Annotated in this window: 109 protein-coding genes, 1 tRNA gene and 2 pseudogenes (2 of these 112 cut by a window edge); 73 read left to right on the top strand and 39 right to left on the bottom strand. The window is 40.9% G+C overall.

Annotation, left to right across the window (positions count from 1 at the left end; translation table 11 throughout):
- On the bottom strand, nucleotides 1-157 hold the 5' portion of the coding sequence (locus AC4MCD_RS05385) for an SfnB family sulfur acquisition oxidoreductase (protein ID WP_491876846.1). 1,025 nt of this gene lie to the left of the window's left edge; the window shows 157 of its 1,182 coding nt (coding positions 1-157); the start codon lies at nucleotides 155-157; the stop codon falls past the left edge of the window.
- Nucleotides 158-210: 53 nt separating this feature from the next.
- Nucleotides 211-1,413 carry an SfnB family sulfur acquisition oxidoreductase gene (locus AC4MCD_RS05390; RefSeq protein ID WP_491876713.1) on the bottom strand — a complete coding sequence of 401 codons (1,203 nt, stop codon included), beginning with the start codon at nucleotides 1,411-1,413 and terminating at the stop codon, nucleotides 211-213.
- 381 nt (nucleotides 1,414-1,794) lie between these two features.
- Between AC4MCD_RS05390 and AC4MCD_RS05395 the strand changes: the two genes are divergently transcribed.
- Complete coding sequence (locus AC4MCD_RS05395) at nucleotides 1,795-2,559, top strand: glutathione S-transferase family protein (protein ID WP_491876714.1); 765 nt, start codon at nucleotides 1,795-1,797, stop codon at nucleotides 2,557-2,559.
- Nucleotides 2,560-3,432: 873 nt separating this feature from the next.
- Here the strand turns inward: AC4MCD_RS05395 and AC4MCD_RS05400 are convergent.
- Nucleotides 3,433-4,596 (bottom strand): annotated as a pseudogene (locus AC4MCD_RS05400) (hypothetical protein); the annotation flags it as partial.
- A 361-nt stretch (nucleotides 4,597-4,957) separates the two neighbouring features.
- Here AC4MCD_RS05400 and AC4MCD_RS05405 point away from each other — a divergent pair.
- The gene (locus AC4MCD_RS05405; RefSeq protein ID WP_004784091.1) at nucleotides 4,958-5,428 is read left to right on the top strand and encodes an Lrp/AsnC family transcriptional regulator; all 471 of its coding nucleotides are present in this window, start codon (nucleotides 4,958-4,960) and stop codon (nucleotides 5,426-5,428) included.
- 64 nt (nucleotides 5,429-5,492) lie between these two features.
- On the opposite strand, the gene AC4MCD_RS05410 is transcribed toward AC4MCD_RS05405, so the two are convergent.
- Complete coding sequence (locus tag AC4MCD_RS05410) at nucleotides 5,493-6,242, bottom strand: YebC/PmpR family DNA-binding transcriptional regulator (RefSeq protein WP_004784089.1); 750 nt, start codon at nucleotides 6,240-6,242, stop codon at nucleotides 5,493-5,495.
- 243 nt (nucleotides 6,243-6,485) lie between these two features.
- Complete coding sequence (locus AC4MCD_RS05415; protein WP_166136149.1) at nucleotides 6,486-7,040, bottom strand: 1-acyl-sn-glycerol-3-phosphate acyltransferase; 555 nt, start codon at nucleotides 7,038-7,040, stop codon at nucleotides 6,486-6,488.
- A 797-nt stretch (nucleotides 7,041-7,837) separates the two neighbouring features.
- On the opposite strand from AC4MCD_RS05415, the gene AC4MCD_RS05420 reads away from it, so the two are divergent.
- From AC4MCD_RS05420 to AC4MCD_RS05435, 4 genes are all read left to right on the top strand, one after another.
- Nucleotides 7,838-7,914 (top strand) — tRNA-Ile (locus AC4MCD_RS05420).
- A 206-nt stretch (nucleotides 7,915-8,120) separates the two neighbouring features.
- The gene (locus tag AC4MCD_RS05425; RefSeq protein ID WP_419374618.1) at nucleotides 8,121-9,311 is read left to right on the top strand and encodes a tyrosine-type recombinase/integrase; all 1,191 of its coding nucleotides are present in this window, start codon (nucleotides 8,121-8,123) and stop codon (nucleotides 9,309-9,311) included.
- Between the two features lie 168 nt (nucleotides 9,312-9,479).
- Complete coding sequence (locus tag AC4MCD_RS05430; RefSeq protein ID WP_166136154.1) at nucleotides 9,480-9,740, top strand: hypothetical protein; 261 nt, start codon at nucleotides 9,480-9,482, stop codon at nucleotides 9,738-9,740.
- Nucleotides 9,741-9,783: 43 nt separating this feature from the next.
- Entirely contained in the window at nucleotides 9,784-10,017 is a 234-nt protein-coding gene (locus AC4MCD_RS05435; RefSeq protein WP_166136157.1) for a helix-turn-helix transcriptional regulator, read from the top strand.
- A gap of 366 nt (nucleotides 10,018-10,383) precedes the next feature.
- On the opposite strand, the gene AC4MCD_RS05440 is transcribed toward AC4MCD_RS05435, so the two are convergent.
- Nucleotides 10,384-13,449 carry a tyrosine-type recombinase/integrase gene (locus AC4MCD_RS05440; RefSeq protein ID WP_491876715.1) on the bottom strand — a complete coding sequence of 1,022 codons (3,066 nt, stop codon included), beginning with the start codon at nucleotides 13,447-13,449 and terminating at the stop codon, nucleotides 10,384-10,386.
- 749 nt (nucleotides 13,450-14,198) lie between these two features.
- Here AC4MCD_RS05440 and AC4MCD_RS05445 point away from each other — a divergent pair.
- Nucleotides 14,199-15,638 (top strand): hypothetical protein, encoded by a 1,440-nt coding sequence (locus AC4MCD_RS05445; RefSeq protein WP_491876716.1) that lies wholly within the window; start codon nucleotides 14,199-14,201, stop codon nucleotides 15,636-15,638.
- A 20-nt stretch (nucleotides 15,639-15,658) separates the two neighbouring features.
- Here the strand turns inward: AC4MCD_RS05445 and AC4MCD_RS05450 are convergent, their stop codons facing one another.
- From AC4MCD_RS05450 to tatA, 10 genes and pseudogenes are all read right to left on the bottom strand, one after another.
- Entirely contained in the window at nucleotides 15,659-15,802 is a 144-nt protein-coding gene (locus tag AC4MCD_RS05450; RefSeq protein ID WP_491876717.1) for a transposase family protein, read from the bottom strand.
- Nucleotides 15,799-16,156 (bottom strand): annotated as a pseudogene (locus AC4MCD_RS05455) (transposase). Before AC4MCD_RS05455 ends, AC4MCD_RS05450 begins: the two are co-directional and overlap by 4 nt.
- Before the next feature lie 262 nt (nucleotides 16,157-16,418).
- Nucleotides 16,419-17,123, bottom strand: a complete 705-nt coding sequence (gene arsH, locus AC4MCD_RS05460; protein ID WP_491876718.1) for an arsenical resistance protein ArsH — start codon at nucleotides 17,121-17,123, stop codon at nucleotides 16,419-16,421.
- Between the two features lie 5 nt (nucleotides 17,124-17,128).
- The gene (gene arsB, locus AC4MCD_RS05465; RefSeq protein WP_166136169.1) at nucleotides 17,129-18,169 is read right to left on the bottom strand and encodes an ACR3 family arsenite efflux transporter; all 1,041 of its coding nucleotides are present in this window, start codon (nucleotides 18,167-18,169) and stop codon (nucleotides 17,129-17,131) included.
- A gap of 3 nt (nucleotides 18,170-18,172) precedes the next feature.
- Nucleotides 18,173-18,646, bottom strand: a complete 474-nt coding sequence (locus AC4MCD_RS05470; RefSeq protein ID WP_166136172.1) for an arsenate reductase ArsC — start codon at nucleotides 18,644-18,646, stop codon at nucleotides 18,173-18,175.
- 5 nt (nucleotides 18,647-18,651) lie between these two features.
- The gene (locus tag AC4MCD_RS05475; protein WP_166136176.1) at nucleotides 18,652-18,975 is read right to left on the bottom strand and encodes an ArsR/SmtB family transcription factor; all 324 of its coding nucleotides are present in this window, start codon (nucleotides 18,973-18,975) and stop codon (nucleotides 18,652-18,654) included.
- Nucleotides 18,976-19,317: 342 nt separating this feature from the next.
- Nucleotides 19,318-21,510 carry a PhoX family protein gene (locus AC4MCD_RS05480; protein WP_491876719.1) on the bottom strand — a complete coding sequence of 731 codons (2,193 nt, stop codon included), beginning with the start codon at nucleotides 21,508-21,510 and terminating at the stop codon, nucleotides 19,318-19,320.
- Nucleotides 21,511-21,714: 204 nt separating this feature from the next.
- Nucleotides 21,715-22,473 carry a twin-arginine translocase subunit TatC gene (tatC, locus tag AC4MCD_RS05485; RefSeq protein ID WP_419375328.1) on the bottom strand — a complete coding sequence of 253 codons (759 nt, stop codon included), beginning with the start codon at nucleotides 22,471-22,473 and terminating at the stop codon, nucleotides 21,715-21,717.
- Entirely contained in the window at nucleotides 22,470-22,892 is a 423-nt protein-coding gene (tatB, locus tag AC4MCD_RS05490) for a Sec-independent protein translocase protein TatB (RefSeq protein ID WP_419365557.1), read from the bottom strand. The genes tatC and tatB overlap by 4 nt, the downstream gene beginning before the upstream one ends.
- Nucleotides 22,893-22,901: 9 nt before the next feature.
- The gene (gene tatA, locus AC4MCD_RS05495) at nucleotides 22,902-23,120 is read right to left on the bottom strand and encodes a Sec-independent protein translocase subunit TatA (protein WP_419365558.1); all 219 of its coding nucleotides are present in this window, start codon (nucleotides 23,118-23,120) and stop codon (nucleotides 22,902-22,904) included.
- 276 nt (nucleotides 23,121-23,396) lie between these two features.
- On the opposite strand from tatA, the gene AC4MCD_RS05500 reads away from it, so the two are divergent.
- Entirely contained in the window at nucleotides 23,397-23,855 is a 459-nt protein-coding gene (locus tag AC4MCD_RS05500) for a hypothetical protein (protein ID WP_166236181.1), read from the top strand.
- A gap of 587 nt (nucleotides 23,856-24,442) precedes the next feature.
- Here AC4MCD_RS05500 and AC4MCD_RS05505 read toward each other — a convergent pair.
- Nucleotides 24,443-25,030 carry a TetR/AcrR family transcriptional regulator gene (locus tag AC4MCD_RS05505; RefSeq protein WP_491876720.1) on the bottom strand — a complete coding sequence of 196 codons (588 nt, stop codon included), beginning with the start codon at nucleotides 25,028-25,030 and terminating at the stop codon, nucleotides 24,443-24,445.
- 120 nt (nucleotides 25,031-25,150) lie between these two features.
- On the opposite strand from AC4MCD_RS05505, the gene AC4MCD_RS05510 reads away from it, so the two are divergent.
- On the top strand, nucleotides 25,151-26,509 hold the full coding sequence (locus AC4MCD_RS05510) for a flavin-containing monooxygenase (protein WP_419365856.1): 1,359 nt from the start codon (nucleotides 25,151-25,153) through the stop codon (nucleotides 26,507-26,509).
- Between the two features lie 81 nt (nucleotides 26,510-26,590).
- On the top strand, nucleotides 26,591-27,451 hold the full coding sequence (locus AC4MCD_RS05515; RefSeq protein WP_491876721.1) for an alpha/beta hydrolase: 861 nt from the start codon (nucleotides 26,591-26,593) through the stop codon (nucleotides 27,449-27,451).
- Nucleotides 27,452-27,534: 83 nt separating this feature from the next.
- Here AC4MCD_RS05515 and AC4MCD_RS05520 read toward each other — a convergent pair whose 3' ends face one another.
- The gene (locus AC4MCD_RS05520) at nucleotides 27,535-28,470 is read right to left on the bottom strand and encodes an alpha/beta hydrolase (RefSeq protein ID WP_166137380.1); all 936 of its coding nucleotides are present in this window, start codon (nucleotides 28,468-28,470) and stop codon (nucleotides 27,535-27,537) included.
- Nucleotides 28,471-28,720: 250 nt separating this feature from the next.
- Here AC4MCD_RS05520 and AC4MCD_RS05525 point away from each other — a divergent pair, with 250 nt between their 5' ends.
- The gene (locus tag AC4MCD_RS05525) at nucleotides 28,721-29,257 is read left to right on the top strand and encodes a TetR/AcrR family transcriptional regulator (RefSeq protein WP_491876722.1); all 537 of its coding nucleotides are present in this window, start codon (nucleotides 28,721-28,723) and stop codon (nucleotides 29,255-29,257) included.
- Between the two features lie 395 nt (nucleotides 29,258-29,652).
- Here the strand turns inward: AC4MCD_RS05525 and AC4MCD_RS05530 are convergent, their stop codons facing one another.
- Both AC4MCD_RS05530 and AC4MCD_RS05535 read right to left on the bottom strand, forming a co-directional pair.
- Nucleotides 29,653-31,863: a hypothetical protein gene (locus AC4MCD_RS05530; RefSeq protein ID WP_491876723.1), complete on the bottom strand. Its 2,211-nt coding sequence runs from the start codon at nucleotides 31,861-31,863 to the stop codon at nucleotides 29,653-29,655.
- Nucleotides 31,856-32,410, bottom strand: a complete 555-nt coding sequence (locus AC4MCD_RS05535) for a hypothetical protein (RefSeq protein ID WP_491876724.1) — start codon at nucleotides 32,408-32,410, stop codon at nucleotides 31,856-31,858. Before AC4MCD_RS05535 ends, AC4MCD_RS05530 begins: the two co-directional genes overlap by 8 nt.
- A 273-nt stretch (nucleotides 32,411-32,683) precedes the next feature.
- Here AC4MCD_RS05535 and AC4MCD_RS05540 point away from each other — a divergent pair, with 273 nt between their 5' ends.
- The 4 genes from AC4MCD_RS05540 to AC4MCD_RS05555 all read left to right on the top strand — a co-directional run bounded on the left by AC4MCD_RS05540 (nucleotide 32,684) and on the right by AC4MCD_RS05555 (nucleotide 36,224).
- Nucleotides 32,684-33,235 carry a DUF262 domain-containing protein gene (locus tag AC4MCD_RS05540; RefSeq protein ID WP_491876725.1) on the top strand — a complete coding sequence of 184 codons (552 nt, stop codon included), beginning with the start codon at nucleotides 32,684-32,686 and terminating at the stop codon, nucleotides 33,233-33,235.
- 70 nt (nucleotides 33,236-33,305) lie between these two features.
- The gene (locus AC4MCD_RS05545) at nucleotides 33,306-34,514 is read left to right on the top strand and encodes a hypothetical protein (RefSeq protein ID WP_491876726.1); all 1,209 of its coding nucleotides are present in this window, start codon (nucleotides 33,306-33,308) and stop codon (nucleotides 34,512-34,514) included.
- 81 nt (nucleotides 34,515-34,595) lie between these two features.
- On the top strand, nucleotides 34,596-35,177 hold the full coding sequence (locus AC4MCD_RS05550; protein ID WP_491876727.1) for a class I SAM-dependent DNA methyltransferase: 582 nt from the start codon (nucleotides 34,596-34,598) through the stop codon (nucleotides 35,175-35,177).
- A 21-nt stretch (nucleotides 35,178-35,198) separates the two neighbouring features.
- The gene (locus AC4MCD_RS05555; protein WP_491876728.1) at nucleotides 35,199-36,224 is read left to right on the top strand and encodes an HNH endonuclease family protein; all 1,026 of its coding nucleotides are present in this window, start codon (nucleotides 35,199-35,201) and stop codon (nucleotides 36,222-36,224) included.
- 34 nt (nucleotides 36,225-36,258) lie between these two features.
- Here the strand turns inward: AC4MCD_RS05555 and AC4MCD_RS05560 are convergent, their stop codons facing one another.
- Nucleotides 36,259-36,726 (bottom strand): hypothetical protein, encoded by a 468-nt coding sequence (locus tag AC4MCD_RS05560; protein ID WP_166136778.1) that lies wholly within the window; start codon nucleotides 36,724-36,726, stop codon nucleotides 36,259-36,261.
- Between the two features lie 175 nt (nucleotides 36,727-36,901).
- Here AC4MCD_RS05560 and AC4MCD_RS05565 point away from each other — a divergent pair, with 175 nt between their 5' ends.
- The 7 genes from AC4MCD_RS05565 to mdh all read left to right on the top strand — a co-directional run bounded on the left by AC4MCD_RS05565 (nucleotide 36,902) and on the right by mdh (nucleotide 47,105).
- Nucleotides 36,902-38,470 carry a type I restriction-modification system subunit M gene (locus AC4MCD_RS05565; protein WP_491876729.1) on the top strand — a complete coding sequence of 523 codons (1,569 nt, stop codon included), beginning with the start codon at nucleotides 36,902-36,904 and terminating at the stop codon, nucleotides 38,468-38,470.
- On the top strand, nucleotides 38,470-39,702 hold the full coding sequence (locus AC4MCD_RS05570; RefSeq protein WP_491876730.1) for a restriction endonuclease subunit S: 1,233 nt from the start codon (nucleotides 38,470-38,472) through the stop codon (nucleotides 39,700-39,702). The genes AC4MCD_RS05565 and AC4MCD_RS05570 overlap by 1 nt, the downstream gene beginning before the upstream one ends.
- A 44-nt stretch (nucleotides 39,703-39,746) precedes the next feature.
- The gene (locus AC4MCD_RS05575) at nucleotides 39,747-40,859 is read left to right on the top strand and encodes a hypothetical protein (RefSeq protein ID WP_491876731.1); all 1,113 of its coding nucleotides are present in this window, start codon (nucleotides 39,747-39,749) and stop codon (nucleotides 40,857-40,859) included.
- An 11-nt stretch (nucleotides 40,860-40,870) separates the two neighbouring features.
- Complete coding sequence (locus AC4MCD_RS05580; RefSeq protein WP_491876732.1) at nucleotides 40,871-41,722, top strand: hypothetical protein; 852 nt, start codon at nucleotides 40,871-40,873, stop codon at nucleotides 41,720-41,722.
- 18 nt (nucleotides 41,723-41,740) lie between these two features.
- Nucleotides 41,741-42,106, top strand: a complete 366-nt coding sequence (locus tag AC4MCD_RS05585; RefSeq protein WP_491876733.1) for a hypothetical protein — start codon at nucleotides 41,741-41,743, stop codon at nucleotides 42,104-42,106.
- 180 nt (nucleotides 42,107-42,286) lie between these two features.
- Nucleotides 42,287-45,163 carry a type I restriction endonuclease subunit R gene (locus tag AC4MCD_RS05590; protein WP_491876734.1) on the top strand — a complete coding sequence of 959 codons (2,877 nt, stop codon included), beginning with the start codon at nucleotides 42,287-42,289 and terminating at the stop codon, nucleotides 45,161-45,163.
- 769 nt (nucleotides 45,164-45,932) lie between these two features.
- Nucleotides 45,933-47,105, top strand: coding sequence for an iron-dependent methanol dehydrogenase (gene mdh, locus AC4MCD_RS05595; RefSeq protein WP_034582942.1), 1,173 nt, complete (start codon nucleotides 45,933-45,935; stop codon nucleotides 47,103-47,105).
- Nucleotides 47,106-47,553: 448 nt separating this feature from the next.
- On the opposite strand, the gene AC4MCD_RS05600 is transcribed toward mdh, so the two are convergent.
- A complete protein-coding gene (locus AC4MCD_RS05600; RefSeq protein ID WP_034582940.1) occupies nucleotides 47,554-48,735 on the bottom strand; it encodes a transcriptional regulator in 1,182 nt (393 codons plus the stop codon).
- Between the two features lie 207 nt (nucleotides 48,736-48,942).
- Between AC4MCD_RS05600 and exaC the strand changes: the two genes are divergently transcribed.
- Together exaC and AC4MCD_RS05610 are read left to right on the top strand one after the other, a co-directional pair.
- Complete coding sequence (gene exaC, locus AC4MCD_RS05605; protein ID WP_180014192.1) at nucleotides 48,943-50,454, top strand: acetaldehyde dehydrogenase ExaC; 1,512 nt, start codon at nucleotides 48,943-48,945, stop codon at nucleotides 50,452-50,454.
- A gap of 488 nt (nucleotides 50,455-50,942) precedes the next feature.
- A complete protein-coding gene (locus tag AC4MCD_RS05610; protein ID WP_419374595.1) occupies nucleotides 50,943-51,170 on the top strand; it encodes a hypothetical protein in 228 nt (75 codons plus the stop codon).
- A 10-nt stretch (nucleotides 51,171-51,180) separates the two neighbouring features.
- On the opposite strand, the gene bioB is transcribed toward AC4MCD_RS05610, so the two are convergent.
- The 3 genes from bioB to queG form a co-directional block, all read right to left on the bottom strand.
- Nucleotides 51,181-52,182, bottom strand: a complete 1,002-nt coding sequence (gene bioB / locus AC4MCD_RS05615; protein WP_419365861.1) for a biotin synthase BioB — start codon at nucleotides 52,180-52,182, stop codon at nucleotides 51,181-51,183.
- A 136-nt stretch (nucleotides 52,183-52,318) separates the two neighbouring features.
- Complete coding sequence (locus AC4MCD_RS05620; RefSeq protein WP_005236211.1) at nucleotides 52,319-52,537, bottom strand: hypothetical protein; 219 nt, start codon at nucleotides 52,535-52,537, stop codon at nucleotides 52,319-52,321.
- Between the two features lie 106 nt (nucleotides 52,538-52,643).
- Nucleotides 52,644-53,738: a tRNA epoxyqueuosine(34) reductase QueG gene (queG, locus tag AC4MCD_RS05625; RefSeq protein WP_180018392.1), complete on the bottom strand. Its 1,095-nt coding sequence runs from the start codon at nucleotides 53,736-53,738 to the stop codon at nucleotides 52,644-52,646.
- A gap of 23 nt (nucleotides 53,739-53,761) precedes the next feature.
- Here queG and AC4MCD_RS05630 point away from each other — a divergent pair, with 23 nt between their 5' ends.
- Nucleotides 53,762-55,219 (top strand): NAD(P)H-hydrate dehydratase, encoded by a 1,458-nt coding sequence (locus AC4MCD_RS05630; protein ID WP_419374596.1) that lies wholly within the window; start codon nucleotides 53,762-53,764, stop codon nucleotides 55,217-55,219.
- Between the two features lie 11 nt (nucleotides 55,220-55,230).
- Nucleotides 55,231-55,512 (top strand): acylphosphatase, encoded by a 282-nt coding sequence (locus AC4MCD_RS05635; RefSeq protein ID WP_419374615.1) that lies wholly within the window; start codon nucleotides 55,231-55,233, stop codon nucleotides 55,510-55,512.
- On the opposite strand, the gene ruvC is transcribed toward AC4MCD_RS05635, so the two are convergent.
- The gene (gene ruvC / locus AC4MCD_RS05640) at nucleotides 55,509-56,054 is read right to left on the bottom strand and encodes a crossover junction endodeoxyribonuclease RuvC (protein ID WP_004784062.1); all 546 of its coding nucleotides are present in this window, start codon (nucleotides 56,052-56,054) and stop codon (nucleotides 55,509-55,511) included. The two genes, AC4MCD_RS05635 and ruvC, sit on opposite strands and share 4 nt — an antisense overlap.
- Before the next feature lie 125 nt (nucleotides 56,055-56,179).
- Between ruvC and AC4MCD_RS05645 the strand changes: the two genes are divergently transcribed.
- Together AC4MCD_RS05645 and AC4MCD_RS05650 are read left to right on the top strand one after the other, a co-directional pair.
- Complete coding sequence (locus AC4MCD_RS05645) at nucleotides 56,180-56,746, top strand: FxsA family protein (RefSeq protein ID WP_159124495.1); 567 nt, start codon at nucleotides 56,180-56,182, stop codon at nucleotides 56,744-56,746.
- Nucleotides 56,747-56,866: 120 nt separating this feature from the next.
- The gene (locus AC4MCD_RS05650; protein ID WP_302700464.1) at nucleotides 56,867-57,505 is read left to right on the top strand and encodes a LysE family transporter; all 639 of its coding nucleotides are present in this window, start codon (nucleotides 56,867-56,869) and stop codon (nucleotides 57,503-57,505) included.
- Nucleotides 57,506-57,510: 5 nt separating this feature from the next.
- On the opposite strand, the gene AC4MCD_RS05655 is transcribed toward AC4MCD_RS05650, so the two are convergent.
- Both AC4MCD_RS05655 and AC4MCD_RS05660 read right to left on the bottom strand, forming a co-directional pair.
- Nucleotides 57,511-57,711, bottom strand: coding sequence for a hypothetical protein (locus AC4MCD_RS05655; protein WP_419365865.1), 201 nt, complete (start codon nucleotides 57,709-57,711; stop codon nucleotides 57,511-57,513).
- A 127-nt stretch (nucleotides 57,712-57,838) separates the two neighbouring features.
- Entirely contained in the window at nucleotides 57,839-58,087 is a 249-nt protein-coding gene (locus tag AC4MCD_RS05660; protein ID WP_419374597.1) for a hypothetical protein, read from the bottom strand.
- Between the two features lie 459 nt (nucleotides 58,088-58,546).
- Here AC4MCD_RS05660 and AC4MCD_RS05665 point away from each other — a divergent pair, with 459 nt between their 5' ends.
- Nucleotides 58,547-59,947, top strand: a complete 1,401-nt coding sequence (locus AC4MCD_RS05665; RefSeq protein ID WP_419374598.1) for a serine hydrolase domain-containing protein — start codon at nucleotides 58,547-58,549, stop codon at nucleotides 59,945-59,947.
- Nucleotides 59,948-60,011: 64 nt separating this feature from the next.
- Here AC4MCD_RS05665 and ahpF read toward each other — a convergent pair whose 3' ends face one another.
- Nucleotides 60,012-61,577, bottom strand: coding sequence for an alkyl hydroperoxide reductase subunit F (gene ahpF, locus AC4MCD_RS05670; protein ID WP_180131193.1), 1,566 nt, complete (start codon nucleotides 61,575-61,577; stop codon nucleotides 60,012-60,014).
- 233 nt (nucleotides 61,578-61,810) lie between these two features.
- Here ahpF and AC4MCD_RS05675 point away from each other — a divergent pair, with 233 nt between their 5' ends.
- Together AC4MCD_RS05675 and AC4MCD_RS05680 are read left to right on the top strand one after the other, a co-directional pair.
- Complete coding sequence (locus tag AC4MCD_RS05675; RefSeq protein WP_125279047.1) at nucleotides 61,811-62,029, top strand: DUF1653 domain-containing protein; 219 nt, start codon at nucleotides 61,811-61,813, stop codon at nucleotides 62,027-62,029.
- Between the two features lie 43 nt (nucleotides 62,030-62,072).
- Entirely contained in the window at nucleotides 62,073-62,663 is a 591-nt protein-coding gene (locus AC4MCD_RS05680) for an O-methyltransferase (protein WP_419374599.1), read from the top strand.
- A gap of 16 nt (nucleotides 62,664-62,679) precedes the next feature.
- On the opposite strand, the gene AC4MCD_RS05685 is transcribed toward AC4MCD_RS05680, so the two are convergent.
- Together AC4MCD_RS05685 and ahpC are read right to left on the bottom strand one after the other, a co-directional pair.
- Nucleotides 62,680-62,886, bottom strand: a complete 207-nt coding sequence (locus AC4MCD_RS05685; protein WP_004784043.1) for a KTSC domain-containing protein — start codon at nucleotides 62,884-62,886, stop codon at nucleotides 62,680-62,682.
- Between the two features lie 293 nt (nucleotides 62,887-63,179).
- On the bottom strand, nucleotides 63,180-63,743 hold the full coding sequence (gene ahpC / locus AC4MCD_RS05690; RefSeq protein ID WP_004784041.1) for an alkyl hydroperoxide reductase subunit C: 564 nt from the start codon (nucleotides 63,741-63,743) through the stop codon (nucleotides 63,180-63,182).
- A 362-nt stretch (nucleotides 63,744-64,105) separates the two neighbouring features.
- On the opposite strand from ahpC, the gene hrpA reads away from it, so the two are divergent.
- The 5 genes from hrpA (at nucleotide 64,106) to AC4MCD_RS05715 (ending at nucleotide 73,927) form a co-directional block, all read left to right on the top strand.
- On the top strand, nucleotides 64,106-68,050 hold the full coding sequence (gene hrpA, locus AC4MCD_RS05695; RefSeq protein WP_491876735.1) for an ATP-dependent RNA helicase HrpA: 3,945 nt from the start codon (nucleotides 64,106-64,108) through the stop codon (nucleotides 68,048-68,050).
- A gap of 30 nt (nucleotides 68,051-68,080) precedes the next feature.
- Complete coding sequence (locus AC4MCD_RS05700) at nucleotides 68,081-69,190, top strand: beta-ketoacyl-ACP synthase III (protein ID WP_491876736.1); 1,110 nt, start codon at nucleotides 68,081-68,083, stop codon at nucleotides 69,188-69,190.
- A gap of 14 nt (nucleotides 69,191-69,204) precedes the next feature.
- The gene (locus AC4MCD_RS05705) at nucleotides 69,205-69,963 is read left to right on the top strand and encodes a lysophospholipid acyltransferase family protein (protein ID WP_312087583.1); all 759 of its coding nucleotides are present in this window, start codon (nucleotides 69,205-69,207) and stop codon (nucleotides 69,961-69,963) included.
- A gap of 154 nt (nucleotides 69,964-70,117) precedes the next feature.
- The gene (locus tag AC4MCD_RS05710; protein WP_491876737.1) at nucleotides 70,118-72,124 is read left to right on the top strand and encodes a hypothetical protein; all 2,007 of its coding nucleotides are present in this window, start codon (nucleotides 70,118-70,120) and stop codon (nucleotides 72,122-72,124) included.
- 87 nt (nucleotides 72,125-72,211) lie between these two features.
- A complete protein-coding gene (locus tag AC4MCD_RS05715) occupies nucleotides 72,212-73,927 on the top strand; it encodes an AAA family ATPase (RefSeq protein WP_180068828.1) in 1,716 nt (571 codons plus the stop codon).
- Between the two features lie 209 nt (nucleotides 73,928-74,136).
- On the opposite strand, the gene AC4MCD_RS05720 is transcribed toward AC4MCD_RS05715, so the two are convergent.
- Nucleotides 74,137-74,589 (bottom strand): DUF441 domain-containing protein, encoded by a 453-nt coding sequence (locus AC4MCD_RS05720; protein ID WP_125279042.1) that lies wholly within the window; start codon nucleotides 74,587-74,589, stop codon nucleotides 74,137-74,139.
- A 137-nt stretch (nucleotides 74,590-74,726) separates the two neighbouring features.
- Between AC4MCD_RS05720 and AC4MCD_RS05725 the strand changes: the two genes are divergently transcribed.
- Complete coding sequence (locus tag AC4MCD_RS05725) at nucleotides 74,727-75,434, top strand: pseudouridine synthase (RefSeq protein WP_491876738.1); 708 nt, start codon at nucleotides 74,727-74,729, stop codon at nucleotides 75,432-75,434.
- 10 nt (nucleotides 75,435-75,444) lie between these two features.
- Here the strand turns inward: AC4MCD_RS05725 and AC4MCD_RS05730 are convergent, their stop codons facing one another.
- The 3 genes from AC4MCD_RS05730 to AC4MCD_RS05740 all read right to left on the bottom strand — a co-directional run bounded on the left by AC4MCD_RS05730 (nucleotide 75,445) and on the right by AC4MCD_RS05740 (nucleotide 77,357).
- Entirely contained in the window at nucleotides 75,445-75,888 is a 444-nt protein-coding gene (locus AC4MCD_RS05730; RefSeq protein WP_004784033.1) for a GNAT family N-acetyltransferase, read from the bottom strand.
- Nucleotides 75,889-75,987: 99 nt separating this feature from the next.
- Nucleotides 75,988-76,335 carry a type II toxin-antitoxin system RelB/DinJ family antitoxin gene (locus AC4MCD_RS05735; protein ID WP_004784032.1) on the bottom strand — a complete coding sequence of 116 codons (348 nt, stop codon included), beginning with the start codon at nucleotides 76,333-76,335 and terminating at the stop codon, nucleotides 75,988-75,990.
- A 113-nt stretch (nucleotides 76,336-76,448) separates the two neighbouring features.
- A complete protein-coding gene (locus tag AC4MCD_RS05740) occupies nucleotides 76,449-77,357 on the bottom strand; it encodes a pseudouridine synthase (RefSeq protein WP_491876847.1) in 909 nt (302 codons plus the stop codon).
- Nucleotides 77,358-77,486: 129 nt separating this feature from the next.
- Between AC4MCD_RS05740 and tsaE the strand changes: the two genes are divergently transcribed.
- The 4 genes from tsaE (at nucleotide 77,487) to hfq (ending at nucleotide 81,502) form a co-directional block, all read left to right on the top strand.
- Complete coding sequence (gene tsaE / locus AC4MCD_RS05745; RefSeq protein WP_104425941.1) at nucleotides 77,487-77,963, top strand: tRNA (adenosine(37)-N6)-threonylcarbamoyltransferase complex ATPase subunit type 1 TsaE; 477 nt, start codon at nucleotides 77,487-77,489, stop codon at nucleotides 77,961-77,963.
- On the top strand, nucleotides 77,956-79,926 hold the full coding sequence (gene mutL, locus AC4MCD_RS05750) for a DNA mismatch repair endonuclease MutL (RefSeq protein ID WP_491876739.1): 1,971 nt from the start codon (nucleotides 77,956-77,958) through the stop codon (nucleotides 79,924-79,926). Before tsaE ends, mutL begins: the two co-directional genes overlap by 8 nt.
- Before the next feature lie 6 nt (nucleotides 79,927-79,932).
- Complete coding sequence (gene miaA, locus AC4MCD_RS05755) at nucleotides 79,933-80,877, top strand: tRNA (adenosine(37)-N6)-dimethylallyltransferase MiaA (RefSeq protein WP_419364943.1); 945 nt, start codon at nucleotides 79,933-79,935, stop codon at nucleotides 80,875-80,877.
- 91 nt (nucleotides 80,878-80,968) lie between these two features.
- The gene (gene hfq / locus AC4MCD_RS05760) at nucleotides 80,969-81,502 is read left to right on the top strand and encodes an RNA chaperone Hfq (RefSeq protein ID WP_419364941.1); all 534 of its coding nucleotides are present in this window, start codon (nucleotides 80,969-80,971) and stop codon (nucleotides 81,500-81,502) included.
- Nucleotides 81,503-81,604: 102 nt separating this feature from the next.
- Here hfq and AC4MCD_RS05765 read toward each other — a convergent pair whose 3' ends face one another.
- A complete protein-coding gene (locus AC4MCD_RS05765) occupies nucleotides 81,605-82,912 on the bottom strand; it encodes a peptidylprolyl isomerase (protein WP_419364939.1) in 1,308 nt (435 codons plus the stop codon).
- Complete coding sequence (gene lptC / locus AC4MCD_RS05770; RefSeq protein ID WP_419364958.1) at nucleotides 82,912-85,383, bottom strand: LPS export ABC transporter periplasmic protein LptC; 2,472 nt, start codon at nucleotides 85,381-85,383, stop codon at nucleotides 82,912-82,914. Before lptC ends, AC4MCD_RS05765 begins: the two co-directional genes overlap by 1 nt.
- 121 nt (nucleotides 85,384-85,504) lie before the next feature.
- On the opposite strand from lptC, the gene AC4MCD_RS05775 reads away from it, so the two are divergent.
- The 29 genes from AC4MCD_RS05775 (at nucleotide 85,505) to AC4MCD_RS05915 (ending at nucleotide 108,017) form a co-directional block, all read left to right on the top strand.
- Nucleotides 85,505-86,518 (top strand): aminoglycoside phosphotransferase family protein, encoded by a 1,014-nt coding sequence (locus AC4MCD_RS05775; protein ID WP_419364937.1) that lies wholly within the window; start codon nucleotides 85,505-85,507, stop codon nucleotides 86,516-86,518.
- Entirely contained in the window at nucleotides 86,519-87,208 is a 690-nt protein-coding gene (gene murU / locus AC4MCD_RS05780; RefSeq protein ID WP_419364935.1) for an N-acetylmuramate alpha-1-phosphate uridylyltransferase MurU, read from the top strand.
- 85 nt (nucleotides 87,209-87,293) lie between these two features.
- Nucleotides 87,294-87,926, top strand: coding sequence for a 16S rRNA (guanine(527)-N(7))-methyltransferase RsmG (gene rsmG / locus AC4MCD_RS05785; protein ID WP_166139427.1), 633 nt, complete (start codon nucleotides 87,294-87,296; stop codon nucleotides 87,924-87,926).
- 24 nt (nucleotides 87,927-87,950) lie between these two features.
- On the top strand, nucleotides 87,951-88,733 hold the full coding sequence (locus AC4MCD_RS05790; RefSeq protein ID WP_004784019.1) for a ParA family protein: 783 nt from the start codon (nucleotides 87,951-87,953) through the stop codon (nucleotides 88,731-88,733).
- Entirely contained in the window at nucleotides 88,730-89,617 is an 888-nt protein-coding gene (locus tag AC4MCD_RS05795) for a ParB/RepB/Spo0J family partition protein (protein WP_004784018.1), read from the top strand. Before AC4MCD_RS05790 ends, AC4MCD_RS05795 begins: the two co-directional genes overlap by 4 nt.
- Before the next feature lie 37 nt (nucleotides 89,618-89,654).
- Nucleotides 89,655-90,296 (top strand): MotA/TolQ/ExbB proton channel family protein, encoded by a 642-nt coding sequence (locus AC4MCD_RS05800; protein WP_125279032.1) that lies wholly within the window; start codon nucleotides 89,655-89,657, stop codon nucleotides 90,294-90,296.
- A 10-nt stretch (nucleotides 90,297-90,306) separates the two neighbouring features.
- Nucleotides 90,307-90,729: an ExbD/TolR family protein gene (locus tag AC4MCD_RS05805; RefSeq protein ID WP_004784014.1), complete on the top strand. Its 423-nt coding sequence runs from the start codon at nucleotides 90,307-90,309 to the stop codon at nucleotides 90,727-90,729.
- The gene (gene msbA, locus AC4MCD_RS05810; RefSeq protein WP_419364931.1) at nucleotides 90,729-92,456 is read left to right on the top strand and encodes a lipid A export permease/ATP-binding protein MsbA; all 1,728 of its coding nucleotides are present in this window, start codon (nucleotides 90,729-90,731) and stop codon (nucleotides 92,454-92,456) included. Before AC4MCD_RS05805 ends, msbA begins: the two co-directional genes overlap by 1 nt.
- 3 nt (nucleotides 92,457-92,459) lie before the next feature.
- A complete protein-coding gene (gene lpxK, locus AC4MCD_RS05815) occupies nucleotides 92,460-93,467 on the top strand; it encodes a tetraacyldisaccharide 4'-kinase (protein ID WP_419374603.1) in 1,008 nt (335 codons plus the stop codon).
- 12 nt (nucleotides 93,468-93,479) lie between these two features.
- Nucleotides 93,480-94,241 carry a 3-deoxy-manno-octulosonate cytidylyltransferase gene (kdsB, locus tag AC4MCD_RS05820; RefSeq protein ID WP_419374604.1) on the top strand — a complete coding sequence of 254 codons (762 nt, stop codon included), beginning with the start codon at nucleotides 93,480-93,482 and terminating at the stop codon, nucleotides 94,239-94,241.
- A 14-nt stretch (nucleotides 94,242-94,255) separates the two neighbouring features.
- Nucleotides 94,256-95,236 (top strand): DNA polymerase III delta subunit-related protein, encoded by a 981-nt coding sequence (locus tag AC4MCD_RS05825; RefSeq protein WP_419374605.1) that lies wholly within the window; start codon nucleotides 94,256-94,258, stop codon nucleotides 95,234-95,236.
- 17 nt (nucleotides 95,237-95,253) lie between these two features.
- Nucleotides 95,254-95,595 (top strand): PilZ domain-containing protein, encoded by a 342-nt coding sequence (locus AC4MCD_RS05830; protein WP_004784000.1) that lies wholly within the window; start codon nucleotides 95,254-95,256, stop codon nucleotides 95,593-95,595.
- Between the two features lie 27 nt (nucleotides 95,596-95,622).
- Entirely contained in the window at nucleotides 95,623-96,396 is a 774-nt protein-coding gene (locus tag AC4MCD_RS05835; RefSeq protein WP_004783999.1) for a TatD family hydrolase, read from the top strand.
- Between the two features lie 40 nt (nucleotides 96,397-96,436).
- The gene (locus AC4MCD_RS05840; RefSeq protein ID WP_419364926.1) at nucleotides 96,437-97,051 is read left to right on the top strand and encodes a TetR/AcrR family transcriptional regulator; all 615 of its coding nucleotides are present in this window, start codon (nucleotides 96,437-96,439) and stop codon (nucleotides 97,049-97,051) included.
- Nucleotides 97,052-97,060: 9 nt separating this feature from the next.
- Complete coding sequence (locus tag AC4MCD_RS05845) at nucleotides 97,061-97,609, top strand: type II secretion system protein (protein WP_125279026.1); 549 nt, start codon at nucleotides 97,061-97,063, stop codon at nucleotides 97,607-97,609.
- Nucleotides 97,599-98,183, top strand: a complete 585-nt coding sequence (gspI, locus tag AC4MCD_RS05850; RefSeq protein ID WP_180014261.1) for a type II secretion system minor pseudopilin GspI — start codon at nucleotides 97,599-97,601, stop codon at nucleotides 98,181-98,183. Before AC4MCD_RS05845 ends, gspI begins: the two co-directional genes overlap by 11 nt.
- On the top strand, nucleotides 98,180-98,806 hold the full coding sequence (gene gspJ / locus AC4MCD_RS05855) for a type II secretion system minor pseudopilin GspJ (RefSeq protein ID WP_419364920.1): 627 nt from the start codon (nucleotides 98,180-98,182) through the stop codon (nucleotides 98,804-98,806). Before gspI ends, gspJ begins: the two co-directional genes overlap by 4 nt.
- A gap of 14 nt (nucleotides 98,807-98,820) precedes the next feature.
- On the top strand, nucleotides 98,821-99,792 hold the full coding sequence (gspK, locus tag AC4MCD_RS05860) for a type II secretion system minor pseudopilin GspK (protein ID WP_491876740.1): 972 nt from the start codon (nucleotides 98,821-98,823) through the stop codon (nucleotides 99,790-99,792).
- Nucleotides 99,793-99,950: 158 nt separating this feature from the next.
- A complete protein-coding gene (locus AC4MCD_RS05865) occupies nucleotides 99,951-100,547 on the top strand; it encodes a 6-pyruvoyl trahydropterin synthase family protein (protein ID WP_491876741.1) in 597 nt (198 codons plus the stop codon).
- A gap of 45 nt (nucleotides 100,548-100,592) precedes the next feature.
- The gene (gene ung, locus AC4MCD_RS05870) at nucleotides 100,593-101,306 is read left to right on the top strand and encodes a uracil-DNA glycosylase (protein ID WP_004783992.1); all 714 of its coding nucleotides are present in this window, start codon (nucleotides 100,593-100,595) and stop codon (nucleotides 101,304-101,306) included.
- Nucleotides 101,303-102,424: an enoyl-CoA hydratase/isomerase family protein gene (locus tag AC4MCD_RS05875; RefSeq protein ID WP_419364915.1), complete on the top strand. Its 1,122-nt coding sequence runs from the start codon at nucleotides 101,303-101,305 to the stop codon at nucleotides 102,422-102,424. Before ung ends, AC4MCD_RS05875 begins: the two co-directional genes overlap by 4 nt.
- 6 nt (nucleotides 102,425-102,430) lie before the next feature.
- Entirely contained in the window at nucleotides 102,431-102,946 is a 516-nt protein-coding gene (gene tadA, locus AC4MCD_RS05880) for a tRNA adenosine(34) deaminase TadA (RefSeq protein WP_491876742.1), read from the top strand.
- A gap of 62 nt (nucleotides 102,947-103,008) precedes the next feature.
- Nucleotides 103,009-103,443 carry an SRPBCC family protein gene (locus tag AC4MCD_RS05885; RefSeq protein WP_004783989.1) on the top strand — a complete coding sequence of 145 codons (435 nt, stop codon included), beginning with the start codon at nucleotides 103,009-103,011 and terminating at the stop codon, nucleotides 103,441-103,443.
- Between the two features lie 14 nt (nucleotides 103,444-103,457).
- The gene (gene cmk / locus AC4MCD_RS05890; RefSeq protein ID WP_166139451.1) at nucleotides 103,458-104,141 is read left to right on the top strand and encodes a (d)CMP kinase; all 684 of its coding nucleotides are present in this window, start codon (nucleotides 103,458-103,460) and stop codon (nucleotides 104,139-104,141) included.
- 110 nt (nucleotides 104,142-104,251) lie between these two features.
- Nucleotides 104,252-105,928, top strand: a complete 1,677-nt coding sequence (gene rpsA / locus AC4MCD_RS05895) for a 30S ribosomal protein S1 (RefSeq protein ID WP_004783987.1) — start codon at nucleotides 104,252-104,254, stop codon at nucleotides 105,926-105,928.
- Between the two features lie 164 nt (nucleotides 105,929-106,092).
- Nucleotides 106,093-106,398 (top strand): integration host factor subunit beta, encoded by a 306-nt coding sequence (locus AC4MCD_RS05900; protein ID WP_005097312.1) that lies wholly within the window; start codon nucleotides 106,093-106,095, stop codon nucleotides 106,396-106,398.
- Between the two features lie 22 nt (nucleotides 106,399-106,420).
- Nucleotides 106,421-106,786 (top strand): lipopolysaccharide assembly protein LapA domain-containing protein, encoded by a 366-nt coding sequence (locus AC4MCD_RS05905; protein WP_005236124.1) that lies wholly within the window; start codon nucleotides 106,421-106,423, stop codon nucleotides 106,784-106,786.
- A 241-nt stretch (nucleotides 106,787-107,027) separates the two neighbouring features.
- Nucleotides 107,028-107,708: an orotidine-5'-phosphate decarboxylase gene (pyrF, locus tag AC4MCD_RS05910; protein ID WP_419364909.1), complete on the top strand. Its 681-nt coding sequence runs from the start codon at nucleotides 107,028-107,030 to the stop codon at nucleotides 107,706-107,708.
- An 87-nt stretch (nucleotides 107,709-107,795) separates the two neighbouring features.
- Nucleotides 107,796-108,017, top strand: coding sequence for a hypothetical protein (locus AC4MCD_RS05915; protein ID WP_005236122.1), 222 nt, complete (start codon nucleotides 107,796-107,798; stop codon nucleotides 108,015-108,017).
- Between the two features lie 101 nt (nucleotides 108,018-108,118).
- On the opposite strand, the gene AC4MCD_RS05920 is transcribed toward AC4MCD_RS05915, so the two are convergent.
- Both AC4MCD_RS05920 and AC4MCD_RS05925 read right to left on the bottom strand, forming a co-directional pair.
- Complete coding sequence (locus AC4MCD_RS05920) at nucleotides 108,119-109,027, bottom strand: LysO family transporter (RefSeq protein WP_419374609.1); 909 nt, start codon at nucleotides 109,025-109,027, stop codon at nucleotides 108,119-108,121.
- 65 nt (nucleotides 109,028-109,092) lie between these two features.
- On the bottom strand, nucleotides 109,093-110,589 hold the full coding sequence (locus AC4MCD_RS05925) for a flavin-containing monooxygenase (RefSeq protein ID WP_419364904.1): 1,497 nt from the start codon (nucleotides 110,587-110,589) through the stop codon (nucleotides 109,093-109,095).
- Between the two features lie 144 nt (nucleotides 110,590-110,733).
- Between AC4MCD_RS05925 and AC4MCD_RS05930 the strand changes: the two genes are divergently transcribed.
- The 3 genes from AC4MCD_RS05930 to AC4MCD_RS05940 form a co-directional block, all read left to right on the top strand.
- On the top strand, nucleotides 110,734-111,741 hold the full coding sequence (locus AC4MCD_RS05930) for an AraC family transcriptional regulator (protein WP_312209421.1): 1,008 nt from the start codon (nucleotides 110,734-110,736) through the stop codon (nucleotides 111,739-111,741).
- An 83-nt stretch (nucleotides 111,742-111,824) separates the two neighbouring features.
- Nucleotides 111,825-112,976, top strand: coding sequence for a cell division protein ZapE (zapE, locus tag AC4MCD_RS05935; protein WP_166135048.1), 1,152 nt, complete (start codon nucleotides 111,825-111,827; stop codon nucleotides 112,974-112,976).
- 363 nt (nucleotides 112,977-113,339) lie between these two features.
- Nucleotides 113,340-115,343, top strand: the 5' portion of a protein-coding gene (locus AC4MCD_RS05940) for a malate synthase G (protein WP_419364902.1). Its footprint extends 162 nt past the window's final position; only the first 2,004 of its 2,166 coding nucleotides appear in the window; it begins with the start codon at nucleotides 113,340-113,342; its stop codon lies off the right edge, out of view.

A 115,343-nucleotide genomic window follows, 5' to 3' on the forward strand; every position in this document is an offset into this window, starting at 1 on the left:
TCGCCCAGAGCCCAGACTGGCTATAAGCCTCGATTTCTTCAAAAGGCAGAATACGTTCAGCATCACGCTGTACGGCACCAGCCTTGAACTGCTCTGCCAGATTATGGGCAATTTCCAGTGCTTCTTCATCAGATTTGATGATGTGCGCATGTGCCAGCTGTTCTGACTACAATGGAATAATATTTTGAAATGAAGTCATGGCGAATATCCTTAAATCCAAGCGTGGCGGGCAGGGAGTTTATGATTCAGGTAATAATCCCCGAGCGCATGCAGCTTCCAGCGGATCGGGTCATGCAGGGTATGCACACGTGCATTACGCCAATGCTGATCAAGATTGTGCTGACTTAAGCTAGAGCGGCTGCCGCCTAGTTCCAATAATTTTTCCGAGATATGCAAAGCTGCATCATTGGCATAGACTTTGGCTTCAGCCACTAGAATTGAGGCTTTAGCGGCCTGCTCATCAGTCACAGATTCCAGCTGATCCAGTTCATCCAGATATTCAGCGGCTTCATCCAGCAGTAAAATCGCGGCATCGAGCAGCACAGAAGATTTACCGACTTCCTGCAAGGTGTAATGCTCAAAGCTGGCTTTTTCGACTTGAGCATCGACAATTGGACGTGCTTTTTGTACGGCAGTCAGCGTATCGGCAAAAGCAGCTTCGGCAATGCCGACATCAATCGCAACCTGCATCAATTGGGAATAGGCACCGCGGTAGCTTGGTTGACTCCCTAACAGACGCTCATCAAAAATCAATAGTGGATCAACTTCGACATGCTGAAGTTTGACTGTGCCACTCGAAGTCGTGCGTTGACCAAAGCCATTCCAGTTATCGATCACTTCAACGCCGTCAGCATTGCGATTGACAATAGTCAGCACCACATGTCCTTCAGGATGAATCGCTTTAATCGCTAACCAGTGCGCGAAGCTGCTGCCGGTCGAATAAAATTTTTCACCATTCACAAAATAGCGGCCATTTTCAATCGTGAGCGTGGTTGCCAGTGTTTTGGTGTCTTTGGTATTACGTTCCGGACCACCATTGGCCAGACGCTTACCTTTTAGAATTTCGTTATAAATAAACTGTTTTTGTTCTTCTGTGCCCATGATCCCGATCATGTTGAGTAATGCAATCTGGTTCTGCGGAATTTGCCCGACATTAGAGTCAGCCTTATTAATAATCCGGAATACATGCGCCAGGGTTTTATTGGCAACAAATGCACCGCCGTACTGTTTCGGAATGCGCATGCCACCCAGGCCTTTCTGGCTGAACAGGTCAATCTCAGCAAAAGGTAATAGACGTTGCTGATCACGTTGATTACGGCCTTCCAGAGCAAAGTCTGCAACCTGATAAGCAGCATTAATCGCGTCGAGATCATTTTCGATGATATGAACTTTTTCAGAAGTTAAACGAGACATAATGACATCCTAAATCGATGCCAAAACGTTACAGCTAAAGCATTATGTAATTAAGCAATTGCTTTTGCAAAGCTTATGAAAAAAGCTATTTAGGACAAAAACTGCTAGATTCTTATAAATTTGGAATATAGTAACTGATTAAAATTAAATAGGTTTTTAATGTTTCCTTGATTTTAAAAGATGAGTTTAAAGTAGTGCATATCTGCTTTATAGATAATTAAGACAAAAAAATGTATAAAAATACTCATCGCCGTGTCGAATAAGCAACATCTTTATTTTGAATAAAAAGTTCATTGTATTTCCAGTCGGGGGTGACTAAAGTATCCGACTAAATTAGATGGTTTTAATGCGACCTGACCTAAAAACAAGCATGGAGAATTTATGCGCATCTTATACCAGTTTCCACTTTCTCATTTTTGTGAAAAGGCACGCTGGATGCTGGATTACAAAGAGCTGGAATATGTTGCGCAAAATCTGATGCCAGGTGCTCATCGTGCCTTTGCTCGCCTGAAAACGGGACAAAACCGTTTACCGATTCTGCGCGATCGGGAACAGTGGATTGCGGACTCGACCAAAATCGCCCTGTATCTGGATGAGCAATATCCTGAACACCGTCTGCTACCTGCAGAAACAAGCTTGCGCCAGCAGGCATTAGATATTGATGAAATCACTCAGGAATTAGGCCGCCATGTGCGTCGCTGGATGCTGGCTCAGGCTTTATCGCATGATCATGAATCGATGGATATTCTGATTGGAGAAAAAGGCTATCTGCGCCAGTTTGAAAAATTCTCCAAGCCATTGCTAAAAACCATTTTGACCAAGGGTTATGCCTTAACTGAAGAAACACTGGAACAGTCCAAACAATTTATCAAGGATTCGGTTGAGCAGCTTAATCAGATTCGTATGGAAAAAGAAGGACCTTATCTCGTCGGTTCACGTTTCTCTCTGGCCGATATTGCAGTTTGTTCCATTTTGGCACCTTTACTGGCCATTCCGGGAACGCCGTGGGAGCGAGAAAGCTTTGAATCAATGTCGGATGAATACCGTGAATATCAAAGTCATTTGGCTGAGTTGCCATTAGGGCAATATATTCAAAAGATGTATCGTAATGAGCGTAATGCTCGTGTCGATTGGCGCGGTGTATAAAATTAAAAATGAAATAAAAAAAACGCGCATAAAGCGCGTTTTTTTATGAGATTAGAATTAACCCCAAGGGTTGGTTTGATCAATATCACTTGTTTTACTGAAGCCACTGAGCAGTGAGCTAAAGTCAAACTTCGGTAGGGAACTACCACTTGAGAGATTGGTAATGGTCTCTTTAATGGTTGGGAGGATTTCAGTAATGCTGATATTCGTAGCCGTATCAGTATTACTAATGCCGGAGATCAATTCGCTAAGATCAGGCAGTTGTAGGGACGAGTTGTTACCGACTAAATTGCCAAGACTATCTGTGAATGCGTCCAGACCTAAACCGTCTAAGCTTGGTATGCCAGAACCGAGTGATCCAAGTAAGTCACCAATTTCAGGGAACTGAATACCATCCAGTGCATCTGTAAATTGACCTTCGCTATCAATTAGCGCAATCACAGGTTTTAGTGCGGTAATCACATTATTGAGGTCGCTGGATAAGGTGAGCAGTGATGGGTTATTCACAAAATCCAGCACCACTTGTACGCTATTCAAGACATCGTAAAGAGAATTCACGATTTCTGCCTGATCAGCGTCAAGAACGTCACTATTCGCTAATAGATTCAACAGTGGATTGATGCCTTTTAGTACATCCGCGATGGTGTCTGGCACATTACCTGAACCTGCAGAACTGATTGCAGATACCAATGTAGTCACACTACCAACCACTGTTGGTAAAACTTGGGTAAGTTGATCCATATCAATGGATGAGTTACCTGTATCAATCGATACAAGCAGTGGCATCAGGCTTTGCGTTACAGTTTGCGCAATGGTGCCCGTATCGATATTGCCTGAATTGCTGATTAGACCACTGAGCAAATTGGTAATAGCACCGATATCAAGGTCACTGCTTGCATTGCTCATTAGGTTACTGGCTAACAGATTGACTGAACTGGTATCTAAACTACCTATTGAGCCACCGATCAATCCGCTGATTAAGTCAACAATTGCACCGATGTCGAGATCACTAGCGGCATTGCCACTGATGAGACCACCGACTAGGTTGGCAATTTGATCAATATCTACATCGCCAAGTCCGCCAGAACCACCAATTAAGCCGCTAACTAGTTGAGCGATTTGCGTAATATCAATGTCACCGCCTTGAATCAAGCCGCCGACTAGACCCGCTATTGCGCCGATATCAATGCCGCCTAATCCACCAGAACCACCAATTAAACCACTAACCAGTTCAGCAATTTGATCAATATCTACATCGCCAAGTCCGCCAGAACCACCAATTAAGCCACTAACCAGTTCAGTAATTTGTGCGATATCAATATCGCCACCTTGAATCAAGCCACCGACGAGGCCTGCAATAGCTCCTATATCAATGCCGCCTAATCCACCTGAACCACCGATCAGACCGCTCAATAGTTGGGTAATTTGAGTAATATCAATATCACCACCTTGGATGAGACCACTGACGATACCGACGATGGCACCAATGTCTATTCCACCAAGACCACCAGTACCTCCAATCAGGCCACTCAGCAGTTGAGTGATTTGGGTAAGATCAAGGTCGCCACCTTGCAATAAGTTGCCAGCCAGTTCAGCAATTTTACCGAGGTCTACATTGCCAGCACTGCCACCCATCAATCCGCTGACCAGTTTGATAACTGCATTTAAATCCAGGGTTGATGTATTACCACCCATTAAACTGCCAAGCAAATTGCTGATTGAACCTATGTCAAAACTGCCACCATTGGCTTTAGTTAACTGGCTAATTAAACTATTGATATCAAGTTTAGAAGCATTTGAGCCTGTAAATTGGCTAATTAAATCAGTGAGGGAACTGGAAGTTAAACTTTTGCCAGAAAGCAGGCTGTTTAAGAGAGAATCCAGGGAGGGTGTAGAGGGGGTAGAACCTGTAATAGAACCAATGATGCCAGAAAGACTGCCACCCAATAAACCGCCAAGTAAACTCGTATTTTGTGTCTCTGTCGTGAGCACTGGACTGAGTTTAGTTTTAATTGAACTAAGAATACTAAAAGCCATAACCGTTCCTTGCGAATTTTTATCTTGTTATGTTTGTTGTGTGTTTTAGATAAACCGCTCAATTCTTATTCAATTTCTATACAAGTGTAAATCTAAGTTGGATTAATCATGCTTTGAAAATAGGATTATCAGGGTAATGGTTTTTATTCATAAATAGTTTAGTGATAAATAAGAATGATTTATTTAAAAGAGACGGTTATCGAAAATTTTTTTATACGACGAATGACTATAAACATGGCTTAAAACTGGCTATTAAGATATATCTGGCATTTTTTTTCAAATAACTGGTAATTTACGAAAAAAAAAACAATACTAAGAGTTAAATGATGATGTATTTAAATAAAATGGCAAGAGATTAGAGATGGAATTAGATCGTTTTGATAAGCACATTCTTGAAATTTTGACCCATGAAGATGTCAATCTGAATGAACTCTCTGAGAGAGTAAATTTATCTGTGAGTTCGGTACATCGCAGGATTAAGCATTTAATCGATCATAATATTATCAGTGGCTTGAAGCGCGAGATTAATTATCAAAAATTGGGCTTTAGCCTGCATGTGCTGTTGCAGGTTTCCTTAAGCAAGCATGATAGCGATACTTTTGCCAAATTTTTAGAAGAATTAGAAAATATTCCGGAAGTCATTAACGCTTTCCTGGTGACAGGGCAGTCTGCGGATTTTATTGTCGAAGTTGTGGCACGTGATATGGAAAATTATAGTCAGATTCTATTAAGTCGAATCGGCAAGATCGAGCATGTCGTAGCGCTGCATTCCAGCTTCGTGATTAAGGAATATAATGTCTTTAACTGTAGTGGTCTTTTAAATAAGGTTTAAAATTACAGGCTTTTTAGCGCATATAAAAAACGCACCCGAAGGTGCGTTTTGATCTCATAGAGGATTAGGCATCGAGTTGCGCCAAAACTTCATCAGAGAATTCAACGTTGGTATAAACGTTTTGAACATCGTCTAGGTCTTCAAGCATATCAATCATTTTCATGATTTTTTTCGCTTGGTCGATATCTGTGATTTCAGCTTTGGTAGATGGGCTCATCACCACTTCAGCATTATCAGATTTCAAACCTGCAGCAGCTAAAGCATCTTGTACTGTACCGAAGCTTTCAGGCGTAGTGATGACCAGGATTTCATCTTCATCCACTTCGATATCTTCAGCACCTGCTTCAAGTGCTACTTCCATGATTTGATCTTCTAAAGACACATCTTCAAAAGTAATCTCGCCACGTTTAGTGAACAAGAATGACACTGAACCATTGGTACCGAGGTTACCATCAGTCTTAGTGAAGCAATGACGTACATCAGGAACCGTACGGTTCAGGTTATCTGTCATGGTTTCAACAATAACCGCAACGCCGCCTACGCCATAACCTTCATAGGTTACTTCTTTCAGATCGTCGTTATCTTCACCACCGGCACCACGCTGAATCGCGCGATTGATCACATCACGTGTCATGTTTACAGATAATGCTTTTTCTACAACAGCACGTAGACGAGGATTACTACCCGCATCAGCGCCACCGAGTTTAGCAGCAGTTGTTAATTCACGAATGTATTTGGTAAACAACTTACCACGACTGGCATCTTGTTTTGCTTTACGATGCTTAATATTGGCCCACTTGGAATGACCCGCCATGCGAAATATGCTCCTTGTAGATTGGCTGTATGCCTATCGAATTGCGCCGATTCTACCATAAGCTCTTTTTTTGAAAAAAGAGTCTGAATTTGAGATTTAATGATAATGCCAAAAAAATAGGCAATAAAATAGAAAGGCAAAGCAATAAATGTAAATAAAAACTTAAGAAAATGTTTGCTGAGAAAATACCTAGATAAGAAAAGGGCAGGAGAAATATTATTCTCAAGCCCTTTTATGGAGGGTTTATTCCGGGATAATAATATCCAGACCAACATTCTCTTTATAGAGTTGCTTGATTAAAGCCAGATCATGTGCAAGATCAGTAGGATAAATTTTGCCAAAAATCCCGCCTTGCTTGGTCTTGGAATTGGCATACATAAGCACAATTGGCACATTGGCAGCTTTGGCAATATGCCAGAAACCGGTACGGATCGGTTTACGCGCTTCACCATTTTTGGCACGGGTGGCTTCAGGTGCGATCACCAGATTGAATTTTTCATTATTCTGAAAATGTTCAACCATTACGCTAACAATATCCTTATTCGCTTTACGGTCGACCGCGATACCACCCATGGCTTCCAGAATTGGTTTCATTGGGCCTTTGAACAGTTCTTTCTTGATCAGGGTATGAATTTTGATGTCATACATCTTAAAGAGCGCCAAAGATAGAACTGCATCCATCATGGATGTATGTTCAAATCCGACAATGACCTGTTTATCTTCGAGTACATCGGGTTCAACATGATATTGCCAACCGGCAAGTTTAAATGCAGATTCGCCAATAAATTTGTTTAGCATAAGTAGAAAGAAATAAGAGCTAACGGTATGAACTGCATAATTTCTTCCTGTTCTTATTCACAGTCAATAGGCATTAATTAAAATTCATTAATAATATAAAAAATCCAAAATCAAAAAAGTATATTAAATAGTTTTTTAAGACCTGAAAGATATAAATAAATACTTAATAATCCTTGAGATATATCATCTTATATAAAATAAGTCTTAAAATGATGACAAAATGACTATCCAGCACAAATTTTAGTTATTAGACTTTTGTCGAAGAAAAGAAGAAATTGTGTCTTTTCTATTTTCTGGTCATTTTCTCTCTGAGATTGAAACCTATGACGTATATTACAGCTTTCATGTTCTCAATGCTTCTGTTAGCACTGGTTATTGTATGGTCTTTAATCGAAATCTATATGGATTTACGTAAAGACGAGAAATTGGAATCGGAATTTTAGTCTTTATAGATTTTTAAAGAATATTTTCTAGGATTATATTTCTATACTTAATAGTTGGTATTTTTATTGATTATGGTTGTATTGAGACGTAAAAGCGATTAATTTATTGGTTTGATATTCGAATAATTAGCGTGCTCTCTTTATTTTAGATAGAAAATATAGATGTCATATTAGGCTTTTGCTAGCTTAACTTAGACTGAAGTCTTAAATCCTAAGCAGGGCAGTTATTAAGGATAAAAAATGATTGCTGGCTAAGTGTGCAAGCAGAAAGAAAAGTACTTGTTTTTTGATCTAATCTTGGCTAGTATTCAATGCGCCTGAACTAGTTGAAATATAACAAATTCAGTCTATATAGGGCCTATAGCTCAGTTGGTTAGAGCAGCGGACTCATAATCCGTTGGTCGACAGTTCAAGTCTGTCTGGGCCCACCAAATTTCATTCTCATACTATTCTTATGTGAAATATAAAACCCTAATTCTAAAAGAATTAGGGTTTTTTTATTGCCTAAAAAATACACATATGTACGCATATGTTCACATACGTTCGCGTATAAAAATGGACCCTGTGTATCCTATTGTGTGTATCCCGAGTTCACCCTATAACGAGGATACATATTTTCAATTGAGAGTTTTAGACCATGACTAGAAAACGACATTTAAGTGATCTGAAATGCGATGCATTGAAAGCAAAAGAGAAGGAATATCGGGTTGGTGATGTTCCGGGTCTTTATCTGAGGATTCAAACTTCAGGTAAAAAATCCTGGCAAATGCGTAAAAAGAATAGTCAGGGAAAATGGGCATGGATCGGTTTAGGGACTTATCCAGAAGTTTCTCTTAAAGAGGCTCGTGAAAAAGTGAGAGATATAGAAAAGGGTATAGTGGTACCGCTTACCCGTAAAGAAAAAGCGTTGAAATTGCAAGAAGAGAATAAAGAGCTGTTTGAACAGTTGATGTGGGAATGGTTGGATACCAAAAAAAATTCGTGGACAGCACAAACATTTAAAAAGGAGGTTCAATCTATCGAGAGGCATCTCTTACCTGTATTTGGCAAAAGAAAATTTGCAGAGATCAAGACTCAAGAATGGCAAAAATTTTTTCAGGGTAAGCAAAGAAAAGAGAAGATTTTTAACCGAGTCGAGAAACTACTTTCCTATGTTCGGAATGCCTATGATTACGCCATTCATCATGAGCGGATGCAACGCAACCCTGTAGCAACCCTGAAAAAATACCTGGATAAGAATATAGGAAATAATATGAAGCACATTGATATTCGTGAATTGCCTGAAATGCTTCAAAAGATCAGAAATTATCGAACCCGACAAATCGCTATTGGTTTGGAATTATTAATTCTCATGTTTCCAAGACCAGGTGAATTAAGAATCGCGACATGGGATCAGTTTGATTTCGATCTCAAAATTTGGAAAAGGCCAGGTTCCATGATGAAAATGAGAAAAGATCACGATATTCCCTTATCTCCACAAGTTATTAAGTTGCTGGAGGAGTTAAAGGCAATTCCTGGGCGAGAAAGTAAATATTTATTTCCTTCCAGAGACAGTGCAATGAAGCCGATCAGTAATCTGACTTTTAATGCTGCTTTGAACAGAATGGGCTACAAAGACAAGCAAAATCCACATGGCTTTCGCCATATTGCAGCCACCCAATTGAACGATATTTTAAGTGATAAACAGCAGGTGATAGAAGCCTGCCTAGCACACCTTAAGGCGGGGATGCCTGGTACTTATAATAAAGGTCAGCATTTTCGGGAGCGTATTAAAGTCATGGAATGGTGGGGTAACTATATAGACTCTATTGTTACAAAATGCATCTAATTTTACAAAGAAAATATAAAAAAACTCCTACAGGGTGTTGCAAATATTTTCTAGTGAGGTAGTGTTTAGTTATTAATCACCACCTCATTAAAATGTATGAGTAACCCCAAAGATAATGTCAAGAATTTTTTAATTCGGAAGTATTTCTTATTATGTACACAGGAAAAAGTGTCTGATTTAATCACACAAGAGTGTATACATAAAAATAGTTTTGATGCCATTGAAAAATTCTTGCCTTGGAGAATTAAATTATTGGATCTTTGTAAAATAATGGGTATTACTAGAGCACAATTAAAAAAAATTGCTGATAGTGATCCAACTTTTCCTCATCCACAAAAGGATTTTACCCAGCGTCGTGCAGGAGTGTATTACGATACAAAGCAAATAGAAACATGGTTGCAAAACAATTGGGAAATTAATGCAGATTAATTTCAATTATTTAAATAAAAACCTCCAGAGGAGAACAGAAACTATGCCAAGTGGTCATCACGATCATAATAATGGTAAAGTATTTGAAAGCCTTCTTTTAAAGCTTCATCAGGTGTGCGAGCTTTTAAATATTTCTAGAACAAGCTTATATAAGCTTATGAAAATAGATCCTACATTTCCTCGACCCAAAAAAATTGTAAGTTCTCTGCAAGGTGGGAATTTGTTTATAGCTGAGGAGCTTTGGGCCTGGTATAGAAATAAATTCCTGGGAGAGTAGGTTTATTAAGCCCCTGTAACTAGGGGCTTTTTTTAATAAATAGAATATGAATCAGGAAGTCGTTCTCGATATAGAACTCTTATTTCATCAAAGCTAATGTCAGGATTCTGGTCTATCAGTTCTTCAATCCATAAATAGATGGCCCGATAATTACTACAGTTATTATCTTCATTAAAGAACAGTCCTAGCGTATATCCATCGAGAATTTGAAACTCATGAATTAGTTTACGCAATATATTATTGATCTTTTCTCTATTAAGCATCTGCGTATCTCTTATTATCATCGATGATTCTTTTTAATATAAATTTTAGGGCTTGTCTAATTCCAAGATGTAACTGAAGTTTATAGGTTATCTAGTATTTATTCTAAATAAAAACCTTTTGATTAAATACACATAAGAGAATAAGAATGTACTTAAGAAAACTGAGTGATTTATTGGTATTTTTTGATTTTAAGTATACACGGAAAGAATTTTGAAAGTTTCCAGGTATTAGGTTGGTCTGATTAATTTTTTGAATACATTTAATTGATGATAAATCTATATTTTTTATCCTTTTTGGTATTTCAATGGTCCAGTAGCGAGTGGGAAAAAGTGGGTGGATTGCCTCGAAAAAGATATTAATTTGATCTAGTTCTTTAATGTGGAATATTAATCCTGATTCAGAGGTATTCACCTTTTGAATAAATATTTTTAATCCTTGAATGAGATTTTTATTATCTTTGGAATAATCACCCAGCTGTTTAAAAAAATATGGAATCAGTTTCTTTTCTTCAAAAGTTTCTACGCAGGGCAATATGCGTCTATCTTTGTCAGGATTGATGATGAACCTTGACCTGCCTTTCTGATTTTTCAGCATCTGTAATTTGTTGATATTGTCTTTACATGCCTGAATGAAAGCCCGTGGGAGGTTCAATTTTTTAGCGATGTAATCAATATCATCAAATCGTTCACAGTGTCTAATGATCTGGATTGCCATATGAGCGGAGATACCTGATGTAGCCGTGCCCGGATAATATTTTTCGTTACCGCACTCATTTTTTCGGGTAACGGATGGTTTGGCTCTTTTAGAACTTTTTCTATGTGTAGCGCTATTTATCAGGTGCTCAGCAGTCAAATTTAGCCTAAGCATCGGACTTAAACTGCTTGGATGAATGTCTTTCGAAGTGGGTTTGATTGAGAGACCAGGATAAATGGTTTTAATGGTGCGGTAGGGAATAGATGGATCATATTGACTGAGCCTGTAACCCGCCATGATAAAGCATAAGTGCAGATAGCTTTTAAAGGTTTCTGTTGGCGTGATATGCCCGAGTAAATGGGCAAGAATATACCAGAGATCCTGTGCTGCTTTACCACGAATCAGGTCACTGCGTATCCGCGCATAATCTTGCTGAGTATAATCGCTAAAGACCTTGACCAGTTCATAGGGCATATTGAGGATCAGTGCTAGATGATTGGCGGCAGAATGTCTGAGGGTATGAAATGAATATTGACACCCCGGTAATACCGTATTGATCAGATTCGAGAAAATCTGAGAGACAAAATGTGTGGATAAGCGTTCACTGCTATTCCACAGGGTAAATACATAGTCATCTTTACTGAAGCTGATGCGTCTGGATAAACAGTAGTCCTTAAACGTTTCATGTTCATTGGGACATAACAGCGTACTGACCGGGATATTACGTTCAGCGCTGTCCGTTTTTAATGTATGTTCCTGCTGACTAGAGCGGTAAGGCCTGATCCAAATCGAGGTGCAAGCTGGACCTTCAATATCTTTAACTCTCAGGCCTAAAATTTCATTAATCCGCATCCCCGTACGAAAGGCGAGGGTAAAGATAATTTTGAGCATCTCGGCATCATGCTGATTAAAGCTGTCACACTTTACGTAAGCAGGGATAAGATCAAGTACAGCGCAAAATACTTTGGCTGAGATAATTTGTGTCTTGGGATGAGAGGATGCCTGAAGATCGCGGTACAAAGGAAAATCTTCTGATTTAAACAGAATTTTTTGGAAATGATGAAATCGTCGTAGCAGATCGAGTTTTTGATGCGAGGACTTGGTGTTTTCTCCCATAACCCTGCTGTAGATGTCCTCAAGGTGGGTATTGAAATCAGGATCTTCCATATAGGGAAGCGCATGTAACAACCAGGCTTCTGCAAACTTGGCATAGTAGCTATAGATCGAGGATCGCCTTAATTTCTGCTGGTAACCTAAATATTTGAGCCAAGCTTCTGTGTCGAGATTGAAGAGCTGGCTTAAGTGCTGTACTTGCGCTGTACTGGGTTGAAACATACTGATCAGCCATAGGCAGATTCGGATTGAGGCTTCAGACAGGACAGCGTGTTCTTGGGTCACATAGTCGATGAGTTCAGTCAAACCGTCTTGATTGTGTCGAATGGTCTTGAGCAAATACCTATGCAGTTTTTTGATACTGACCAGTGATTGTTTATTCATCACAGCGGTTGAGCATTTTACTGAAGGCCTATTCGTGATGTGACCCTCATTTAACTCTGCTGAAAACAGAGGTGGATCCAGATAGTTTTTGAATGATGTCAGGCTTAAGCCGCAGGTTTCATTTTTGTCTTCCAGGCAGCGGCTTAAAGCGGTATCCAGTGTGACATGATCCAGTTGCACCCAATGAGAACTTGCCGAAGCCAGAAGTTTAGTAATCTCAGAATATTGACCGGTAAACTCCATTTTCCTGAAGATGATACTGAGATAGTCAAAGGCATTCATGCGTACAGTCGGGGAGTGTTCAAGGTATCGGACCAGCCAGAGTTGAGTGATGCGGTCTAAAACCAGTGTGCGTGATTTTCTCAGTGGTGCTTCAGGATGGTAGATGTCCCCATAACCCGGGGATAAGGGTTCAAGAAAGACCAGATGCAGATCTATAGCCTTAAGGTGCTGGATCATCAGTCCTTGCTGTAACTGTTCAAGAAATGCATCCAGAGTATTGCGGGTACAGATCCCGGCAAAGAGAATGCCCGAGATCAGAATGTTGCCAATGATTTCTGCATCAGAGAATTGCGATGCCGTGTTCCAGTAACGCCACAGCCTTTGATGGACCATATGAACGTACTTGGAGCGCTCAAGCCACTCCCGGTTGAATTCCATGGGCTCACGTTCAATGCTCAGAAATTGCCGGGAGGGTAGATCAAGTTCGATTTCATAGCGATGGTTGAATAGCATGATCTGCCTGCGGTAGCAGTGATACAGCATTTTTTTATAACGAACCGAGGAGGCTTCTCGTTCAATGGCCTCTTCGAGCTTTTCTAATAGTCCCAAGTGCTGATGATGCTGATAGGCCTCGAAGAACTCATCCAAAGGCAGATGCGTCTGGATAAAGTTTTGGGCCTGCTGCATCTCCTTTTGTATGACTTGTTTCCGTTCTGTATGACGGCGCTCACTGGCGAACTTAGAGATCTTTGGCATCAGTCATCCATCCCGTCAATTGGAAAGAGAGCGGTGCTTTGCGCGATGCTAATCACAGCAACTATTTTTGCTTGAGATAACGCCAAGGGAAGAAGCCCAGAGAGTATTCTTTTATTCATAGAGGTTTCTTATTATTTTTATGTCCTGTCTCTATGATAAAACTGAAATTTAACTTATGAACGCATGATCAAAAACTTGGGAATAAAGGGGCAGGTTTTTGTTGAAAAGATGGTATGTCTAAAGATATAAAAAAGAGTTTTATAAACTGCTATTTTAAATAATGTATTGAAAATTAAGGGTTTTTGGTTCTAAAAATCTTCTTGATTTTAAGCCTAATTGTATTTTTTCAAAGTCAGGTCAATGAAGTTCATGCGCGTGTGGCAGTTCTGAATAGATTTACGGAATTAGGTAGACCTCACACCCAAGTTGTCACTTAAATTTGAATGGATTGGGGAAAACTCAGCTTTTGAATGTTTATGCAACAAAGCCGGTACTAAGCGGTACTTTTGGGCTAGTTAAGTTCCAATTTTCGTACTTATCGTACTACCTATATGCATAGACAGGAAATTTATGGGGGTTTTTTATCTTAAACTTGGAATTAATCTTATTAAATTGTGAGATGAAAGAGTTTGTCTGGGTATTAGGACGCTTTTTGTATATGTATTTTTGATAGTTTTTGCCTAAAAAAGAACTGATTAATTTGATAAGTTTCCAGCAAATTTATATCTTTATAACCTACAAAAACTGCTATGTTAAAAGCTCTTAAAATTGCAACTTTCCAACAAAAAGTTTGCCTTGTTTTATTCCTTATTTTGTCATTAGGTTACTTCGGTTTAGAAATCTATTTTAACTCGATGATCATTAGCCAGATGTCCACTACAACCTCGGCTACAAAGATCGAAACGGTGGAACGATATGGTAAAGCCTTTACCGGAATAGGGATCTGCCTACTGTTCATGAAAGCAGTTCTGCCAGGATTCCAGAAAATCCATCAATTCATTCTCTGGCTTATTCCAGTGGCCTTAATTTCAATTGGTATCTCATTCTTTGTGCAGAACCAGGTCATTAATTACATTGTGAATAGCGCTTCTAATGAACAGAAGGGCAAGGCTTTGCTGATTACAGGCGCTCATAACACCATTGTTCCGTATTACAACGACCGTTGGGCCACAAAAAGGGAGCATCTTTATTGGTTTAATTTCAAAATTTGGCTTAAACAAAAAATGAACCCTCGTGATGGGATATACATCAATAGGGAATTAACACCGGAATATGCCGAAGCCAAATCAAAAGCTGAACGTCAGCAATATTATTCTCAGGCTCAATCATGCCAACAGCATCCAAATATCTTTAATGTCGAGAGCACCTTAGATCGGGCCTTTTTCCCATATATTGAGATGACTAAGACTTATAGTGAAGATAAATACAAGCAAGCGATTACATCATTCGCTACATGCTTAATGAACGATGATGCTTATTACAATCGCCAAATGATGTCGAGCAATGTTCTAACTCAATTACAAAACGCTTGGGGTCGCTATATCGGCAAGAGCGAGGAATATAACCGTTACATGGATCAGGTTTTCTTTACTAAAAAGAAAGAAAAAATCCATCAAGAATGGGTTAAGCAAAGCAAAGAAACTTTTGGACCAAATTCTAATGTTCCACCGAACATGACTGAACGCCAGTTCTTTAATCACCCTGATGTAAAGGCTTATATCTTCAAAGAAACGAACCAGACTCGTATCTATGATCCTAAGCAAAAGGATTTTAAAGAACAGATTATTGCCTCAATGCCAGATTCACTGTTTAGAACCTATAATAAGTATCGTCCATATATTTCTGAACTGAATGCACAAAATGAGAAGCCTAAAATGCCTCGTGCTGGTGAAGAAATGGATGCTAAAGATGCCTATAAATCAATCGTGATGCCTATGGTGGGCCTGTGCTTCTCAATCTTCTTCCTGATCACGAACTTTTTGTCTTTGATCTCACTTTTTGTATTTGAGAACAATCCTAAGTTTGCAAAAATCTTCATGGCTGTTTCATTGAGTGCGGTACTGATTCTGCCAAGCGTGAAGGGTGGTGCAGTTAAAGAAGTTGCGGCTGAGTCAAAAAGTGTGACTGCTAAATTTATAGTACGAACTGTCTACTACTACCAGAGCATCATCATGAAGATCTATAAGTAATTGTGATTTTGTATAGTTGCTTAGACCGCCTGTATACAGAACAGGTAAGCGCAATGCGGTTTGATGTAGCCAAAGGCTCTCAGCACCTGAGCCATGACAGTATCCATCCCTGCTCGCATATCCAGAGGTTGGGTAGAAAGCCAGATTTCATCAATGCGGATCATGTTGCAAGTGCCTTGAGTAATTCTGCTAAAGCAGATATTTCTGATACTTGCCATTTCAAGCCAATTTCTGCTTTTGAGTGGGGTAAAGTAATTTGAACCGTTAACATCTCAGTAGGAATAGGATCTAATGGTGCAGAGCAAGATAAAGCAATAAATGCAGGTTTATTCGGTAGTGGTGAGCGATCATTCCCTTGCTTACCATCAATTAAGCGAATCCATTTGGATACAAGATTTGTATTCAATTGAAACGTCCGGTGCTTTACAAGCCTGAACGATCTGCTGTTTAAATTCAGCACTGTATGTTCTTCGTTTTTTCGCAAGAGATGCGATGGATGTCTGATTATTTATAGTCATAAATTTAAGTCCCCACTTGTTTTTAAGTGGGGACTAAATTAAGGCTTATAGGATGAATTCATAAGGTGTGTTCAGCGGACGCTTACAATGAGACTACATAAATTCGTGAAACATTGCTCACTTAATGACTGTGGAACATGAAAAATCCATGAAGAAGCCCAATCGGTATTGTTTGGGCTTCTTTATGTGTATTAAGTTTTTGATTTTTATACAATATAATGAATAATTTCTTATAACGTGTATTATGTTAATTTTAGGAAATTTAAAGACTCTGTTGATTTACACGCTTAGATAATTCTTCAGCACTTTCTACCCGTTCAGAGTAGCGGTCAGTGAGGTATGAGGACTGTCCTCTCGTTAAGAGCGTAAACTTGTATAACTCTTCCATCACATCCACGATCCTAGTGTAGTAAGAAGAGAGCTTCATACGACCATCCTCTTCAAACTCTAGGAATGCTTTAGGTACTGATGATTGATTCGGAATCGTGATCATCCGCATCCAGCGCCCTAAAATACGTAATTGATTGACCACATTAAATGATTGAGAACCTCCACACACTTGCATTACAGCTAAGGTTTTACCTTGAGTTGCACGTATTGCACCTGCGGCAAGTGGAATCCAGTCGATTTGAGCTTTCAAGATGGAACTCATTGAGCCGTGACGTTCAGGAGAGCACCACACCATACCTTCTGACCATGTTAAGAGTTCATGTAGTTCTTTAACCTTTGGATGTTCCATATCGCCATCTTCAGGGAGAGGTAGACCTTTAGGATGGAAAATTTTAACTTCGGCACCGAAATACTCTAGGATTCGGCCAGCTTCTTGAACAGCTAAACGGCTATATGATCTATCACGGTTTGAACCATACAGAAGCAGTATTCTTGGTGGATGATCCAGCTCTTTGGCTTGAACCTTTTCTAAAGTAGGCTTGTCTAAAAGACTTAAATCAATATTCGGTAAATTCATCAGATTTATACCTCTTTAAAAACTTTTGTTCTCAGCCATAAAGACACTGATACCAGCATAATGAGCACCGGTACTTCAACTAATGGACCTATCACCGTAGTAAATGCAACAGGCGAAGCCAGTCCAAAAGTGGCAATAGCGACAGCAAGCGCCAATTCAAAATTGTTGCCTGCAGCAGTAAAGGAAATAGCGGTAGTTTTAGGGTAGTCATTGCCCATCCATTTGCTCATAAAGAAGCTAATGAAGAACATTACAATGAAGTAGAAGGTTAAAGGGATTGCGATTCTCAGCACGTCTAGAGGTAAATGAACGACTTCACCACCTTTTAGACTAAACATGGCTACAATCGTAAATAAGAGCGCAATCAGGCTAAGTGGACTGATCTTGGGAATAAACTTGGTTTGATACCATAGCAACCCTTTTTGCTTCACTAAAATCATTCGGGTTAAGAAACCAAGTAGAAATGGTATGCCGAGATAAACGAGGACAGCATGAGTAATTGTCCAAAAGCTCACATCAATGACCTGTGCTTCCACACCAAAATAAGGCGGTAAGAAGGTCAGGAAAAGCCAAGCATAGGTACTAAAAAACAAAATTTGGAAAATACTGTTAAAAGCCACCAATGCCGCTACGTACTGATTATCGCCACAAGCTAATCCATTCCATACCAACACCATAGCGATGCATCGAGCTAATCCAATCAAGATTAAGCCTGTCATATATTCAGGATAGGAATGTAAGAAAACTATTGCCAGGATAAACATCAGACATGGGGCTATCAGCCAGTTCTGAATAAGGGATAAAGTCAGAGTGCATTTATCCTCGAACACTTTTGGCAAAGTTGCATAATCGACTTTAGCGAGTGGTGGATACATCATCAGAATGAGCCCTATTGCGATAGGAATATTCACTGAATCCACGCTTAATTTATCCAGTGCAACAGAGGCTTGAGGAAAGAACACGCCAATGCCTACCCCTAATGCCATGGCAATAAAAATCCATAGGGTCAGGTTTCGGTCTAGAAAAGAAAGTCTTGAGTTAGACATGGCTTACTCGATATTAGAAATCTTGCTGATTTCATTGATTAGTTCAGAACGAGAAAGGCTATTTACATCAAGTGCAAATAAAGCGTCTAAGCGTCTATTAATGTGATCAACAGTCCTTAAGAATGCTTGAAGTTTTTCTTCTTCAGGAAGGTCTAAATGTGATGGGTCGGCTAATCCCCAATGAGCTTTAATTGCATCATTCAAATATAGGGGACATGACTCTTGAGCAGCCGAATCACATACTGTAATCACAACATCAGGTTGGTATCGTTCACAGTCATCCATTGTTTTGCTGGATAAGCCTTCTGTAGATAGTCCTAAGTTTTCCAAAGTCTTAATTGTTAAGGGATGAACTTTGCCTGTCGGCTTACTGCCAGCACTATAAGCTTTCCATCCTTCAGGAGCGCGGCTGTTAAATAACACTTCTGAAAGGACGCTACGGCAACTATTGCCTGTACATAAGAAAAGGAATTTCATAGTTATTAATCACAATGAATAGAGATAGAGGTATCGGTAGAGGTGCTATTAATCATGTCTTCGTTTTGATTCGAGATGATATTTAGTACAGCTTTAGCCCATTCAGGAAGATTTGGGTTCAGACGGTAATAGACCCATTGTCCTTGTCGCTGATCTAGCAAAATCGAAAGGTTTCTAAGTAATGCTAGGTGTCTGGAAATCTTAGGCTGACTAAGCTGCAAACGTTCAGTGAGTTCACAAACGCAAATATTCTGCTTAGCTATAACAAGCTTTAAGATATCCAAGCGAGTTGGATCAGAAAGGCATTTAAAGAAATCAGTTTGATCCATTAAGTTGACTCAATTTATACTCTTATTCAAATATACGTATATCCATATATTAAGTCAATTTATATCTATTTAACATAGTGACGATTATATGAACTCTAAAGCGTCCAAGTAAGATAGGAATCTCTGTTCACTTTTCTGTGAGATTTAGTGTCCATTAAAATAAGAATACGCAATTAGCAACTGAATAAAAAACTCTCTAGGTAAATTAATGTCTTAAACAGGAAATTGATATCGAGCCCAGCATCCATTACACCAAAATATGAAATATTAAGAACTTTATAGACATCTGTTTTAGTAATAAAGATGCTGGCATTAAGCCAGCATTTTAAATTTTTGAGTTCTTTAACCCGCTATTGACCCGCCATCCTTACGAGTGATTACTACAGTTGCAGAGCGTGGCCGGGAAGTAGCAGATGAGTTAGTCTGTGATGCAGGCCAATGACTAGTGGGCTTATCATAACTTCGAGAATCTTCTCCAGGATGCTGTACGTTGATGAAAATCGCTTTATAGTCTGGTGTCATGGTTACCCCTGTAATCTCGCAGCCTTTCGGACCTGTCAGGAAACGACGTAAAGTTTGATCTGAGACTTGAGCACCGACTATAGTTTCCTGACCAGAAGATGTGGTTGTTCGAGTACCATCTCCAACCTTACCAGGTAAAGCAGCCAACATCATACAATTGGTCGTATCTGTATAAGCACCATCATCAGTCTGAATCCAGAGTACACCACGAGGGTCAAACCACATTCCATCTGGTGAAGACAAGTCATTATTATCATTTAAACCCGATAGATTAATATTCTGTGCCATTTTAGCTTCAGCACCAAATAGGTAAATATCCCATTTGAATGTGATGGCTGTAGTCGTATCCTTATCTTCATGTAAACGGATAATATGACCATTTACATTACCTTTGCCACCTTCAGGATCGCTATAGTTACGTGGATTGGCTGCATCTAAGGCATGTGTAGTGCCGCGGTTAGAGTTATTAGTGAGCGTAACATAGACTTCTCCATTTTCAGGATTGACTGCAACCCATTCTGGACGATCCATTTTAGTAGCGCCTACGCTATCTGCTGCTAGACGGGCAAAGGTCACGACATCCGCCTGGGAACTAAAAGGGTAGATATTGTTCAGCTCATTCAACCCATTAATACCATAACTCAGCTCAATCCATCGACCATTTCCGTCTGCATTGAATTTGGCAACATAAAGTTTGCCATGATCCATATATTTATCTCCGACTGCATAACCGCCATTGCGGTCTTTTTCACTCCATTTGTAGTCAGAGACAAACTTATAGATGTATTCTCCACGTGAGTCATCGCCCATATAGAAAGCCAGGTTATCATCTTCACGAGCACGACTAGCACGACAGTCTTCATGGGCAAAACGCCCTAAGGCTGTACGCTTAACTGGATTTTGTCGGCTATCAAATGGATCAATTTCTACAATCCAGCCAAAAGTATTTGGGCCATTACGATAATCCTTGCTGGCATCACCGGCAGTAATATCTGCGCTCCATCGATCATAAAGATCCTGAGGTTCAATTGTACCTATTGCAGATTCCCAGCCATAACGTGAGCTTGAACCTGCTTTTAAACCATAACGCTCCAAAGCGATCTTTTCTTGCGCTAAGCGATGAACATCATCAGTTTTGCTACGGACAAAGTAACCAATAAAGTTTTCTTCAGTGGTGAGATAAGTACCCCAGGGGGTATAGCCGTTGCCGCAGTTGTTATGCGTACCGCGTGTTAATTTTCCACCTGGTGAAAAGCGTGTAGATAGAAGAGTAGATCCACTCGCAGGACCTGAAAAGCTCATGACAGTTGAGGCAGTAATTCGACGGTTATAAATCGAATTTTTGACAATTTCTATTTTTTGGTTGGAATTGTCTTTTTTGATATGAACGATTGAAACACCATGTGCATTTGTCTCACGAATGACTTCATCTTCAGGGCGGCGACCATCAACTTTGGTTGGTCCTTGAGGATGTAAAAAAGTCGGATTGATATATTCATGGTTCATAACGAGTAGACCGTGCTCAGACACAGTCGGGTCATAGCGGCCAGTAGTAATATTTAAGCCAAAAAAACTCATTCCATCATGGCAGTCGCCAGAGCGAAACTGAAAGCTTGGACCATTCGGGATATTGTTATCATCCCAGTCTGAATATGCAGGATTAATAGAATCTCCAAGAGCATACAGGACATTGGCTTCATAACCGTCTGGTACAGTAACGATATCATTCAAGTTTTTGGCAACTGGTGTAAAGTTCAGTTGCTCTGGTTTTGTATTTGGGTCAGTAGCAGGCGGGTTTGGTGCAGTCTCGGTTGGGGGCAGAGTAGAGCTATTATCGTTATCCCCACATCCAGTCAGAGAAGATGCAAGGGCCAATGCTGCAGCCCCACTTGCAGTTTTGGCAATCAAGTCACGACGAGAGATAGATTGTTCTAAAATATCCCGAAAATGATGATTATCTGACGTATTATTATCCAATTCCTGATTTTCATCATAAGGTAAGTAGTCTGTCATTGTTTTATTCCCATAACTAAGGTCTGGTTGTTTTAAAGTCAGGAATAAATTAGCGGTTAAATATGACAGTCGGGTGAAGCTAATATTGCGGATTTATTAAATATAATATTGATTTATAAATCAAAAATAAAAGCAGCTTAAGCTGCTCATAGAGAATTTTCTTCTTTTATGTTGTTTTTATTATTATTCAGTTATGTCCAGGCATCATTTTTCTATCCATTTTCCTGCTGCTAAACCTAATTCAAATAACAGCCACATTGGAACAGCTAACATAATCATTGATAGGGCATCGGGTGGTGTCACAAACATGGCAATAAAAAAACATCCCACCACAATAAATCGTCTTTTTTCCACCAAGGTCTGTGTGCTGACAACACCAATTATAATAAGTAGGAGCGTGATAATAGGGATTTCAAAAGTAAATCCAAAAACTAAAAATAGTTTTAAGCAAAAAGCCAGATAACTATTGATATCGGTCATCGGCGCAACAGTCTCAGGTGATACGCTGATAAAAAAATGAAGGATAGAAGGTAAAGCGATTAAATAGGCAAAAGCAATACCTGCATAAAACAGTACAATACTGCTGATTAATAGTGGTAAAGCTAACTTTTTTTCTTTTACGTACAATGCTGGTCTAACGAAGGCCCAAAGTTGATACAAAATAAAAGGCATGGCAATAAGTAAAGCAATAAAGAAGTTCAACTTAAATGGAGCCATGAAAGTCGCAGTCACATCTGTTGCAATCATGGTGGAGCTTTCAGGTAACTGAGCGCGTAAAGGCTCTGATAAAAGCTGATAAGTTTGGGTTGCAAAAGGCAGTAAACATAAGAATAGTCCTAATAATACGCCCACAATTTTGAAAAGGTGCTTTCGAAGAATCACTAGATGCTTGGTAATTGGCATTTCTTCTAACGGGATTTGCCGGGTATCGTTGTTTGTTTGAGTCGAAGGCAAAATACTCATACGGCCACCTTTATATCAGTATAAGTTTTTTCTTGTTTTGTTAATTTATTCAGCTGGATTGGCGGTAAATGAACAGGTGAAACTGATTCATTAATTAATTGGTAAGTCGGCTCATGGTTCAAAAGATGTTGTTCCGGATTTCTAATGAAGGGCTGATGGATTACATTGATATTATCCATCTGTGCCTGCACTTTGATTTCTAATTCCTGAATACGTTTCAGCTCGCTTTGCATTTGCTCCCGTAGTTCCGATAGTCGCAATTCACGGTCAAGATCATTTTGTATATTACCGGCGATCCTTTTGATTTTGGCTGACCATTTACCTATAAAACGTACCGCCTCAGGGAGTTTATCTGGTCCAAGAATGAGCAGGGCAATAGCCCCAAAGACCAATAGCTCAGTCATTCCAATATTGAGCATGGTAATACCTTAATTCTTGATTGAACTCTCACTGGCTTTAACTTCCGCATCAATCGTTCGAGAGTGCTGAAGTTGAGCTGTTTTAGTTTCTTCTTCACGGACAGATTTCTTAAAGTCCTTGATTGCACCCCCTACATCTTTTCCTAGATTTTTTAGTTTAGAAGTACCAAACAGTAAGATCACTACAATTGCAAAAATTAGTACATGCCAGATGGATAACCCTGCCATATTTTGTCCTCATTTAATCTTCTTAAGTTTATTGGCTTATATCAACACTAACAAATGACAGTGCTATGACGATTTGATGTCAATATAATGACAAGGATTCAGAAAAAGGCAGGCCTTTTATTTCTATTATTTTAAAATTAGCAAAGAACTACTACATTTTTCACATACCATTCATGTCAAAAATTCTCTACTTTAATAGTTCAATTACATCTTAATAGAAACTGATATGGCTCAAGAAATATATGACCTCCTTTCCTTGATAAAAGAGTCTTAGTCATGGGGCTGTTTCTTTTAATTATTATTATCTTTATAACTGTTCTAGTAATGGTAAGACCGAATACTAGGTATAAGCCTAGTGGAAAGTTTAAAGAATTAACTAAAAACAAATTTAGACATGAAGTTTCAAGTGCAACCAATTTTCAGCGACCTTTAATTACGATCATTGGCCCGGAGATTGAAAATACTGTCAGTAAAGTCGTTAGTGCGCTTTTAATTATAGATCCTGATAAAGTGAATGCAATCATGGTGGTTGTAAATAATGTTCAAGTGGGTTATCTGAGTGAAGAGGATACTGAAAAGTTTTTAGAGTTATTAAAGGATCATCATTTATCAAAGTTTACCGGATTAGAAGTAAAAGCTCTAATCTATGGTGATTGGGGAAATGACCATGAAATTTCTAACTTTAAAGTTAGGTTGAATTTACCTAAAAATTTGGAAGATTCAGAAATTCAATAATTTGATCTAGTAATTAGGTAAAGAATCTTTTTTTATAATTGTTTAATAATATAATAATAAAAACCGTCATTTAGACGGTTTTTTAAATCTTGTATTCTGCTACCTGTGAAGCACAAATGAGCTTAAATTAGGTGGAGGAGATAGACTCTGTATGTGGGAAAAATAGACGAAATTTGTCTAGGAGAGTGGTGGCAGTCCATAAAAATGAAATGTCTGTCTAAGGCTCTAATTTCATTTTTAGCTTTAATTTTTGTAGGAAGTTTCAAAATTAACTTTTATGGAAAGCTTTTTATAAAGAGGAAATTAAAGCTTATAAATATCTTTAATAATAGAAGGGTTGATATTTGAAGTAGGTAATCATTACAAAACATCATTTGAACATTAATAAAATCATGAATTTGCCTATGCCTATATAGTTTTAATATTTAAATTATTCTAGTTCACTAACTTTTTGAATTCGATATTTTTTTGACTTAAAAATGAAAAATTTCTAGCTCTTTATATTTTTACTATGTGAAATAAAAGTCTGAGAAAATTTAGTATTTAAATATTCAATAAAGTCTTTAACTTTTTCGATTACGTCTAAGTTAAATATAGGTCTTTTTCTCCAAATAAGCTTCACAAACTAAAAGCGCTTCTTGCTGCAATTCATCGGTAATATAGCCATAACGATAAAAACTATGCTTCATCAATGCAAAAATTAATTCAATCATAATAGTTATGTCATCTGGCTTTTTAAGTGTTAGCGGATTCTCTTTCTGGGTAAAAATTTTGACGAACTCTTTGGATATCTCTTCGATCACGGCTTCTTGCAGGCTAAAACCTTCGATGTTTACCGGGCCACCCAGAATCAGCATGCTGGCTGGCTTATTCTGGTTATAAAAAGCAGAGGCGTTACTCAAGGCATCTTGAATGATATCCAGCACTGACCACGTCTTGTAGATCTGAGCATTATGGGTTAGGTAACTTTGAAGTTTTTGGAAATACCGATTTACGATTAAGCTAAATAGATGATCTATCGTAGGAAAATACTGATAAATGTGATTTCTTGGTACACCTGAAATTTGTGAAATTTCCTGGATATTGCATTCTGCTAAGGTCTTGGTTTCTAAAAGTTCTATAGTGGTTTGAATCACTTTTTCCAGACGTTCGATACTTCTTTTCTGAACAGGCATCTTTATTTCATTCATCAGCATCTTGCATCCCCTCATTGATTTATTAAAAAAACTCCCCTATATTTTTTAAAAACCGACATGTGACGGATTTTTGAATAAAATATTTTCATGGAGCTGAAAATGAATAAAACTGTCTGCATTATTGGCGCAGGCCCTTCAGGCATTGCCGCAGCAAAAAACTGTAAAGATTATAATATAGCGTTTGATCTATTTGAAAAAAATGACAAAGTTGGTGGTAACTGGGTATTTAATTCCAAAACAGGCCATTCCTCTGTTTATGAAAATACCCATATCATCAGCTCTAAAAAACTTTCAGAGTATGAAGACTACCCGATGCCGGATCATTATCCAGATTACCCACGGCATGATCAATTACAGCAGTATTTTGAAAACTATAGTAAAAACTTCAATGTGTATAACCAAATAAAGTTTAACCATACTGTTGACCATGTTGAACGCACGTCTGATGGTCAATGGCAAGTGGATTACACGGATGCAGAAGGGCAGAAACATCAAAAAATTTATCAGTATCTGATGGTATGTAATGGTCATCACTGGATGCCGAAATATCCAAAATACGAAGGAGAGTTCACTGGCAAATGGATGCATTCACATGATTTTAAAGGTGTGAATGAAGAGTGGCGTAATAAAAAAATTCTGGTGATTGGTGCAGGTAATTCAGGTTGTGATGTTGCTGTAGAAGCTGCTCGTGTAAGTAAAGATATTTATTTATCCATGCGCAGCCCACAGTGGTTTTTACCCAAATTTTTGCTGGGTCTCCCAAGCGATATGGTCGCAAAAGCGTTAGAAAATTTACGGCCTAAAGCACGTCAGACCATACTCACCAAATCCTTAAAAATTCTTACGGGTGATTATGCAAGTTTTGGACTACCTCCAACGACTAAACCTGTATTAAGCCAGCATCCAACGGTTAACTCGGATTTAATTGACTATGTACGCCATGGCAAGATTAAGCCAAAACCTGCAATCAAAAAAATTGATGGAAAGACAGTTGAATTTACGGACGGTACTAAGCAAGAGTTTGACATCATTTGTTGCTGTACAGGATTCTGGACCGTATTTCCATTCTTTGATCCTGACTTTATTAATTTCCAGCATGCTGAGAAGGTACCGCTCTATCGTAAGATGATGCATGCTGATTATGACAATTTATATTTCATAGGCTTGTTCCAACCTATTGGATGTATTTGGCCGTTATCAGATTTCCAAGCACGTATCGCATGTCAGGAAATATTAGGGAAGTATAAGCGTCCAAAAGATATGAAAGCAGCGATTCAGTATGAGCTAGATCATCCTCACTATAAATTTGAGGGTGGACAACGTCATGCTGTAGAAGTTGATTACAACACTTTCCGTGCTGAACTGGTGTCAGATCTCGCCTCAGCAGGCGTGAAAATTCCTCCACGTGATTATAATATTTCAACATTAAAATTAATTTCTAAATTATTTGCTGCCTAGGCAAATATGAAGTTAAGCAATAAGTGCTGCTCGCACTTATTGCGTTTTAATATTTAAAAAATGTATTACAAGGAATGCGTAATGCAAATAAAAAATGTTTTTATACCTTTAGACTCTTTTCAAATTCAGGCTGATTTATATATAAATAATAATGGCTTGCCTTTTGTCATTATGGCTCATGGCTTGGGTGGAGACAAAAGTTGTGCTCTAGATCGATATATCAAATCTTATCTGGAACAGGGATATAGTGTTTGCTGTTTTGATCATCGAGGATTTGGCAAGAGTAGTGGTAAATATAAAAATCTTGTCGATAAAAATAGTCAATTAAGGGACTGGAAAGCAGTCATTCAATATCTCAAAAATGAGTTTAATCTGACTGAACAGGACTTTGTATTATGGGGTTACTCATTTAGCGGGGGACATGTCTTAACACTCGCCAGTGAGCAGAAGTATCATGCCGTCATTGCTAACTTTCCGCATGTGGATGGTTTGGCTAGTTTGCTGGGTTACCCTAAACGTTATCTCTTACCTGCAACCTATTTAGCAATCACTGACTTGTTCTATAGTCTATTTGGCAAGTCAAAATTGATGAAGATCGTGGCAAAAAGCCGGTTTGCAGTCCTATCGGGTTCAGATTGTTATCGGGGTTATTATTCATTAGTTGAGGAAAACCAAAACTGGGATAACCAGGTTCCTGCACGAATCGTCCTCACTATTCCATTTTATCGCCCCATTTCAGTAAGCCATAAAATTCAGACCCCAACCTTAATGATTGGAGCAAAGCAAGACTCCTTGATTCCAATTTCAAGTACACGTAAAACGGCGCAACAATCAAAGTCAATCTGCTATTTAGAAGAAGATTGTGGGCATTTTGATCTGTTTCATGCACCCTATATCGATCGCATCCAATCGCAACACATATCATTTCTACAGCAGCTTTAATTTAAAAATTTTCTATCGATCGCTTTAAAAAACAGCCTTATCCAAGGATAAGGCTATTTTAGCTGTTATAAACAGTATGGCATTTATACGTGTGCTCTTGAAGGCTTTAAGCTGTTTAAAAAGTCTAACTGATAACTTAAATTTTGTGAGAAGTATGGCTCAAAATAAGGGTCAAAATGGTCCGCTTCAATTTTCTTCATTTGAATGAAAGGATTCTTTACCTTTTCGATCTTTTTAGCTACGAACGGAGCGACGGTATCCTGAGTTGCCCCTACAATCAACATAGGTACTTTGACCTGCTTTAAACGTTTCCATGGGCGATAGAACCCCATGGTCAAAAGCGAACGTGCAGTAACACGATTATCATAGTCTATATTCAATTTCTCTTTAGCAAGTTCCATGGCATTCCAGGCCTGATCACGATCCATCGCTCCTAATTGACCCGGTTGTGACACAGTTGGAATACAAATTCGTTCACCTGGTTTAATTCTGTCCGCTAAACCATACCCTAAAAACTTAAACATTTGGGGTAGAGGTACAGAACGTACTGTACTGATCCCATCTAGCATAGGAACTTGAATAATGGCACCTTTTAATTCAGGGTGTTCTGCTACCAGATCCACTACATGTCCACCACCAAATGAAGTACCCCAAGCAATAATATTGTCAGCATCCACCTGAGACATAGACTTCAAATGGGATAAAGCCTTATTAACGGTTTTTACTCGTTTCCACGGATTAATATCCTGACGTGGCAGACCTTCACTCAATCCCCAGCCTGGATAATCAAATTCCATCACAGCGTAACCTTGGGTAACAAAGTGATTGATGAAAGAATCGGTCAATGCACCTTGAATACTTCCCCAACCACCTACCATTAAAACAGCAGGCAGCTTTTGTGTTGCTGACTCTTTAGGTACATGTAAAGTTGCTGAGCACATATCGCCTTCAGTTAGGAAATTAGACTCATAGACTGATTTTTCAATATGTGAGGTATCAGGATATTTACGATTTGTCATATAGTTTAGCCTGCTCTTAGATTTCTTGATGGCTGCCTTCCATCTTATTTCTTGTTAAAAATGCACCAGAAAATTAAATTTATTTTGATCAATCAGTAGTGCATTATTATTCTTTTACATTATCTTGAATGTCGTTCAAGATTGTATGATTTAACTATATTCTTGAATAGCATTCAAGAAGAATTTACGATACTGCTTTGACTCGTTTTATGCGATAGCACCTTAATTTTTAGTAGATTAGGAAAACTGAATGGCCCGTAATAAACGTGTACAAGATCGGGAAGAAAAACAACAAGAGATTATCGATGCTGCACGTTCGTTGTTTCTAACCGAAGGGTATGATGCTACTTCAATCAACCGCATTGCGGTCGAAGCTCAGGTAGCTCCAAATACAATATATTGGTATTTCAAAAACAAAGATGAACTGCTAGTGAGCATTTTGAATGCTGAATTAACGAAGCATATAAATGAATACATGTTGCAATCATCAAAGGATCTTTCTGAACGTTTAATCTGGGTAGTGGATCAACTGCAATTAGTTGATCGCCTAGTGAGTACTGTGCATGCCAGATTAAAATTTTCACCAGAGCTGAAGGAGTGGCATGAGAGGTTTCATGTCATGGTGGAGGCTTTGTTTCGTTTAGAGCTACAGAAGATAGGGGTGGCTGCTGATCAAATTGAGCCTAAAGTAAAAATAGCTGTTTTCACCATTGAAGGTCTTTTAGCCCATCAGTTATCTGAACCAGAAAAACGGGCAATTTGTTCGGCTTTGATTGCTAGTTCATAAGTTAGTTATGAATAGGCATAAGGTATAGAAGTTCTTCACACTATAAGAATTTTAAAAATGAGCATATTTTAAGTTATGAAAAAGCTTGGTAAATATCAGAAGTTTTATGCTCATTTACTTCACTTCTATCTTAATGATAGAAGTAAAAGCTATCTTAGGAATTCATGATCAGAAACCTAGAGTAAAAAGGGGAAATTTTTGTTGAAAAAGATTGTGTTTATAGAGAGAAAATGTAAGTATTAAAATAGTTCTTTATGATTATATTTTTTTAAAATCAATGACTTTTAAATAAAAAATCTCTTTGATTTTAAGCTAAATTGTATTTTTTTAATGAGTCACAACTTAATTCACATGATGCTTTACCCGGTTATGACTATGTGACTTATCTTATGAATCTAAAGATCTCCAATGTCTTCATACATTCCATCAATCTGAAAGAAGCCTTTCATTTCATTGAGTGTATTAGCCAGTGTTCGATAAGCATTTATAGGAAGGCTAGAATAACGATTGCCTATTTCCTGCTGATTCTTTTCATGTCCAAACAGCGCAAGAATTAACGATTCCTCAGCTTTGTCAGTAAGAAATGCGCGTGTGGTATGTCTGAGCCAGTTGGCATGATCAAGCTGCATGCCTTCGGTAAATTCCGCCACAATGGAAGGACTAAGAGGTTGCCACTGGTGATCAAGAAATACCCCCAGTAATGGCTTCTTACTCTCAAATATATCATCGATATACTGTGAGCCGTTCTCTATATGTACAGCAATACTCGCAGTATTCTTTCTTAAATATTTCAGATAGCATTTCAGTTCATTTCTAAGAAAGTCACATAAAGGCAGTATGCGTCCATCATCCTGTCTCCCATGAATCTCCTTATCTGACACCCACAGCCAGCCTTGCTTTAAATCAAAGTCTTTTAACACTCCTGGAAAATCCTTTACAGGTCGTGCTGCTGTAAATAATAGCAGGATATGCCATAGCCAGATGTTGTAATGGTTATAGGTGGCAACTACATCAAATTGATGCATGGCTTGAATCACTTGAGCGTACAGGTAGGCAAAGACACTGGTCACAGTAGAAGGTGTCGGTGCTTTAAGACTACCGAAATTTTCTGATGGTTGATCGATATGAAACAGCTTGGTCATTTCAGCAGATAAGTGCTTAACCGTATCAAGATACTGACTCTGCAAACGATAGACCGGGTAAGAGCAGTAGGAAATAGAACTGGATCGGTTAGCATCTATACCAGTCAAAATATCAGCAAGTTGTGCATTCCCAGTCATATGATAAATAGAGGCATGTAATAGAGTAGTTAATTTCTTACTTGTGAGAGAGGGAATATAGAGTTCTTCACGGCATGTTTTCAATGCGCTCCTAATATGAGACTGTTCAAGAACAGGTCCTGTCTTTAACCCTTCGATAAAGTTATAGGGTAAGGGTAAATCAAAGTGCGTGATCTGATTCTGTAAAGCATCTTTATGAGGGAAGTGCACTGGATCAAACAAAGTAAATTTAGAGCGCAGGACATACCTGCCATCAACGCAGATTAAACGTTGCCGCTGATTCAAACGCGAGATTTTGGGACTTTGTACCTTGAGCCATTCCTCCGTCGAATTGCCAGTGAGAAAGCTGAGCAGAATAATGAGATAGGCTTTATTTCTGTATTGCGCTGTACTGTATTGATTCCAGCAATGTGTAATCAGTAAACGTATAGATTCCAGATCAGGATAATGATTACTACTTCTAAAACGATGCTGAAGTCGAACAATGTACTGCTGCATCAATTTGACTGATTGCTGTTGAATGCTTTTAGATTGCTTGCATAACGGTGACACTGCTTCCGTATCAATCTGAACGTGCTGTACCTCTGGCTGATCCGATAGTTCCTCAAACTGCAGAGACCGGACTTGCTCGGATGTGGACAGTTCCTGGAGAACCAGAAGACTGTCTGAATCTTCCAAGCTATATTGTTCAAAGCGTTTATGGGATGAGTTGTGATGTCCCTGCTTTTTTGCTGTCAGATTCAGTACATAACTATACGCCCGTCTAATATCCCGGATAAGATTAAATTGGAAAGTTGTTAACTTGCCAGATTGCTCCAAATCACAAAGTTGCTGAACAAAAGCTTTCAGAGAAGTTGGAGATTGAGGTAACTGATCCCAAAGCCATACATATAATTTCTCATACTTAGACAGTTTTTTATTCTGGTATGATCTGATCAGGGCTTGGGAGGCAAGGCGAAACCGACTGGCTAGTGTTGTAATAGTCGTTTGATGGTCGGATGATGCAGTAGAGCTGATGCTACTTAAGATACTCAAGGCAAAGACTGTATTGATGCCCCAGAGATAGGCTGGATGATCTGACTTTAAGTCTTTTAAGCAGTATAGATAGCTACTAATAGGCTGTTGAGTTGGATGCGGTTTCTGTTGAGGTAATTGAATCGCTGGTAGTTCTAATGATAGTGATGGATCGAAGTATGGATGTAGCGACTTAAGGTTTTCAAGCAATGGCGTCTGGCATAAGAAATGAGCACCTAGATACTGAAAGGGCTCTAGTGTTTTTTCAGAGGCTAGCAGCTTAAGTATGATGGATTGAAGAGAGTCATGCATGTTCAACTCTCCAGAACATTGAAGGCTCTATATGTATATGATGTAGGGCTTCGCATTTGGCTTGAAGGGCAGAGAATCTAGTTTTAAAAGCTTTATCAATTTGAGATTGGCGATAGTTGAGCTGGTTCCGTGTAAAACCTAGGATTTTGGCCAACAGTTCCAATGACATGGCAGCATGAGGTTTGTCGTATATACGACTGTTCAGATCATAAATAAAGGTCTTGCTCAGATACTGATTGAATAACATCAGCAGTCTGTTTGGAAAGATTTGGTCAATATTGATTTTAGACTGTACTAACATAGTGACAAATTGCTGAGTGAGCTGAAAATGGATATCTTCCCACTCCAGTTTTTCTGCATGCCTCAGAATTTTCTTTCGAACTATAGTGAAGGCTTGGATTTCTGGATGAACAGGAAGTACTGAAGGCATTGCCTTAGTGACTTCATGGAGACAAAGGTCAAAGCCTTTCACTATTTTTAGTAGTTTAAGAGCCTTTTCTTTGTGTGACATTGATTTAGCCATCGCAGTGGGTAAATTTCTTTTCATAGAGGTTTCTTATTATTTTTATGACCTATCTCTATGATAGAACCTAAATACATGCTCTGAATGCTTGATCAAAAACTTGGGAATAAAGGAGGGTGGTTTTTGTTGAAAAATTTGAATCTAGTTAAAGTTTAAATAAGAACTCTAGTAGGCCTAATTGTCTTAAATTAATATAAAATAAAAATATTTATAAAATAAAATCTCTGAGGTTTTAACCCATATTGTATTTTATTAATACTAGGATTTTTGGAACAACCATTTTGGAAAAGGCTGTACATGAGTAATTTTGATAGTACAAAAGAAAATTTAAGTGATATTTTGAAAAAGATAGTTGAGGGGAAATTACAGCTTCCTGATTTCCAAAGAGGGTGGGTTTGGGATGATGCGCACATTAAGTCTTTATTAGTCAGTATTTCTCGATCTTTTCCTGTGGGTGCAGTAATGCTCCTAGAAACAGGTGGAGAAGTTAGGTTTCAAGTACGACCTGTAGAAAATGTTGAGCTTATAAAAAAAGACATTGAACCTGAAGAGTTAATTTTAGATGGTCAGCAGCGGTTAACTTCATTAACACAAGTACTTAAGCTAGAGAAACCAGTAAAAACCTTTGATGAAAAGGGGCGGGTAATCAAGCGGTTTTATTATATTGATATAGAAAGGGCACTAAACGGGAACTTAGAGGATGCATTCATTTCTGTAGAAGAAGATAAAGTTGTTAAGACAAACTTTGGGCGAGATATCAAAAAAATAAAAAACGAGAAAGGTGAGGAAATTGAGTTAGATTTCTCAACGATAGAAAAAGAATGCAAAGCATTTTTTTTCCCCATGTAATCGAATTTTTAATGCCAATGAATGGGAAGTTGTTTTATTTAAAAACCATACAAACAGAATTCAAGAATATATGGAATTTAGAGAGAAAATTCTTGAAAGCTTTAGACAGTATGCTGTGCCGGTCATTAAATTAAATAAAGAAAATTCTAAAGAAGCAGTCTGTTTGGTATTTGAAAAAGTGAATACAGGTGGTGTGCCGTTATCTGTATTTGAACTTGTTACAGCAACATTTGCTGCTGAAGGATATAACCTCAGGGATGATTGGTATGGGCATCCTGAGCGTAATCCAATTGGTCGTGCTAAACGATTGAGTGATAAAGAATCTATATTAAAGCTTGTAGAGCCAACAGATTACTTACAAGCTATTAGCTTATTAAGTACTTTGAAACAGAGAAAAGCAGATATCGCAGCTAAGAAGACTGGTAAATTTATTTCTGCGGTCAGTGCAAAACGTTCAGCTATTTTGGGTATGTCTCTTTCAGATTATAAAAAATGGGCAGACGAAGTAGAAAGAGGATTTTTATTAGTCGCAAAATTTTTAAGGAAAGAATGCTTTTTCTTTACCAAAGATTTACCTTATCGAACACAGCTAGTTCCATTGGCAGCGATTTTAACATTGCTTCAGGAAAGATGGTTAGAGCCGAAAATCTATGAAAAATTAAGCCAATGGTACTGGTGTGGTGTACTCGGTGAGCTTTATGGTGGCGCCGTTGAAACGCGGATTGCTAATGATTTAGAAGATTTTAGCAATTGGGTTGTAAACCCTGATCATGAAATTCGAACAATTCAAGAATCCTCATTTCAGGCACAACGCCTGAAAACGTTGAGATCTCGCTTGAGTGCAGCATATAAAGGCTTAAATACATTGGCGCTGAGAGAGGGGGCACAAGACTTCTTCTGGAAGGAATCGGTTCAAAATTTAGATGTCGAAGAAGTTGCATTGGACATTCATCACATCTTTCCGAAAAAATGGTGTGAAGAAAATAATAAGCCTTCTAAAATATATGACTCTATCCTTAATAAGACACCAATTTCGTATAAAGCAAATCGTATGATTGGTGGTAAGGCACCGTCGAAATATCTTAATGACTTGCAAAATCATAAGACAGTGTTGATGGATGATATCAGTATGAACCAAATCTTAGCATCACACTTTATTGAGCCTGAGTTGCTAAGAACTGATAATTTCGAAGCGTTTATTGATGCTCGTCAACAGCAATTATTGAAGATCATTTCTAGAGTAATGGGTAAAACACTAACAGAAGATAATATCGTTTAGTGAGATATTAAGGGAGCATTGACTCCCTTAATTTTTTGTTTTTGAGTAGACTACGTTTAGTTTTTGGCCCAAGCATTAATTATGAAAACAATAGACTATTACAATCAGTATGCAGATGAATTTACGCAAGCCACACTCTACGTTGATATGGAAAGTTTGTATCAGCCGTTTCTAGAAAAATTACCAAATAATGCTCATATTTTAGATTTAGGCTGTGGATCTGGTCGCGATACATTAGCATTTAAAAATAAAGGCTATACGGTTGAAGCAATGGATTATTCCAAAGTATTGGTTGAGCAAGCTACGATATTAACAGGTATTCAAGTGCGTCATGCAAGTTTTTATGAATTAGCTGAATCCAATCAATATGATGGTGTTTGGGCGTGTGCATCCTTACTACATTGCGAGAGGGATAAGTTACTTGATGTACTGCGCAGAATTCATCGTTCATTGCGCTGTACTGGTGTTTGCTATATGTCTTTTAAATATGGAACGACAGATCGTGAAAAAGATGGTAGATCATTTACGGATCTAGATGAAAATCAGGCCAAAGCATTGCTAGACCAGTTAGATGGTAATGAGATATTAGAACAGTGGATCACAGTAGATAAACGTCCTGAACGTAATGAAAAATGGCTGAATATACTTTGGAAAAAGAAATAAAATAATACGGAAATCGATTTAATGTCTGAGTTTTACGAGATTGAGCCATCTTTAGAAAATTATTGGCGTGCTGTTATTCTATTTGGACGTAATGTAGCTTCCTACAAGTTTGCTTTAGCTAAGTCGCTATACGAGTTACAAGCCTCTTCTGGTACGGTCATTACACTCGATCAACTGGCTGGCCCATTTAGTCATCATATCTGCGAACACTTAAAATTAGTGGATAAGCAGGCAACTTCAAGCTCTAGTAAATTCTTGGATTTTTGCCGCGCGTTTAATGCAGATGAAATAGATCAGCAAACTTTGATCGCGAAGACAGTGCAATATGGTTTTGTGAATGTTATTGATGCTTTTCATAATGTACATGGTCAGGAACTTCCACAAAGATTTTTTATGGATGCCCGAAAAACGCATGGAGGCATCATTTTGACTGATGAAGTATTTCAGCTATTTGAAGCACAGAATTCTAAAGATTTGATCGATGAAACTGAAGCAAGATGGCGCTTAGTTGAAACAGCTTGGGATATGAATTTACCTAAGCATTTAGTACAAATTCAGCACGACGATCAAGGAATTTTGGTTGCGGACAATAAAATACGAAGAATAAATGTCACATCAGCTAAGCCTGCTTTAAATGGATACCAGAAGAGCAGGTGTTTTTATTGTTTTGCTCCAGTTACGATTGAACAGCTTTTTGAACATTCAGCGGATGTTGATCATTTTTTCCCACATAAACTTCGTGAGTGTGATATTCAAAAGCCTATCAACGGAGTTGCGAATTTAGTATTAGCATGTCCCTCATGTAATCGTGGTCAACAAGGGAAGTTTGATAGGTTGCCTTCAGTAAACTTATTAGAACGCTTGCATAAGCGTAATGAGTATTTGATTACTAGCCATCATCCATTAAGAGAAACTTTAATTGCCCAGACAGGATTTACAGAGCAAGCGCGGCGAGGCTTTCTGCAGGATGCTTATAATTGTGCCACATTGACCATGGGTAGTAGTAAGAAATGGGAACCTATGAGTAGTGGGATAGCAATATTTTAAAATGATAACCTAAACTTATTATCAATATGCTAGGCTAAATACTCAGAACTTTAGTTTGCTGTAGAAATACCATAACAATACCTAGTATATAAATAAATCCAAACGAAGCCCAAATTAGCAATATGAAAGCACCTTCTAATCTGAACTTAATTAAAAGACTATTTCTTAATCCTTTGAATTTTTTTGATATTTCAATTAAGTTATTGTCTTCTTTATTTGGCTTAGTCATAAGGCGAATACGATCAAATTTCTCTCCCTGACGCCATAAATAATCTCGATAGTCGTTATATAAAATACAAACATTACTAATAGCAGAGTACATAGACCAAAGAATAAGTAATATTCCTAATATATAAAGGCAGGTATAGTTAAATAAAGATAAATTAGACTTAGTATCAATTGTATAGAGAGATAATAATGCAAATCCCCCTAAGAGTAATTGAGAAGCAATGTTTCTAGAAAAGGACTGCAACTCTTTATTCATCGTATTATCAAAAAGCATATTAACTCCATAATTCTTATTATTAAATCAATAAAATAAGGAAATCTAGGCTTAAGCATGTTACGACAATTTATGTCGTAAGAGTAATCTTTTAAGAAATTAGTGCTTAATTTAAAGAGTCAGATATGGCAAAGTATTGCCATTCTAAAATAATGATTTTTGGTTGATTTTTAACATGACCCAAGTACAACTCCAACAACTGCAAAAACAGCTCTGGAATATCGCCAATACTTTGCGTGGCACCATGGGCGCCGATGAATTCCGTGATTACATACTGGGTTTTATTTTCTTTAAATATTTATCAGAAAAATCGGTGAACTTTGCCAATGAATTGCTCGATGGTGAAGACCTCAGCTTTTTAGAATTAGATGAAAAGAATGCTGAGCATGTGCCCTACATCGAAGAAATTAAAAAGAATGCCATTGCCGAAGTGGGTTATGCGCTTACACCGAAACAGCTATTCCATACCTTAGCCGAGCGTGGTCGTCAGGGCGAATTCATTCTGGATGATTTAACTGCGACCTTAAAATCGATTGAACAAAGCACTTTAGGCACCGACTCTGCCGATGACTTTGCCAACCTGTTTGAAGATTTGGATCTAAACTCGACCAAGCTTGGCAATAATGCCAGCGACCGTAATGCACTGGTGGCGAAAGTCCTGAGTCATTTAGATGACATTGATTTTGATATTAGTAATACCGAAGCCGATGTACTGGGTGATGCTTACGAGTACCTGATTGGTGAGTTTGCATCAGGTGCGGGCAAAAAAGCGGGGGAATTCTATACCCCGCAAACGGTATCGACTTTACTGGCGAAGATTGTCACCCAAGGCAAAGACCGTTTACGTTCAGTCTATGACCCGACCTGCGGTTCAGGTTCGTTGTTGCTACGGGTAAAGCGTGAAGTTAAAGATGTCGATATGATTTACGGTCAGGAGATGAACCGTACCACCTACAACTTGGCACGTATGAACATGATTCTGCATGATGTGCATTTTGCCAAGTTTGACATCAAGCAGGAAAATACTTTAACCCGTCCGCAGCATTTAGATAAAAAGTTTGATGCTGTGGTGGCGAATCCGCCATTTTCTGCAAAATGGTCTGCCGATCCGTTATTTTTACAAGATGAACGCTTTGCTGCGTATGGCAAACTGGCGCCAAGTTCTAAAGCCGATATGGCGTTTGTACAGCACATGCTGTATCAACTCGATGACAATGGCACCATGGCGGTGGTGTTACCGCATGGCGTATTATTCCGTGGTTCGAGTGAAGGCGTGATTCGTCAGTATTTGATTGAACAGTTGAATGTGGTGGATGCCATTATTGGTCTACCTGCCAATATATTCTATGGCACGTCTATTCCAACCTGTATTTTGGTGTTGAAGAAAAACCGTGAGCAGAGCGGCAATATTCTGTTTATTGATGCCAGCAATGATTTTGAAAAGCAGAAGAACCAAAACAAGTTATTGCCTGAGCATTTGGATAAGATTGTTGCGGCATTTGAAAAGCGTGAAAATATTGAAAAATATGCGCATGTCGCGACTTTGCAAGAAGTCAAAGATAACGATTACAACCTGAATATTCCGCGTTATGTGGATACTTTTGAAGCGGAAGCCGAAATTGATTTAGATGCGATTGCAAAACAGCTTCAAGCTTTGGAACAAGACAGCCAAAAAACCGATGCCATCATTGCAGATTTTTGTAATGAGCTTGGTATTGCTTCACCGTTTGCGGAGGTGAAGTAATGGCTGTGCCTAAATTACGTTTTAAAGAGTTTGATGGGGATTGGACAAAATCATCATTAATAAATCTAGCAAAAGATAAGTCTTTAAATAATGGTGTTTTTAATGACCAAAATAAGGTTGGTCAAGGTTATAAGCTAATTAATGTCTTAGACATGTATATTGAAAGAGATATCGATGAATCTAGATTATCTTTATTAGATTTAGATTTAAAGGAATTTGAACGCAATAAAGTGAAATTTGGCGATATATTTTTTACTCGCTCCTCCTTAGTTAAAGAAGGAATTGCTTTCTCGAATGTTTATTTAGGTCATAGCCAAGATATTACTTATGATGGACATTTAATCAAATTAAGTCCTGATTTAGAAGTCACAAATCCTAGTTTTTTAAACTATGCATTAAAAACATCTAAGGTTCGTAAGCAACTAATACAGGGTGGCAAAACAGCTACCATGACAACTATAGGTCAGCAGGAAGTCGGTAAGACAACTATTGATTTTCCAGTTTTAGATGAACAAACCAAAATCGCCTCTTTCCTTTCCGCAGTCGATGAAAAGATTAGCCAACTCACGCAAAAACATGCGCTGCTGAGCCAATATAAACAAGGCATGATGCAAAAGCTATTTAGTCAGCAAATTCGTTTTAAAGCGGATGATGGCAGTGAGTTTGGGGAGTGGGAGGATAAAATAATTGGTGAAATTGCTAATATTAAAAGAGGTGCTTCACCTAGACCAATTACAGATGCCAAATGGTTTGATGAAGAATCAAAAGTAGGTTGGGTACGCATTTCAGATGTTTCGAAAAGTAAAAAAATACTCGTAGAAACAGAGCAATATTTATCAAATGAAGGAATTCAAAAAAGCAGATTTATTCCTAAAGGTAATATTATTATGAGTATCTGTGCAACGATTGGTAAACCAATTTATACAGGTTTTGATGTCTGCATTCATGATGGTTTCGTTGTATTCAGTGAACTAAAAGCTTGGCATGAATATACCTATTATTATTTAGAGTACATTGAAAAGAATTGGTATCAGTATGGACAGCCAGGGACTCAAGTTAATCTAAATTCTGACATTGTTTCTAATGAAATTTTTCCATTTCCTTGCCTAGAAGAACAAACCAAAATCGCCAATTTCTTATCTGCCATTGACCAAAAAATTGAAGTGGTGGCACAGCAAATTGAACAGGCCAAACAGTGGAAAAAAGGCTTGTTGCAGCAGATGTTTGTGTGAATTTTAAGGTTTAGAGTTTTTAAATTTTTTTGTATGGGTGTGGAATGTTGGATTGGCAAAAGTGGAAATATGAAAATAGAGACAAGATTAAGCATATTGTTGGGTATGAAGAAAAATTTGTAGATGAAATCTTAAGTCAAATTCCAGAAATCTCCCCCGATGATGTTATCGCTCAGTATCCGTTTAAAGATAATAAATCTGGTAATCGGTATATTGATTTCATGATCGTTAATAAAAGCAAAGGCTATCAATTGCCAATTGAGTTGGACGGTTACGCAAAAATCAATAATAAGGGCTATGAAAAGTTTAATGACTTTCTCGAGCGTCAGAATGATTTAATTCAACAATTTGGAATTGTCTTACGCTATACCAATAAAAAAGCATTTCAACAACAGCAACAAGTAATCCTTGAGATTCGTAAAGCATTACAAGCTCAAGTGAGCCATCAAATTACTGAACAATCTAAACAAAAACAGATTCAAGTTCTGATCGCTGAATATGAAGCTAAAATAGCCGATTATGAAAAACAGCAAACTACAAATAATTCACTAAATCATTCAGATGTTTCAAATGAGCTAAGCAATGTCAGAAAAGGTATAGATGCATTTAAACAAAATCATTTACAAGAACTACAAAATGTACAAAAAGAACTTTCAGAGATGAAAGGAAGGCAAACACAAGAGCTTGGCTCAGTTAAAAATGAAATCAAAAAACAGATTTATATCGGAGTAGGTCTTGTTGCCTCTATTGCGCTAGGTGCAGTGGTATATATAAAATCAACCTCACAATCTGCTGAAAATATACCCATAACACAGCAAGTTTCATCTAGTTATCTTTCATCAGATGTTCAGGCAGATCAAAATTCAACTTCAAGTGCGAATCATATTCAATCTATTCAAGCTAGTATGTATATTGGTCAAAATCGAATAGTATGCGGTAAGGTAGCCCAATTAAAAGAGTTCTCAAAAGGGGTGTATTTGAACTTTGATCAACCTTATCCAAAAGCAACATTTACAGTAGTCATTTGGAATAATAACTCTCATATCAGCAAACAACTGCGAAATGTAGAAAATAATACACTCTGTGTGAAAGGGATGATCGAGGAGTACAAAGGCAAGCCTCAGATGATTCTAGGCTCATTGGATCAAATCGTGTAAAGAGAAACGGAATGTTTGAATTTGCTATTGGTTTTGCAATTTTCGTAGCGGTCATGATTGTTCTAAGTATTTGCAAATTCTTTTCAGAGACTAATCAGGAGCTGAAAGAAAAAAAGCGATACGATTTTGAGCAAAAGAAAAAACAAGATGAGTTTGCGCTAGAAGCACAGAGGAAGCAGGTTGAACAAGAATTAGAGTTTAGAAAGCAAGCGGGTCTTGATCCTATTTACCAAGAACAGACTCGCAAGAATAAACAATATAAGGCTGTAATTGTTAGCTTGATTGCTTTGATAATTTTTATTGGTGGCTATATTTTATTTTCAAACAATGAATCTGCAGTTGCTAGAGAAGATCAGGTACTTCTTAACGCAGAAGAAATAGCAGATGCCACACGACAATTGCCAGTGGACAGTCAACAAAATCAAGACTTGCCAGAAAGATTTACGCCATCGAATGTGCATGAGCAACAAATAGAAACTGATACAGCATCAACTACTAAACCAATTGATCAACCTAAAATTGAAGAGCCAAGACAGGCTGTTTTAAATCCATTTGAAGGCAATATAGACGATACAAATTTATCGACATCTGGTCAAATTTCAGTATATGAAGCAGATGCACATATTGGAGAAAGTACGACTGTGTGTGGTGAAGTGAGTCAAATTTCACAAACATCAAAAGCAACGTATATAAATTTTGGAGGTATATATCCAAAACATAAATTCAGTGCAGTGATTTGGTCAAACAACATCATGCCGACATCAGAGGGTAGCAATATTTGTATCACTGGCTTAATCGAAAGCTATAAAGGTGTTCCTCAAATTGTGATTCGCTCTGTTGAAAATCAGATTTCAAGCTATTAAATACTTAAGGTGTTCCCTATGCTAAAAAAAATATTAATTACTTCTTTGTTGTCTATGGCGAGCTTAAATGCTTTTTCGCAGGAAATTAAAATTGAGGCAATTAAAGCTCCATTCCATGTTGGTAAGACCGTGATGGCATGTGGGCAGTTAGCTGAGATTAAGCATTTAGGAAATCGGCATTATTTAAATCTTGATCGAATGTATCCGAATCAAACGTTGACGCTTTTAGTTTGGGACAATAACTACAAATGGTTTGAAGAGCGCTTCGGTCGTATTGATGGCATGGTAGGTAAGCGTTTCTGTGCTCGAGGAACAATTGAAGAATATAAAAACAATTTGCAAATGAAGGTGAATAATCCTCAGTTTTTGAGATTAATGCACTGATTCTTTAAAAGTTTTCTATGTGGTATTCCTCTTATCAAGTCTTTAAATGAGATTAATGAAAAATATGCGTTGCACAGATTTTGTTTAAATAGAGTCTAAAATTTGATAAATAGCTAAAACTATGCTTAGTTATTGTATTGGTTAAGTTGTTGTTAAATATTGATTTAAAGTGATGGTGAAATGACAGTACAAAGCGAATATCAACTTGAAAATGAACTGATTAGCCAGCTCAAGCAATTGGGATATGCTGCGGTGACCATCAAGGACGAAAGCCAACTACTGTCTAACCTAAAAAACCAAGTCGAACGTGCCAATGGACTTGCGCCACTGTCAGAAACGGAATGGAAACAGGTCATCAGTTTTTTGAACACGGGCACAGTGTTTGAGCGCGCCAAAAATCTGCGTGATCTATTTCCAGTCAAATTTGATGATGGTACCAGTAAACACCTTTTTTTCCTGTCTGATGATCCTAGCAAAAATATTTATCAGGTCACCAATCAAATCACTATCGACCACCGCGACTATAATGGCAGAACCAGCCGTTTTGATGTCACACTCTTGGTTAATGGTTTGCCTTTGGTACAGATCGAGCTAAAAAAACGAGGCATGGAAATCGCCGAAGCTTTTAATCAAACGCAACGCTATATTCGTGAAGCCTATTGGGCAGGGCAAGGGCTGTTTGGTTTTATTCAGCTGTTTGTCATTAGTAATGGTGCCAATACCCGTTATTACTCCAACGGCACCACAGGCATCGAGTTTGCCTTTCCTTGGGCGGATGTCCATAACAAACACACCAATGAAATTGTCGACTTTGCCGAAGCATTTTTAAATCAGCAGCATCTAACCCAAATGCTGACCCAGTACATGGTACTGCTGGAAACCACCAAAAGCCTGATGGTGCTGCGTCCCTATCAGATTTATGCAGTACAGAAAATTGTGCAGCATGTGCAAAACTCCAATCAGAACGGCTATATCTGGCACACTACAGGTTCAGGTAAAACCTTGACTTCATTTAAAGCCAGTCAGATCATCATGCAAATGCCCGATGTAGAAAAGGTCTTGTTTGTGGTGGATCGTAACGACCTCGACACACAAACCTCACGTGAGTTTAATGCTTTTAAAGCCGACAGCGTGGACAGCACTGATAACACATCGACCTTGGTGAAACAGCTGGATCAACGCCACGACAAACTGATTGTGACCACCATCCAAAAACTCAATCGAGCCATCAGTACCGACCGTTATTTAGAATCGATTGATTATCTTAAAAATAAAAAAGTGGTGTTTATTTTTGATGAATGTCATCGCAGTCAATTTGGTGAGACCCATCAGAACATCAAAAAATTCTTCAGCAATGCACAAATGTTTGGTTTTACCGGTACGCCTATTTTTGAAAAGAACAGCCAAAGTAAAGCAGGTTTAAAACTCACCACAGATTACCTGTTTAATGAGTGTTTGCATAAATACGTGATTGTCGATGCCATCCGTGATCGTAACGTCTTGCAGTTCCAGATTGATTATCGTGGCAAATACACCGCCAAAGGCATGGCGACGAATGAAAGTTATGAGGAAGATGTAGAAGGCATCGATACCAAAGAACTGTATGACAATCCGCAACGCCTTGAAATGATTGCCCGCTACATTGTCAATATTCACGATACCAAAACTCGTAATCGCGAATTTACCGCAATGTTCTGTGTCAGTTCGGTCGAAACACTGACCCAATATTACGACCTCTTTGAAAAGGTGCAGGCTGAAAAGCAAATTGAAGATGAAGCACAAGGTCGGATATTTAAACCGTTGACCATTGCCACTATCTTTTCCTATGCGGCAAATGAGGCTGTACCGACTGATGACTTAACTGGCTTGATTCATGAAGAAGCCGCAGATATTCCAAGTCAGGTCAATTCATCCAGTCGGGATAAGCTGGATCGCTACATTGCCAATTACAACCGACAGTTTAAAACCAACTACAATTCTGGTGATCAATTTTATGCGTACTACCGCGACATTGCACAGCGCGTAAAAAACAGACAGATTGATATTCTAATCGTGGTCAATATGTTCCTCACGGGCTTTGACTCTAAGCCGTTAAATACCTTGTATGTCGATAAAAATCTAAAATATCATGGTTTGATTCAAGCATTCTCACGCACCAACCGTGTCTATAACGATAAAAAACCATTTGGCAATATCATCTGTTTCCGCAACCTAAAACGTGCAACAGATGAAGCACTGGCGCTATTTTCCAATAAAGATGCGCAAAAGGTGGTACTGGTTCCAAGCTTTGAGGAAATTAAGCAGGATTATGATGCTGCTGTTCAGAAGTTGCTCAAGATCACGCCTGATTATCAAAGCGTGGATGATCTCATGACAGAAGATCAGCAGTTGGAGTTTATTAAGGCCTTCCGTGAAGTGATGCGTTATAACGCTCAGCTGCAAACCTTTATCGAATACGATCAGAACCAGACCGCTTTAGATAAACAGCACTTTGCCAATTTTGCTTCCAAGTATGCTGACTTATGTCGTGATGTACGCAAGACTACGAAAAAAGAAAAAGTCTCTGTACTGGATGATGTCGATTTCCAATTGGATCTGCTACATAGTGACCGGATCAATGTGGGCTATATTATCAATTTGCTGCAAATGGCTCTGGATAGCGGGGATGAGGCCAAACGCAAGAAATACGAAGCACAGATACATGATCTAATTGGTAATGAAGTTACCTTGCATGACAAGCAGGAACTGATTCAGAAGTTCATTGAAGAAAACATGCCGAAGATGATCAATGGACAAAGTGTCCAGAGCACTTTTGCTGCTTTCTGGGATGCGGAGAAAGAACAAGCCTATCAGTACCTCTGCCAAGAGGAAAACTTGAAGCCTGAAGCAATGAGAACTGTTCTGGAAAACTACGAATTTACAAAGCGTTTACCAAGGAAAGAAGAGCTAAAGGATTTACCGAATTTTAAAGTCAAGCTCTTTGAAAGAGAGACTGTATTTAATCAGTTGTGGGATAAGACTAAGCAGTTCATTCAGACTTTTTATACAGGGATTTGAATAGGGAATATACATGCCAAATCTTGATGCAAAGTTTCAGCTATGCAAAGAGGTAAAGCTACGTTTAAGTATGTAAGTTATAAATGGAAATTTCCTGATAAAAAGGTCGAGGTTGATGAACATTTAGAATAAACAATTGTTAGAGAGATCTTTGAGAAATTGCATATAATGGTAAAGTGGTTAGATCACCTCGAAATTTAAATTAGGGTGATGCATTTAGCTATCGTAGCTACTGTATTGGCAATTTAAAGATATTAGAAAGGACTATTACCTTCAGGTAAGGATAATCTCTCCTATATTACTATGAGTTTTATCTGATCTTGGTAAAATGAATTATATGATGATCTCATCATAAAGTATTCTTATGTACATGGTGATGTTGTATTCTTAAAAAGTCTACTAAAACCACCTTAAATTATATGTTACTAAACTTTAATTTTGGTTAAAAAATAAACAAATAAATCGTGTATCCTGATTTGTATCCTTACATATTTTTATGATAATTTTTATATTAAATTCAATAGGATAAAATTTTGTTATCGTCCGTCTGGGCCCACCAAATACATCAAGCATCTAGGAGCAATACTCTTAGGTGCTTTTTTATTTTTTGAATTCATTTAAGCACTATCTATCTTCAAAAATAACTAAAATTTCAATCTCTTATCATAAGGTAGGCTTTTAGTAGGTGGGATTCTTTTATCGTTCATTCAATACTTAAATCACGGTGAGGGTCACCGATAATAAGATGAATGGTAGAAGGAATCGAACCATGGCTTTTAAGAATATCGCAGATCAAACAAACGGTTTTTATATCCCTTGTGTTTCACTTTTCGGTCCAGGCTGTGCCAAAGAAATTGGCGTTAAAGCACAAAATTTAGGTGCCAAGAAAGCCCTGATTGTGACCGATGAAGGCTTATACAAATTTGGTGTCGCAGATACCATCGCAAATTATTTAAAAGAGGCTGGTGTTGACAGCCATATCTTCCCAGGTGCAGAACCAAACCCAACCGATATTAACGTCCATAATGGCGTGCAAGCCTACAATGACAACGGCTGCGATTTTATTGTATCGCTCGGTGGCGGTTCATCACATGACTGTGCCAAGGGTATTGGTCTAGTCACTGCTGGTGGTGGTCATATCCGTGACTATGAAGGTATTGATAAAAGTACTGTGCCTATGACACCGCTTATTGCAGTGAATACTACAGCGGGTACTGCGTCGGAAATGACACGCTTCTGTATCATTACCAATACCGATACCCATGTCAAAATGGCAATTGTGGATTGGCGTTGTACCCCACTGATTGCGATCGATGATCCAAAACTGATGATTGCCAAGCCAGCAGGCTTAACTGCGGCAACAGGTATGGATGCACTGACTCATGCGGTAGAAGCCTATGTCTCTATAGCAGCCAATCCGATCACAGATGCCTGTGCAGAGAAAGCCATTACCATGATCAGTGAATGGCTGAGTCAGGCAGTGGCAAATGGTGAAAATATTGAAGCGCGTGATGCAATGAGCTATGCACAGTATCTGGCAGGCATGGCATTCAACAATGCATCACTCGGATATGTGCATGCGATGGCACACCAGCTGGGTGGTTTCTATAACCTGCCACATGGTGTATGTAATGCGATTTTGCTACCGCACGTATGCGAATTTAACCTGATTGCCTGTCCGGATCGCTATGCAAAAATTGCCCAGCTGATGGGTGTAAATACTGAAGGATTAACTGTGACTGAAGCAGCTTATGCAGCGATTGACGCGATTCGCCAGCTTTCAGCTTCAATTGGAATTCCATCTGGTCTGAAAGGCTTAGGGGTTAAAGAGGAAGACCTTGCCATTATGGCAGAAAATGCGCAAAAGGATGCCTGTATGCTGACCAACCCGCGTAAGGCTAGCCATGCACAAGTCGTAGAGATTTTTAAAGCGGCGCTGTAAGCCTCTATGTAAGTCGATTCTCTCCACTCGGCAGACTTACATTTTATGCAACCCTGTTCGCGCTTCTTAGGAAGTGCGCCAAGATAAACGTATCCCCATGCGATGATCTTGGCTGATCCTTACCACCCTTGATAAGGATATGGAGCAGGCGTTGCTCTTTTTTTGCCTAAATTTTTGCTTTCAAAAAATATATTTGGGCAGTTAATTCATCAGGGTATAGCTTATTAAAATTAACTGAATGAATTCGATAATAATAAAATACTGGAATGAGCAGAGTATTGCTAAAAGCTTATTCGTAGCATGAGCTAAATCAATAAAATGTTATAAAAAAATTATAATTCTAAAGTAGTTAAATGCTTTTTATATTTTTATAAGTTGAAATCTTCTTAATGGAAGATAGCCGTAATTATCTTGCTAACGAGAAGCCAAACAAGAAATGATCTGATTTTTAAATATCCTGAAATTTAAGCAGGGTTTGATGTACTGGATGACCTTTTGGCATCAGTTCAATCAGACGTTCAACCGCATCAATTGCTTCAGGAAAGCGAGCAACATGCTTAAGTAATACATCAGTTTCATTGGCTTTAAAAATGGCATCACTGAGACGTGATTCCAGACAATCCCGCCAAGCACATAAAAATGGGCTTTCAGTTTTTGCCAGAAAGACTCCGGTATACAGTTTTAAGGCTGAATCAATATAACCAGCATCAAGCGACTGTTCAGTCTGTAAGAAATCCGCTTCAACATGCGCCAGTAAACGGTAAGGACGCGAACCAAGCATACCGCCCAGAATATCGCGTAACTGTGACATTTCAGCTTTTAGCGTACCCATGCTGACTTTACGCTCGCCATAAAGTGCTTGATGTAGGCGATCCAGACTTAAACCTTGTGGGCATAAAGCCAAAATAGCGAGAATTTCAGTCTGGCGTGGGGTTATGGTCAGGGTCTTACCATTAAAAATCACCTGAGGTACAGAAAAGGCACGAATATATAAACGCTGTTTTTGCGATTCCAGTAAAGCAGATTGAATGATGGATGCACAACGTTCGGCTGCTAATAGCCCTAAGCTATTATGTTTTTGCCAGTGGGTGGACAGGTCAATGACCCCTAGAATCTGTTTGGAATAAGGATCAATAATGGGGGAGGCATAACAGACCAGATCTTGTACTGATGGCATGTAATGTTCGCTGGAAAACACGCAGCTCGATTGTTGGGTTTTAATGGATAGGGCAAGGGCATTGGTTCCGACCAGTTCCTCACGCCACTGACCTCCTTCAACTAAATGAATATTATCAGCAATTGTGCGCAATTCAGGGCAGGAGGCTCTCCATAGTACCGTACTGCCAATATCTCCAACGGCCAAAACCATAGAGGACTGTTCAGCAATATGCTTTAAATTTTCCGCACAATGTTCCAAGGCATGACTTAAAGCCGAAGAAGTGCTGATTTGTTTTATATCTGTTAATGGGGCAGCCAGACGATTTTTGGGAATCTCGGCTAAAGAAGAGCGCTGCCAGGAGCTAACAATGCTCTGTTCGAGTTGTGCTGCATGTGAAGGCGATAAACTGCTGCTTTGACGAAGCTGATCAATTTTTTGCCTTTGTTGTATCAAGCTCTGTTCTGTCATCATTCCTTATTCTCACAATAATTCATGATTTACATCCAAATGTAATTATTATTGTTTTTATGAGGAATCAAAAGAAATGTAAATCGGTTGAGTGCCAACCTTTCTCCAACCTTATAACGCGTATGTTAACTAAATAGAGTACGGATGTACCTTATACCAAAGCTGTAGATGCAGCATTTTTAAAGATTAAAATAAGCAAAGGAAATACATATGCGTTATATCGATCCGAACCAGCCTGGCTCAAAAGTTCATTTCAAAGCCCAGTATGACAACTTTATTGGTGGGCAATGGGTGCCGCCAGTCAAAGGCGAATACTTTGATAATATTTCTCCTGTAGATGGCAAGCTGTTTACCAAAGTGCCACGTTCTAGCGTGGAAGATATCGAACTGGCGCTGGATGCTGCGCATAAAGCTAAAGCACAATGGAATAAATCATCTCCAACGACTCGCTCTAACATTCTGCTCAAAATTGCTGATCGTCTCGAAGCCAATCTGGAACTGCTGGCGGTGGCTGAAACCTGGGACAATGGCAAGCCAATCCGTGAAACCCTGGCTGCTGATATTCCTTTAGCGATTGATCACTTCCGCTATTTCGCCGGCTGTATCCGTGCGCAAGAAGGCGGCATTTCTGAGATTGATGAAGATACCATTGCCTACCATTTCCATGAGCCTTTAGGTGTGGTTGGTCAGATCATTCCATGGAACTTCCCGATCTTGATGGCAGCATGGAAATTGGCACCGGCTTTGGCCGCAGGCAATTGTATCGTTCTGAAACCGGCAGAGCAGACCCCGGTCAGTATTCTGGTACTGGCTGAGCTGATTCAGGACCTGTTACCTGAAGGTGTATTAAACATCGTGAATGGCTATGGTGTTGAAGTCGGCCGTCCACTGGCTGTGAATCCGCGTATTGCCAAAATTGCCTTCACTGGTTCGACTGCTGTAGGTCAGCAAATCATGCAATATGCCACTGAAAATATTATTCCGGTGACACTGGAACTTGGTGGTAAATCACCAAATATTTTCTTTGAAGATGTCATGGCGCAGCAGGATGATTATCTGGAAAAAGCACTGGAAGGTTTCACCATGTTTGCCTTGAACCAAGGGGAAATCTGTACCTGTCCATCACGTGCTTTGGTCCAGGAAAGTATTGCTGATCAGTTCCTGGAACTGGCAATCGATCGGGTTAAACGTATTAAAACTGGTCATCCACTCGATACTGAAACCATGATTGGTGCGCAGGCATCGCAGGAACAGCAGGACAAGATTCTGGGGTGTATTGCAACAGGTCGCGGCGAAGGTGCAGAAGTGCTTGTTGGTGGCGGTGTACGTCAGGAAGTCGGGCAAGGCTTCTACATTGAACCGACCATCTTTAAAGGCACCAATAATATGCGTACCTTCCAGGAAGAAATTTTTGGGCCGGTACTGGCAGTAACCACCTTTAAAGATTTTGATGATGCCATCAAGATTGCCAACGATACGATTTATGGCCTAGGTGCTGGTGTCTGGTCACGTTCGGCACATACCTCGTATCGCGCTGGCCGTGCCATTGAAGCGGGTCGTGTCTGGACCAACTGCTATCATATCTATCCGGCCCATGCAGCCTTTGGTGGTTACAAGAAATCTGGGATCGGTCGTGAAAACCACAAGATGATGCTGGATCATTACCAGCAGACCAAAAACCTGTTGGTGAGTTATTCAACCAAGCCAGCTGGTTTCTTCTAAATAAAAGCAAAAAAGCGAACTTCGGTTCGCTTTTTTTATAGTAGAGAATCTTTAATAAGTGGTATTTGAGATATAGATCACAGATGCTAATTAAAAGCATGAATCAATTGAAATTTAACTTTATCGGAAAGTTGTAAAAATGAATGAAATAGGTTTTACATTTTGAAAAATTCTGGTTATAAGTTAGAGGTGGTTTTTATCCAGAACAACAAATCGACACTCAGGAAGGGTGCCTAAAGAAGCGTATTTTAAAAATGATGAAACGGGAGTTTTATAATGCTTCAACTACTGAAAAAACTATTCTGCTTGCACATTTATGAATATCAACACATGGAAGAGATTGGAACGCATTGGGAATGTCGCAAGTGTGGGGTCAACAAAGACTGATACTGAACAGAAAAAAGTGAGCAGATGCTCACTTTTTTGTGCCTGAAATCCGGAAGTTTTCGCTAAAATATCCGTGAATAAAGAGCTTCTACGGGTGCAACATGAGTAAAGACTTTCAGTCTGATACCTATATTGTTGATGAGAATCTGGCAGATACTCTGCATTGGCTAAGCCTGCATCAGGATTGCTATGATTCTTTTCATTATGATGCTTTAAGTCAGACACTCACGGTTGAACATGCCAATGGTGCAGATGTGATCCGGGTCGGTGATTATCTCAATGCCAATTATGGCATTTTAATTACTGCACATAACTTTTCAGCGTCTTGAATTATTTCAATTAACTTGCCATTGCATCAGTCGCCAATGCGCGGATGCTTGGCTTAGGTTGTTCTGCTACCAGTCCCAATTTTTCAAAGAGCTGCTGGTCACGACCTTTGGCTGTATTTGGAGTCGTTAGCAGTTTTTCGCCTGAAAAAATCGAGTTGGCACCTGCTATAAATGCCAATGCCTGATCTGAGTCAGTCAGTGATTCACGGCCTGCCGAAAGACGAATATAACTTTTTGGCATCAGAATGCGGGCCACTGCAATAGTTCGAATCCATTCAATCACATCCAGTTTTTCAACATCTGCCATCGGTGTGCCTTCAATTGGCACTAGCATATTGATGGGCACAGATTCCGGATGAATTGGAAGGGTAGAAAGCTCAAACAATAAACCGATCCGGTCATTGCGACTTTCACCTAAGCCAACAATGCCACCACTACAGACTTTTAAACCCGCTTGGCGTACATGGTCCAGTGTATCCAATCGGTCATCAAAGCTGCGGGTACTGATAATATGTGAATAGTATTCACGTGACGTATCCAGATTGTGATTGTAATAATCCAGTCCAGCATCTTTCAGGCGTTCTGCCTGTGAGGCATTCAGCATACCTAAAGTCATACAGGTTTCTAGTCCAAGTGCTTTCACTTCACGTACCATGTCTAGCACATAAGGCATATCACGTTCATGCGGATTACGCCACGCTGCTCCCATACAGAAACGCGAACTGCCAGAAGCCAGTGCTTCTTTTGCTTCCTGAATTACTTTTTCTACTGCAATGCGTTTTTCTGCTTCGAGTTTGGAATCATAATGTGCGGACTGAGAACAGTATTTGCAATCTTCCGGGCATTTACCGGTTTTAATAGAGAGTAGGGTACTGACCTGAACGGCATTGGCATCAAAATATTGACGATGAACCTGTTGAGCCTGAAAGAGCAAATCCATTAAAGGTTGTTGATACAGGGCCTCAATTTCTGCACGAGACCAATCATTACGTATCGGATTAATACTGTTCATCTGTCCATCCTTGTTCATATTTATTTATCAGGCTCCATCTTAAGTAAAAGTATCGCCGTCTTCATTAGCAAAATATGACCTTATAGAAAAAAAACCCACACAAGGTGGGCTTTGTTGTTGAACTCTTGATCAGACTTTATTCACGATGATTTCCGTGAATATTCTGATTTTGTAAATCACTACGATGTTGCTTGTTTAATACACGTTCATCTTGTTCGTGCTGGTTATTTTTTGGAGAGCCAAGCGGGCCATGTTGTGACTGCTGCTGTTGCTGTTGTTGCTGCTTCTGGTGTTGATGTTGCAACTCTTCAAGCTGTTCCTGATTTTGATGTTGTGTATCAGATGACTTTTGCATATCCACCTCCGGCTTTATTTCTATTCTTTTTCCTTTATGCCATAGCTTGCACAGTAACTGTGTAAGGCTTTGACGAGAAAATGTGAACCGAAGTAAAAATTGAAAATTACCGGGATTTTGCCAGTTGTTCCTGTATGGCCCAGTCAATATGAACTTGTACAATCTCATCATGTTGATTTTTTTGAGCTTGTAATGCCTGAACAATCTGTGGATCAAATGGCGCATTACCCAAGCCGATCGCAATATTGCGCATAAAGCTTTGATAGCCAGTGCGGCGTAATGGACTGCCTTCAGTTGAGTTTAAAAATGTAGCTTCATCCCATTGCCAGAGATCCAGTAAACTCACTTGATCCAGTCCATGTCGGGGATGAAAATCTTCAATCGTAGTTTTTTGAGCAAAACTGTTCCACGGACAAATCAACTGACAATCATCGCAACCAAAGACCCGGTTACCAATTCCTCGACGTAACTCCTCTGGAATGATTCCTTTATATTCAATAGTTAAATAAGCAATACAGCGGCGTGCATCCAGCATATAAGGTTCAACAATAGCCTGTGTGGGGCAAATATCAATACAGGCTGTGCATGAACCACAATGTTTGCTTTCAGGTTCATCAAAAGGCAGTTCCAGTGAGCTAAACAGTTCTCCTAAAACAAAAAAAGATCCGGATTTTTTGTGGATTAATAAAGTGTGTTTGCCGGTCCAGCCCATACCCGCACTTTCGGCCAGAGATTTTTCAAATACAGGTGCAGAGTCTGCAAAGGGACGGGATTCAAATTTACCGACTTTTTCCCGAATTTTTGCAGCCAGCATTTTTAGGCGCCCGCGCATGGTTTTATGATAATCACGACCACGGGCATAACGGGCAATAATTGCAGAATTTGGTGCATAGGGTACTAGACGCGGTTCTGGAAGATCGACCAGATAGTCCATTCGTACACAGATCACGGATTTGGTATTAGGAATAAGCAGTGTGGGATCGGCACGTTTTTCCAGATTTTCTTCCAGAAACTTCATATCACCGTGATAGCCGCGGTCTAAATATTCCTGCAAGCGAGCTAATTCTGCTTGAGCATCCGGTTTGGCAATGACACAATCAGAAAAACCCAGCTCTCGTGCCTGCGCTTTGATCCACGCCTTCAGTTCATTTGGATCTTGTTGATAAACTTGAATTTGCGCTTGGGAATCGGGTGTTGTCATAAACCAGAAACAGGAAATAAGAAATGCAGCAGCAAGTTTATCATAGCCGCGATATACAAGCATGGGAGCAGCGTTGGTTTGGCAAGCAAAATAGTTCTTATGGTTTGATGCAACAGGTGGCATGGTCGATTGCGCAGCGACTCATCCCCTTGTTGGAACAACGGCAATTGACTCAAATCGCTGTGTGTTGCGGTCAGGGTAATAATGCCGGTGATGGTTATCTGGTAGGTAAATATTTAAAACAGGCCGGTTTTGAAATAGATATTTATGCAGCAGAACCCGGTCCATCACAGGATCTGGTTCAAGCAATCCAGGAAGCTCAGGAAATCGGTATATCCACTTATTCAGATTTTAATTTTCAGAAACAATATGAAGTCTATATCGATGCCTTATTTGGGATCGGCTTGAACCGTGATCTGAATGAAAATTGGCAACAGATTATTCAAAGTATTAATGCCCAGCAAGGACTCAAAATCGCAGTGGATATTCCAAGCGGACTGCATGTCAATACTGGACAGCCTTTGCCGGTAGCCATTAAGGCAGATCATAGTTTTACTGTTTTAGGTTTAAAGGTGGGATTATTTACCGGACAAGGCAAAGAATATGCCGGCAAGGTAGAGGTCATCTCGGCTATTCCTCCTGATGTTGAACTTGTGCCGATAGCTCAACTTTCCTCGACTCAAATTCATCTGCCTAAACGTGAGGCTTTTGGACATAAAGGCAGTTATGGGCATGTGCTCGTGATTGGAGGACATGCTGATATGGGTGGTGCGGTCATTATGGCAGCTGAGGCGGCCTTTGCTGCTGGTGGTGGTAAGGTCACTGTGGTTTGTGATGCCAAACATCATACGGCCATTTTGTCACGTGCTCCGAATATCATGTTGCGTGATATTAATGCGCTAGATGCTGAGCAACGCCAAGCTTTAATTAATCATGTGGATGCTGTCTGTTTTGGTATGGGGCTAGGACGCGATACTTGGGCTGAACAGCAATATAATTACTGGTTTGACCTGATTCAGCAATCAGAACTGGAGACAGTTCTCGATGCAGACGCCTTGTGGTTTCTGGCAAAAGCACCACAAAAGTTGAATGCCCATACTTATGCAACACCGCATCCGGGTGAAGCGGCTATTTTGTTAGAAATGAAAGCATCAGGAGTCGAAGCAGATCGTATTCAGGCAATTCAACAGCTCCAGCAAAAATATCAGGGACAATGGGTGCTCAAAGGTTCAGGTAGCCTGATTTTAGAAGATGCTCTTTTCATCTGTACCGCAGGCAATGCCGGTATGGGAACCGGAGGGATGGGAGATGTACTTGCTGGCATGATCGCCAGTTTGAAAGCCCAATTTAGAAATACTATCCATTTACACGAGATCGTAACTTTGCATGCACTTGCAGGTGATGTACTGGCGGAAAAGGGTGAACGCGGCTTACAGGCGCAAGATATGAAATATGCCATTTACCAGGTCGTGAATCACTAAGGACAATAAAAATACAGGCCATTCATTTAATCATTCAGGGTAAAGTGCAGGGCGTGGGCTACCGTCGCTGGTTTGAACAACAAGCAATTCAATTAGGTTTAAAGGGTTTTGTACGTAATCTGGAAACAGGCGAAGTTGAGGCTGTCATTGTTGGGAAGGAAGCGATTGTTCAGGACATGATCCAGCTCAGCAGAACTGGATCACAACGTGCAGAAGTCACTGCAATTCATCAGCAGAGTTTGAATCTTCAAGACGCGGATTTTCAGGATTTTAGAGTATTAACTAAAGACTAACGACGACGGGTGCTGACCCGGCTGCGTCCGCGTGCCATACCGCCTAAGGCATTCAATACGGCCATTTTACTCATGCTGCCTGAAGCATGAGCATGACAAATCGCAGCAGCAAGTGCATCGGCAGCATCTTGTTGCGGTTTGATTGTCAGGTTCAGAATACGCATAACCATCATCTGAACCTGTTCTTTGTCTGCAGCGCCATAGCCTACAACAGACTGTTTGATCTGCCGCGCCGTATATTCAGCAACTTTGAGATCTAGGTTCACCAAGGCGGCGACTGCCGCACCTCGTGCCTGGCCTAGTTTAAGAGCAGAATCCGGGTTTTGTGCCATAAATACCTGTTCCACCGCAGCCTCGGTCGGGCCATAAAATTTGACAATCCGTTCTACACCGGCAAAGATTCGTTTTAAACGTTCAGGCATTTCCGCTGTTTCAGTTCTAATCGTTCCCGCATCAACAAAAGTGAGTTTTGAACCTTCTTTTTGGATGATACCGTAACCTGTTAGACGCGAACCGGGATCAATCCCAATAATTAATGACATGCCTGCACTTTAAAAATAAAATAATGCCCATATTGTTACATAAGCGTATCAAAAAAGCTTGATCCTGATGAAGCAGTTGATTACAGCATCCTAATATTTATTTTACTGAGATTAGATTAATTTTCATGAAATTATTTCTTATTATCCTGGCCGGCTTAGTCCTCGAAGTATTTGTATGGATTGGCGTGGGTGACCTTGTCGGGAGCATGTGGTACGTATTTTTCTGGTTCGTGGCGGCCTTCTTTATTGGTATGAACCTGATCCGGAAATATTCGGCTGGTGTAATGCCACAAATGCAGCAAATGCAGATGGGACAGATGAGTGCAGATCCGGCATTATCGAATAATTTGCCAAAGATCTTAGCCGGCTTTTTCCTGCTGATTCCTGGTTTGATTAGTGATGTACTTGCGGTATTAATGCTAATTCCACCTGTACAACGTGCTTTCCAGGCAGCCATGATGAAAATGATGATGAAACGTCAGCAAGCCATGATGGAAAAAATGATGGGTGGCATGATGGGCGATGTCGGTGGCGGTGCAGGTCAAAACCCGTTTGCGGAAATGATGCGTCAAATGCAAGATATGCAGAACCAGCAGGGTGGTCATGGTGATTCAACTATTATTGATGGTGAAGCTCGTGAAGTGACCCCGGAAGCCAAGAAAATTGAAATGAAAGATGTGAACAAGAAATAAAATCACGCTTTCAATATAAATGCTTTAAGCCGAATCTTATGATTCGGCTTTTTTATTGGAACTTTCTAATTTCGTTAAACAAAAGTTATAATAGTTTTTTTACCATTTGATCTTTTTTAAATGTCTTTGCTTTTTACCATCTGTTTTCTACATTTTGTAGCTCAATTAAGCCCCGGTCCTGACATTTTACTTATCGCAAAAAGTGCAGCCTCTACGACACGTATGAATGCCTTAAAGGTGATTGCTGGAATTTCAGCGGGGATCGTAGTTTGGGTGGTATTGACGCTAGCAGGCTTTACAGTATTGATCGACCAGTTTCCCTGGATTCAGCAGGTATTGATGGTCATCGGTGGGTTATTTTTGGCCAAAATGGGCTGGGCCATGCTAAAAGGCGGATGGCAAAGTTTTCAGAATAGACATCAAACTCAAGATGATTTAAATACGGTAGAAGCACCAAAAAGTTATTTTATGCAGGGTTTATTGACTAATCTGTCGAATCCTAAAACCCTGATCTATTTCAGTAGTGTATTTTCACTTGCCCTAAGTTCATCAGCTTCTGATTATTTAAAAGCGCAACTGGCAGTGATTATTCCGCTGCAAACCTTTATTACTTTTACTTTACTGATGCTATTAATTTCCCATCCTAAAATTAAAGAGGCTTATCAGCGATCAGGAAGTTATATCGATATGATTTCAGGCGGATTATTCCTGATTTTTGCAGTCTGGTTATGGTATGACGCGCTGATTCTAATGAACTAAAAATCTTAATTCGATGGGGTAACAGAGGAGTTTTCGGCAAAAAGCTGCTGTGCAGCGGAAGCGTCAGAAACTGGATTATCCTGTTTCTGTACTGGAGACTGATAACGATTCGGTTTAAGGGTGGCCTCAGTATTTTCCGAACCCTGATAACTGCGACTGCGATTGGCACGCTCACGTAACCCGCCTTTTTTAATTAACTGAACCATTTTCATCTCTCACTGCAAGATGACTTATTGTAATTCAAATTTTCTATTCTGGCAGCGTTTCATATTCAAGTTAAAAACGCATAAAAAAGACCTGATCCAAGTCAGGTCTTGCTGGAGGATAAAAAAATTAGCGCTGACGTTTATTATCTTGTTGTAGCACATCAAATAATGATGACTGAGCTGGCACTTCCTGCTGCTGTGGCTGGATATAAACATGCATTACCTTGAATGCGATTGCAGTAACCAGACAGGCCACCAGACATAAAATCCAAAAACCATAAGGGCTGCGAATATTATGTGAGCCACAGGCATGACATTCTTTTTGGCCAGCTTCCACAACTTTATCGCAGCACGCACAGTGATATTGATAGTACATTGCTAAGCTCCATTACATTTCTGATATTTTTTTTGTTATCTTTCACGGACTTTTATCTCAGGTCTGTGTTTCATGTTAATGATGCAATTAGACGCTGACAAGTCATATAACAAAAAGTTACCCAAGTCTCAGTGAGGAAAACAAATAATAATTGGCTAAGTACATAACATCATTAAGTTATTCCGAGAAATTTCTCTGAAATAATTAAATATGCTATCTATCAATTCATAAGCAATTTTTGAACCAGTTCGAGTGGAGCTTAAGAACAACAAGTATAAAATGGGAAATAGACAGGGCAAGAACTTAGATGAATTGATCTGCCCTAAAAAATAGAATGATATGGAATATATTTTGCTTATTTTTTAGCTATTCGTTGCACTGTATTAAGTCTATAAAAATGTTTAATTTCAATAATTTTTATGAAAGTGCATTATAAACTTAAGGAACAATACTGATCTCATGAAGAAAATATCACTGTTTTTATCATCCTTGCTCTGTATGAGCAGTCTTTATGCACAATCGGATATTGAAAAGGAAGTTATTGCCCAGTTTCAGCAGGATTTTAATGCGCAAAATTATGCAGCAATTTTTGAAAAGTTTTCACCTGAAGCGAAAAAGGCAATTCCTTTAAATATGTTTGAAAAAGTCTCTAAAGACTTACAGCAGCAACTAGGCACAATACAAAGTCTTGAGTACTTGGAATCCAAAGGTAAAGAAACTGCAGTCTATAAGGCCAACTTTGAAAAAGACCGTCTGAAACTCAGCATGAGTTTGAATAATGATCAACAGATTTCCGGTCTTTTATTTACGCCCTATATCGAATCTACTGCAGCAAATAATAAGACAGTCAATGCTATTCAAGGCTATCCAAAAGCGATTGCAGAGAAAATTTATCAGGCTACTCGTACTTTTCCAGAACAGACTCAAGTGGCTATAGCGGTATTAGATCAAGACCAAACCCATTACTATGGGGTACAGAAGCATAAGGACAAAATCCAGGCCAAGGCCAATCAGGATAAAGTCTTTGCAATTGGTTCTCTGACCAAAGTAATGACATCAACCATATTGGCTGAACTGGTGACACAAAATAAAATTAAACTGGATGACAAGATTAATCCTTATTATACCTTTCCATTTAAGGACAATATCCAGCTTCGCTTTCAGGATTTAGCCAATCATACGTCAGGACTGCCACGACTACCGAGTAATTTGGAAGTAGATGATGATACTGATCCATATAAGGAATATGATGCAGCTAAACTAGAAGAATATTTAAAAAATTCATTAGAGCTTGAACATGCAAATAACAGTGGAAAAGTGCCACATTATTCTAATTTGGCTGTGGCTTTATTGGGACAGAGTTTGAGTCAATCACAAAATCAGGATTTTGCTGAGTTACTCAATGAATATGTCTTTAAAAAGTATGGGATGAAAAATAGCTATACCTCGCCTGATCAAGCAGCTAAGCCACTTGTGCCTGCATTTGATGCCCAGGGAAAAGAAATCACCACCTGGACATTTGATACCTTTTTACCTGCGGGCGGCGTGCTCTCTACAGCTTCAGATTTAACCAGATTTGCACAAGCTCAGTTTGATGAAAAAAATGCAGCAGTGCAATTAACCCAGCAAGCAACCACAGAACAAGCAGGTAGTTACCAATTGGGATTGGGCTGGTTTATACGAGAACAGGACAATGGCACCAAAATCATCTGGCATGGGGGAAATACCGCAGGGCATTCTGCTATTTTGATGATTGATTTAAACAAGAAGAAGGCAGTGACGATTTTAGCTAATGTTGCTGCTGTACATCCTGAAATGGGAAATATTGAAAAACTGGCTGCTCAATTACTACAGGAATAAATCAGCTTTAAGATATAAAAAAGCCCGCATTGCGCGGGCTTTTTTAATTCATGAATTTTAAGGATTACTGACCAGAACGGATGATGTAATCAAAGGCAGATAATGATGCTTTGGCACCTTCACCAGTCGCGATGATGATCTGTTTGTAAGGCACAGTAGTACAGTCACCTGCAGCAAACACACCTTTCACATTGGTTTCATTACGTTCGTTAATCACGATCTCACCACGGTTGGTTAGCTCAACATCGGTTCCTTTCAGGAAGTCAGTGTTTGGCAACAAACCGATCTGAACGAAGATCCCTGCCAGTTCAACAGTGTGCTCTTCATCAGTTGCACGGTCTTTGTATTTCAACGCTGTGACTTGTGAACCATCACCGATCACTTCGGTAGAAAGCGCATTTTTGATCACAGTGGTGTTTGGCAAGCTGTTCAATTTGTCTTGAAGCACTTGGTCAGCACGTAGTTTGGTATCAAACTCAACCAGCGTTACATGCTCAACAATCCCTGCAAGGTCGATCGCAGCTTCTACACCCGAGTTACCACCACCAATCACCGCAACACGTTTGCCTTTGAACAATGGCCCATCACAGTGTGGGCAGTACGCTACCCCACGAGTTTTGTATTCTGCTTCACCTGGAACATTCATCTCTCTCCAGCGTGCACCGGTAGACAGAATGACTGTTTTAGATTCAAGTTTCGCACCATTCTCTAAAGTCACTTCTACCAGACCATTGGCTGTGCTATCTGCACCTTTGATGTCAGAGACACGTTGCAGGTTCATGATGTCAACACCGTATTCACGCACGTGTGCTTCCATTTCAGCGGCGAATTTTGGACCTTGAGTTTTTTGCACTGACGTATAGTTTTCGATGTCCATGGTATCCATCACCTGACCGCCCATGCGTTCAGCCACGATCCCAGTTTTGATACCTTTACGTGCTGCATAGATCGCTGCAGTATTACCAGCAGGTCCACCACCGATCACCAACACATCAAATGCATCTTTGGCATTGAGTTTTTCCGCATCTTTGGCTGCCGCATTGGTATCCAGTTTGGCAATGATTTCTTCTAAAGTCATACGGCCCTGACCGATATGTTCATTGTCCTGGAAGACCATCGGTACGGCCATGATTTTGCGTTCTTCCACTTCGTCCTGGAAGAAGGCACCATCAATCATGGTTGCTGTTGTACCCGGGTTATAAATGGCAATCAGGTTCAATGCCTGCACCACATCCGGACAGTTATGACAGCTCAGTGATACGAATACATCAAAGTCAGATTTAATGCCCAAGCCTTTAATCGATTCCAGAACTTCAGCAGAAACTTTGGGTGCATAGCCTGAAGTTTGTAGCAATGCCAAAATCAAGGAAGTAAACTCATGGCCCATCGGCAAGCCTGCAAAGAACACACGAGGCTGTTCACCGGCTTTTGCAACACCAAAGCTTGGTGCACGTTTGTTGGTACCATCAAAACGGGCAGTGACTAAATCAGAAAGCTGAGCGATTTCCTCAACCAGTTCTTTGATTTTGGCTGATTTGTCAGAGCCATCCAGAGTTGCCACTAATTCAATCGGGCCTTCCAAACGTTCAAGTAGTGTTTTTAATTGAGCTGAAGTATTTTGATCTAACATTGCTAACGTCTCCAAAGGAGTAAGAATTCATTCGATAAGTAGATACTAAGCCAAATCGATAAATAGATAAAACAGTTTGTTTTTATAAATTTGATCGGTTTTGCAAATGTATTGAAAAATTCATGATTAATTTCAAGCTTATATATGGGTGCTTAGCATGAATTTTCAAGTAGTTTAAAGTGTGATTGGTCTTTTTCAGTTAAGATTGGAATTCTGCATTTGAGAGTTGAACGATGGAATTACAACGCGGTATTTATCAACATTATAAGGGTAAACTTTATCAGGTCCTGCATGTGGCAACACATAGTGAAACGGAAGAAAAGCTGGTGGTTTATCAATGTCTTTATGGTGACTATTCGATTTGGGTTCGACCGCTATCCATGTTTACGGAAAGTATTAGTACCAGTGATGATCGTGAAGTAGAACGCTTTAAATTGGTTCAGGCACTTTAATCAATCCATAAAAAATTTATTTAGATAACCTCAGGGAAGAGCAATGAATCAATTACAACATTTTGAAAGTTTCATGCAGGAACTGTATAAGACTTTTCATGCGCATGATCTTCAGCAAACTGAACGTCTGCAACGCTATCGAAATATTGAGCCTGAATCAGGTCGATTTTTATCATTACTCATTCGTGTCCAGCAGTCCAAACGTATTCTGGAAATCGGTACTTCTACAGGCTATTCCACTTTATGGCTCGCCGAAGCCGCCCGGCAGACTCAAGCGACGATTACAACATTAGAAATAGATGCAGAAAGAGTTGCGCAGGCTGAGCAGTATGCAAGTCAGCTAGGCTTGAAGGATTTGATTGATTTTAAAGTGACAGATGCATTGCATTATCTGCAAGCTGAACAGGACGTATTTGATTTTATATTATTAGATGCGGAACGTGATGCTTATGTGGATTATTGGACCCATTTGGCCCGATTACTCAAGCCAAAAGGTGGAGTATTACTGGTGGATAATGTGATTTCACATGCTGCGGAAGTAGAAGAATTTATTCAGCTCATCCAGCAGAATTCACGTTTTATCATGAGTACGTTGCCGATTGGGGCTGGCTTACTCATGGTGACTTATCGTTAAGCAGAAATTAGTTAAATTAAAACAGGCAAACCCGGTCAAAATGTAAGTTGTATTCAAGATATTTCTGTACAAAGGCCATTTTATCTTGGCGTCTTAACAGGTTGTCATAAACAAATTCGGGAACAGGATGGTAGAGCTCTATATCGCCATTGCTATAAATGATTTTCAGGTGGCGGCTAGAAGGACTATAAGCCCATGAGATCACGGTTAGCAGTTTTTGCATACGTTTTCCTCCACTGAATATTATTATCTTATGTCTTGAACTTATGCCAACTGACATTGAAGATGTATAACTGAATTGTAAGCATAAGTAGGGGATTGTTATGAAGAGAATGCAATATGCATGCCTGATTTTTATATGATCTTTAAAGTGAAAAATAAAGATTTAATAGGATGGCTTTAGATACAAGAAAAGGGAAAATAAAACGTTTGGCCAATAGAGCAATCAAATAAACGTTCAAATAAAAAACCACGCTAAAAGCGTGGTTTTTTTGAATCAGTTCAATCTAATGCAGATTAGATTTTACCAACTAGGTCGATTGAAGGAGCAAGAGTTGCGTCGCCTTCTTTCCATTTAGCTGGGCAAACTTCGCCTGGGTGAGCGTGTACATATTGAGCTGCTTTAACTTTACGAAGAAGTTCTTGAGCATCACGACCGATACCGCCAGCGTTGATTTCAACGATTTGGATTTTACCTTCTGGATCGATCACGAAAGTACCACGGTCAGCAAGGCCGTCAGCTTCGATTAATACGTCGAAGTTTTTAGCAAGAGTCCAAGTAGGATCGCCAACCATTACGTATTGGATTTTTTTGATTTCTTCAGAAGAATCGTGCCAAGCTTTGTGAGTGAAGTGAGTGTCAGTAGAAACTGAGTAGATTTCAACGCCTAATTTTTTGAATTCTTCGTAGTTGTCAGCAAGGTCGCCAAGTTCAGTTGGGCAAACGAAAGTGAAGTCAGCTGGGTAGAAGAATACTACAGACCATTTACCTTTAAGGTCAGCTTCTGTTACTTCAATGAATTTACCATTCTGGAACGCAGTTGTTTTGAACGGTTTAACTTCAGTATTAATTAAGCTCATCATTGTCTCCATGATTGAGGTTTGTATTTAATTTCCAATAGGGTACAGAAATTATTTTTCTTGCTGAAACAGTATTTTTACATAACATACATCGGAAAAACCGAATTAAGCTAAAAATAAAACACCATCAGCGCAAACAGCATTGCTCTTGATATAAATGATTCAACCGTAAAATGGTGAATACATCATGACAAGACTCACCCCGGTTTAATGCCTCTTCAGACATGATGCCGCAAGCAGTAAAATTCAAGGGTAAAAATTAAAAAATTATAAAAATATTCAAAATGGCCGTTCTTTCGCTTAGGGGCAATACAGCGTAAAATAGCTGCCTATTGTCTTTTTTTATATCAGGTGTTTTCTCAGTGCAGAGTCCTTTAAATGTAGATCAGCTCGTTATGGCGCGTGACCGTCATCGTTTAAATCGACTCCAAAAAGGTAAAGATGCCAACCAAAAGCAATATCAAGAATTATTTGAAAAATCGCATGCCAAAGTCATGCAGCGTATCGAACGCATTCCCAATATCAAGCTGAATCAGGATCTGCCTGTTACCCAGTATGCAGACAAGCTGATTGAAGCGATCCAGCAGCATCAGGTTATTATTGTGGCTGGTGAAACTGGTTCCGGTAAAACCACACAATTACCACAAATCGCCATGTTGGCAGGTCGCGGCCTGACTGGTCTGATTGGTCATACTCAACCACGTCGTCTGGCTGCGCGTAGCGTATCACAGCGTATTGCGGAAGAAGTTGGCGAGAAACTGGGTGAATCGATCTCCTTTAAAGTCCGTTTTAATGAACAGGGCTCGCAGGATTCAATTGTCCGTTTGATGACGGATGGTATTTTATTGGCAGAGCTGGCCAATGACCGGTTCCTGACCAAATACGACACCATTATTATTGATGAAGCGCATGAACGCTCGCTAAATATCGACTTCATCATGGGGTATCTCAAGCAGCTGTTGCCGCGTCGTAAAGATCTAAAAGTGATCATTACTTCGGCAACGCTGGATGTAAACCGTTTCAGTAACTACTTCAATGGTGCGCCGATCTATGAAGTGGAAGGGCGTAGCTATCCGGTAGAAGTGCGTTATCGTCCAATTTCTGAAATGAGCATTGTCGGCAGTGATGACGACGAGTTTGATGATTTTGAAGAAAATCTGCCACGCGCAGTGGTTGCAGCAGTAGAAGAATGTTTTCAGGATGCACAAGAGAGAGGCCATCCGGAACATGCCGATATCCTGATTTTTGCCAGTACCGAACAGGAAATTCGTGAACTGCAGGAAACCCTGATTAAGCATGGTCCACGTCATACTGAAGTGTTACCACTCTACGCACGATTAGCACTAGCAGAACAGCAAAAAATCTTTAATCCATCGGGTGGTGGTCGACGCATTATTATCGCCACCAATGTAGCAGAAACAGCATTAACTGTTCCGAATATCCGTTATGTGATTGATAGCGGTTTTGCCCGTATTTCCCGATATAACTACCGTTCACGGGTGCAGCGCTTACCGATCGAAGCAGTTTCTCAAGCTGCTGCCAATCAGCGTAAAGGTCGTTGTGGCCGTATTGCGCCAGGTGTCTGTGTTCGTCTGTATAGTGAAGAAGACTTTTTAAGTCGTCCTGAATTTACCGAACCTGAGATTAAACGGACCAATCTGGCATCCGTTATTTTACAGATGCAAAGTCTGGGCCTAGGTTCACTGGAAGATTTTGATTTCATTGAGCCACCAGATCACCGTCTGGTCAATGATGGTCGCAAGCTCTTGATTGAGCTTGGGGCAATGGTGGAGAAGAGTAAAGCCCCTCTTTCTGAAAGAGGGGTTGGGGGAGATTCTACTAATCCTCCTAAATCCTCCTTTACGAAAGGAGGACTTCAAGGCAAGGGAGATTCTCTAACTAAAATCGGTCAGCAAATGGCAAAAATGCCAATTGATCCACGTCTGGCGCGAATGATTCTTGGCGGTGCCCATTTTGGTGCGCTGAATGAAGCTTTGGTGATTGTCGCGGCGCTGGCAGTACAAGACCCACGTGAACGTCCTGCGGATAAGCAGATGCAAGCTGATCAGAAACATGCCTTGTTCCGTGAAGCAGATTCAGATTTCCTGTTTTATATCAAGCTCTGGGATACCTTGCATAATAACCGTGAAAGTATGAGCGAAAACAAACGTCGTACTTTTGCACGGAATCATTTCCTGAGCTGGTTACGTCTGCGTGAATGGAAGAAAACTCATGAGCAGCTGGTGGATCTGGCTAAAGGCTTAAAATTATCCTTTAATGAAAAGAAAGCCAGTTATGAAAACCTGCACCGTGCCTTGTTAACTGGCTTGCTATCTTTTATTGCCAACAAGACTGATGAACGTAATGTGTTTATGGCAGTCCGTCAGCAGAAAGCACGGATTTTCCCGGCATCAACGCTGCACAAAACCAATACCCCATGGGTGATGGCTTTTGAAATGGTTGAAACCTCGCAGGTGTATTTACGGACTCTAGCGAAAATTGAGCCGGAATGGATTCTGCTGGCTGCGCGGGACTTACTGAAACATCATTATTTCGAACCGCACTGGTCGAAAAAAGCGGGTGTGGTCAATGCCTATGATCAGATTTCGTTATTCGGCCTGATCATCGAACCAAAACGTCCGGTTAATTATGAGAAAGTGGATCAGCCGGCTGCGCATGAAATCTTCCTGCGTGATGCACTGACCACTGGAAATCTCGGTATTAATCCACCCTTCCTGAAGCATAATCTGCTGAAACTGGAAGAAGTGGAACGGGTAGAAGACAAACTGCGCCGTCGTGATCTGGTAGTGGATGAAGAAACCATTTACCAGTTCTATGCCTCCAAAGTGCCGCCTGAAGTAGCCAGCCGCCGCAGTTTTGAAGACTGGCGTGCCACAGTTGAGCCACATGATCCGCGTTATCTGTTTATTGATAATGATGCGCTGTGGCTGAATGATCGTCCGACCACACAACAGTTTCCGGATTATTTACGTAATGGTGAATTGCGTCTGGCGACCAGTTACCGTTTTGACCCAAGTCATGATGAAGATGGTGCAACGGTTAAAATCCCGCTGCAGGCTTTGCCGCAGGTCGATGAAAATATCTGGTCGTGGGGTGTTCCAGGCTGGCGTCTGGATCTGATCGAAGCTTTATTAAAGACTTTGCCTAAAGATAAACGCCGCAGTCTGGTGCCGATTCCAGATACTGCGAAAAAGCTGGCAGCCCGTATTGATGCGGTAAATTTACATGAGCATATTTTCAGTTTTCTAGCTTTCCAGTTGCGTGGCGAGCAGATTACAGAAAAAGATTTCAGCCTGGATCGGGTTGAGCAATATCTCTTGCCTTTGATCAAGGTGATTGATGAAAAAGGTCGTGTGATTGAACAAGGCCGTGATCTGGCCGAGCTGAAAGCCCGTTGCCGTACTGAAACTCATAGTCCGGTGAAACAGTTAAAAGGTGAGTTTAAAGCCTTCCCGGAAAACTTTGTCTTTGAAGCATCGCAGAAAGTGACGGGTGTAGTGGTCAAGCAATATCAGGCTTTGGTTCCGACCAAAGACTTTGCTGCACTGGAACAGAAAGATGAATCTGGTGTGGTGATTCAGACCTTTAATGATCAGGCTGAAGCCGTCAAACAGCACCGGGAAGGGATCATTCGACTGGTACATATGCAGCTCGGAGATCTGGTGCGTCAGCTGAAAAAACAAATTTCCAAACCGCTGGCACTGGCATATTCACCGCTTGGCGATAAGGCTCAGTTGGAGCAAATGTTAGTTTATGCCACACTGCACCTGTCAATTAATGAGCTGCCTGTCAATATGCAAGAGTTCCAAAAGTTGGTAGAGGATGTAAAAAAATCTTTCCTGACTCATGGCCAGACTGCACTGAAAGAAATCACAGATATTTATATCCAGTGGCAGGAAATCCGTCGTAAATTACTGGTTTTAGACCCATCTATATTTGGAAAAAATATTGATGATATTGAGGATCAGCTTGATTTGATGAGTCTTTCTGACTTCGTTTATCGGAAACCTTCCGACGTATGGTCAGAATTTCCACGTTATTTGAAAGCCCTGATCTTGCGTTTAGAGCGCTTGCCAAATAACCTACAGAGGGATGATTCCGCCATTGACCAAATTGATCCGTGGATGGAAAAATTATTTAAGTTTAAAAATGACGCTCGCCTTAAAGAATTGTATTTTATGGTTGAGGAGTTAAGGATTTCATTGTTTTCTCAACCGATGAAAACGAAAACACCCGTTTCTCCAACTCGCCTGCAAAAAGTATGGGAACGTCTTGGAATCAGTTAAGATATAGGTCATTTTGAGAAGGAGTTTTACATGGGCATCCGTATTACGGGTACTGGCTTGTTCCATCCGGAAGATGTCATTACCAATGAAGAGTTAGTTGAAAGTTTAAATGCTTATGTGGAACTGTATAATCACGAAAATGCAGATAAAATCGCTGCAGGCGAATTAGATGCGCGTCGTGGTTCTAGCGCAGAATTTATTGAAAAAGCGTCAGGCGTACAACGCCGTTATGTGTCAGAAAAAACTGGCATCCTCGATCCAAAACGTTTACGTCCAAATCTACGTGAACGTTCAGATGATGAAATTTCCCTTCAGGCAGAATGGGGCGTGACTGCCGCTAAACAGGCGATGGAAAATGCCGGTGTTACTGCTGAAGATATCGATGTCGTGATCCTGTCATGTTCAAACCTGCAACGTGCTTATCCTGCGGTTGCGATTGAAATCCAGACTGCTCTGGGTATTCAAGGTTATGCGTATGACATGAACGTCGCATGTTCAGCAGCAACTTTCGGTTTGAAACAGGCTGCCGATGCCATCAAAGCAGGTGCACGTCGTGTATTGCTAGTGAATGTTGAAATCACCTCTGCACATACCGATTTCCGTTCACGTGACTGTCACTTTATTTTTGGTGATGTCGCAACTGCATCGATCATTGAAGATACTGAAACTAAAACCGGTTTCGAGATTCTGGATACTTCATTATTTACCCAGTTCTCGAACAATATCCGCAATAACTTCGGTTTCCTGAATACGTCTGAAAATGCTGATATCGATGACAAACGTTTCCGTCAGGACGGTCGTAAGGTATTTAAAGAAGTGTGTCCACTGGTTGCCAAGATGATTACTGCTCAACTTGAGAAAAATCATATTGCACCTACAGATGTAAAACGCTTCTGGTTGCACCAAGCCAATGCCAGCATGAATGAATTGATTCTGAAACTGGTAGTGGGCAAAGAAAATGCCAAGCCAGGTCTGGTACCCATCATTCTGAATGAGTTTGCCAATACTTCTTCCGCAGGTGTCATCATTGCCTTACACCGTACTGCAAATGAAGTTGAAGACGGCGAATATGGCGTACTGTGTTCATTTGGTGCAGGCTACTCAGTGGGTTCAATCCTGGTACAAAAACGCGTGGCATAAGCCGGGAGCATATTTTGCAGGTCAAGCATGACGGAGCATGGATCAGGCGCTTAAGTGCCTTATCCAAACTGTATTTCACGCCTACTTTTTTAGGGGCTGAAAATATTGATGCCAGTCGACCTGCAATGTATGTGGGTAATCATTCCATGTATGGCATCTTTGATGCGCCAATGCTGATTGATTACCTGTACAACGAACATCAAGTGGCTGTGGTCAGTATTGCTGATCATAGCCATTTTTATGTGCCGCTATGGCGTGAAGCAGTGAAGAAATTTGGTGCTATTGATGGTGTACAGGACTATGTCCGCTCGGCCATGCAGCAAGGCTACTCGATTCTGGTCTTTCCGGGTGGTGGCCGTGAAGTGCTGAAACGGGAAGGTGAGCAGTATCAGCTGATCTGGAAAGAGCGTTACGGTTTTCTGAAATTAGCTCAAGAGTTTCAATATGATATTGTCCCTTTTGCTGCACTTGGCGGTGATGAAATCTATGAGATTGGATTTGATGCAAATAAAATCATTCAACATAAGTATTTTCAAAAATTATTAAAAATCCCCCAACTCAATAAATTATTACGTCATGGTGATGTGATTCCTTCCTTACCTAAAAATCTGTTTCCCAAACGCTTGCCTTTTTATTTTCAGTTTATGCCACGGCAGCCGATTCATCATGTGCAGCATGAGAATGATCTGATTGATTTTCGTGAGCATTTACAACAAAAGATCTATCAGGGGCTAGAACTGTTGGCTGACAGACGTCGGCAAGATGAAGTCTAGGTCTTTTCATCATTCCTGCTTTGCTTTACATTGAGATCGAATCGTCTAAAAAATTACCATGCTTCAATTTCTGTAATAGAAAGGAAAAAGTGATTTTAAAAGATTGAAATTCAGTAGGTCTGTAACTCAATAGGATTAAAACGAAGGGGGAAATATGGAACAGGAGGGTTTGTTACTGTCATTCAGACAGCTTGCTCAACAATGCCTCAGTATTTTTCCTGAGTTAAATCAGCTGTATCTGGATCAAATGGCGCTTATTGGTCATGTGAATGCCCAGAATTTATTCAGGATTCATCAGGATGAGCATCGAATTGATCTGCTTAATGGCTTATTAAATATCCAGCTGTATATGCCACAAGATTTAAATCCGGAAAGTCCTCATGCCTTAGCAGAAATGCACATTGATTCTAGGCTGGGTAAAGCAGAGGCTTTGGAAGAATTCTTCTTTCAGGATATTTACTTTCTGACTGGCGATTTAAAGCCTCAACATTCCCTGTTTTTACGGGATAAGGCCAAACAGCTCCGTCAACTTATTATTGATCAAGTCTATATATGGGTTAATGCGCCTGAACGAGTTGCTAATTGCTTAAAGCAGATGTCGCTTGTGCAGGCTGAAATTATCGACTCCTTTATGATTAAGGCTGAAGTTTATACTCAGCCTTTGATCAGCAATTGGATTCAAAGCGGTCATGAGATTCCGGCGAATATCTTAAAACAGCTACAGCTAATCTTCTCCTTGCAATATTTACAGCCAGATGAGTTTCTATCGATTCAGTCAGTGATGGACAGTCTGGATGCCTTCTGTTTTAGTGCGCCTGAGTTTCTGCACCCCGCGACCTTCCGGATTATCTCCTTATCCTTTGAAAACCGGTTCAATCTGCATGAGTTGAATGACCATATTGACGATATCCGTTTGCTGTATCGGCATGCCGAAGAGCAAAGTCATCTACTGGGCTTTGTCCGGCTGATGAATCGTGATAGCTGGCATCGGAGTGATCTGCTATCCAAACGCAATTTTCTGGAAAATAATCCTTATTTATGGCAAAAAAAAGTCGCCAAACTTCCCTTATTTGATTGTCATCGGGTAGTGAACTGGCTATTTAAACAGCCTGCGGAAATCTTGGATTGGCTGAGCAGCAATATTCAACATAGCAGTGTGCGGGTAGCAGCAACAGCCTTAAGCTTTATCGATACGCATCATATTCATCCGCAGATTGTTTTAGCTACCTTGCAATATTTTCAATATATCGCAGCACGTCTATTTATTGATGATGTTCATCAATATGCCCTTCAGCATCACTGGTTTGAGCATGAGCTGAATCGAACAGTTGTTCTCAAAGGGACGCGTCAGGCTATTGAGGATCATCGCATTGCGATTAGTCCATCGATTCTATATCTGGATGAATGGATCGGATTATTGCGGGATGTAGTGGCAATGGATGATCAGATGACCAAAAGGGTCTATGCTAACTTAAGTCGGGTCATGCAAGCTTATATGCAGCATCTGTATAAGATTACCTGTGATTTGCCTGAGGATGTGCTGGTTTATATTCGGCCCCAAACTCAGCAAGACCGCGATTTTTATAATGTACTACAACGTAACCAGATTCCATTTGTAGAGTTCAGGAAGCGTTTTTACTTGCATGCCAGACATGTGCGGGAATCCTGTTTTGATGGTTATATCCGTGATTATCTGCCGGAGTATTTTTCTACTCAAACGGAAGTGCCTAAGAATTTAAGCTGGACCAGTTTATTTACGCAGGCAGTTGCCTGGCATGAACAGATTCAGAAGCAAGAGATTATTGCCAAGCTCAAAAAAGACTTTGCTTTAGCCAGCTGGAGGCCACTCACACAGGCACATTTTCTACTGTATTTTAATTGGCGGTTTGAGGAGTTGAAAACACTAGAGCGGATTATTGAAGAGGCCAGAATATTCCGGAACTGTCTGGCTGCAAGTTATGCACAGCGTATAGTCGAAGGTGAATATGTGGCTTTTCGCATGTCACATCCTGCAATCAAATTACCTCTGATTTTAGGCTGTCAGTTGCAGAATGACCAAGTCATCTTTGACCAGCTTGAGTATCCAAATAATCAAAAAGCGCAAGTTGAATATATCAATATTGCCCAGCATTTTATTAACTGGTTAAACCTGCAGGCTTGACCGGATTCAGTGCTTTTCTATCCGTGAAGCTTAACTTTTCCTGCAAAAATCGTTAGGCTATAGCCGTTCTTTTACGGTATCTCTTTTATGAAACAGGAAACTGCACTTAAGCTCTTAAAAGCAGGGGAAAATGTCTTTTTAACCGGTTCTGCGGGTGCAGGGAAAACTTATACGCTCAATCAATATATTAATTATCTGAAAGCCCGTAAGGTATCGGTCGCCATTACTGCATCGACTGGTATTGCGGCAACGCATATGAATGGCATGACCATTCATACCTGGGCCGGAATCGGAATCAAAGACTTTTTGTCTGAAGAAGACCTGAAGCGCATGAAAGAGCGTAAATACCTGAAAGAACACTTGGAAAATGCGCAAGTTCTGATTATTGATGAAATTTCCATGCTGCATGCCAAGCAGCTCAATCTGGTCAATCAAGTACTGAAATATTTCAAGGAAAGTGATGAAGCTTTTGGCGGGATTCAGGTCATTGTTGCAGGGGACTTTTTCCAGTTGCCACCCGTTGGAAAAAATGATGAACGTAACCGCGATAAATTCTGCTTTATGTCGGATGCCTGGGTTGAAGCCAAATTTCGGGTTTGTTATCTGACTGAGCAGCATCGTCAGGGTAATGACTACCTGAATGATATTCTGAATGCCATTCGTGCGCAGGCCATTTCACCTGAACATCGTTCAGCATTACAGGCCACACGTCAGCAGGACATTGGCGATACCTATACACGTCTCTACACCCACAATATGGATGTCGACAGCATTAACTTTAAGCATCTGAATGAAATTGATCAGGATCCCCGCCAGTTTGATGCGCAATGTGATGGCAATGAAAAACTGATTGAAACCTTAAAGTCTTCAGTCCGTGCACCCGAAGCCTTAACCCTGAAAAAACATGCCAAGGTCATGTTCGTGAAAAATAACTTTGATATGGGCTATATCAACGGCAGCTTGGGTGAAGTGATCGGCTTTGAAGATGATGATGAGCATGGCGTTTTGCCAAAGGTCAAACTGACAGACGGAACTACCCTGATTGTAGAACCTGAAACCTGGTCAGTGGATAATGAAGCAGGCAAAACCATTGCCAGTTTCCAGCAGATTCCACTACGTCTGGCTTGGGCGATTACCATTCATAAGTCTCAAGGCATGACGCTAGAAGCTGCTGAGATTGACCTGAGCCATACCTTTGAAAAAGGGCAAGGTTATGTAGCATTATCTCGTTTGAAAAGCTTAAATGGATTACGTCTAAAAGGCTTTAATGAACAGGCTCTGGAACTGGATAGTCTTGCCATTAAGGCTGATCGCCGTTTTCAGGAACTGTCAGATGAAGCAGAAGCGAATTTTGAAAATGTAGATTTGACTGTACAGCATAAGGCCTTTATCCGTCATTGTGGTGGCACTTTGAACGAAGTCGAGATCCAGCGCAATGAGAAGAAAATTGCTAAAAATGGTGGCAAGCAAAACTACGCGACTGCAACCTTGGATGAAACCCGTGAATTGTTTGAAGAAGGTTATGAGATTTCCGATATTGCAACTGAACGTGGCTTGACACCTGCTACTATCATTAACCATTTGGGACGTTTGCATAAAGAGCAAGGGCTGGATATTTCGGTGGCTCATCCGGGTGAAGAAGTTGTTGAACAAGTCCGCAAGATTTATAAACGTCTAACCAAACGTCAAAACTCAGATCATTTCAATGATGACGGCAGTATTAAATTACGTCCGATCGTAGAACTGACCAGTCCGCGTATGGGTTATGATCAGGTGCGTTTGGCTTTGCTGTTTGTGGAATAAAATTTGGGTTTTTAAATTTTAGTATTTAACCTGAGCTTTTACTTTTGAAAGATCAAAAGTAACAAAAATCTTTTGTTGGATTGAAGGTACATCCTGTACCTCAATCCAACGAGCGACATCCATGTCGCTGATCATGTGATTTAATACTATGCAGTTCTTAATTTTAGAATATTAATTTTTAAGAATATTGCACAATCATGGTTAAAGACTTATTGCGTTCCAATCAATAACGATAAAATCCCGGCTGCAATTAATGGCCCGACTGGGACACCACGAAGTACCGCCACACCTGCGACCGTACCAATTAATAGACCTGCAACGACATCAGGCTGACTCGACATCAGTTTCACCCCACGTCCACCAAGCCAGGCAACAAATAGACCGATTGCAATTGCCAGTAAAGATTTCCAGCTCAGGAATGATTTCAGAATACTGTCACCGGGAATTTTCCCGCTAGCAATCGGAGCCAATACACCAATGGTTAAAATAATAATCCCGATATTTAAGCCATGTTGCTGTACATAAGGTAAGAGGTCATTGAGAGGTGTAATCTTCAGGACGATCAACACGGCCGCAGCAATGGTCACAGCAGTATTATGACTAAAAATACCGCAAGCCAATAAAACCAGAAGAACAAGCAGATTCAGATCAAGTTGGGACATGAGGAGATAAAAAAAATGAAAAGTCACAGGATTATAGGCTTTTTAGCCATTTAAAGGGGGAAAGCCCTACAAGAAATGAATCTGGTTAGTTTTCAGTATAGAATGCGCCTATCGCTCATTTAAACAGGTTCAGATGGATGCTATTGGAAAAAATGTTGCAATCACAGGGTTTCGGTTCACGAAAACATTGTCAGCAACTGATTAAAAATGGTGCTGTTTCGATTCAGAATGAAATCATTGATAATCCCAAGCATAAACTAAATCTGCAAGATCTGACCTTTAGTATTTATGGTCATGAATACCGCTATCGGGAAAAAGTATATATTGCACTCAACAAGCCACAAGATTATGAGTGCTCACATCAGGCTACCCATCATTTCAGTGTATTTGATCTGTTTGATGACATTCTGTTAAACCGTGGAATTCAATGTGTAGGTCGTCTCGATCAGGACACTACCGGACTATTATTACTGACGGATGATGGTCAGTTTCTACAAGCATTGACCCATCCTAAGAAACATGTAGCGAAAGTCTATCAGATGACTACTGCCGATCCCGTGACAGATGAGCAGATTCAACAGCTTGAACAGGGTGTGGAATTGAGAAATGAAAAAGGCACCTTTGCTGCTACAGATATTGTTCGTCTAGATGAAAATCGTCTGCAAATGACCATTCATCAAGGGGTTTATCATCAGGTGAAACGTATGCTGGCAGCTGTTGGCAATAAAGTGGAGCAGCTGCATCGTGCCCAGATTGGTGCATTGGCCTTGAGTGAACTGGCAATAGGGGAATGGACCTATCTGGACGCAGAACAAGTGGCACAGGCAAAATTCCGTACCGAATAAAGTCTGGGATTTATTTCAGGAAACAATGGAAAGTCACGAATTCATTGTCCTGAATAAATCCAAGTGACTCATAAAGTTTATGTGACTGATAATTGGTTTTTTGCGTTTCCAGGCTGATTCGAAGCGCATTTTCATGTCGGGCAAACAAGATAGCAGTGTCAATCAGTTGCTTGGCTGCACCATGCCGGCGATAAGGCGGGCTAATATAGACATCGTCCAGCACATAATAAGTAGAACATGCGACTGAGGAAAATCTTAAATACAGCAGAATAAATCCGGTAAAAATATCATCCTTAGTGTTGATAAAAATGACAGTTTGACCATCTTCAAAACGCTGTTTCAGAAACTCGTAAGATAAATCCAGATTGGAAGAAGTACCATAAAATTGACGGTACTCATCAAATAAAACGGCCAGGTTAGGTAGATCTTCTGACTGGGCACGTCGCACGATCATCGGCTTACTCCATGTTAATTTTATTATTTATCATTAACATCAAGCATAGCGAAGTTTGAAAGGAGAGAAACTTAAGAATTGTTCGTAAATGCAACAATGTTAAATTTTGTCGCTTTCACCTAAAATAGCATTCAGTTCTTCAAATAAATCAAAATGATCATCATCCAGATTCATTTCCTGATGATCTGCTGGAATAGCTGTAGTACTTGGACTTGAGGTTTGTTCTGCCTTAAGTTCATTCTGTTTCTGCTTGCGTAACTTGATCAGCTGTTCCAGATTAATATTCTGATTTTCAATCGAGAAGGGGATTGATTTGGTCAGAACAACCTGTTTAAAAAAAAGACGAACTGCCTGAGCCGGCGTAATCCCCAATTGTTTAAATACTGCAAATGCCTGTTTCTTTTCTTGGGAATCCAGGCGAATTTGATAAACTTCAGTTTTTCTCATAATATTTTCAAAGCTTTAAATTACTTAACTTTTCGCCTTATTCTAATCGATAACTTTGGGATTTCAATCCTCAAGTTGCCGTTTTTAGAAAATAATCTGTAATGACAAGAGATTTACAGTGTCAATTCAAGTTCAGAGCTAAATTGCATCTGCTTTTGGGTAACTGGATCCGTAAAATGAATGTGTTTGGCCAGTAGCTGTAAAGGTGCAGAAAAATCATCATCCGCCTTATGGGAAACCTGCGGATAAAAAGGATCATTCTGGATCGGAATCCCTAAATGGCTTAAGTGTACCCTTAACTGATGCTGTTTTCCTGTATGCGGTTTTAGCTCATATTTGCCCCATTGCCCATTATGTTGCAGCAATTGAATTTCAGTTTCGCTATTAGGCTCTCCTTCTACCACCTGCATGGTATAAAAGGGCTGGCCTTTTTCCATTTTGAGCTTTGTGATGAGCGGAAAACTTAAATCATTACGATAAACCGCAATCGCATGATAAGTTTTCTGTACCTGCCGAGTCGCAAATATTTGCTGATAAACCCCACGCGATTGCACACATTTTGAAATCAGCACCACACCTGCCGTTTCACGATCTAAGCGATGAATCGGAGTAAGATGTTCATTTCCAGTTTGCTGTTTTAGGCGTACCAGCAAGGTTTCCTGTACATATTTTCCAGTAGGACTCATGGTCAAAAAATGCGGTTTATCCACCACCAGCAAATGTTCATTCTCAAACAGAATCTGATGCTGAAAAGGAACATGCACTTCGTGTGCCAAAAAACGATAATAAAAACAATGAGTATTCGCTTGAAAAGAACTTTCGATGGTTAAGGTATTGCCTTGAGCATCGTAAACCAGACCATTATCGAAACGGGATTGCCATTCGCTCGGATCAATATGTGGAAATTGTGCACAGAGATAGGCATAGACTGTCTTGGGTGAATCAGCTGTCGCTTGCAGGAATACTTTACTTGCCGTCACCCCATTCAGCATGGGTGGGCTAAATTCAACAGTCGAAGTCATCACAACGTGGATCTATCTCTGGTCTGGAACGGATGCTGTGAAAAAATACAGTTTCTCACAGAGGTAAATAGGCTTTTAAAGCGTTGCGATGCTATCATAATTATTCTTTTTCATCATGTCGTGAGTAATATGCCTTATTCATTTAACGTCACTTTAAAACATGAAGATGACACCCAAAATCTGGCCAAAGTTCTGGCAAATAATTTTTCTGCGGGCGTTATATATCTGATTGGTGACTTGGGTGCGGGGAAAACCACGCTGACGCGTTATTACTTACAACAGCTCGGTCATAAAGGCTCAGTAAAAAGTCCGACTTACACGCTGGTGGAACCGTATCAGGTGAATGGTCAGGATATCTTTCATTTTGATTTATATCGTCTTAATGACCCTTATGAACTTGAATTGATGGGGATCCGGGATTATTTAGAAACTCCCAATGCGCTATTTTTATTCGAATGGCCTTCTAAGGGGGGTGATGAAATCCCGCAAGCCGATTTAATTATTGAAATTTTAAAATCAGAAGATGAGCTGACCCGTACCGCGAGTCTGATTTCTTCTAATCTGGCATTACAGCAAGCTTTGGAGCGTGAATTCCCAAATGGTTGATGATTTAAGCATACGCCGTATCCGTGCACTTGATCCTGCGCTGGCGAACCAGATTGCAGCAGGTGAGGTGATTGAACGGCCCGCATCTGTGGTCAAGGAGTTACTGGAAAACTCGATTGATGCAGGTGCGACCGAGTTGATTATCCGGGTGGAACAGGGCGGCAGTACGCTGATTGAAATCATTGATAATGGCCGTGGTATCCATCATGAAGATTTGCCACTGGCCGTGATGCGTCACGCGACCAGTAAGATTCAAACGGCTGAAGAGCTGCATGCGATTACCAGTTTGGGCTTTCGTGGTGAGGCATTGGCCTCAATTGCCGCAGTGTCTCGTCTGACTTTAACCAGTAGCCAGAATGAAGATGGGATTGGCTATCAGGTGGAAGTGAACGGTACGGCTTTTGATCATCAGGAGATTCGACCGGTCGCGGCATCTAAAGGAACTCAGATCCGGGTGCAGGATTTATTCTTCAATGTTCCGGCGCGGCGCAAATTCCTGAAAAAGCCCGGCACTGAATTTGGACATATCGAAGAAATTGTCCGCCGTATGGCTTTAACGCATTTCGATATTCGCTTTGTATTGGAACATAACCAAACCATCAAGCTGAATTTGCCAGTTGCAGATAGTGGTGCTTTGCGTTTTCAGCGTGTGCAACAATTACTTGGCCGTCAGTTTACTGAAAATGCTTACTGGATTGATGCAGACAGTATCAATATGCGTTTATCAGGCTGGCTCGGACATCCTTCGGATGCACGGGCTCAAGCCGATCTGCAATATGTCTATGTGAATGGCCGGACTGTTAAAGACAAGACCATTTCGCACGCTTTGCGTATGGCTTATGATGGTATCCTGCATGGCCATCAGCATGCTGCTTATTTACTATTTCTGGAAATCGATCCAGAAAGTATTGATGTCAATGTGCATCCGACCAAACATGAAATTCGTTTCCTGAACCAGCGTGAAGTACATGAATTTGTACGTCACTATGCCAAGGAAACCCTGGCGCAATTCCAGACTGCGACCGCTGATCTGGCTGAGGCCATGAAAACTGAGTCTGAAGCTGTTGCGATAACACCTCAGCCGCGCTATCAGGAGCAGTTCAGCCTGCATCAGTCCGTAGCCACTCAACCGGTTATTCCAGTCACATCTCCGTATCATCAGCGTGAAGAAGAAGCTTCTGATGTGTTAACGGATTTTGAGTCATCAGGTCCACAAACTGTGCATTATGCGCAGGATTACAATAAGTCATATTCGGGTTCGCAGCAGCTGAATAATGCCCTGAAAAGTTATCTCGCTCCTTTAAGAGAAACTGAAGCAGAAACCAGTCATTCAGCATCGAATGCATTACAGTCACATTTACATAGTAAAGTGGATGAGCATCCTTTAGGGATTGCGATCGCCCAGCTGCATGGTATTTATATTCTGGCGCAAAATACCGAAGGCTTAATCATTGTAGATATGCATGCGGCGCATGAGCGTATTCTGCTGCAACAGATGAAAATGGCTTGGGATAAACCGGAATTCTGGATATCCCAGCAATTACTGATTCCTAAAGTGGTAAGCATTAGTCGTATGCAAGCCATGCGTGTTGACGAACTTAAAGATCAACTTGCTCGTTTAGGTCTGGAAATTGACCAGTATGGTGATGAACAGGTCATTGTGCGAGGCGTACCGGCCATTTTACATAAGGCTGATTTTGATGCCTTGATCCCTGAATTATTGAATGATCTGGATCCGAATGATCAGGGACAAAGTTTAATGCAAAAACGTGATCAGATTCTTGCGGGCATGGCCTGTCATGGTGCGGTACGTGCACATCGAATGTTGAGTCTGTCTGAAATGAACGCTTTGCTGCGTCAGATGGAACAAACTGAATTTGCGAGCCAATGTAATCATGGTCGTCCAACCTGGCGAGCATTTCCATTGTCTCAACTTGATAAACTTTTTGCTCGGGGAGAGTAGCCTTACATGTCCAATCAACTGCCGGTCATCAATTTAATGGGACCAACTGCAAGCGGTAAAACTGCTTTGGCATGTGAACTATACGAGCAAGGTCATTTTGAGCTGATTTCTGTCGATTCTGCGCTGGTCTATCAGGAAATGGACATTGGTACAGCGAAACCTTCTAAAGAGGAATTAGAGCGCTATCCGCATCATTTGATCGATATTATTAGTCCGCTGGAAGTCTATTCTGCAGCAAACTTTGTCGAAGATGCTTGCCGTCTGATTGATGATATTCATGCGCGTGGTAAAACCCCAATTCTGGTGGGTGGCACCATGCTGTATTTTAAAGCCTTACTTGAAGGTTTATCTGATAATTTACCAAGTGCAGATTACGCAGTACGTGCCCAGATTGAAGAGAAAGCCGCTCGTGAAGGGTGGGAAGCGGTATATGCTGAATTATGTCAGGTAGATCCCTTAGCTGGCCAGAAATTTAAAGTCAGTGATAAACAGCGAATTATCCGTGCATTAGAAGTTTTTAAGCTGACAGGCAAACCGATTACAAAACTACAAGCAGAACAACCAAAAAATTTACCATATCGTTACAGTTTCCATAATTATGCCTTAATGCCCGATCGGTTAGAATTGCACAAACGTATTGAAAAACGTCTTGAAATTATGTGGAAAAACGGATTTTTAAATGAAGTTAAAGGATTAATGGGAAAATACGATTTTGACGAAAATTTACCCTCAATGCGTTCAGTAGGTTACCGCCAAGCCATAGAATTCTTAAAAAAAGGTGACCTAAGTCATGAAAAACAACGGGAAATGGAGGATAAGGCTTTATTTGCGACACGACAACTTGCCAAACGTCAATATACCTGGTTGAGATCTTTGCAAGAAAAGCATAAATTTACAACATATTTTACGCTCGAGCAGGCCCAAGAAGACTTGCGAAACTGTCACGGATAAAGCAAAATTTGAGTACTATCTTTTTTATAATTTTTAATTGAAAAATAGAGATAGTTTTTTGCGCTGATTTTTAAATTTTTGGAGTTATAACATGTCTAAAGGTCAAACTTTACAAGATCCATTCTTGAATTCTCTCCGTAAGGAACGTATTCCAGTTTCTATCTTCCTGGTAAACGGTATCAAATTACAAGGTCACATCGAGTCTTTTGACCAATACGTTGTATTATTAAAAAATACAGTAAGCCAAATGGTTTACAAACACGCGATTTCTACAGTTGTACCTGCTCGTAACCCTCGTCCAGCTGGTGCTCCTGCTGGTCCACAAGGTGCTGGCTTCGGTGGTCAAGGCGGCGCAGGTGGCTTCGGTGGTCAAGGCGCTGCTGGTGGCTTCGGCGGTCAAGGTGGCTTCGGCGGTCAAGGCGCTGGCTTTGGTGGTCAAGGCGGCTTCGGCGGTCAAGGTGGCTTCGGTGGTCAAGGTGCTGCTGGTGGCTTCGGCGGTCAAGGTGGCTTTGGTGGTCAAGGCGCTGGCTTTGGTGGTCAAGGCGCTGGTTTCGGTGGTCAAGGCGCTGGTTTTGACAACGATTCAAAATTTGAAGATTCTTCTGACGACGAAAACAATCGTTAATCGGATCTGAAATAAAAAAGCCTCTTAATAAGAGGCTTTTTTATTGCTTAAAGAATTAAGTCATTAAAAAAGCCAGCATTATGCTGGCTTTCTTTTCTTATATTAACGAGCGCGTTTAGGATCTAGCTGAGGATCTTTGATTTCTACATAGGCATTGCTACGAGTTTCACGTAACCAGCTATCTAGCTCAGCATCAAACTGGCGTTCACCCAGGATCTGGCGTGCCATACGTTCCTGATATTCCTGAGTCATATCTTGCTGACGTGTATCGGTCACTTGCAGGATATGCCAGCCAAATTGTGACTGGAATGGTTCACTAATCTGACCTACTGGCGTACTTTTCATACGCTGTTCAAATTCAGGTACCATGACACCTGGGCTGACCCAGCCTAAACTTCCGCCATCACGCGCTGAACCTGTGTCATTAGAGAAAGTAGATGCCAATACTGCAAAATCTTCACCTTGCTTAAGACGCGCATACAAGCTATCAATCATCTGTTTGGCATTTTCTGGGCTAACCACTTCTGATGTTTGAATCAGAATATGACGAGTCTGGTACTGAGGAACCAGTGCTTTTTGCTCACCACCTTTACGTTCTAGAAGTTTCAGGACATGCACACCATCTGCTGCTGGAATCAGTTCTGATGTTTGACCCGCTTGCAGGGTAGAAACACGTGCAGCGAGTTCTCCTGGAATTTCTGACAGGTTTCGAACACCCATATCAGACGCATCTACTTTAATATCGCCAGTTGAATATTTTTTGCTGATCGCCTGAATATCATTGCTGCTACTCAAGTCATTTCTTACCTGTGCTGCAACCTGCTGTGCATTTTCTCCGGTTATACGTAAATGCAGAACATGTACCTGGCTGCCTAACAAAGCTTGACCTTGCGGTGTATTCAGGAAGTTTTTCACATCCTGATCACTGATCTGGATACGTGAATTTACGGCTTGCTGGCGTAAACGGCTAAGTGCTAGATCTTCTGCAATACGGTTACGCAAAGAGGCATACGTATTCGGCGCGATAGCATCCAGTTTTTGCTGGAAAGCTTCCAAGCTAGGGGAGCCTGAATCACGTGCTACTTTAAGCACTGCTTCATTTAAAGATTTTTCATCTGGACGGATATTGTAGCGTTTTACCTGTTCCAGTTGAGCCTGACGTACAATTAGCTGTTCAAGTGCTTGTTGTTCAAGATAAGGTTGTGGTGGAACAGGCTTGTTTTGCTTTTGCAACTGGTGAGAAATTTCAGCAACGCTTTGTGCCAGATCACTACGCAGAATAGCGCTATTGTCGACAACAGCTACAACTTCATCTTTAGGTTGGGCAACAGCAAAAGTCGTCATCGCTGAAGAAAGACATAGCGCAAGTGCGGTCGCTTTAAAAATTTGTTTTAACTGTTTTGTCTTCATTAACGTTCTGTCCAAGTTTGATTGATATTGTTAAAACCTAGAATACGATTTTCTAGTAATGAGGTTAGCTTGTTGCTTAACCCGCCAAGACCTTTAAGCGTTACTTCAGCCATTACTGCACGTTTCGCTTTCACATCTGGGTCATTGATATCGTCTAGGTCATTGTAGTATGAGCGGCCATAGACAGATACTCCCCAACAGCATGACTCATAGTTTACGCCAAGTAAATATTCACGTGCGACACTATTATCCAGGTCAAATTGCGCATGGCCGACCAGACGCCAGTTATTGGCAATTGGCTGGATAAATGAGCCAACCACCTGATCATAACTTTCCTGACGGTTTGGAATATCTTTACGATAGAAATAGCCTAAGTTATACAGATTGCCTTGATCGCCCGTATAATAAACCTGTACATCACGCTGGGCATTGGAGCCATTCGACATCCAGCTAGAATTCAGGTTGACATGCACGTTTTTGTTTAACTGACTTCTAAGCTGAATAACTGGTCCAGTATGACTTTCACGGTCAAATTCATCTGCCTCACGATCTAGGGTGACACGGCGATCTTCGAAGAAGAAACTTTGCCCCACACTGGCGCGTAATCGCTCTAAACCTTCTTCATTAAATAAACTGTAACTAAGACCTAAAGAAGCGAAGTTATTGTCTTCTAAGCGGTCATTACCATAGAAGCGGCGTGCACTAAATAATTGGTCATAATTAATTGAGGCTACGACAGAGTCGAAGTTTGGCTGATTGCGCTGGTTTTCATACGGTGAATAAGCGTAGAACAGGCGAGGCGTCAAGGTCTGTAAATAGCGACCATCTTTTTCAAAAATTAAACCGGTATCCAGCGTAAATTGTGGTACTACGATAGAATGATTTTCACTTGATGAGCTGGTTTGATTATTATTAATACGATCAATAGTATCTTGATCATAGAAAGTATTGATATTGCGTAATGTCGCCTGAGGAATGAAGAATGACCAAGGCGTAAAGTGATTATAGCGTACCGAGAAATCATTATAGATTCGTGTACCACTTGGTTGATAGATGGCTTCATCACCGGTATCAATATTTTCAGTATTTCTGATGTCTTTCTGGAAATAAGCCGTATCGTTATTAAATTCGTATTGTAAACCCAGTGGGTTACCGGTCTTATAATTCACCAAAAGCTGCGGCAAACGCGCATAAGGACGGTCTTCATCCAGAACGGCAGGATCAAGTGTCTGGAAATCTTCAACTTTAAACTGAGCTTTTAAGCCAGGGATGCCATTTTTATAATTAACTTCCCAGGCGCGGCGCAAGTTCAGGTCTGTTTTTGAATCTGGGTTATTATCCAGATCGGCAAAAAAGTCCTTGTCTGATGCGTAATTATATTCAAGATTTGTTGAGAACTGATCGTTGATTTGCCAGTTATGCAGGAAGTGCAGGTCTTTACGGTCTTTATTGTCATAACTTTCATCAGATGGCAGGTAGCCACCCCAAATCCGGCCTTCACCATAATTTTCTGTTAAATAACGAAACTCGCCATCCAGCATCGCACCACGGTCACTAATATAACGTGGCGTAATAGTCGCATCATATTGTGGTGCCAGGTTGAGATAAACCGGCACACCCAGTTCCAGACCACCATCATTAGTAAATCCGAAAGTTGGCGTCAGAATCCCTGTGGTACGGCGATCATCGATTGGGAAGTTAAAATAAGGAACAGCCAGTACCGGAACATCTTTCACATAGAGCTTGGTATTACGGGTTTCACCGCGACCGGTTTCCTGATTTAGCTTGATTTGGTCTGCCTGAATTTTCCAGGTCGGCTTTTGCTCAGGTGGACAGGTAGAATAGGTGGCATTTTCCAGTTCAAGCGTATCGTCTGAGGTTTTGGCAATCTTTTCAGCACGGCCATGCGCATGCTGTTCTTCGGCAATGAAAAAACTGTTGTTTAAGTCACCTTGCTGGGTTTTTAGGTTGTAATTGATATCATCGCTTTGCGAAATCAAGCCACCTTGGGCCAATTGGACTTGACCTTCTGCCTTAGCATAGGTTTGAGTCTGATCAATCGTCACGCGTTCCGCACGAATCTGGCGACCTTCCTGATCAATGACCACATTGCCTTCTAAGTAGGAATCACCGGCCGGATTATAATGACCATAGTCTGCAGTAATGGTTGAAGTTGCCTGTTCAGGGTCAATCGTCGGTGCATCAGGTGTAATAGGAGTGACCCAGGCGCCCTCACAATAGGCTGAACTGAGATATTTACCTTGACGCTGCTGTGCTTCTGGTGAAGATTTATCTACATAATATTGTGAGAAGAATGCTTCACCGGGATAGGTCTCATTAATGCGTTGTTTAAGTTGTTCCGCATTTACATTGGATGAGTCATTTGATGCAGCATAGCTTGAGACCGAGCTACTACATAAAAGGGTTAAGATCGCAGTCGCTAGAGGGTTTATTTTAAAGTGATGCTTCATTTGTCTCATTAACCAATCATGCTTTTATCGCAATTAATTATTGTCGCATCATAGAGAAAAAGTTGATAAGTAGCTACACTTAGCACTTTAAAAACTCAGCCTGTACTAGAATTTATTGCAAATGAATACTCAACGCGAACAATTGATACAATCTTGGATTGCTTCTGTACTCGGTTCAGATCAATTTGAAACACATTTTTTAGCAGGCGATGCAAGTTTTCGTCGTTATGCACGAATCAAACTGAATAATAAAACATTTATGCTCATGGATGCACCACCAGAAAAAGAAGATTGTGTGCCTTTTGTGACGATTGATGAATTTTTTGATGCCCATGGCGTACGTGTTCCACACATCGTGGCCAAAGACCTGGAAAATGGCTTTTTGCTGCTCGAAGATTTTGGTGATGTGCTGTTATCAAATTTGCTGAATGATCAGACGGTTGATACCTATTATGAGCAAAGTTTTAAACAGCTGATTCAGCTACAGTCCATTCCGGGAGAAGGTCAGTTTCCTGCTTATTCTTATGAGAAGCTGATTTCTGAAATGGAGCTGCTGACTGACTGGATGCTGCCTGCTCTAAAAATTCAGCCAACAGAATCAGAGTCTGCGCTGATCAAGCGCACATTTGCGATTCTGGCGAATGCTGCTTTGGCACAACCACAAGTCATTGTGCATCGTGATTTTCATAGCCGTAACCTGATGAAAATCGAAAATGAAACCGAACTGGGTGTGATTGATTTTCAGGATGCAGTGATTGGTGCTGATACCTATGACCTGATCTCTATTACCCGTGATGCTTATGTACAGTGGAATGCAGATCGCGTGTATCGCTGGTTTAAAGTGTTCTATGACCTATTGCCAGCAGCTGCAAAACAGGACCGTGATTTCGAACAGTTTAAAAAAGATGCGGATATGATGGCGATTCAGCGTCATATCAAGATTTTAGGTATTTTTGTCCGCTTGTTTGAGCGAGATGGTAAATCTGGCTATCTAAAAGACCTGCCACGTGTGATGTGGTATCTACTGGAAGAAACCAAAGACTATCCAGAATTACAACCATTTATGCAGTTTATTCATGAAAAAGTCATGCCTGTCTTTGAAGCAAAATATGGTTCATACGAGGTAGCGGCCTAAATGAAAGCGATGATTCTCGCGGCTGGCTTGGGCAACCGCATGCGTCCTTTAACTTTGCATACGCCAAAACCTTTACTGGAAGTGGGTGGCAAACCATTAATTGTCTGGCATATTGAAAAACTGGCGGCGATAGGCGTGAATGAAATTGTCATCAATACTGCCTGGCTAGGTGAAAAACTGGCTCAGGCGTTGGGTGACGGTTCACAGTTTGGTGTCAAGATTTTATGGTCACATGAAGGTGAAGGTCTGGAAACAGCCGGTGGTATTATTAATGCTTTACCACTGCTTGGTGATGAACCTTTCATTCTGGTCAATGGTGATGTCTGGACAACCATGGACTTTGCACCTTTATTGAATGTTGAGCTGGGTGAAAATCTGGCACATCTGGTATTGGTACAAAACCCGGAACAGCATCCAAACGGTGATTTCACACTTGCAGACGGCAAGGCTTATATCTTTGATCAGCAGATCAGTGGTGAAAATCTGACTTTTAGCGGTGTATCAGTGATTCATCCGAAAATGTTTGCAGGCTTAGAGGCTGGAAAACGTCCTTTAGCACCACTATTAAAAGCAGCAATGCTGGAAAACAAGATTGCTGCTTCTAAATTGACAGGTATTTGGGTGGATGTGGGAACGCCTGAGCGTTTGAATGCACTGGATTTAATGATCCGTGAAGGGAAGTCTGCTTAAGTGAATATTCACTAAGCACTCCCTACTGTGCCAATATAGAGAAAACGGTATACTTCCACTTAACTTTTTCGAGCGTTGATTGTTTATGCACACGTTTTTTCAAGAACTAAAGCAGGGTAGCCAGGCTTTAGGTTTAGAGCTGTCTGATGAAGCTTTAAATTTATTACTCAAGTACCAGGACGCTTTGGTACTGTGGAATAAAGCATACAATTTGACTGCAATCCGTGATCCTAAGGAAATGCTGGTTAAGCATCTGCTTGACAGTCTGAGTATTTTGAAGGATTTGCCTGCAGGTCGTTTGCTCGATATCGGAACTGGTGGTGGTATGCCGGGCATGATCATTGCTTTATGTCAGCCTGAGCGTGATTGCGTACTACTGGATTCAAACGGTAAAAAAATTCGTTTTCTGAAGCAGTTTATTGCAGACCTAAAATTAAAAAATGTCATTGCAGTACAAACCCGTGTGGAAAATGAAGACAGTATCAATGAGCTGGGTCAGTTTGATGTGATTACCAGTCGTGCATTTGCTTCATTGACAGATTTTGTGAATGCGTCTAAACCGTATATGCATGAGCAGAGTATTATTGCTTCCATGAAAGGTTTGATTCCTGAAGAGGAAGTGGCAGCATTAAAAGATGAATTTAGCTGTCAGATTATTGAACTGAAGGTTCCGCGCTTGGACGAACAACGTCATTTACTTCTATTAAAACGTATTTAAAATTTTTGAAGGATCGGGGTCAACATGGCACAAATTATTGCGATTGCCAACCAGAAAGGTGGTGTCGGTAAAACCACAACCGCAGTAAATTTGGCGGCATCTCTCGCTGTGCTAAAAAAACGCGTTTTGCTTGTGGATATGGATTCTCAAGGTAACGCGACCATGGGGTCGGGGATTCAGAAAAATGACCTGCTGTATTCAGTGACTGATGTATTGCTGGGTGAAGTGCCGATTGAAACTGCGATTACTAAGGCTGAAGTCGGATACAAGGTTTTAGGGGCAAACCGTGATCTGGCTGGTGTGGAGCTGGCGATTGCCGAGCAGAAAGGCCGTGAATTCATTTTGCGTGAAGCTTTGCAGGAAATTGAATCTTCATTCGACTATATCATTGTTGATTGTGCACCAAGCTTAAGCCTGATCACCGTAAATGCACTGGCAGCGGTGGATGGCGTGATTATTCCGATGCAATGCGAATATTATGCTCTCGAAGGTCTGGCTGATCTGACACAAACCATCGACCGGATTCAGCAGGCACTTAATCCAGACCTGCAGATCGTGGGTGTATTGCGTACTATGTATGATGCACGAAATGCCTTGACCCGTGATGTTTCAGAAGAGTTAGAGCAATATTTTGGTAAAAAACTTTATGAAACCGTGATTCCACGTAATATCCGTCTGGCTGAAGCGCCGGCACATGGTCTACCAGTGATTTATTTTGAAAAAAGTTCAAAGGGTGCAGTTGCTTACTTAAATCTGGCAGCTGAAGTATTAAAGAAAAGCAAAGTGAAAAAAGGAAGTAAAGCATGACCGTCAAGAAACGTGGACTCGCCAAAGGTCGTGGTTTAGATGCCTTGCTGGGATCAATTCAAAAAGAAAAATTACAACTCGAAGCACAAGGTCTTGATCATGGTCAGTTGAAACAGATTGATGTCAATCTGCTGAAACGTGGTGAATATCAGCCACGTCGCTATATCAATGAGCAGGATCTGCAGGAACTGGCCGCATCGATTGAAAAGCATGGCATCATGCAGCCAATCGTGATCCGTCCGGTCGATGATGAACGCTATCCATACGAGATTATTGCGGGTGAGCGTCGTTGGCGTGCGGCACAGTTAGCAGGTCTGACTGAAGTTCCTGCGATTGTGCGTGAGCTGAATGATCAGGTCGCAATTGCATTAGCTTTAATCGAAAACATTCAGCGTCAGGACCTGAACCCGATTGATCAGGCGATGGCTTTGCAGCGTTTCCATGACGAGTTTGGTTTAAGCCATCAGGAAATTGCCGATACCGTCGGTAAGGCACGTACTACAGTAAGTAATCTACTGCGTCTGCTAACTCTGGCTGAAGAAGTAAAAGACTTTATGCAGCAGGGCCTGCTGGATATGGGACATGCACGTGCCATCCTGACTTTGAAGGCTAAAGATCAGCTTAAAGTTGCTGAGATGGTCATTGAAAAGAGCCTGTCAGTACGCCAAACCGAACAGTTGGTACGCGACTACAATGCACCGAAAACAGAAAAACCAAAAGCAGCGATTGCGCCGGACATTCAGCAGTTGACTCAGCGTCTGTCTGAGCGCTTTAGTGCGGATGTTAAAATTGACTACAACAAGCAAGGGAAAGGCAAACTGGTCATTAGCTATCATTCTTTAGAAGAGCTGGACGGGATTCTTTCAATCCTGGGCGATGAATAATTAATTTAAAATTTGTTTTTATTGGGGAATAAATCAGATGTGGGAATTGGTTAAAGCAGGCGGCTGGTTGATGCTGCCGCTGGTATTGTGTTCGATATTTATGTTGGCGATTTCAGTTGAGCGTTTCATTCGTTTAAAAAAGAGTCTGGTACTGCCCAACTCACTTCTGATGGGTCCTGCACAAAATGCAGACCAAGCCATGCAAAAGTTGCAGCAAAGTTCAGCTTTAAAAAACAGTACTTTGGGTCGTGTATTTACAGCTGGTTTTGAAGCGTGTCACCAGTCTGAGCAATATGCTCGTGCCCAGATGGAAGTGGTAGCTTCACAGGAAATAGGCTATCTGGAAAAGAATATTAATTTTCTGGGTACTTTGAGTGCAGTAGCGCCTTTACTCGGTTTGCTGGGTACAGTCATTGGGATTATCGAATCATTCTTAATGATTGATGTCGGTACTAATAGTGACCCGGTTTTAATGATGCCCGGTATTTCCAAAGCACTGATCACGACAGCAGCGGGTATGCTGATTGCTATTCCTGCTTTATTTGCACATCGTTATTTCCAGCGTCTGGTTCAGGAATATGTGGCGGAACTTGAGCAGCAAGCAACGTTATTTCATGCCAACCTGTTCTATTTAAATGCTTCAGATGATGTAGAAGAACGCATCAAGAAAGCAAGTTAGGAGCAGTGGCATGAAATTTAAACGTAACCAGGTGGAAGATGTACATATCAATCTGACGCCCATGATTGATTGCCTGTTATTTATTTTGGTCTTTCTGCTGCTTTCAACCACGTTTAACCAGATGAGCCGAATGAACCTGACGCTCCCAGATGCGCAAGGTGTACCGCCAAAGAATTTTGACCAGAAAATTGAAGTGATTGTGGATGCCAATGGTCACTATGCCGTGAATGGTCAGTCTATTGCCAGTAAAGACGCAGCAGATTTAAATACGGCAATTAAACAGATTTCGAATGAACGTCGTGATTTAATGTTTGTCATTGCCGCTGATGCAAAAGCGACACATCAGGATGTTATTCGTGTCATGGACGTTGCAGGGCAACTTGGCTTTGTCAATGTCAACATCAGTACGAAAGTACCAACTCGAGGTTATTAGTGAAGCACGATTTTAAGGTCTATCTTCGCCTTTTAAGCTATTTAAAACCATTTTGGGGCACAGCCTTAATTGTCCTGCTTGGTTTCTCTATTAATGCGGCGACAGAAGTTTCTGTAGCCAAATTACTGGAATATATTATTGAGGCGATTCAAAACAGAGACCAGGGTTTCACCTTACTTTTCCCATTCTTAGTGGTAGTACTGATGTTCTTTCGGGGTCTAGGCCTATTCCTCGGTGGGTATTATACGGCGGTCATCTCGCGTAATCTGGTATTTAATATACGTCAGGAAGTCTTTGCCAAAATATTGCGTTTGCCTGCGCAATATTTTCTGGACAATACCAGTGGTCATATTACGGCCAAAATTATGTATAACGTTGAGCAGCTCACTGCAGCCTCAACTGAAGCACTTAGAACGATCATTCAGCAAGGTCTGATCACGATTGCCTTATTGGGATATCTTTTATATACCAACTGGCGTTTAACCATGTGTATTTTGATCTTTGGACCTGTGATTGGTTTTGTGATCAGTAAAGCTTCAAAACGGATGCGCAAGCTATCACAACAGGTTCAGGACACCATGGGTGACGTAAACCATGTGGTTCAGGAAACGGTAAATGCCAATCTGATCGTTAAAGGTTTTGGTGGTCAGATTTATGAGCAGGAACGCTTTAAACAAAATTCTTTGGAAAACCTGCGCCGTGGTTTGAAAATGGTGGCAGTACAGCAGCTGAACAGTCCAGTGGTACAGTTGATCATGTCAGTTTCACTCAGTATCGTGATGTATATTGCGTTGCGCCCACAAATTCTGGGAGATACGACTGCGGGTGAATTTGTTGCTTATATTACAGCTGCAGGCATGTTGGCACGACCAATCAAGACATTAACTGATGTGAATGAAAAAATTCAGCGTGGTATGGCGGCCGCACATTCTGTATTCGAATTGCTAGATATGCCTGAAGAACATAATACCGGCAAGCTCAATGATGCCTTAAAAGGCAACATTCACTTTAAAGATGTCAATCTGGTTTATGGCGATGGTCACCATGCGATTCATGACTTTAACCTGGAAGTGAGAGCGGGCGAGACTGTAGCATTGGTTGGGCGTTCAGGAGCAGGTAAAACCTCGCTGGTGAATCTGTTGGTACGTTATCAGGAAACTTCATCCGGGCAAATTTTGCTGGATCAAAAACCGATTACTGATTATGAGTTGACTGCTTTACGTACCCAAATCGCAATGGTAAACCAGCAGGTAGTGCTGTTTAACCGTACTGTTCGTGAAAATATTGCTTATGGCCAGCTAGAAAATGCGAGTGATGAAGAAATCATTGCAGCGGCAAAAGCCGCCTATGCCCATGATTTCATTATGGCCTTGCCACAAGGTTATGATACGCCACTGGGTGCTCAAGGTCTGAATCTGTCAGGTGGTCAGCGTCAGCGTATTGCCATCGCCCGTGCCATTTTGAAAAATGCACCGATTCTGATTCTGGATGAAGCGACTAGTGCGCTGGATAATGAATCTGAATACTTTATTCAGCGTGCCTTTGATCAGGCGATGCAAGATCGGACTACGATTGTGATTGCCCACCGTCTATCAACAATTGAAAATGCCGACCGCATTGTCGTAATGGATCAGGGTCGTATTATAGAGCAGGGTAATCATGCTGAGCTAATTGCACGTCAAGGTGCTTATTATCAGCTGCACCAACGTAATTTTGAGGAACATTAAGTCATGGCTTTGGCACAGATCATTCAGGATGCTTGGAATACACAGGCAAAGTGGCTGGTTGTGCTGCGTCCTTTGTCATGGCTTTACCGTTTGGGTTTTGTCAGCAATCACTGGCTTTACCAAAAAGGGATCAAAAAAAGCTATACCGCACCTATTCCAGTAATGGTGATTGGGAATATTACCGTAGGCGGTAGTGGTAAAACACCTTTGCTGATTCATCTGGTGGATTACCTCACTGAAAAAGGCCTACGGATTGGTGTGATCAGCCGAGGTTATGGTGGTAAAGGTCCTTTTCCTGCTTATGTCGATTTAAATACCTTGCCTGAAGTGGTAGGTGATGAACCAGCCTTAATTGTCCAAGCGACTGGTGTGCCGATGGCTGTGGGGCCAAATCGCCAGAAGAGCATTGAGCTTCTGCTAGAAAAGCATAGACTGGATTTAATCATTTGTGATGACGGCTTGCAGCACTGGGCTTTAAATCATCAGATCGAATGGATTGTGCTGGACAATAACCGTGGTTTGGGTAACCAGAAACTTTTACCTGAAGGTTATCTGCGTGAACCCGTTACCCGGTTGGAAAAAGGTACCGTGATTGAACATGCAGCAAATCCAGTTTCGCCTTTGCATATGCATCTTGCAGCCTCTCAGCCCTATCTATTAAATCAACAAGATGTCATCAAAAGCTTTGATCCAACTGCGGCTTTTTATGCAGTAGTCGGCATCGGTTTTCCACAGCGTTTTTATCAAACGCTAGAATATCTGGGGCTGCAACAATTCCAGTGTCACGAATTTCCAGACCATCATGATTATGAAATTGAAGATCTGCAATTTGATGATAATAGCCCGATCATTACGACTGAAAAAGATGCAGTTAAAATTATGGCATTACTCAAACAGTATCCAGATTATCAGCGCGATATCTGGGTGGTGCCAGTCGATGCAGTCTTGTCACCTGCCTGTTATACAATATTGCAGCAGCAATTAGAGCAACAGGGTATTTCTATTTCCTAAGGTTTATTTACGATGAAACATATAGTTATTCCTGCACGCTTCTCCAGTTCACGTTTGCCGGGTAAACCTTTGCTGGAAATCCATGGTCGTCCAATGATTCTGCGTGTCGTGGATCAGGCTAAAAAAGTACAGGGCTTTGATGACCTGTGTGTGGCGACAGATGATGAACGTATTGCTGAAGTCTGCCGTACTGAAGGCGTGGATGTGGTCCTGACTTCAGCAGATCATCCCTCAGGTACGGATCGTTTGAGTGAAGTCGCTCGAATCAAGGGTTGGGCGAGTGATGACATTATCGTGAATGTGCAGGGTGATGAACCTTTATTGCCAGCCCAGTTAGTTAAACAGGTCGCGCAACTCTTAGAAGATCAACCGGCTTGTTCAATGTCTACTCTGTGTGAGCCAATTCATCATTTAGAGGAATTCAAGCGTGACAGCATTGTTAAGGTTGTGATGTCTAAGCACAATCAGGCATTGTATTTTAGTCGCGCTATGATTCCTTATGACCGTGATGGTGCCAAGCTGACTGAACAAAAACTGCATGATCGGGCTTATCGTCATTTGGGTTTATATGCTTACCGCGTGAAACTGCTACAGGAATATGTAACCTGGGAAATGGGTGTGCTGGAAAAACTGGAATCTTTAGAACAGTTACGTGTACTGGAAAATGGTCACCGTATTGCCATTGCTGTGGCAGAAGCCAATTTACCGCCAGGTGTTGATACGCAGGAAGATCTGGATCGCTTAAACCAGATGGATCCATCTTCTTTTGCTTAATTTGAGAATTCTCCATGCCGCTTGATGTCAATGCACAGATTTATCCATGGCAGCAACAGGTTTGGGATACGCTAACCGGGCGTTTTCCTAAGCTTGGGCATGGTTTGTTATTCTATGGAAAAAAAGGCTGTGGTAAAGAAGCCTTTGCCCAGCAGTTTCTGGCCTGGGTTTTATGCCTGAACCGTCAGCCTGATGGGCCATGCGGTGAGTGTGGTAGCTGTCAGTGGCTGAAAGCGGATACCCATCCGAATTACGTCTATATCAGTACTGATGAAGACAATAAAAAACAGAATGCCAAAATTAAAATTGAAAAAATCCGTGATCTTCTTCCTTTTGTACAGCAGACCGTTGATGGCTGGCGCGTCATTGTCATTGAACCCGCTGAAGCATTAAATATTGCCTCTTCTAATGCCTTGCTGAAAACTCTGGAAGAACCGGGTGAAAATATTGTCATTATTCTGCTTGCGGACCATTATCTGAAATTACCTGCAACTATCCGCAGTCGTTTACAGCATTTTGCCTTAGACCGGATTTCATCGGTGCAATTCAGTGAATATGTAGAGGCGCAGTTACCTGAAGCAGGTTCGAGCCAGCAGCAGTTATTGATGAATTTATCCAATCAGATGCCTTTGCAAGCGATTGAGGTTGCACAAAGTTCATGGCTGCCACTACGTCAGGAATTCATGGAAGACTGGAAAAAACTGGTCATTCAAAAAAATACGCCAATGGCAATTGCGACCAAATGGAATAAAAGCCTGAGTTTTGGTGAATTTGGTCAAATGTTTGAATACTTGTTGTCCGATTTAATTTGTGTCAAGCTAAATCAGGCCGTAAAAAACATTGATCTGGACTTTAGTGTATTGGCCGAACAATATTCATTGGAAACACTTTTTAAAATTTATGAGGATTTTCAGCGAGCCAAACAATACCTAGAGCAGAACGTACAAAGTAATCTGGTGCTCGATGAATTGTGTATCAAGCTGATGAATCTTTAGCTTAAGGGGAAAACAAGATGCAACCACGTATGGGCGGTATTATTCAGGCCAATATTCCGGATATTGAAACATTATTTGCCAGTTATATGCCATATGTTGTAGGTGGTGGACTTTTTATTCCTTCCAAGCAGCCAGTAAAATTAGGTGAAGAAGTTTTTGTTTTGACGACTTTACCTGAACAGACGCAGAAAATTCCATTAACCGGAAAAGTAATCTGGGTGTCTCAAAAGCAGAATGGCATCAAGCCACAAGGTTTTGGGATTCAGCTCACTGGTGAAAAAGGCGTTTTCTTCAAAAATGAAGCCGATCGTCTGGTTGCGGGTCTTAAATCTGATGGACGTAAAAGTTACACTATGTAGTTAATTTACCTTCGGTAGGAACTCATTGTGTTTGTAGATACTCATTGCCATTTAACCCTGCTTGATTTAACACCTTATAACGGTGATCTGGATCAGGCGCTCGCTCAGGCCCGTGAAGCAGGCGTATCCAAGTTTATGAGTATCTCGGTGGATCTGGATGATCATATCGAGCTGGCGAAAATCGCGGCCCGTCATCCTGATGTCGGTTATACCGTCGGTGTACATCCTTGCGAAGATGCTGCGACGATGGCGCGTGCGACCACTGAATATCTGGTTGAACTGGCACAGCCTGAAAAAGTCTGGGCACTGGGTGAAACGGGACTCGATTATTATCACAGCACCGATTTTATTGCCGAGCAAAAAGACTGTTTTGCCCGTCATATCCATGCCTCACAAATCGTGAAAAAACCTGTCGTCGTGCATACCCGTTCTGCCAAGCATGACACGGTTGATATTATCCGTGCAGAGAAATCTACCCATGGCATTTTGCACTGTTTTACCGAAGACTGGGAAACCGCTAAAGCTGTTTTAGACTGCGGTTATTATGTGTCTTTCTCAGGTATTGTTTCTTTTAAAAATGCCCAGGATTTGCGTGACGTTGCCAAACAGGTTCCACTTGATCGGGTTTTAATCGAAACGGATAGTCCTTACCTTGCTCCAATGCCATATCGTGGCAAATCTAATGAACCAAAATACGTTCCTTATGTAGCCAAAGCGCTTTGCGATGTATATGATAAGTCGCTAGAAGAAATGGCTTATATCACAAAGCAGAACTTTGAGAATCTTCTGAATTCAAAGTAAATAAAGTTAGATAAGAGTACAAGAGAGTTATAGGGTGAAGATGGATCGTCAGGCTCAGTTTCGAGCAAGAGAAACCTTGATTTTTCAAGTTGCAGAACAGTTACTGCTAGAAAATGGTGAAGCCGGGATGACCCTGGATGCACTGGCAGCAGAACTGGATCTGGCCAAAGGCACTCTTTATAAGCATTTTCAGAGCAAAGATGAATTGTACATGTTGCTGATTATTCGTAATGAGCGCATGTTGCTGGAAATGATTCAGGATAGTGACAAGGCTTTTCCTGAACATTTGGCTTTCTTTATGTTGCACCATCTGCATCACCCTGAACGTACTGTCCTGTTTCATCAGATTGAAGAACGTCTTTCGACAACAGGTGTTGGAATTCAGCATCTGTTTAGCGAACTTTATCAGGTGCGCAAACAGCGTTTACGCCTGATTATTCGTATGACGGAAAGCTATCTGGCTTCAATCAATAGCAGCATGTCGGTGCGTGATTATCTGGCCTCAATTTGGTCGATGACCCATGGTGCAGCTGCGATTCTGAACTCCAGTTTTTATCAGCGCTATCTCGGTTCACGCGATACCTTGCGCGTTGCCCTTATTGATCAAGCTTTAGCTTTACCGAAACAGGTCCATCCTGCCGAGCAGTTCGCCTAAGAGTTGCCTATGATCAGATCACATCACGCCTCCATTCGTGGATTCACTCTAATCGAAGTGATGGTGGTGATTGTGATTATGAGTATTATGGCGTCACTGGTCGTGCTCAATATTAGTGGGGTAGATCAGCGCAAGGCAATGCAGGCGCGGGAAGTCCTGTTACTGGATTTGCAAAGAATCTTGCGGGAATCCAATGATCAGTCTCGTATTCTTGCGCTTGATGTTCAGGCTGCCACTGATGTTTCACCATTTCGCTACGGGGTCGTGGAATATCGCGCCCTTAATCCAGCAGAACCCACTTTAAATCAGCAGAAATGGCAAAGCTATGCGGAGTTTAATCTGCGTAATTTGCCAGAGCAGGTCTCTTTCCGGATTCAGTCTTTAGAGCAGCGTTATAATAATGCCCAAAATCGGGATCTTACTGAAGCCAATGCACCCAAGCTGATCTGGTTAGGCAATGGTGAAGTTAAACCGGTCAGAATCCAGTTCTATCTGGAAGATCGTGTAGTGGGCAATCCGATTGAAATTGATCACTTGGGTAAAGTCCATGAAAGCTAGGGTTTTCAAGCAGAGTGCCGAAGCTGATGTAATCAAGCCGTTTAAGTCAAATGCTGATCGTGCGCAATCCGAGTATAGCTCTTCGTCTTGCGCAGCGGTGAAACAGCGTTTCACTCATCGCGGCTCCTCAAGCACAGCTTTCGGACTTTTTTGCGCGATAATGCCGCTCAGGTCGAGGATTACTCGACTTAATCGTGCCTCAGGATTTACCTTGCTGGAAGTGATGGTCGCGCTGGCGATCTTTGCCACAGCAGCCATGACCCTGACTAAAGTTGCTATGCAATATACCCAATCGACTTCGAATGCCATTTTGAGAACCCAAGCCCAGTTTGTTGCCTTGAATGAAGCGGCACTGATGGAAATTAATCAGCAGTGGCTTACTGGTACAGAATCTAAACAACTCACTCAACAGGGCGAAACCTGGCAAATTGATAAGCGCAGTGAACCCACTGTAAGTCCTAATGTACAACGCATTGAATTACAAGTGAGTCTGGTCAACACTGAAACCGGTCAGGCAGAAAATGGAATTAGCAGCTTGATGTTCTTTAATCACCGGATGAATGAAGCGCCATGAAGTCTAAGGGATTTACGCTGGTCGAACTACTGGTTGCTATTGCTATTTTCGCCGTACTCTCTGCTCTAGGCTGGAAAGTATTTGATTATATTGTACAAACCAAAGACCGTAATGCGGTGCATGAACAGCGCTTAAGTCAGTTGCAAGATACTTATCAGCAGATTTTGCGTGATACGGTGCAGGCGGTGCCTTTAACGGCCAATATTAATGGTGATATTCAGCCGGCACTGGTTTTGCAAAACGGGCGTTTTAACTTTAGTAAGACTGGAGTCACCGATCCTCTGGAAGAGGGGGTTTCTCCAGATGAGCGGGTTGAATATCAGTACCGGGCAGATGAACAAAAACTCTATCGCCTGAAATACCGGAATTTAAACCAGACCGGGCGTGATCAACCTGAATCCAGTGTGTTGTTGTCCGATGTTGAGCAGTTTCAGATCGTAGTACTTAATCCAAATGAAATGACCCAATGGCCAGACTCATCTTTTGATTTAAATCAGATTGAGCAAAAACAGCGTTTACCCAAAGGCATTAAAATTAACTTAATGGTTAATGGGGTCAGTTATGAGTGGATTTTCAGTTTATTGAATACAGACTTCCTGCTTGAAACCCAAAAATTAACCTGACAAAGAATAATAAAATGCAGATGAACAAAGCAATAATGATCAAACAGCAGAAGGGGATTGCTCTGATTACCATTCTAGTGATGGTGGCTCTTGCAACTATTTTGGCTGCGACTATTGCTAAACGTCAGGCTGCAACTGCTGAAAGTACCGCTTATTTAATGCGACAAAACCAGTCTTTGATGTATGCCAAAAGTGCTGAAGCGTTTTTTTCTGAATTGCTAGTTGATGACGCAGAGAATGCTGCTGAAGTTGATCATTTAAATGAAACTTGGGCGCAGCCGATGCCAGCTTTTCCGGTTGAAGATGGTTATGTCTCGGGAATACTGCAAGATGAGTCGGGTAAGTTTAATTTAAATAGCCTGATTACAGCTGAAGGCACGGTGAATGAAAATGCTAAAGCCTGGTTCGAGCTGATATTAAAACGTGCTGGATTGCCAGAGCAGTTGAGTGAAGCCGTGATCGACTGGCAGGATGAAGATGAGATGCCAAGTGGCCCAATGGGTGCAGAATCTAATTATTATCAGGGCTTGCCGAATGGTTCCCTACCTCCGAATGCCAAATTTCATAACGTTGAAGAGCTGAAACTGGTACGAGGCTTTGAAGAAAACAAGTACAAACTAATCGCACCTTATCTCAGTGCTGCGCCTGTAGAAGACAGTACAGTCAATATTAATACCGCATCTGCATTTCTTTTGGCGAGCATGGATGAAAAGCTGGATGTGAATGCTGTGCAGCAATTGCTGGATCGCCGTCAGGCAAATCTGGAATATTTTTCCAATGTGGCTGATCTCTGGACACTAGAACCCTTTGCTCAGGTGGATGCAGCCAAACACAACCTGTTTAATAACCTGCTTGGGGTGCAATCCAATCACTTTAAAGCACGTATCGAAGTGATGCTGAGTGAACGTAAACGTCAGTTTAGTAGTGATCTAGTGCGGCAGGACAAAAAGGTTTATGTTGCCTATCGAAGCATGGCGCCTTTTTAAAATATCACCATTTTAGAATGCTCTCATTTCTTGAACTTGATTCGCGTAGCCTTAATCCCTTTTCCCTATCATGATGAACTGCAAAATTAATCCTCATAGGTTTACTTTTGCTTTATAATTGAAATTAATTCACCTATTTTTTGACGACATTACGGCATATGTTAATTCGTAAGTTATTTAAGTTTGAAAATGCTCATATTGTGCGTAACTGCACCTCGGATCGCTGTAAACGTTCGATCCATGGTCACAGTTATAAAGTCGAGTTATTGCTGAAAGCGTCGAAGTTGGATCATGGCCAGATGGTATATGATTTTGGTCTGCTCAAAGGGGTGATTAAGGATTTCTTTGATTCTTTTGACCATGCGATCTGTTTCTGGCAAAAAGATGATCCTGAATATATTCAGGCATGTAAAAACTTTAGTGCACGCTGGGTATCTTTGCCGGTTTCGCCATCTGCAGAACAGTTTTCACGTATTTTCTTCTTTCTGGCTCAGCAGGTATTGGCATCCACCATTACTCAGAATGGTGAAGGGGATGTTGAAGTTTACTCTGTGATTGTCCATGAAACTGATACAGGCTATGCGCAAAGTTTCCTGGAAGATATCCAGAATGAACAGATGGGTCCACTTAGCCTGGAACAGATTGAATTCTCGGAGCAGGTGCGGGCAGAATGGACAGATCCAGAGATGTTTGTGAAACTGAAACAGGGTCTTCCATTTCATAATCCGGCTGTGGAACTGCAAGTCCAGCCTTAAAAATTCAAATATAAACGCAGACTGACATAGATTTAGGATTGAAGCATGTCTTTAAATGAACAGCAAATTGCGAAACTGAATAAAGTTCAGTTAGATGACAGCTGGAAATATGGACTCAGTGAGTTTTTATTGAGTCCAAAAATGGATGCGTTAAAAACGTTTTTAATTGAAGAAAAAAAAGCAGACAAAGTGATTTATCCACCGAATCACCTGATTTTTAATGCTTTGAATACAACGCCATTAGACCGGGTCAAAGTGGTCATTATTGGTCAGGACCCTTATCATGGCCCGAATCAGGCGCATGGTTTAAGCTTCTCGGTGCAAAAAGGGGTTGCATTACCTCCATCTTTACGTAATATTTTTCATGAGTTACACAATGATTTAGGCGTAAAAATCCCTAAACATGGTGATTTAACTCATTGGGCGGAACAGGGTGTACTTCTGCTCAATGCTGTACTGACTGTAGAGGCAGCACAGCCAACTTCACATCAGAAACGTGGCTGGGAAGAATTCACAGATCACGTCATTGATGTATTGAATGAACAGCGTGAACATATCGTTTTTATTCTTTGGGGCGCATACGCACAGCGTAAAGGACAGCGCATTGATCAAAATAAACACCTGGTCTTAAAGGCGGCACATCCTTCGCCTTTGTCAGCAAACCGCGGTGGTTTTTTTGGTTGTAAAGTTTTTTCGAAAACGAATAATTATCTCAAACAACATGGCATTGAGCCTATAGATTGGCAGCTGGACGCATGACTTATTCTCCTGTAACTAAACCTTACCATCCGGACCTGATTGTTGAACAAGCCAACAATGGCTGGCGCATTGTTCGCCTGAATCGTCCAAAATCATTACACGCTTTAGATGAATCTCTTGTCTCTGCACTACTGGAAATTTTTCAGGACTTTCATACAGATGACAGCGTAAAAGCGATCTGGCTGGATTCAACTACACCTAAAGCATTTTGTGCCGGTGGCGATGTGCGTAAGCTGCGTCAGTTAGTAATTAATGATGAAGTGGCAACCGCCAATAAGTTTTTTGAACAGGAATATGCGCTAGATTTATTGCTGCATAACTATGCCAAGCCGGTATTGGTTTGGGGTGAAGGTTATGTGATGGGTGGTGGTTTAGGCCTGTTTATGGCGGCTCCATTCCGTTTGGTGACGCCGTATTCACGTCTGGCCATGCCTGAGATTAATATTGGTTTATATCCAGATGTGGGTGCGACCCGCTTCCTGGCAGACCGTGGAGCGATTGGCCTGTTTACAGGTTTAACGGGTTCCATTATGACTGCTGCGGGTGCTTACGGTATTGGCTGGGCGACTCATATCTGTGATGCACAGCGTGATTCAGTATTAGATAAGGTCGTAAATATAGACTGGGAACATTATCCAGCTGGGGATTTCCGTGCGATTGATGACACCTTGAACAGCATGCACCGTCCGGTAGGCCCGGGTCCTTTGCAAAACTCACTGGATGTAATCCACAGTGTATGTCGTGGCGTAAACTTCGAGCACGATTATGAATCGATTATTGGTTTAAGTGATGCGCGCAGTGACTGGTTGCGTCAGGCCAGCGAAAACCTGCAAAAAGGTTCACCTGCAACCGCTGCTCTAAGCTGGTTATTATGGCAATGGGGTAAACAGGTTCATTCCTGGAATGAAATTTTCGAACTGGAAACCCAGATTTCAAACTGGAAAATCCGTCATCCTGACTTTGTTGAAGGCGTGCGTGCACGTCTGGTCGATAAAGATCTGTCTCCAGAATGGCAAAAAGGGAGTGATTTAAGCCTGAAAGGTATTCTGTCTCAGAATCCACCAGTGACCACCATTGAAAGCTGGAATGAGTTACTCAAGTACTATGGTGTGATTTAAGTCTGAATGTCCGAAACACAATTTACCGATGAATACTGGATGCAGCTTGCTTATGAGCAGGCTGCACTTGCGGCTGAGCAGGGTGAAATTCCTGTAGGAGCTGTGATTGTCAGTCAAAATCAAGTTATTGGCCGTGGCTACAATGCGCCTATTTCTTTAAATGATCCGACTGCCCATGCTGAAATCGTAGCATTACGTGAAGCCTGTCAGAAACTGCAAAACTACCGCCTGCCTGAAGATGCTGTTCTTTATGTCACTTTAGAACCTTGCACCATGTGTGTAGGGGCTTTGGTACATTCGCGTATTTCACGGGTCGTCTTTGGTGCGACTGAGCCCAAAGCAGGTTCTTTGGTGAGTGCACGCAAGCTTTTTGAGACCGGCTACTATAATCATGTATTTCCATTTGACTCGGGCTGTATGCAGCAGCAGTGTGCTGAACAGCTCAGTGCATTTTTTAAGTTGCGTCGTGAACAAAAACGCCAGCTGAAATTGCAAGAAAAATTACTGAATGCTCATAAATAAATTGAATCTAATTCGTTAAACTTTGCTCACTTTAAAATCATTTATTTTCAGGAAAAAGAAAAATGAAAAATGCGATTCAGGTAAAAAAAGAATTCCCAGCAGCGATTGATAAGGTTTTTGAATTGCTGTCTAAACACGATGCTTATAACGTGGCTTTTGCACCAATGCAGGTGGAACGAATCAAGGATTCGGCAGACCCTGAGCGCCCAGATGGTGTGGGTTCTGTGCGTAGCATGGGTTTAGGTCCAGTCAAGCCGCTAAAAGAGCAAATTACCTTGCTAGAGCCGAACTCCCGTATTGAATACAAGATCGTAAAGAATCCTTTGATTAAACATCATTTGGGTATTATTGAGTTTGAAGCATTGGACGATAACAAAAGTCTGGTGACTTATACGATAGAATTGCAGGCACGTCTTCCATTTGTCAGTAAATTAATTCTTGCACAGCTCAAGACAGGGATTAAACTAGGCCTCGCAAAACTTGCAAAATCTGTATAAATAACGGGAAAGTAATGACAGTTCAAATTATTACCATTGATGGTCCAAGCGGATCTGGCAAAGGCACACTGGCTGCAAAACTGGCAGCACATTACCAGTTTCATTTACTGGATTCAGGAGCTTTGTATCGTTTGTTAGGACTGTCATTGCATCACCATAATTTACTCGATGAACTGGATACTAAACTGGCTGAATGCGTACAAATTGCAACAAATTTGGACATCCGGTTTGTCAGTACTGAATCAGGTGTTCAGGTATGGCTGAATGGTGAAGATGTCTCCCAAACTATCCGTACTGAACGGGTCGGTGAGTATGCTTCAAAAGTTGCTGCAATTCCTGAACTTAGAACCGCTTTGGTAGCCCGTCAGCATGCTTTTGCTCAAGCTCCTGGTCTGGTGGCAGATGGCCGCGATATGGCGACCAGTATCTTCCCAGAGGCACAGGCCAAGATTTATTTGACAGCTTCGGCTGAATCCCGTGCGCAAAGACGTGTAAAGCAGTTGCAGGGTATGGGGCTGGATGTTAAAATAAACGACATTTTAGCTAATATCGAAGCGCGGGATAAACGAGATATGGAACGCACTGTCGCTCCGCTCAAACCTGCTGCTGATGCGTACATTATCGATAGTTCAGATTTGAATATCGATGAAGTATTCAAGCTGATGACTACGTATGTGGATCAGCAATTAGCTCAATAACCCTATTATTTCAGCAGACGCATAGCTTGATCAGTTTTATATGGACTATGTAGATGCTTAATTAAACCGGCCTTGTCTGATCCAAGACCGCTGACTTTATCGGATATATCATGACCGAATCTTTTGCAGCCCTCTTTGAAGAAAGCGAATTAAACCTCAACGTTGAAAAGGGTGCAGTCATCCAAGGCGTTGTAGTAAGCATCGACTCTGATTGGGTAACTGTTGACACTGGCCTTAAATCTGAAGGCGTTGTTGACCGTGCTGAGTTCTTAAATGAACAGCGCGAACTTGAAGTTCAAGTTGGCGACACTGTAGACGTAGTTGTTGAAGCACTTGACAACGGTATGGGTCAAACAGTTCTTTCTCGCGAAAAAGCTAAACGCGCTGAGACTTGGACTAAACTTGAAAAAATCTTTGAAGACGGCGAAATCGTTACTGGTGTTATCTCTGGTAAAGTTAAAGGCGGTTTCACTGTTGACATCGGTCCAGTTCGTGCGTTCCTTCCAGGTTCTTTAGTTGATACTCGTCCTATCCGTGATACTACTCACTTGGAAGGTAAAGAGTTAGAATTCAAAGTAATCAAACTTGACGCTAAACGTAACAACGTTGTTGTTTCACGTCGTGCTGTTATGGAAGCTGAATCTTCAGCTGACCGTGAAGCGCTTCTTGCTCAGCTTGAAGAAGGTCAAACAGTTACTGGTACTATCAAAAACCTTACTGACTACGGTGCATTCGTTGACCTTGGCGGTATCGATGGTCTTCTTCATATCACTGATATGGCTTGGAAACGCATCAAGCACCCTTCAGAAGTTGTTGAAGTGGGTCAAGAAGTTACTGTTAAAGTACTTAAATTCGACCGCGAACGTAACCGCGTATCTTTAGGCCTTAAACAATTAGGCGAAGATCCATGGTTAGCGATCATGAGCCGTTACCCTAAAGGTTCTATCGTTAAAGCTCGCGTAACTAACCTGACTGACTACGGCTGTTTCGCAGAAATCGCTGAAGGCGTTGAAGGCTTAGTACACGTTTCAGAAATGGACCACACTAACAAAAACATCCACCCATCTAAAGTAGTTCAGATCGGTGACGAAGTTGATGTTATGGTTCTTGAAGTAGACGAAGAGCGTCGTCGTATTTCTCTTGGTATCAAACAAACTCGTGCTAACCCATGGGAAGAGTTTGCTAAGAACCACGACAAAGGTGAAAAAGTTTCAGGTACTATCAAGTCAATCACTGACTTCGGTATCTTCATCGGTTTACCAGGCGGTATCGATGGTCTAGTTCACTTGTCTGACATCTCTTGGAACGAACAAGGCGAAGAAGCGATTCGTCGTTACAAGAAAGGTGACACTGTTGAAGCAGTTATCCTGTCTGTAGATGCTGAAGGCAACCGTATCAGCCTTGGTATCAAACAATTGAACAGCGATCCGTTCAACGATTTCTTAGCTGCTAACGAACGCGGTGCGCTTGTTAAAGGTACTGTAACTGCAGTTGACGCTAAAGGCGCTACTGTTAAGTTAGCTGATGAAGTTGAAGCAACTCTTAAAGCATCTGAAATCAACCGCGACCGCGTTGAAGATGCAACTAAATTCCTTGAAGTTGGTCAAGAAGTTGAAGCTAAGATTATCAATGTAGATCGTAAATCTCGCTCTATCAACTTGTCTATCAAAGCGAAAGACGAAGCTGAAGAGAAAGAAGCTGTTGCGAATCTGAAAACAGCTGCTGCTGGTCAAGACAATGGTCCTAAAACTATTGGTGACTTGATCAAAGCGCAAATGAATCACTAAGAGTAGATGGTGAATTGTATTGTTAATGTAAGTTAAGTAATACTTTTTACACAAATACTGTAAACGGTAGCGTAGTATTTAATTATTGCGCTACCGTTTTGTATTTAAACAGGTTATTATCGGAAAATAGATCCCGAGTAGCTTGATAATTAAAGAGGTCGCAGATGACTACTGAAGCACTTAATAAGTCTGACTTAATAGAGCGCATCGCGCTAAAGAATCCGCATTTGGCTGAACCTTTAGTGGAAGAAGCAGTTAAAATTATGATTGATCAAATGATTGAAGCTTTATCATCTGATAACCGTATTGAGATTCGCGGGTTTGGCAGCTTTGCATTGCATCATCGTGAGCCTCGTGTGGGTCGTAATCCTAAAACTGGTAAATCTGTTGAAGTTGCAGCAAAAGCTGTTCCACACTTTAAGCCAGGTAAAGCACTTCGTGATGCAGTAAACGAATCTGCAAACAAATAAACAAGATATTTACGGGGTGTTCATGCGTTACGTTCTGGTCATTCTTTTATTGCTCGTCTTTGGCTATTCATTAGCTTTGGTGTTGCAAAACGGTACTGAGGTCTCAGTGGACTTGTTATTTACTCAAGTTCCTGCAATGCGCTTAGGGTTATTGCTCCTTTTGACTCTTTCCTTAGGAATAGTGGTTGGCTTGTTACTCGGTGTGCAGGTTTTCCGCGTTTTTCAGAGCAATTGGGAAATTAAGCGACTACGTAAAGATATTGAGCATCTACGTAAGGAACAGTTGAATACTGCAAAGATGATGGCAGCAGAAGCGGCGGCTCATACACGACATGAGAAAACAGTATTAGATATTAATTCTAATGACAGGCCATCGGCACCGCTTTAAACGAAAATGAGAAGTCGAAGTAATCTATCGAATTTTTACTTCGCCTGTTTTGATTAAACGCCTTTTAGCTTAGCTTCTAAGGCGTTTTTTATTGCTAAATTATATTTAGAAGAAATATATAAAAATTATATAAATAAATGACTTAATTTGAATCAAAAAATCATTTTTGCGAAAATATTCTTGGTTGTTATAGGGCTAATCCGTATAATGGTTTAATTTTGTCAATTTGAAGGGTCTTCTCATGAGTATCATCGTTGCACTGGATGCTAAAAGTCAATTTGATGCCTTAACGATTGCAGAGCAGCTCGATCCTGCCTTATGCCGAGTAAAGGTGGGCAAAGAGTTATTTACTCATGAAGGTCCTATCATTGTAAAAGCACTTCAGGACAAAGGTTTTGACGTGTTTCTAGATCTGAAGTTCCATGATATTCCGAATACCACTGCACAAGCGGTATGTGCCGCGGCAGACTTGGGGGTGTGGATGGTCAATGTCCACGCTTCAGGTGGTCGTAAAATGATGGAGACCTGCGTTGAGCGTTTAAAAGCAGGTAACTATAAGACTCAACTCATTGCGGTAACTGTGCTGACTTCAATGGGACGTGAAGACCTGAAAGATATTGGCTTGGATATCGAGCCTAATGAACATGTAAAACATCTGGCTCAACTGAGTAAAGACAGTGGCCTAGATGGGGTGGTCTGTTCCGCACAAGAAGCGAAAATGCTGCGTGAAACTATTGGACAAGACTTTGCACTAGTCACTCCTGGGATCCGCCCTGAAGGTTCAAATGCAGACGATCAAAAACGTATTGTGACACCAAAACAGGCAATGCTGGATGGATCAACACATCTGGTGATTGGTCGACCAATTACAAAGTCGGAAAATCCTCGTCAAACCTTAAAAGATATTCTGGCAACATTGTAATTTCTACTACCCGATAAAAAGCCTTTCATATGAACGGCTTTTTTTATACATTGAGAAAAGCTGTATAAAAATAAAAAGGAATTTCAAATGAGAATAATAAAGACACCAGAACAAAAAATGCTAGAACAAAGGCTGGAGATGGAAAAAATAGCAGATCAATTCGAACAGCAGGAAAAATACAAACAACAGGCACAGTCGGGTTCATGGGACTGGATGTCAGGCCTTGATAGCATAGATATTGTAGAACTCGCTTCAGAAATGATGGAGACAGTAGGGGATTCATTGAGTAGGGTTGATTTGAATTTTTAATATTCCTCAGTTTATTTTTATTTCTAATTAAACCCCCTAAATCCCCCTTTATGAAAGGGGGACTTCTCCTCCCTTTTTAAAAGGGAGGTCGGGAGGGATTTTTAAATTACCGCCAACACACTTACCGCTACTGGCGCCAATACAGATAAAATAAAACCGCTCACCATGGCATGTGGAATAAAATCATTGCCACAGGCCTGTTTGACCATGGGTAAAGTCACATCCATCGCAGTCGCACCTGCAGCAGAAATTGCTGATCTTGGGTAACGCCAGCCGGCACAATACATCAGTAAAATCGCAAAAATTTCCCGAAACAGGTCATTCATCAGGGCAATACTGCCGAGTTCCGCATTTCTTAGTTCTGTAACGACAACACCCGACATTGAATAAAAACCATAACCTTGTGACAGCATAATCAGGTCTTTTAAATGAATATCCGGATTCCAGAAAGAATAGGCAATTGCTGCCACGCATGAACCAGCAATACAACCTGTTGGGACCAGCAGGATTTTCCAGTTCAACCATGAGCGATCAAGTGGTGAGTAGGCAAGATCCAGTCCAATCAGAAACATAAAGACCAGTAATAAATGCCAGGTGCTGATCTGAACAGAAAGACCCATTTGAGTGAAACTATAATGCAGCAAGTACCCAGCAGCTAAGGCGAAGAATGCATAACTGATATTAATCAGTGATTTAATCACTAGCTCAGTGGAGACTCGTCCAGAAGAAGGTTGAAAATCTGCCCATTTAAATAGCAGATAACAACAGCTAAATGCCCCAATAGAGGTGAGAAAAGCAATTGTAATAGAGGTATTTAGAATCTGGGCAGGGTGAGGTAATTCCGTCAGAAGCCCAGAAAACTCAAAAGCAATAGCGACCAGTAAGATATAACTAAAATATGGTAGAACCTTAAAGCATATTTTCGTGAGTGAAGCAGGAAGCCGTTTTGCAAAAACAAAACCAAGCGCTAAACAGACCAGAAGCTGGGATACTAACCAAAGCGATTGCATAATAAAAAAGTATGATAAATCAGTCTTTATTATGCCATCGCTAGCCCTATGAATGTGAAGGGCTTTTAACTGGCTTTATTTAAAAAATAATAATCTGCTGTATTAAGGGTTTTGGTTTTGAGCCAGTATTTCCAGGTATAAGTGGGCCACAAGGCAAAATTTTTCCCGCCTTCCTGCTGATACCAGCTAACGCAGCCAGATTGCCAGACCGTATTGTCTAGCATATGTTGGACATCCTGGTTGAATTTTTCCTGTACCTGATCTTTGACCACAATCGCATCACTATGTGATTGATCCACTAGGGCGATCATTTGCAGGATATAACTTACTTGGGCTTCAATCATAAAAAGCACTGAGTTATGTGCCAGCACAGTATTCGGTCCTAATAGCTGAAACAGATTCGGAAAACCTTTAACACAGATCCCATAATAGCTTTCGGCACCATCTTTCCAGACATCATTCAAGTGAATGCCATTCAGGCCAGTGCAATCGAAATTTTTCAGATAAATTCTTGGATCGGTAATAAATCCGGTACCGTAGATCAGGCAGTCGATCGAACGTTCTTTACCATCTACAGTAATAATACTGTTTTCGGTCACTTCACGAATACCTTCAGTCACCAGTTCCACATTTTTACGGTTAAAGGTAGGGAAATATTGGTTAGACACCAGAATCCGTTTGCAGCCCATGATGTAATCTGGGGTCAATTTCTTGGCAGTTTCCTTGTCCTTGACCTGATAGCGAATATAAGCTTCAGCCAGTTTCTGGGCATATTTCATAACAGCTGGTTTAACGATAGGCACCACACGCGATTCATTAGACCAGTACAGCCGAATACGGTGTAACTTGCGGAACCATTCATATTTGGAAAACAGCTTTTTTTCCAGGTCATGATATAGGCGTTCATCTCGTGGAATGACCCAAGCCGCAGTACGCTGCAAGACATATAACTGTTTGCATTCGGGTGCAATTTCAGGGATATATTGAATTGCACTGCCACCAGTCCCAATCGATGCGACATTTTTCCCCTTGAGATCATAATGATGATCCCAGTGAGAAGAGTGAAAGATTTTACCCTTAAATTTTTCAATGCCCGCAATATGGGGAATTTGAGGAACATGTAAAGGGCCAGAGGCAAATACTACAAACTGAGCTTCCAGAATGCTTTGATCATGCAGATGGATCTGCCATAAGCATCGGTCTTGCTGATAATGAATCCCGAGTACTTCAGTATTGAGCCGAGCAAAAGCCCGAAGATTATAATCACTGACTAAATCTTGAATATAGCTGAAAATTTCTGGTGCTTCGGCATAGCGTTTTGACCAGTCAGTTTTGGGTGCAAAGGAAAGGGAATACATATGTGATTGCACATCACAGGCCGCTCCAGGATACTGATTATCGCGCCAGGTTCCACCAAAATCGCTATCTTTTTCTAAAATAATAAAATCATGGATACCTTGCTGCTGTAAACGTATTGCCATCGCTATCCCGCCAAAACCGGCACCGATAATGGCCACTTTGGTATAAGGATGATTATGGGTAAGGCTTGTATTGTCCAGCATCTTTGCATTCCTTGCTTATTTTAATAATGGATAATTATCTTGATTTATTAACTAGCTATTAGATATAAAATTGATCTAAACGGCAATAGCCGATTGCTTATTTTTATAGTACAACTAGAGCTATCACATTGTATTTGTATGGTTATGAAACGTTCTGTTCTCAGTCTGATGTATCTGATCCAGGGCATGCGCAAGGCTGGCATAGAGGTCGATCAAAAACTGCAAAATATCGGCTTGCGTGTTGATGCGCTTGATCCGACTTCAATTATTCACCCAAGCGTGGAATATGATGTGCTCAAAGTAGTGGGTCAGGATATCCAGCCAGAACAGGGTTTATTGATCGGCCAGCATTATGCATTGGCAGGTTATGGGCCTTTGCTGATGTTACTGGTGACCAGTCCAACCGTACGGGATGCAATGCATCAGGTAATTCGTTTTCAGCAATTGACGCATCTTACCGGTCAGTTGGGACTAGAGCAAAGTGAGTACCGCAGTGCGCTTTGCTATTATCCCAAGAAAACGGAAGATCATCTGGGAATGCTGGTCGCGCAAGCTGAGATTTCAGGTACATTCAAGTTCATTCGCGATATTTACAAGATGATGGGCCTGTCCAAGCCTGACCTGCAGATTGAACTGCCTTTCGCCGCTCCGGAACAACCTGCTACCCAGAAAATCTATCATGATTATTATGGAACACAGGTACAGTTTGGTGCTGCAAGAGCTGCATTCTGGTTTGATGAGGCTATTTTGGATATCCGGATTCCTTCAGCAGATGCGGAGACCTTTGCAGTCTATGAAGCAAAGTGTCTGGCTGAACTGGAACGTCTGGCGGAAGATGCTGATGTCCCGACTGTGGTACAGCGAGTACAGGATTATCTTGAGCTGCAAACCGGTTTGATGCCGAGTATGGCTGAAACGGCTCAGGCTCTGAATATTCCAGAACGTACTTTACGCCATCAATTACAGCAGTTCGATACCAGTTATAAACAGATTCGCGAAGAGATTATTAAAGATAAAGCTTTGCGACTCATTGAATATAAACAGTATTCGATTGAAATGATTGCAGAGTTATTGGGTTATTCCGAACCGGCTGCTTTTAACCATGCCTTTAAGCGCTGGTTTGGGCAAAGTCCTCGGCAATATATAAAATAGCCTAAGTTAGTTAATGCCAAAGTGTTATAGTGTGCGTTCTAAACTCCGCTATAATTAAACAGATCCTGAATAGTACGAAACCTATGTCCGATTTTAATTCACAGCACAGCACCGCTTTTAGTCCGATCTCTCCTGCAGAACGTTATGCACAGGCTTTGTCTTCAGGACAGTTTATGCCTGATGATGCACAGGCCATGGCAGTACATGAGCTGAATCGTACCTGGCTGGAATTAATTCAGCGTTTTAAAGCTTCTAAGAAGGCCTTTCGCCGTTTCCGTCGTCAGACTTCGCCAAAAGGTGTATACATGTGGGGTGGAGTAGGTCGTGGAAAGACCTGGCTCATGGATCAGTTTTATGAGTCGATTCCATTTCGCCGTAAAACCCGTATGCACTTTCACCACTTTATGCAGCATGTGCATCGTGAGTTAAACAAGCTTTCAGGCCAGCGCAATCCGCTGGATCTGGTAGCGGATCAGATTTATAAAGATGCTGTGGTGATCTGTTTTGATGAATTCTTTGTATCTAACGTGACAGATGCCATGATTCTGAGTGATCTGTTCCAGAAGCTGTTTGAACGTGGCATTACGCTAGTAGCGACTTCGAATATTGCACCGGATGGTTTATATAAAAACGGGATTCATCGTGACCGTTTTTTACCAACCATTGAAATGGTTAAGAAAAACTGTGTCATTCTGAATGTAGATGCCGGTGTGGATTACCGTTTACGTGTCTTAAAGCAGGCGCAGTTATTCAAGTATCCATTAACGCACGACAATAAAAACTGGTTGGCACATCGCTATACTGCACTGACTCAAACCCAAACCTCCTCTCAAGAGCCAATTATCATCAATAACCGTATTGTTGAAACTGTGGCACATACTGAAGATGTCTTGTGGTGTGAGTTCTCTGAACTGTGTCTAAAACCGCGTAGTCCAGCTGACTTTATTGAAATTGCGAATATTTACAATACAGTATTGGTCAGTAATGTGCCGCATTTAACCGATTTTCTGAATGATGCCACACGCCGTTTCATTTATCTGGTTGATGAATTTTATGACCGTGGAGTCAAATTATTGCTGACTTCAGAAGATAATATCGTTGATCTTTATAAAGGTGAGCGACTGGCTTTTGAAATTGAACGGACCCGTTCACGTTTGCTAGAGATGCAGTCAGATGAATATCTGCATTCTGAACATCGCCAGATCGAGAAAATAGCTTCAAGCGAGCCTGAATAAATACAACAAGCGCTGGTCATGACCGGCGCTTTTTTATGCATTTCATTGCGTCAAAGATCGACAAGCTCAGCCAAACATGGCTTAATCTTGATCTAAATATGACCTTGTATAAAAAGAACGGACAACTTTTATTCAAAAATCTGAACTTAAGTCTAATTTCTACATTTCAAAAACTTTATACACTGTCATGAGGGTATTTAGCAGGATGATATTGCATCGTGTGAGACATCATTTAATAAGGATATGAGGGTATTCTTATTGGAAAAATGCTCATTATTTTGCGGTGTGATAGTACTATTCAGCTAGATTTTAATCGGTATACTAGAATCTCTTGTATAAAAAGTAGCAATATCAGGAAAGACAATGACTGCACGTATTCAAAAAGGCAAGTTAGCGATTGCTAAAGAACTTTACGATTTTATCGAAAATGAAGCACTACCAGGTTCTGGTTTGGACAGCGAAACATACTGGAAGAACTTTGAACAAGTCGTTGTTGATCTTAGCCCTAAAAACAAAGCACTTTTGGCTAAGCGTGATGATATTCAAGCTAAAATTGATGAATGGCATCGCAATAACACATTTGAATTACAAGCTTACAAAGCTTTCTTGACTGAAATTGGCTACTTATTACCAGAAGTAGAAGATTTCCAGATCAGCACTGAAAATGTAGACGAAGAGATTGCACTATTGGCTGGCCCACAGCTGGTAGTTCCAGTACGTAATGCACGTTACTGCCTGAACGCAGCGAATGCACGCTGGGGTTCTTTATACGACGCTTTATACGGCTTCGACGTGATCTCTGAAGAAGATGGTGCTGAAAAAGGTAAAGGCTATAACCCGAAACGTGGTGAAAAAGTTATCGCATTCGCGAAAAACTTCTTAAATGAAACATTCCCGCTGGCACAAGGTTCACATGCTGATGCAACCAAATATGCAGTTGAAGGTAATGCACTGGTTGTAACGCTGAAAGACGGCTCTACCACAACTGTTGCAGATAGCTCTAAATTCGTTGGTTACAATGGCGAAGCTTCTGCACCAACTGAAATCGTACTGAAAAATAACGGCCTGCACGCGATCATCCAGATTGATGCAAACAGCCCAATTGGACAGACAGATGCAGCAGGTGTAAAAGACGTTGTGCTTGAAGCGGCTGTAACAACGATTCAGGACTTGGAAGACTCTGTTGCAGCAGTTGATGCTGAAGAAAAAGTCGAAGGCTACCGTAACTGGTTAGGCTTGATGAAAGGTACGCTTGAAGAGTCTATCGAAAAAAATGGCAAGACCATTACCCGTAAACTCAATGCTGACCGCACCTTCAAAAATGTTGAAGGTGGTGAGACCAAGGTTCATGGCCGTTCATTGATGCTGCTTCGTAACGTTGGTCACTTGATGACAAATCCGGCGATCCTTGTAGATGGCGAAGAGATTTACGAAGGCATCATGGATGCATTGGTAACTCCATTGCTTTCTGTAGCTGATATCCGTGGTGAGAACACGATCAAGAACTCACGCAAAGGTTCGATGTACATCGTTAAGCCAAAAATGCACGGTCCAGAAGAAGTTGCATTTGCGGTTGAGCTGTTTGAACGTGCTGAACAAGCGCTTGGCTTACCTGAGAAAACCCTGAAAATCGGTATCATGGATGAAGAGCGTCGTACTTCGGTTAATCTGAAAAACTGTATTGCTCAGGCGAAAGACCGTACCATCTTCATTAACACCGGTTTCATGGATCGTACAGGTGATGAAATCCATACCTTCATGGAAGCAGGTCCGTTCGTTCGTAAAGGCGAAATCAAAGGCCAAAAATGGTTCCCAGCTTACGAAAACCGCAACGTGATGGTAGGTCTGCAAACAGGTCTACGTGGTAAAGCACAGATCGGTAAAGGCATGTGGCCAAAACCAGACATGCTGTTAGACATGTACAAAACCAAGACTGAACATCCAGAAGCAGGTGCAAGCTGTGCATGGGTTCCATCTCCAACAGGTGCAGTGATTCACGCAATTCACTACCACCAAATTAACGTGGCAAACCGTCAGCAAGAATTGCTTGCAACTGAAGCATTGCCTTTAGATGATCTGTTAACACCACCTCTTGCGACTGATACAAACTGGTCTGAAGAAGAGAAACTGAAAGAACTAGAAAATAACTGTCAAGGTATCTTGGGTTATGTTGTTCGTTGGGTTGATCTGGGTGTAGGTTGTTCTAAAGTTCCAGACATCAATGATGTGGGCTTGATGGAAGACCGTGCAACTTTACGTATTTCTTCTCAGCACGTTGCAAACTGGTTACGTCACGGGATCGTAACGCGTGAACAGGTTGAAGAAGTAATGCAACGCATGGCGAAAATCGTGGATGAGCAAAATGCC

The sequence above is a fragment of the Acinetobacter sp. CAU_H_78 genome (assembly GCF_058599365.1).

Bases quoted from the DNA above. Each gene is read 5' to 3' on its own strand.
- ahpF (WP_180131193.1), bottom strand. From the start codon at position 61,577: ATGTTAGATCAAAATACTTCAGCTCAATTAAAAACACTACTTGAACGT.
- AC4MCD_RS05685 (WP_004784043.1), bottom strand. From the start codon at position 62,886: ATGCAAAAACTGCTAACCGTGATCTCATGGGCTTATAGTCCTTCTAGC.
- AC4MCD_RS05790 (WP_004784019.1), top strand. From the start codon at position 87,951: ATGGCACAAATTATTGCGATTGCCAACCAGAAAGGTGGTGTCGGTAAA.
- AC4MCD_RS05650 (WP_302700464.1), top strand. From the start codon at position 56,867: ATGTCTTTGCTTTTTACCATCTGTTTTCTACATTTTGTAGCTCAATTA.
- tadA (WP_491876742.1), top strand. From the start codon at position 102,431: ATGTCCGAAACACAATTTACCGATGAATACTGGATGCAGCTTGCTTAT.
- gspJ (WP_419364920.1), top strand. From the start codon at position 98,180: ATGAAGTCTAAGGGATTTACGCTGGTCGAACTACTGGTTGCTATTGCT.
- AC4MCD_RS05905 (WP_005236124.1), top strand. From the start codon at position 106,421: ATGCGTTACGTTCTGGTCATTCTTTTATTGCTCGTCTTTGGCTATTCA.
- AC4MCD_RS05565 (WP_491876729.1), top strand. From the start codon at position 36,902: ATGACCCAAGTACAACTCCAACAACTGCAAAAACAGCTCTGGAATATC.
- AC4MCD_RS05675 (WP_125279047.1), top strand. From the start codon at position 61,811: ATGGAATTACAACGCGGTATTTATCAACATTATAAGGGTAAACTTTAT.
- AC4MCD_RS05730 (WP_004784033.1), bottom strand. From the start codon at position 75,888: ATGATCGTGCGACGTGCCCAGTCAGAAGATCTACCTAACCTGGCCGTT.
- AC4MCD_RS05510 (WP_419365856.1), top strand. From the start codon at position 25,151: ATGAATAAAACTGTCTGCATTATTGGCGCAGGCCCTTCAGGCATTGCC.
- AC4MCD_RS05740 (WP_491876847.1), bottom strand. From the start codon at position 77,357: ATGACTTCGACTGTTGAATTTAGCCCACCCATGCTGAATGGGGTGACG.
- AC4MCD_RS05590 (WP_491876734.1), top strand. From the start codon at position 42,287: ATGACAGTACAAAGCGAATATCAACTTGAAAATGAACTGATTAGCCAG.
- tatB (WP_419365557.1), bottom strand. From the start codon at position 22,892: ATGCTCAATATTGGAATGACTGAGCTATTGGTCTTTGGGGCTATTGCC.
- AC4MCD_RS05440 (WP_491876715.1), bottom strand. From the start codon at position 13,449: ATGCCAAAGATCTCTAAGTTCGCCAGTGAGCGCCGTCATACAGAACGG.
- AC4MCD_RS05900 (WP_005097312.1), top strand. From the start codon at position 106,093: ATGACTACTGAAGCACTTAATAAGTCTGACTTAATAGAGCGCATCGCG.
- AC4MCD_RS05830 (WP_004784000.1), top strand. From the start codon at position 95,254: ATGCAACCACGTATGGGCGGTATTATTCAGGCCAATATTCCGGATATT.
- AC4MCD_RS05480 (WP_491876719.1), bottom strand. From the start codon at position 21,510: ATGACAGACTACTTACCTTATGATGAAAATCAGGAATTGGATAATAAT.
- AC4MCD_RS05410 (WP_004784089.1), bottom strand. From the start codon at position 6,242: ATGGCGGGTCATTCCAAGTGGGCCAATATTAAGCATCGTAAAGCAAAA.
- AC4MCD_RS05470 (WP_166136172.1), bottom strand. From the start codon at position 18,646: ATGAAATTCCTTTTCTTATGTACAGGCAATAGTTGCCGTAGCGTCCTT.
- AC4MCD_RS05610 (WP_419374595.1), top strand. From the start codon at position 50,943: ATGAGTAAAGACTTTCAGTCTGATACCTATATTGTTGATGAGAATCTG.
- AC4MCD_RS05555 (WP_491876728.1), top strand. From the start codon at position 35,199: ATGTCTGAGTTTTACGAGATTGAGCCATCTTTAGAAAATTATTGGCGT.
- kdsB (WP_419374604.1), top strand. From the start codon at position 93,480: ATGAAACATATAGTTATTCCTGCACGCTTCTCCAGTTCACGTTTGCCG.
- AC4MCD_RS05520 (WP_166137380.1), bottom strand. From the start codon at position 28,470: ATGACAAATCGTAAATATCCTGATACCTCACATATTGAAAAATCAGTC.
- zapE (WP_166135048.1), top strand. From the start codon at position 111,825: ATGTCCGATTTTAATTCACAGCACAGCACCGCTTTTAGTCCGATCTCT.
- rsmG (WP_166139427.1), top strand. From the start codon at position 87,294: ATGCACACGTTTTTTCAAGAACTAAAGCAGGGTAGCCAGGCTTTAGGT.
- arsH (WP_491876718.1), bottom strand. From the start codon at position 17,123: ATGAATTTACCGAATATTGATTTAAGTCTTTTAGACAAGCCTACTTTA.
- AC4MCD_RS05725 (WP_491876738.1), top strand. From the start codon at position 74,727: ATGCTATTGGAAAAAATGTTGCAATCACAGGGTTTCGGTTCACGAAAA.
- pyrF (WP_419364909.1), top strand. From the start codon at position 107,028: ATGAGTATCATCGTTGCACTGGATGCTAAAAGTCAATTTGATGCCTTA.
- AC4MCD_RS05765 (WP_419364939.1), bottom strand. From the start codon at position 82,912: ATGAAGACAAAACAGTTAAAACAAATTTTTAAAGCGACCGCACTTGCG.
- gspK (WP_491876740.1), top strand. From the start codon at position 98,821: ATGCAGATGAACAAAGCAATAATGATCAAACAGCAGAAGGGGATTGCT.
- AC4MCD_RS05645 (WP_159124495.1), top strand. From the start codon at position 56,180: ATGAAATTATTTCTTATTATCCTGGCCGGCTTAGTCCTCGAAGTATTT.
- hfq (WP_419364941.1), top strand. From the start codon at position 80,969: ATGTCTAAAGGTCAAACTTTACAAGATCCATTCTTGAATTCTCTCCGT.
- AC4MCD_RS05500 (WP_166236181.1), top strand. From the start codon at position 23,397: ATGGGGCTGTTTCTTTTAATTATTATTATCTTTATAACTGTTCTAGTA.
- AC4MCD_RS05570 (WP_491876730.1), top strand. From the start codon at position 38,470: ATGGCTGTGCCTAAATTACGTTTTAAAGAGTTTGATGGGGATTGGACA.
- ruvC (WP_004784062.1), bottom strand. From the start codon at position 56,054: ATGTCATTAATTATTGGGATTGATCCCGGTTCGCGTCTAACAGGTTAC.
- AC4MCD_RS05795 (WP_004784018.1), top strand. From the start codon at position 88,730: ATGACCGTCAAGAAACGTGGACTCGCCAAAGGTCGTGGTTTAGATGCC.
- lptC (WP_419364958.1), bottom strand. From the start codon at position 85,383: ATGAAGCATCACTTTAAAATAAACCCTCTAGCGACTGCGATCTTAACC.
- AC4MCD_RS05865 (WP_491876741.1), top strand. From the start codon at position 99,951: ATGTTAATTCGTAAGTTATTTAAGTTTGAAAATGCTCATATTGTGCGT.
- AC4MCD_RS05600 (WP_034582940.1), bottom strand. From the start codon at position 48,735: ATGATGACAGAACAGAGCTTGATACAACAAAGGCAAAAAATTGATCAG.
- AC4MCD_RS05775 (WP_419364937.1), top strand. From the start codon at position 85,505: ATGAATACTCAACGCGAACAATTGATACAATCTTGGATTGCTTCTGTA.
- AC4MCD_RS05655 (WP_419365865.1), bottom strand. From the start codon at position 57,711: ATGGTTCAGTTAATTAAAAAAGGCGGGTTACGTGAGCGTGCCAATCGC.
- AC4MCD_RS05475 (WP_166136176.1), bottom strand. From the start codon at position 18,975: ATGGATCAAACTGATTTCTTTAAATGCCTTTCTGATCCAACTCGCTTG.
- ung (WP_004783992.1), top strand. From the start codon at position 100,593: ATGTCTTTAAATGAACAGCAAATTGCGAAACTGAATAAAGTTCAGTTA.
- AC4MCD_RS05550 (WP_491876727.1), top strand. From the start codon at position 34,596: ATGAAAACAATAGACTATTACAATCAGTATGCAGATGAATTTACGCAA.
- AC4MCD_RS05535 (WP_491876724.1), bottom strand. From the start codon at position 32,410: ATGAAAAGAAATTTACCCACTGCGATGGCTAAATCAATGTCACACAAA.
- mdh (WP_034582942.1), top strand. From the start codon at position 45,933: ATGGCTTTTAAGAATATCGCAGATCAAACAAACGGTTTTTATATCCCT.
- AC4MCD_RS05665 (WP_419374598.1), top strand. From the start codon at position 58,547: ATGAAGAAAATATCACTGTTTTTATCATCCTTGCTCTGTATGAGCAGT.
- AC4MCD_RS05720 (WP_125279042.1), bottom strand. From the start codon at position 74,589: ATGTCCCAACTTGATCTGAATCTGCTTGTTCTTCTGGTTTTATTGGCT.
- AC4MCD_RS05715 (WP_180068828.1), top strand. From the start codon at position 72,212: ATGAAACAGGAAACTGCACTTAAGCTCTTAAAAGCAGGGGAAAATGTC.
- AC4MCD_RS05515 (WP_491876721.1), top strand. From the start codon at position 26,591: ATGCAAATAAAAAATGTTTTTATACCTTTAGACTCTTTTCAAATTCAG.
- AC4MCD_RS05920 (WP_419374609.1), bottom strand. From the start codon at position 109,027: ATGCAATCGCTTTGGTTAGTATCCCAGCTTCTGGTCTGTTTAGCGCTT.
- miaA (WP_419364943.1), top strand. From the start codon at position 79,933: ATGTCCAATCAACTGCCGGTCATCAATTTAATGGGACCAACTGCAAGC.
- AC4MCD_RS05530 (WP_491876723.1), bottom strand. From the start codon at position 31,863: ATGCATGACTCTCTTCAATCCATCATACTTAAGCTGCTAGCCTCTGAA.
- AC4MCD_RS05390 (WP_491876713.1), bottom strand. From the start codon at position 1,413: ATGTCTCGTTTAACTTCTGAAAAAGTTCATATCATCGAAAATGATCTC.
- AC4MCD_RS05435 (WP_166136157.1), top strand. From the start codon at position 9,784: ATGCCAAGTGGTCATCACGATCATAATAATGGTAAAGTATTTGAAAGC.
- AC4MCD_RS05585 (WP_491876733.1), top strand. From the start codon at position 41,741: ATGCTAAAAAAAATATTAATTACTTCTTTGTTGTCTATGGCGAGCTTA.
- AC4MCD_RS05415 (WP_166136149.1), bottom strand. From the start codon at position 7,040: ATGCTAAACAAATTTATTGGCGAATCTGCATTTAAACTTGCCGGTTGG.
- AC4MCD_RS05680 (WP_419374599.1), top strand. From the start codon at position 62,073: ATGAATCAATTACAACATTTTGAAAGTTTCATGCAGGAACTGTATAAG.
- AC4MCD_RS05885 (WP_004783989.1), top strand. From the start codon at position 103,009: ATGAAAAATGCGATTCAGGTAAAAAAAGAATTCCCAGCAGCGATTGAT.
- queG (WP_180018392.1), bottom strand. From the start codon at position 53,738: ATGACAACACCCGATTCCCAAGCGCAAATTCAAGTTTATCAACAAGAT.
- rpsA (WP_004783987.1), top strand. From the start codon at position 104,252: ATGACCGAATCTTTTGCAGCCCTCTTTGAAGAAAGCGAATTAAACCTC.
- AC4MCD_RS05930 (WP_312209421.1), top strand. From the start codon at position 110,734: ATGAAACGTTCTGTTCTCAGTCTGATGTATCTGATCCAGGGCATGCGC.
- AC4MCD_RS05395 (WP_491876714.1), top strand. From the start codon at position 1,795: ATGCGCATCTTATACCAGTTTCCACTTTCTCATTTTTGTGAAAAGGCA.
- tatA (WP_419365558.1), bottom strand. From the start codon at position 23,120: ATGGCAGGGTTATCCATCTGGCATGTACTAATTTTTGCAATTGTAGTG.
- AC4MCD_RS05800 (WP_125279032.1), top strand. From the start codon at position 89,655: ATGTGGGAATTGGTTAAAGCAGGCGGCTGGTTGATGCTGCCGCTGGTA.
- AC4MCD_RS05450 (WP_491876717.1), bottom strand. From the start codon at position 15,802: ATGATCCGCATTGATGAAATCTGGCTTTCTACCCAACCTCTGGATATG.
- AC4MCD_RS05735 (WP_004784032.1), bottom strand. From the start codon at position 76,335: ATGAGAAAAACTGAAGTTTATCAAATTCGCCTGGATTCCCAAGAAAAG.
- AC4MCD_RS05660 (WP_419374597.1), bottom strand. From the start codon at position 58,087: ATGTACTATCAATATCACTGTGCGTGCTGCGATAAAGTTGTGGAAGCT.
- AC4MCD_RS05445 (WP_491876716.1), top strand. From the start codon at position 14,199: ATGTTAAAAGCTCTTAAAATTGCAACTTTCCAACAAAAAGTTTGCCTT.
- AC4MCD_RS05915 (WP_005236122.1), top strand. From the start codon at position 107,796: ATGAGAATAATAAAGACACCAGAACAAAAAATGCTAGAACAAAGGCTG.
- exaC (WP_180014192.1), top strand. From the start codon at position 48,943: ATGCGTTATATCGATCCGAACCAGCCTGGCTCAAAAGTTCATTTCAAA.
- bioB (WP_419365861.1), bottom strand. From the start codon at position 52,182: ATGAACAGTATTAATCCGATACGTAATGATTGGTCTCGTGCAGAAATT.
- AC4MCD_RS05925 (WP_419364904.1), bottom strand. From the start codon at position 110,589: ATGCTGGACAATACAAGCCTTACCCATAATCATCCTTATACCAAAGTG.
- AC4MCD_RS05805 (WP_004784014.1), top strand. From the start codon at position 90,307: ATGAAATTTAAACGTAACCAGGTGGAAGATGTACATATCAATCTGACG.
- AC4MCD_RS05710 (WP_491876737.1), top strand. From the start codon at position 70,118: ATGGAACAGGAGGGTTTGTTACTGTCATTCAGACAGCTTGCTCAACAA.
- AC4MCD_RS05840 (WP_419364926.1), top strand. From the start codon at position 96,437: ATGGATCGTCAGGCTCAGTTTCGAGCAAGAGAAACCTTGATTTTTCAA.
- AC4MCD_RS05630 (WP_419374596.1), top strand. From the start codon at position 53,762: ATGCAGCAGCAAGTTTATCATAGCCGCGATATACAAGCATGGGAGCAG.
- ahpC (WP_004784041.1), bottom strand. From the start codon at position 63,743: ATGAGCTTAATTAATACTGAAGTTAAACCGTTCAAAACAACTGCGTTC.
- AC4MCD_RS05875 (WP_419364915.1), top strand. From the start codon at position 101,303: ATGACTTATTCTCCTGTAACTAAACCTTACCATCCGGACCTGATTGTT.
- AC4MCD_RS05560 (WP_166136778.1), bottom strand. From the start codon at position 36,726: ATGCTTTTTGATAATACGATGAATAAAGAGTTGCAGTCCTTTTCTAGA.
- AC4MCD_RS05540 (WP_491876725.1), top strand. From the start codon at position 32,684: ATGAGTAATTTTGATAGTACAAAAGAAAATTTAAGTGATATTTTGAAA.
- AC4MCD_RS05700 (WP_491876736.1), top strand. From the start codon at position 68,081: ATGGGCATCCGTATTACGGGTACTGGCTTGTTCCATCCGGAAGATGTC.
- AC4MCD_RS05575 (WP_491876731.1), top strand. From the start codon at position 39,747: ATGTTGGATTGGCAAAAGTGGAAATATGAAAATAGAGACAAGATTAAG.
- AC4MCD_RS05405 (WP_004784091.1), top strand. From the start codon at position 4,958: ATGGAATTAGATCGTTTTGATAAGCACATTCTTGAAATTTTGACCCAT.
- tatC (WP_419375328.1), bottom strand. From the start codon at position 22,473: ATGAGTATTTTGCCTTCGACTCAAACAAACAACGATACCCGGCAAATC.
- AC4MCD_RS05825 (WP_419374605.1), top strand. From the start codon at position 94,256: ATGCCGCTTGATGTCAATGCACAGATTTATCCATGGCAGCAACAGGTT.
- AC4MCD_RS05505 (WP_491876720.1), bottom strand. From the start codon at position 25,030: ATGCCTGTTCAGAAAAGAAGTATCGAACGTCTGGAAAAAGTGATTCAA.
- AC4MCD_RS05425 (WP_419374618.1), top strand. From the start codon at position 8,121: ATGACTAGAAAACGACATTTAAGTGATCTGAAATGCGATGCATTGAAA.
- AC4MCD_RS05545 (WP_491876726.1), top strand. From the start codon at position 33,306: ATGGAATTTAGAGAGAAAATTCTTGAAAGCTTTAGACAGTATGCTGTG.
- murU (WP_419364935.1), top strand. From the start codon at position 86,519: ATGAAAGCGATGATTCTCGCGGCTGGCTTGGGCAACCGCATGCGTCCT.
- cmk (WP_166139451.1), top strand. From the start codon at position 103,458: ATGACAGTTCAAATTATTACCATTGATGGTCCAAGCGGATCTGGCAAA.
- tsaE (WP_104425941.1), top strand. From the start codon at position 77,487: ATGCCTTATTCATTTAACGTCACTTTAAAACATGAAGATGACACCCAA.
- gspI (WP_180014261.1), top strand. From the start codon at position 97,599: ATGAAAGCTAGGGTTTTCAAGCAGAGTGCCGAAGCTGATGTAATCAAG.
- lpxK (WP_419374603.1), top strand. From the start codon at position 92,460: ATGGCTTTGGCACAGATCATTCAGGATGCTTGGAATACACAGGCAAAG.
- AC4MCD_RS05620 (WP_005236211.1), bottom strand. From the start codon at position 52,537: ATGCAAAAGTCATCTGATACACAACATCAAAATCAGGAACAGCTTGAA.
- mutL (WP_491876739.1), top strand. From the start codon at position 77,956: ATGGTTGATGATTTAAGCATACGCCGTATCCGTGCACTTGATCCTGCG.
- AC4MCD_RS05845 (WP_125279026.1), top strand. From the start codon at position 97,061: ATGATCAGATCACATCACGCCTCCATTCGTGGATTCACTCTAATCGAA.
- arsB (WP_166136169.1), bottom strand. From the start codon at position 18,169: ATGTCTAACTCAAGACTTTCTTTTCTAGACCGAAACCTGACCCTATGG.
- AC4MCD_RS05525 (WP_491876722.1), top strand. From the start codon at position 28,721: ATGGCCCGTAATAAACGTGTACAAGATCGGGAAGAAAAACAACAAGAG.
- AC4MCD_RS05580 (WP_491876732.1), top strand. From the start codon at position 40,871: ATGTTTGAATTTGCTATTGGTTTTGCAATTTTCGTAGCGGTCATGATT.